Annotated in this window: 105 protein-coding genes and 1 pseudogene (1 of these 106 only partly in view); 41 read left to right on the top strand and 65 right to left on the bottom strand. The window is 73.4% G+C overall.

The features are described from left to right. Positions 1–727, bottom strand: the 5' portion of a protein-coding gene (locus tag IF06_RS34935) for an NADH-quinone oxidoreductase subunit C (protein ID WP_030269286.1). It extends 266 nt beyond the left edge of the window; 727 of the gene's 993 nt are visible here — the first part of the coding sequence; it begins with the start codon at positions 725–727; its stop codon lies beyond the left edge, outside the window. Positions 728–830: 103 nt separating this feature from the next. Here IF06_RS34935 and IF06_RS0104895 point away from each other — a divergent pair, with 103 nt between their 5' ends. Further along, entirely contained in the window at positions 831–1,877 is a 1,047-nt protein-coding gene (locus tag IF06_RS0104895; protein ID WP_030269284.1) for a glucose 1-dehydrogenase, read from the top strand. A gap of 32 nt (positions 1,878–1,909) precedes the next feature. On the opposite strand, the gene IF06_RS0104890 is transcribed toward IF06_RS0104895, so the two are convergent. Then, a complete protein-coding gene (locus IF06_RS0104890; RefSeq protein ID WP_030269283.1) occupies positions 1,910–3,226 on the bottom strand; it encodes a DUF2252 domain-containing protein in 1,317 nt (438 codons plus the stop codon). A gap of 36 nt (positions 3,227–3,262) precedes the next feature. Continuing rightward, the gene (locus IF06_RS0104885; RefSeq protein WP_013288676.1) at positions 3,263–3,823 is read right to left on the bottom strand and encodes an NADH-quinone oxidoreductase subunit B; all 561 of its coding nucleotides are present in this window, start codon (positions 3,821–3,823) and stop codon (positions 3,263–3,265) included. Positions 3,824–3,972: 149 nt separating this feature from the next. On the opposite strand from IF06_RS0104885, the gene IF06_RS0104880 reads away from it, so the two are divergent. From IF06_RS0104880 to IF06_RS0104870, 3 genes are all read left to right on the top strand, one after another. Continuing rightward, positions 3,973–4,530, top strand: coding sequence for an RNA polymerase sigma factor (locus tag IF06_RS0104880; RefSeq protein WP_013288677.1), 558 nt, complete (start codon positions 3,973–3,975; stop codon positions 4,528–4,530). Further along, positions 4,523–5,713, top strand: a complete 1,191-nt coding sequence (locus IF06_RS0104875; RefSeq protein WP_030269282.1) for a hypothetical protein — start codon at positions 4,523–4,525, stop codon at positions 5,711–5,713. The genes IF06_RS0104880 and IF06_RS0104875 overlap by 8 nt, the downstream gene beginning before the upstream one ends. A 99-nt stretch (positions 5,714–5,812) precedes the next feature. Further along, positions 5,813–6,754: a hypothetical protein gene (locus IF06_RS0104870; RefSeq protein ID WP_030269281.1), complete on the top strand. Its 942-nt coding sequence runs from the start codon at positions 5,813–5,815 to the stop codon at positions 6,752–6,754. 49 nt (positions 6,755–6,803) lie between these two features. Here the strand turns inward: IF06_RS0104870 and IF06_RS0104865 are convergent, their stop codons facing one another. Genes IF06_RS0104865 through IF06_RS0104855 form a run of 3 tightly spaced genes read right to left on the bottom strand, consistent with a single transcriptional unit; the run spans position 6,804 to position 10,062 of the window. Then, positions 6,804–8,282, bottom strand: a complete 1,479-nt coding sequence (locus IF06_RS0104865; protein WP_030269279.1) for a pyridoxal phosphate-dependent decarboxylase family protein — start codon at positions 8,280–8,282, stop codon at positions 6,804–6,806. A gap of 35 nt (positions 8,283–8,317) precedes the next feature. After that, positions 8,318–9,715: an MFS transporter gene (locus tag IF06_RS0104860; protein WP_030269277.1), complete on the bottom strand. Its 1,398-nt coding sequence runs from the start codon at positions 9,713–9,715 to the stop codon at positions 8,318–8,320. Positions 9,716–9,747: 32 nt separating this feature from the next. Beyond that, positions 9,748–10,062 (bottom strand): MGMT family protein, encoded by a 315-nt coding sequence (locus tag IF06_RS0104855; RefSeq protein ID WP_030269275.1) that lies wholly within the window; start codon positions 10,060–10,062, stop codon positions 9,748–9,750. Positions 10,063–10,075: 13 nt separating this feature from the next. Between IF06_RS0104855 and proB the strand changes: the two genes are divergently transcribed. Next, positions 10,076–11,233, top strand: coding sequence for a glutamate 5-kinase (gene proB / locus IF06_RS0104850; RefSeq protein ID WP_052166128.1), 1,158 nt, complete (start codon positions 10,076–10,078; stop codon positions 11,231–11,233). A 74-nt stretch (positions 11,234–11,307) separates the two neighbouring features. Continuing rightward, entirely contained in the window at positions 11,308–12,549 is a 1,242-nt protein-coding gene (locus tag IF06_RS0104845) for a glutamate-5-semialdehyde dehydrogenase (RefSeq protein ID WP_030269271.1), read from the top strand. Positions 12,550–13,140: 591 nt separating this feature from the next. Here the strand turns inward: IF06_RS0104845 and IF06_RS34825 are convergent. The 6 genes and pseudogenes from IF06_RS34825 to IF06_RS0104815 all read right to left on the bottom strand — a co-directional run. Continuing rightward, positions 13,141–14,010 (bottom strand): annotated as a pseudogene (locus IF06_RS34825) (hypothetical protein); the annotation flags it as partial. A gap of 129 nt (positions 14,011–14,139) precedes the next feature. Further along, complete coding sequence (moeZ, locus tag IF06_RS0104835; protein ID WP_030269268.1) at positions 14,140–15,387, bottom strand: adenylyltransferase/sulfurtransferase MoeZ; 1,248 nt, start codon at positions 15,385–15,387, stop codon at positions 14,140–14,142. 41 nt (positions 15,388–15,428) lie between these two features. After that, positions 15,429–16,253 (bottom strand): DUF3152 domain-containing protein, encoded by an 825-nt coding sequence (locus IF06_RS0104830; RefSeq protein WP_030269266.1) that lies wholly within the window; start codon positions 16,251–16,253, stop codon positions 15,429–15,431. A gap of 79 nt (positions 16,254–16,332) precedes the next feature. Next, complete coding sequence (locus tag IF06_RS0104825) at positions 16,333–17,196, bottom strand: DUF3152 domain-containing protein (protein WP_013288688.1); 864 nt, start codon at positions 17,194–17,196, stop codon at positions 16,333–16,335. Positions 17,197–17,201: 5 nt separating this feature from the next. After that, positions 17,202–18,200: an alpha/beta fold hydrolase gene (locus tag IF06_RS0104820; protein WP_030269264.1), complete on the bottom strand. Its 999-nt coding sequence runs from the start codon at positions 18,198–18,200 to the stop codon at positions 17,202–17,204. 40 nt (positions 18,201–18,240) lie between these two features. Next, a complete protein-coding gene (locus IF06_RS0104815) occupies positions 18,241–21,057 on the bottom strand; it encodes a hypothetical protein (RefSeq protein WP_030269263.1) in 2,817 nt (938 codons plus the stop codon). A 149-nt stretch (positions 21,058–21,206) separates the two neighbouring features. On the opposite strand from IF06_RS0104815, the gene IF06_RS0104810 reads away from it, so the two are divergent. Together IF06_RS0104810 and IF06_RS0104805 are read left to right on the top strand one after the other, a co-directional pair. After that, positions 21,207–21,845 (top strand): TetR/AcrR family transcriptional regulator, encoded by a 639-nt coding sequence (locus tag IF06_RS0104810; RefSeq protein ID WP_013288691.1) that lies wholly within the window; start codon positions 21,207–21,209, stop codon positions 21,843–21,845. 65 nt (positions 21,846–21,910) lie between these two features. Next, positions 21,911–22,138: a DUF3107 domain-containing protein gene (locus tag IF06_RS0104805; protein ID WP_013288692.1), complete on the top strand. Its 228-nt coding sequence runs from the start codon at positions 21,911–21,913 to the stop codon at positions 22,136–22,138. A gap of 46 nt (positions 22,139–22,184) precedes the next feature. Here IF06_RS0104805 and IF06_RS0104800 read toward each other — a convergent pair whose 3' ends face one another. Further along, positions 22,185–22,856, bottom strand: coding sequence for a ferritin-like fold-containing protein (locus tag IF06_RS0104800; protein WP_030269261.1), 672 nt, complete (start codon positions 22,854–22,856; stop codon positions 22,185–22,187). Between the two features lie 282 nt (positions 22,857–23,138). Here IF06_RS0104800 and IF06_RS0104795 point away from each other — a divergent pair, with 282 nt between their 5' ends. Continuing rightward, positions 23,139–24,794, top strand: a complete 1,656-nt coding sequence (locus tag IF06_RS0104795; RefSeq protein WP_030269259.1) for a DEAD/DEAH box helicase — start codon at positions 23,139–23,141, stop codon at positions 24,792–24,794. A gap of 183 nt (positions 24,795–24,977) precedes the next feature. Beyond that, entirely contained in the window at positions 24,978–26,126 is a 1,149-nt protein-coding gene (locus tag IF06_RS0104790; RefSeq protein WP_030269257.1) for a class I SAM-dependent methyltransferase, read from the top strand. Between the two features lie 26 nt (positions 26,127–26,152). Here IF06_RS0104790 and IF06_RS0104785 read toward each other — a convergent pair whose 3' ends face one another. Then, a complete protein-coding gene (locus IF06_RS0104785) occupies positions 26,153–26,578 on the bottom strand; it encodes a hypothetical protein (protein WP_013288696.1) in 426 nt (141 codons plus the stop codon). A 180-nt stretch (positions 26,579–26,758) separates the two neighbouring features. Here IF06_RS0104785 and IF06_RS0104780 point away from each other — a divergent pair, with 180 nt between their 5' ends. Then, the gene (locus IF06_RS0104780; protein WP_013288697.1) at positions 26,759–27,178 is read left to right on the top strand and encodes a helix-turn-helix domain-containing protein; all 420 of its coding nucleotides are present in this window, start codon (positions 26,759–26,761) and stop codon (positions 27,176–27,178) included. A 22-nt stretch (positions 27,179–27,200) separates the two neighbouring features. Here IF06_RS0104780 and IF06_RS0104775 read toward each other — a convergent pair whose 3' ends face one another. The 4 genes from IF06_RS0104775 to IF06_RS0104760 all read right to left on the bottom strand — a co-directional run bounded on the left by IF06_RS0104775 (position 27,201) and on the right by IF06_RS0104760 (position 32,657). After that, positions 27,201–28,298: a hypothetical protein gene (locus IF06_RS0104775; RefSeq protein WP_030269256.1), complete on the bottom strand. Its 1,098-nt coding sequence runs from the start codon at positions 28,296–28,298 to the stop codon at positions 27,201–27,203. Continuing rightward, positions 28,291–28,521 carry a heavy-metal-associated domain-containing protein gene (locus IF06_RS0104770; protein ID WP_013288699.1) on the bottom strand — a complete coding sequence of 77 codons (231 nt, stop codon included), beginning with the start codon at positions 28,519–28,521 and terminating at the stop codon, positions 28,291–28,293. Before IF06_RS0104770 ends, IF06_RS0104775 begins: the two co-directional genes overlap by 8 nt. Before the next feature lie 165 nt (positions 28,522–28,686). Continuing rightward, positions 28,687–30,804, bottom strand: a complete 2,118-nt coding sequence (locus IF06_RS0104765; RefSeq protein WP_030269254.1) for a RecQ family ATP-dependent DNA helicase — start codon at positions 30,802–30,804, stop codon at positions 28,687–28,689. Continuing rightward, entirely contained in the window at positions 30,801–32,657 is a 1,857-nt protein-coding gene (locus tag IF06_RS0104760; RefSeq protein ID WP_013288701.1) for a BTAD domain-containing putative transcriptional regulator, read from the bottom strand. Before IF06_RS0104760 ends, IF06_RS0104765 begins: the two co-directional genes overlap by 4 nt. A 141-nt stretch (positions 32,658–32,798) precedes the next feature. On the opposite strand from IF06_RS0104760, the gene IF06_RS0104755 reads away from it, so the two are divergent. Continuing rightward, a complete protein-coding gene (locus IF06_RS0104755; RefSeq protein ID WP_013288702.1) occupies positions 32,799–33,623 on the top strand; it encodes a hypothetical protein in 825 nt (274 codons plus the stop codon). A gap of 160 nt (positions 33,624–33,783) precedes the next feature. Here IF06_RS0104755 and IF06_RS0104750 read toward each other — a convergent pair whose 3' ends face one another. From IF06_RS0104750 to IF06_RS0104720, 7 genes are all read right to left on the bottom strand, one after another. After that, positions 33,784–34,893: a branched-chain amino acid ABC transporter permease gene (locus IF06_RS0104750; RefSeq protein ID WP_030269247.1), complete on the bottom strand. Its 1,110-nt coding sequence runs from the start codon at positions 34,891–34,893 to the stop codon at positions 33,784–33,786. Beyond that, positions 34,890–35,780, bottom strand: a complete 891-nt coding sequence (locus IF06_RS0104745; RefSeq protein WP_013288704.1) for a branched-chain amino acid ABC transporter permease — start codon at positions 35,778–35,780, stop codon at positions 34,890–34,892. The genes IF06_RS0104750 and IF06_RS0104745 overlap by 4 nt, the downstream gene beginning before the upstream one ends. Further along, entirely contained in the window at positions 35,777–36,505 is a 729-nt protein-coding gene (locus IF06_RS0104740; protein WP_030269244.1) for an ABC transporter ATP-binding protein, read from the bottom strand. Before IF06_RS0104740 ends, IF06_RS0104745 begins: the two co-directional genes overlap by 4 nt. Continuing rightward, positions 36,506–37,249, bottom strand: coding sequence for an ABC transporter ATP-binding protein (locus IF06_RS0104735; protein ID WP_013288706.1), 744 nt, complete (start codon positions 37,247–37,249; stop codon positions 36,506–36,508). It lies immediately after the preceding gene. 3 nt (positions 37,250–37,252) lie between these two features. Then, the gene (locus IF06_RS0104730; protein ID WP_013288707.1) at positions 37,253–38,455 is read right to left on the bottom strand and encodes a substrate-binding domain-containing protein; all 1,203 of its coding nucleotides are present in this window, start codon (positions 38,453–38,455) and stop codon (positions 37,253–37,255) included. A 216-nt stretch (positions 38,456–38,671) separates the two neighbouring features. Continuing rightward, the gene (locus IF06_RS0104725; protein ID WP_030269242.1) at positions 38,672–38,917 is read right to left on the bottom strand and encodes a hypothetical protein; all 246 of its coding nucleotides are present in this window, start codon (positions 38,915–38,917) and stop codon (positions 38,672–38,674) included. Continuing rightward, positions 38,914–39,216, bottom strand: coding sequence for a DivIVA domain-containing protein (locus tag IF06_RS0104720; protein WP_030269240.1), 303 nt, complete (start codon positions 39,214–39,216; stop codon positions 38,914–38,916). The genes IF06_RS0104725 and IF06_RS0104720 overlap by 4 nt, the downstream gene beginning before the upstream one ends. A gap of 283 nt (positions 39,217–39,499) precedes the next feature. Here IF06_RS0104720 and IF06_RS0104715 point away from each other — a divergent pair, with 283 nt between their 5' ends. Then, a complete protein-coding gene (locus IF06_RS0104715) occupies positions 39,500–39,727 on the top strand; it encodes a GntR family transcriptional regulator (protein WP_030269238.1) in 228 nt (75 codons plus the stop codon). A gap of 340 nt (positions 39,728–40,067) precedes the next feature. On the opposite strand, the gene IF06_RS0104710 is transcribed toward IF06_RS0104715, so the two are convergent. Continuing rightward, positions 40,068–41,183: a glycerophosphodiester phosphodiesterase gene (locus IF06_RS0104710; protein WP_013475182.1), complete on the bottom strand. Its 1,116-nt coding sequence runs from the start codon at positions 41,181–41,183 to the stop codon at positions 40,068–40,070. 106 nt (positions 41,184–41,289) lie between these two features. Between IF06_RS0104710 and IF06_RS0104705 the strand changes: the two genes are divergently transcribed. Continuing rightward, the gene (locus tag IF06_RS0104705) at positions 41,290–42,624 is read left to right on the top strand and encodes a TrkH family potassium uptake protein (protein ID WP_030269236.1); all 1,335 of its coding nucleotides are present in this window, start codon (positions 41,290–41,292) and stop codon (positions 42,622–42,624) included. Further along, positions 42,614–43,282, top strand: coding sequence for a potassium channel family protein (locus tag IF06_RS0104700; protein WP_013288711.1), 669 nt, complete (start codon positions 42,614–42,616; stop codon positions 43,280–43,282). The genes IF06_RS0104705 and IF06_RS0104700 overlap by 11 nt, the downstream gene beginning before the upstream one ends. 86 nt (positions 43,283–43,368) lie before the next feature. On the opposite strand, the gene IF06_RS0104695 is transcribed toward IF06_RS0104700, so the two are convergent. The 7 genes from IF06_RS0104695 to IF06_RS0104665 all read right to left on the bottom strand — a co-directional run bounded on the left by IF06_RS0104695 (position 43,369) and on the right by IF06_RS0104665 (position 52,165). Beyond that, positions 43,369–44,988, bottom strand: a complete 1,620-nt coding sequence (locus IF06_RS0104695) for a serine/threonine-protein kinase (protein WP_030269234.1) — start codon at positions 44,986–44,988, stop codon at positions 43,369–43,371. Positions 44,989–45,059: 71 nt separating this feature from the next. Next, positions 45,060–46,616 carry a fused MFS/spermidine synthase gene (locus tag IF06_RS0104690; protein WP_030269232.1) on the bottom strand — a complete coding sequence of 519 codons (1,557 nt, stop codon included), beginning with the start codon at positions 46,614–46,616 and terminating at the stop codon, positions 45,060–45,062. Between the two features lie 36 nt (positions 46,617–46,652). Next, a complete protein-coding gene (locus tag IF06_RS0104685; RefSeq protein WP_013288714.1) occupies positions 46,653–47,690 on the bottom strand; it encodes a hypothetical protein in 1,038 nt (345 codons plus the stop codon). 184 nt (positions 47,691–47,874) lie between these two features. Then, positions 47,875–48,684: an inositol monophosphatase family protein gene (locus IF06_RS0104680; RefSeq protein ID WP_030269228.1), complete on the bottom strand. Its 810-nt coding sequence runs from the start codon at positions 48,682–48,684 to the stop codon at positions 47,875–47,877. Then, positions 48,677–49,129: a response regulator gene (locus IF06_RS0104675; RefSeq protein WP_013288716.1), complete on the bottom strand. Its 453-nt coding sequence runs from the start codon at positions 49,127–49,129 to the stop codon at positions 48,677–48,679. Before IF06_RS0104675 ends, IF06_RS0104680 begins: the two co-directional genes overlap by 8 nt. Continuing rightward, positions 49,126–50,883: a sensor histidine kinase gene (locus IF06_RS0104670; protein ID WP_030269226.1), complete on the bottom strand. Its 1,758-nt coding sequence runs from the start codon at positions 50,881–50,883 to the stop codon at positions 49,126–49,128. Before IF06_RS0104670 ends, IF06_RS0104675 begins: the two co-directional genes overlap by 4 nt. A gap of 70 nt (positions 50,884–50,953) precedes the next feature. Then, positions 50,954–52,165, bottom strand: a complete 1,212-nt coding sequence (locus tag IF06_RS0104665; protein ID WP_013288718.1) for a PP2C family protein-serine/threonine phosphatase — start codon at positions 52,163–52,165, stop codon at positions 50,954–50,956. Positions 52,166–52,458: 293 nt separating this feature from the next. Between IF06_RS0104665 and IF06_RS0104660 the strand changes: the two genes are divergently transcribed. Next, entirely contained in the window at positions 52,459–54,837 is a 2,379-nt protein-coding gene (locus tag IF06_RS0104660) for a M28 family peptidase (RefSeq protein WP_030269224.1), read from the top strand. An 82-nt stretch (positions 54,838–54,919) separates the two neighbouring features. On the opposite strand, the gene IF06_RS0104655 is transcribed toward IF06_RS0104660, so the two are convergent. Next, entirely contained in the window at positions 54,920–55,804 is an 885-nt protein-coding gene (locus IF06_RS0104655) for an NAD(P)-dependent oxidoreductase (RefSeq protein WP_030269222.1), read from the bottom strand. Between the two features lie 28 nt (positions 55,805–55,832). On the opposite strand from IF06_RS0104655, the gene IF06_RS0104650 reads away from it, so the two are divergent. The 3 genes from IF06_RS0104650 (at position 55,833) to IF06_RS0104640 (ending at position 57,820) form a co-directional block, all read left to right on the top strand. Further along, positions 55,833–56,183: a winged helix-turn-helix transcriptional regulator gene (locus IF06_RS0104650; protein ID WP_030269220.1), complete on the top strand. Its 351-nt coding sequence runs from the start codon at positions 55,833–55,835 to the stop codon at positions 56,181–56,183. A gap of 109 nt (positions 56,184–56,292) precedes the next feature. After that, the gene (locus IF06_RS0104645) at positions 56,293–56,841 is read left to right on the top strand and encodes a YciI family protein (protein ID WP_030269219.1); all 549 of its coding nucleotides are present in this window, start codon (positions 56,293–56,295) and stop codon (positions 56,839–56,841) included. A 307-nt stretch (positions 56,842–57,148) separates the two neighbouring features. Then, entirely contained in the window at positions 57,149–57,820 is a 672-nt protein-coding gene (locus IF06_RS0104640) for a hypothetical protein (RefSeq protein WP_232236620.1), read from the top strand. Between the two features lie 142 nt (positions 57,821–57,962). Here IF06_RS0104640 and IF06_RS32995 read toward each other — a convergent pair whose 3' ends face one another. The 4 genes from IF06_RS32995 to IF06_RS0104625 all read right to left on the bottom strand — a co-directional run bounded on the left by IF06_RS32995 (position 57,963) and on the right by IF06_RS0104625 (position 59,938). Next, positions 57,963–58,358, bottom strand: a complete 396-nt coding sequence (locus tag IF06_RS32995) for a CPCC family cysteine-rich protein (RefSeq protein ID WP_083791370.1) — start codon at positions 58,356–58,358, stop codon at positions 57,963–57,965. A gap of 46 nt (positions 58,359–58,404) precedes the next feature. Next, positions 58,405–58,659, bottom strand: a complete 255-nt coding sequence (locus IF06_RS0104635; RefSeq protein WP_013288724.1) for a Smr/MutS family protein — start codon at positions 58,657–58,659, stop codon at positions 58,405–58,407. 59 nt (positions 58,660–58,718) lie between these two features. Next, the gene (locus tag IF06_RS0104630) at positions 58,719–59,081 is read right to left on the bottom strand and encodes a tetratricopeptide repeat protein (protein ID WP_013288725.1); all 363 of its coding nucleotides are present in this window, start codon (positions 59,079–59,081) and stop codon (positions 58,719–58,721) included. Positions 59,082–59,167: 86 nt separating this feature from the next. Further along, positions 59,168–59,938 (bottom strand): ROK family protein, encoded by a 771-nt coding sequence (locus IF06_RS0104625; RefSeq protein WP_013288726.1) that lies wholly within the window; start codon positions 59,936–59,938, stop codon positions 59,168–59,170. A gap of 85 nt (positions 59,939–60,023) precedes the next feature. On the opposite strand from IF06_RS0104625, the gene IF06_RS0104620 reads away from it, so the two are divergent. The 3 genes from IF06_RS0104620 to IF06_RS0104610 all read left to right on the top strand — a co-directional run bounded on the left by IF06_RS0104620 (position 60,024) and on the right by IF06_RS0104610 (position 63,102). Beyond that, positions 60,024–61,661 carry an ABC-F family ATP-binding cassette domain-containing protein gene (locus IF06_RS0104620; RefSeq protein ID WP_013288727.1) on the top strand — a complete coding sequence of 546 codons (1,638 nt, stop codon included), beginning with the start codon at positions 60,024–60,026 and terminating at the stop codon, positions 61,659–61,661. A 38-nt stretch (positions 61,662–61,699) separates the two neighbouring features. Then, positions 61,700–62,017: a hypothetical protein gene (locus IF06_RS0104615; protein WP_013288728.1), complete on the top strand. Its 318-nt coding sequence runs from the start codon at positions 61,700–61,702 to the stop codon at positions 62,015–62,017. A 359-nt stretch (positions 62,018–62,376) separates the two neighbouring features. Then, positions 62,377–63,102 (top strand): BON domain-containing class I SAM-dependent methyltransferase, encoded by a 726-nt coding sequence (locus tag IF06_RS0104610; RefSeq protein WP_013288729.1) that lies wholly within the window; start codon positions 62,377–62,379, stop codon positions 63,100–63,102. Positions 63,103–63,206: 104 nt separating this feature from the next. Here IF06_RS0104610 and IF06_RS0104605 read toward each other — a convergent pair whose 3' ends face one another. Next, positions 63,207–64,205: a LacI family DNA-binding transcriptional regulator gene (locus IF06_RS0104605; RefSeq protein ID WP_013288730.1), complete on the bottom strand. Its 999-nt coding sequence runs from the start codon at positions 64,203–64,205 to the stop codon at positions 63,207–63,209. 150 nt (positions 64,206–64,355) lie between these two features. On the opposite strand from IF06_RS0104605, the gene IF06_RS0104600 reads away from it, so the two are divergent. From IF06_RS0104600 to IF06_RS0104585, 4 genes are read left to right on the top strand one after another with little or no spacing between them, the layout of a single operon-like run. Continuing rightward, positions 64,356–65,867, top strand: coding sequence for an alpha-N-arabinofuranosidase (locus tag IF06_RS0104600; RefSeq protein ID WP_030269214.1), 1,512 nt, complete (start codon positions 64,356–64,358; stop codon positions 65,865–65,867). Between the two features lie 37 nt (positions 65,868–65,904). Further along, positions 65,905–67,236: an ABC transporter substrate-binding protein gene (locus IF06_RS0104595; RefSeq protein WP_030269212.1), complete on the top strand. Its 1,332-nt coding sequence runs from the start codon at positions 65,905–65,907 to the stop codon at positions 67,234–67,236. A 6-nt stretch (positions 67,237–67,242) separates the two neighbouring features. Further along, positions 67,243–68,205, top strand: a complete 963-nt coding sequence (locus IF06_RS0104590; protein ID WP_013288733.1) for a carbohydrate ABC transporter permease — start codon at positions 67,243–67,245, stop codon at positions 68,203–68,205. A gap of 9 nt (positions 68,206–68,214) precedes the next feature. After that, entirely contained in the window at positions 68,215–69,039 is an 825-nt protein-coding gene (locus IF06_RS0104585) for a carbohydrate ABC transporter permease (RefSeq protein ID WP_030269210.1), read from the top strand. A 21-nt stretch (positions 69,040–69,060) separates the two neighbouring features. Here IF06_RS0104585 and IF06_RS0104580 read toward each other — a convergent pair whose 3' ends face one another. Continuing rightward, the gene (locus IF06_RS0104580) at positions 69,061–70,554 is read right to left on the bottom strand and encodes an amino acid permease (protein WP_013288735.1); all 1,494 of its coding nucleotides are present in this window, start codon (positions 70,552–70,554) and stop codon (positions 69,061–69,063) included. Positions 70,555–70,827: 273 nt separating this feature from the next. Here IF06_RS0104580 and IF06_RS0104575 point away from each other — a divergent pair, with 273 nt between their 5' ends. Together IF06_RS0104575 and IF06_RS0104570 are read left to right on the top strand one after the other, a co-directional pair. Continuing rightward, positions 70,828–72,495 (top strand): glycoside hydrolase family 10 protein, encoded by a 1,668-nt coding sequence (locus tag IF06_RS0104575; protein ID WP_013288736.1) that lies wholly within the window; start codon positions 70,828–70,830, stop codon positions 72,493–72,495. Positions 72,496–72,654: 159 nt separating this feature from the next. Then, on the top strand, positions 72,655–73,197 hold the full coding sequence (locus IF06_RS0104570) for a phospholipase (protein ID WP_013475162.1): 543 nt from the start codon (positions 72,655–72,657) through the stop codon (positions 73,195–73,197). 58 nt (positions 73,198–73,255) lie between these two features. Here the strand turns inward: IF06_RS0104570 and IF06_RS0104565 are convergent, their stop codons facing one another. Continuing rightward, on the bottom strand, positions 73,256–76,072 hold the full coding sequence (locus IF06_RS0104565) for an ATP-binding protein (RefSeq protein WP_013475161.1): 2,817 nt from the start codon (positions 76,070–76,072) through the stop codon (positions 73,256–73,258). A gap of 155 nt (positions 76,073–76,227) precedes the next feature. After that, positions 76,228–76,443, bottom strand: coding sequence for an FmdB family zinc ribbon protein (locus IF06_RS0104560; protein WP_013288739.1), 216 nt, complete (start codon positions 76,441–76,443; stop codon positions 76,228–76,230). A gap of 38 nt (positions 76,444–76,481) precedes the next feature. Between IF06_RS0104560 and IF06_RS0104555 the strand changes: the two genes are divergently transcribed. The 3 genes from IF06_RS0104555 (at position 76,482) to IF06_RS0104545 (ending at position 82,243) form a co-directional block, all read left to right on the top strand. Continuing rightward, positions 76,482–77,795 (top strand): lytic transglycosylase domain-containing protein, encoded by a 1,314-nt coding sequence (locus IF06_RS0104555; RefSeq protein ID WP_013288740.1) that lies wholly within the window; start codon positions 76,482–76,484, stop codon positions 77,793–77,795. 67 nt (positions 77,796–77,862) lie between these two features. Further along, positions 77,863–78,879: a GNAT family N-acetyltransferase gene (locus tag IF06_RS0104550; protein WP_013288741.1), complete on the top strand. Its 1,017-nt coding sequence runs from the start codon at positions 77,863–77,865 to the stop codon at positions 78,877–78,879. A gap of 91 nt (positions 78,880–78,970) precedes the next feature. Further along, the gene (locus IF06_RS0104545; protein ID WP_030269207.1) at positions 78,971–82,243 is read left to right on the top strand and encodes a lamin tail domain-containing protein; all 3,273 of its coding nucleotides are present in this window, start codon (positions 78,971–78,973) and stop codon (positions 82,241–82,243) included. A 32-nt stretch (positions 82,244–82,275) separates the two neighbouring features. On the opposite strand, the gene IF06_RS0104540 is transcribed toward IF06_RS0104545, so the two are convergent. The 6 genes from IF06_RS0104540 to IF06_RS0104515 all read right to left on the bottom strand — a co-directional run bounded on the left by IF06_RS0104540 (position 82,276) and on the right by IF06_RS0104515 (position 89,151). Then, positions 82,276–82,971, bottom strand: a complete 696-nt coding sequence (locus tag IF06_RS0104540; RefSeq protein ID WP_232236619.1) for a helix-turn-helix domain-containing protein — start codon at positions 82,969–82,971, stop codon at positions 82,276–82,278. Positions 82,972–83,453: 482 nt separating this feature from the next. Beyond that, the gene (hemB, locus tag IF06_RS0104535) at positions 83,454–84,437 is read right to left on the bottom strand and encodes a porphobilinogen synthase (RefSeq protein ID WP_030269203.1); all 984 of its coding nucleotides are present in this window, start codon (positions 84,435–84,437) and stop codon (positions 83,454–83,456) included. 13 nt (positions 84,438–84,450) lie between these two features. Next, entirely contained in the window at positions 84,451–86,031 is a 1,581-nt protein-coding gene (locus IF06_RS0104530; RefSeq protein WP_013475156.1) for a uroporphyrinogen-III synthase, read from the bottom strand. Then, a complete protein-coding gene (hemC, locus tag IF06_RS0104525) occupies positions 86,028–87,014 on the bottom strand; it encodes a hydroxymethylbilane synthase (RefSeq protein WP_013288746.1) in 987 nt (328 codons plus the stop codon). Before hemC ends, IF06_RS0104530 begins: the two co-directional genes overlap by 4 nt. Beyond that, positions 87,011–88,384, bottom strand: a complete 1,374-nt coding sequence (locus IF06_RS0104520) for a glutamyl-tRNA reductase (RefSeq protein ID WP_030269201.1) — start codon at positions 88,382–88,384, stop codon at positions 87,011–87,013. The genes hemC and IF06_RS0104520 overlap by 4 nt, the downstream gene beginning before the upstream one ends. Further along, positions 88,381–89,151: a redox-sensing transcriptional repressor Rex gene (locus IF06_RS0104515; RefSeq protein ID WP_013288748.1), complete on the bottom strand. Its 771-nt coding sequence runs from the start codon at positions 89,149–89,151 to the stop codon at positions 88,381–88,383. The genes IF06_RS0104520 and IF06_RS0104515 overlap by 4 nt, the downstream gene beginning before the upstream one ends. Before the next feature lie 389 nt (positions 89,152–89,540). Here IF06_RS0104515 and IF06_RS0104510 point away from each other — a divergent pair, with 389 nt between their 5' ends. Next, positions 89,541–90,845: a sensor histidine kinase gene (locus tag IF06_RS0104510; RefSeq protein WP_030269198.1), complete on the top strand. Its 1,305-nt coding sequence runs from the start codon at positions 89,541–89,543 to the stop codon at positions 90,843–90,845. Positions 90,846–90,947: 102 nt separating this feature from the next. After that, positions 90,948–91,604 (top strand): LuxR C-terminal-related transcriptional regulator, encoded by a 657-nt coding sequence (locus IF06_RS0104505; protein WP_013288750.1) that lies wholly within the window; start codon positions 90,948–90,950, stop codon positions 91,602–91,604. Positions 91,605–91,613: 9 nt separating this feature from the next. Here IF06_RS0104505 and IF06_RS0104500 read toward each other — a convergent pair whose 3' ends face one another. The 3 genes from IF06_RS0104500 to IF06_RS0104490 are packed head-to-tail and all read right to left on the bottom strand — an operon-like array spanning position 91,614 to position 94,200. Next, positions 91,614–92,255 carry an HAD family hydrolase gene (locus IF06_RS0104500; protein ID WP_013475152.1) on the bottom strand — a complete coding sequence of 214 codons (642 nt, stop codon included), beginning with the start codon at positions 92,253–92,255 and terminating at the stop codon, positions 91,614–91,616. A 24-nt stretch (positions 92,256–92,279) separates the two neighbouring features. Beyond that, entirely contained in the window at positions 92,280–92,534 is a 255-nt protein-coding gene (locus IF06_RS0104495; RefSeq protein WP_013288752.1) for a glutaredoxin family protein, read from the bottom strand. Beyond that, positions 92,524–94,200: an AMP-binding protein gene (locus IF06_RS0104490; protein ID WP_013475151.1), complete on the bottom strand. Its 1,677-nt coding sequence runs from the start codon at positions 94,198–94,200 to the stop codon at positions 92,524–92,526. Before IF06_RS0104490 ends, IF06_RS0104495 begins: the two co-directional genes overlap by 11 nt. A 495-nt stretch (positions 94,201–94,695) precedes the next feature. On the opposite strand from IF06_RS0104490, the gene IF06_RS0104485 reads away from it, so the two are divergent. From IF06_RS0104485 to IF06_RS0104475, 3 genes are all read left to right on the top strand, one after another. Then, positions 94,696–95,667, top strand: a complete 972-nt coding sequence (locus IF06_RS0104485; RefSeq protein ID WP_013288754.1) for an ECF subfamily RNA polymerase sigma factor, BldN family — start codon at positions 94,696–94,698, stop codon at positions 95,665–95,667. Between the two features lie 282 nt (positions 95,668–95,949). After that, positions 95,950–96,807, top strand: a complete 858-nt coding sequence (locus IF06_RS0104480) for a DUF5667 domain-containing protein (RefSeq protein ID WP_013288755.1) — start codon at positions 95,950–95,952, stop codon at positions 96,805–96,807. Between the two features lie 112 nt (positions 96,808–96,919). After that, positions 96,920–97,798, top strand: a complete 879-nt coding sequence (locus IF06_RS0104475) for an HAD family hydrolase (RefSeq protein ID WP_013288756.1) — start codon at positions 96,920–96,922, stop codon at positions 97,796–97,798. 15 nt (positions 97,799–97,813) lie between these two features. On the opposite strand, the gene IF06_RS0104470 is transcribed toward IF06_RS0104475, so the two are convergent. The 11 genes from IF06_RS0104470 to IF06_RS0104420 form a co-directional block, all read right to left on the bottom strand. Beyond that, positions 97,814–98,671, bottom strand: coding sequence for a lysophospholipid acyltransferase family protein (locus IF06_RS0104470; RefSeq protein ID WP_030269196.1), 858 nt, complete (start codon positions 98,669–98,671; stop codon positions 97,814–97,816). A gap of 353 nt (positions 98,672–99,024) precedes the next feature. Beyond that, the gene (locus IF06_RS0104465; RefSeq protein ID WP_013288758.1) at positions 99,025–100,098 is read right to left on the bottom strand and encodes an NAD-dependent epimerase/dehydratase family protein; all 1,074 of its coding nucleotides are present in this window, start codon (positions 100,096–100,098) and stop codon (positions 99,025–99,027) included. A gap of 119 nt (positions 100,099–100,217) precedes the next feature. Then, on the bottom strand, positions 100,218–100,319 hold the full coding sequence (locus IF06_RS32990) for a 30S ribosomal protein bS22 (protein WP_007465623.1): 102 nt from the start codon (positions 100,317–100,319) through the stop codon (positions 100,218–100,220). 220 nt (positions 100,320–100,539) lie between these two features. After that, positions 100,540–100,749 carry a helix-turn-helix domain-containing protein gene (locus IF06_RS0104455; RefSeq protein ID WP_013288759.1) on the bottom strand — a complete coding sequence of 70 codons (210 nt, stop codon included), beginning with the start codon at positions 100,747–100,749 and terminating at the stop codon, positions 100,540–100,542. 213 nt (positions 100,750–100,962) lie between these two features. After that, on the bottom strand, positions 100,963–102,147 hold the full coding sequence (locus tag IF06_RS0104450) for an ABC transporter permease (RefSeq protein WP_030269194.1): 1,185 nt from the start codon (positions 102,145–102,147) through the stop codon (positions 100,963–100,965). Further along, positions 102,144–103,013 (bottom strand): ABC transporter ATP-binding protein, encoded by an 870-nt coding sequence (locus tag IF06_RS0104445; protein ID WP_013475149.1) that lies wholly within the window; start codon positions 103,011–103,013, stop codon positions 102,144–102,146. The genes IF06_RS0104450 and IF06_RS0104445 overlap by 4 nt, the downstream gene beginning before the upstream one ends. Continuing rightward, a complete protein-coding gene (locus IF06_RS0104440; protein ID WP_030269192.1) occupies positions 103,010–104,407 on the bottom strand; it encodes an efflux RND transporter periplasmic adaptor subunit in 1,398 nt (465 codons plus the stop codon). The genes IF06_RS0104445 and IF06_RS0104440 overlap by 4 nt, the downstream gene beginning before the upstream one ends. Before the next feature lie 28 nt (positions 104,408–104,435). Further along, the gene (locus IF06_RS0104435) at positions 104,436–105,980 is read right to left on the bottom strand and encodes a hypothetical protein (protein ID WP_030269189.1); all 1,545 of its coding nucleotides are present in this window, start codon (positions 105,978–105,980) and stop codon (positions 104,436–104,438) included. A gap of 116 nt (positions 105,981–106,096) precedes the next feature. Then, a complete protein-coding gene (locus IF06_RS0104430; RefSeq protein WP_030269187.1) occupies positions 106,097–106,432 on the bottom strand; it encodes a YrdB family protein in 336 nt (111 codons plus the stop codon). Further along, a complete protein-coding gene (locus IF06_RS0104425) occupies positions 106,429–106,998 on the bottom strand; it encodes a TetR/AcrR family transcriptional regulator (RefSeq protein ID WP_030269185.1) in 570 nt (189 codons plus the stop codon). Before IF06_RS0104425 ends, IF06_RS0104430 begins: the two co-directional genes overlap by 4 nt. Beyond that, on the bottom strand, positions 106,991–107,785 hold the full coding sequence (locus IF06_RS0104420; protein ID WP_030269183.1) for an alpha/beta fold hydrolase: 795 nt from the start codon (positions 107,783–107,785) through the stop codon (positions 106,991–106,993). Before IF06_RS0104420 ends, IF06_RS0104425 begins: the two co-directional genes overlap by 8 nt. Positions 107,786–107,862: 77 nt before the next feature. On the opposite strand from IF06_RS0104420, the gene IF06_RS0104415 reads away from it, so the two are divergent. Beyond that, complete coding sequence (locus tag IF06_RS0104415) at positions 107,863–108,267, top strand: VOC family protein (RefSeq protein ID WP_030269182.1); 405 nt, start codon at positions 107,863–107,865, stop codon at positions 108,265–108,267. 1 nt (position 108,268) lies between these two features. On the opposite strand, the gene IF06_RS0104410 is transcribed toward IF06_RS0104415, so the two are convergent. Next, complete coding sequence (locus IF06_RS0104410) at positions 108,269–109,189, bottom strand: proline dehydrogenase family protein (protein WP_013288767.1); 921 nt, start codon at positions 109,187–109,189, stop codon at positions 108,269–108,271. 117 nt (positions 109,190–109,306) lie between these two features. Between IF06_RS0104410 and IF06_RS0104405 the strand changes: the two genes are divergently transcribed. The 3 genes from IF06_RS0104405 to IF06_RS0104395 are packed head-to-tail and all read left to right on the top strand — an operon-like array spanning position 109,307 to position 111,336. Further along, positions 109,307–109,582, top strand: a complete 276-nt coding sequence (locus tag IF06_RS0104405) for a hypothetical protein (RefSeq protein ID WP_225319763.1) — start codon at positions 109,307–109,309, stop codon at positions 109,580–109,582. A gap of 1 nt (position 109,583) precedes the next feature. After that, complete coding sequence (locus IF06_RS0104400; protein WP_013288769.1) at positions 109,584–110,750, top strand: glutathionylspermidine synthase family protein; 1,167 nt, start codon at positions 109,584–109,586, stop codon at positions 110,748–110,750. 19 nt (positions 110,751–110,769) lie between these two features. Further along, the gene (locus tag IF06_RS0104395; protein WP_013288770.1) at positions 110,770–111,336 is read left to right on the top strand and encodes a CGNR zinc finger domain-containing protein; all 567 of its coding nucleotides are present in this window, start codon (positions 110,770–110,772) and stop codon (positions 111,334–111,336) included. Positions 111,337–111,393: 57 nt separating this feature from the next. On the opposite strand, the gene IF06_RS0104390 is transcribed toward IF06_RS0104395, so the two are convergent. Both IF06_RS0104390 and IF06_RS0104385 read right to left on the bottom strand, forming a co-directional pair. Further along, on the bottom strand, positions 111,394–112,200 hold the full coding sequence (locus tag IF06_RS0104390; RefSeq protein ID WP_013288771.1) for a sugar phosphate isomerase/epimerase family protein: 807 nt from the start codon (positions 112,198–112,200) through the stop codon (positions 111,394–111,396). 75 nt (positions 112,201–112,275) lie between these two features. Then, entirely contained in the window at positions 112,276–113,220 is a 945-nt protein-coding gene (locus IF06_RS0104385; protein ID WP_013475139.1) for a Ppx/GppA phosphatase family protein, read from the bottom strand. A gap of 74 nt (positions 113,221–113,294) precedes the next feature. Between IF06_RS0104385 and IF06_RS0104380 the strand changes: the two genes are divergently transcribed. Then, positions 113,295–114,101, top strand: a complete 807-nt coding sequence (locus tag IF06_RS0104380) for a hypothetical protein (protein ID WP_030269172.1) — start codon at positions 113,295–113,297, stop codon at positions 114,099–114,101. Positions 114,102–114,255: the final 154 nt, after the last annotated feature.

The raw sequence follows: 114,255 nt of genomic DNA, 5'->3' as shown, positions 1-114,255 counted from the left end.
GCTCACCAGGAGCAGGCCGCGCCGGGCGCTCAGCGGCAGCAGGCCGCGCCGGACGCTCGCCCGGAGCGGGCCGCGCCGGGCGTTCGCGGGCCGGGCGCGCCGGCGTACCCCCTCGGGGGCCCTCACCCGCGCCGGCCGCACCCGCCGGCGTGGGCGTCGTGCCCCACTCACCCGGCGCGGGCACGCCCGGCGGCCGGACCGGCCGGCGGCCGCCGCCCGCCTCCGACTCGCCCGGCTCCTTCGCGCCGGGCCACGGCTTGGCGACCCGGGAGGCGAGGACGAACTCCTTGCGCAGCGGGTGCCCCTCGAACTCCGGTGGCAGCAGCAGCGGCCGCAGCTCACCGTGGCCGGCGAAGTCGATGCCGAACATCTCGTGCGTCTCGCGCTCGTGCCACGCGGCGCCGGGGAACAGGTCGACCACCGAGGCGACGACAGGCGTGTCCCTGGGCACCCGGGTGCGCAGCAGCAGCCCGTGCCGGTGCCGGACCGACCAGAGGTGCAGCACCACGTCGAAGCCGTCGGCCAGCTCGTCCACCGCCGACAGCCAGTCCAGGAAGTCGAGGTCCAGCTCGGCGTCGTCGCGCGCCGCGCGCACCGCGTCCGCCCAGCTCGCCAGGGGTACGTCGACGGTGGCGCGGGCGTACCCCTGACCGCCGGAGACCGATGCGGTGGCCTCGACGGGCGCGAGCAGCGCGACCACCCGCCGGCCGACCTCTTCCGGAGTCATGCGCTGATCCTATGGCCGACGGCTGCGGACCGGGCCGGGCCGCCCGTGCCGGGATCGCCGCTTTGCCGGGCGGGCGGGGCGAGCGCGCGGAAAGATGAGGTCCGTGCGCGCTGTGACTGTGACCCCCGGTGTCCCGGACTCGCTGCGGCTCGTCGAGGACTGGCCCGAGCCACCGCCCGAGGAGGGCGCGATCCTGGTCGAGGCGCTGGCGGTGGGTGTCTGCGGCACCGACCACGAGATCGTGGCCGGCGAGTACGGCGAGGCGCCGCCGGGCCAGGAACGGCTGGTGCTCGGGCACGAGTCGCTGGGCCGTGTGCTGGATGATCCGACCGGCACGTTGCACACCGGTGACCTGGTCGCCGGTGTGGTCCGCCACCCCGATCCGGTGCCCTGCGCGAACTGCGCGGTGGACGAGTGGGACATGTGCCGCAACGGCCAGTACACCGAGCACGGCATCAAGGCACTGCCCGGTTTCGCCCGGGAGCGCTGGCGGTTGCAGCCCAAGTTCGCCGTCGGCCTGGACCCGGCGCTCGCATCAGTGGGCGTGCTGCTGGAGCCGACGAGCGTGGTGGCGAAGGCGTGGGACCACATCGAGCGGATCGGCCGCCGGGCCGAGTGGAAACCGATGACCGTGCTGGTCACCGGCGCCGGGCCGATCGGGCTGCTGGCCGCGCTGCTCGGCAGCCAGCGTGGGCTGTCGGTGCACGTGCTGGACCGCAACACCACCGGGCCGAAGCCGGAACTGGTCCGCGCGCTCGGGGCGACGTACCACACGGCGACCGTGCCCGAGCTGGACGTGAAGCCGGACGTGGTGATCGAGTGCACCGGCGCGCCCACTGTGGTGCTCGACGCCATGTGCAAGGCCGCGCCCACCGGCATCGTCTGCCTGACCGGTGTGTCCAGCGGCGGGCGGACGATCAACTTCGACGCCGGTGCGCTCAACCGGGAGCTGGTGCTGGAGAACAACGTGGTGTTCGGCTCGGTGAACGCCGGGCGGCGGCACTGGGAGATGGCCGCCGAGGCGCTCGCCCAGGCCGAACAGTCGTGGCTGACCTCGCTGATCACCCGCCGGGTGCCGCTGTCGAACTACCGCGAGGCGTACGCCTCGGTCGGTGAGGACATCAAGGCGGTGCTGGACTTCACGCAGTAAGGCGGGGCGCCGGACCCGGCGCCCCGGCCCTCTCAGATGCCTGGTAGCCGGCCGTTGCGGAACAGGTCCACGAAGAGCTGGTGGTCCTCGCGCGCCCGGATCCCGTACCGGTGCCCGAAGTCGACCAGGTAGCCGACGAACGCCTCCGGGTCGGCGTCGACGACCGCGACGATCGCCTCCTCGGTGGAGTAGTCGACCAGGTCGTGGCTGGACTCGTCGTCGGCGACCGAGTGCATCCGGGCCACCGCCCGGCCCAGGTCGGCGAGCACGCCCGCCAGTGCCTCCGGCTCGTTCACGTCGGCCCAGTCCAGGTCCGCCGCGTACGGGGACACCTCGGCGACGAGCTGCCCGACGCCGTCCAGCTCGGTGAAGCCCAGCCACGGGTCGGCGTGCGCCTGCAACGCGCGCTGCGACTCGGCGGTGCGGTGCCCCTGGTGCCGGAAGTACGACCGGACCCGCTCGTCGTCGACGTACCGCGCCACGGCCGGCACCTGCGCCTGCTTCATGTAGATGACGACGTCGTTCTCCAGCGCCTGGGTGTGCCCCTCCAGCAGCAGGTTGTACGACGGCAGCCCGGCCGACCCGATGCCGACGCCCTTGCGCAGCACCACGTCCTTGATGCCGGCGGCGACCGGGCGCATCCGGGTGGTCGAGTCCGGCAGCGTGTGCAGGTAGTCGGCGAACGCGGCGCAGACCTTCTCCCGGGTGGCGTCGTCGATCTCGTGGACGCCGTCGCCGAGGGAGAACCGGCGCTCGTAGTTGTCGATCGTGGTCTGCGAGGCGAGCAGGTCCACCCGGGTGTTCAGCCGCGCCTGCTGGAGCACCCGGCGCAGCACGCCATCGGCGTTGTCGAGCGTGATCGAGCCGATCGCGTCGTCCCCGCCCGCGGCGATGGCCCGCAGTTCGGCCAGGTACGACCGGGCGAAGCCGGTCACCAGTTCGCCGATCACCCGGTCGGAGAGCGCCTTGGCGTAGCCGAGCAGCGCCACGCTGGCGGCGAACCGCTTCAGGTCCCAGGTGAACGGCCCGACGTACGCCTCGTCGAAGTCGTTGACGTTGAACACGAGCTGCCCGGAGGCGTTCATGTAGGTGCCGAAGTTCTCGGCGTGCAGGTCACCGTGGATCCACACCCGGCTGGTCCGCTCGTCGAGGAACCGGTCGCTGCCGAAGTCGCCGCGCTGGTCGGCGTAGAACAGCGCGGCGCTGCCCCGGTAGAAGGCGAACGGTGACGCCGCCATCTTGCGGAACTTGCGACGGAACGCCGCCGGGTCGATCGCCATGGACGCGCCGAACTCCTCGGTCAGCACGTCGATGATGAATGCGGAGCGCTTCTCCGCGAGGTCGGTCATGAGCCGCAGGCTAGCCCCGCGCCGCCACCTGGCGGTTCAGCCGACCGGCGGACGTACCGGTGGTGCGGTGAGCGCCTCGACCGGCCGCGCCACAGCGTCCGCCGGGGAGGTGAGCGCGTCGGGCCGGGGCACGCCGCCGATGCCTGACTGCTCGGCGGCGATCTTCTCCTGGAGGCGCAGGATGCCGTGCAGCAGCGCCTCGGGGCGCGGCGGGCAGCCGGGCACGTACACGTCGACGGGGATGAGCTGGTCGACGCCCTTGGTCACCGAGTAGGAGTCCCAGTACGGGCCGCCGCAGTTCGAGCAGGCGCCGAACGAGATCACGTACTTCGGCTCGGGCATCTGGTCGTAGAGCCGCTTGACCGCCGGGGCCATCTTGTCGGTGACGGTGCCGCTGACCACCATCAGGTCGGCCTGCCGGGGCCCGTGGGCGAACGGGATCACGCCGAGCCGCATGAAGTCGTGCCGGCCCATGCTGGTGGCGATGAACTCGATGGCGCAGCAGGCCAGGCCGAAGTTGAACACCCAGAGCGAGTAGCGGCGGCCCCAGTTCAGCACGAACCGGATCGGCTCGCCGAGCACGGCCGGCACCTGCACCTCGGGCCCTCCCCTGTCTGCGAAATTCCGCTGTCCCTGAACCGACAGTCAACCACAGCGCCCGGATCGGCAACCCCCGCAACCGGTACGGGCGTCAGGGCGTGTGACCGGCGTGACCGCGTCGGCGGTACGCACACGGGGAGGACCAGGTGACGGTGACGAGGGAGCCGATGCTCGACGAGCCACCCGAGGGGACAGCGAGGCGCGCCGAGAGGCGCGAGGCGGTCGACTTCGACGGGCTCTACCACGCACACTTCCGGTCCCTGACGCTTCAGCTCACCGCCTACTGCGGTGACCTGTCCCAGGCGCAGGACATGGTGCAGGAGGCGTTCTGCCGGGCGTTCGCGCGCTGGTCCCGGGTGTCCCGCTACGACGATCCGGTGGCCTGGGTCCGCCGGGTGGCCTGGAACCTGGCCACCAGCCGCTGGCGGCGGCTGCGGACGGCCCAGGCGTGGCTGCACCGCCAGCGGGAGGAGTACGTGCCGGGGCCAGGGCCGGACCGGGTCGCGCTGACCGCCGCGCTGGCCGAGCTGCCGCCGCATCAGCGCCGCGCCGTGGTGCTGCACTACCTGGCCGATCTGAGCGTCGCGCAGATCGCGGCGCAGGAGGACGTGCCGGAGGGCACCGTCAAGTCCTGGCTGTACCGGGGGCGGACCGCGCTGGCGGCGAAGCTCACCACCACGAGCGAGGTGAACCACCATGACTGAGCCCGACGACATCCTGATCGGCGGCGAGTTCGCCGAGTTCCGCACGGCGTACACGCCTGTGGTGCACCCGGCCGGGACGGCCGCGGTCCGGCGCACGGTCCGGCGCCGCCGCCGACGTACAGCGGTGGTCACCGCGGCGGCCGTGGTGCTTGCCGTGGTGATCCCGGTGGGCGCGAACGCCGCCCTGGACCGGCGGCCCGGACCGCCCCCGGCGCCCGCGCAGACAGTCACCCCGACTCCGTCCGAGAGCACGTCGCCGCCATCGTCGACGCCGCCGCCGAGCACGGCCGGCTCGACCCCGGCCGTTCCGGACGGGCGGATCACGCGGTCCCAGCTGCTCGCGGCCCAGCTCGACCTCGTGTCCTGGCCGGACGCACCGAAGACCTGTGTCAGTGACGACGTCCGGCTCCGGTCCGGCCCGCAGGACGAATCGGTCCCGACGCTGCTCGCCGGGCCGGAGTACGCCGACCTCGACGGCGACGGCGCGACCGAGACGGTCGTCCTCGTCGCCTGCCGCTACGGCGAGGCGTCGGGCAAACAGGTGCTCGCCTTCGACCGGGGCGGGGACGGCCGGATCATCACCATGGGCCGGGTGGTCGGCACCCGTGAGGGCATGGATGACATCACCGAGTTCTCGGTGCGGGACGGCGGGGAGGTCCGGGCGCACGTCGCCGACATCCAGCCCTGTTGCGGCACGCCCGAATGGACGCCGCAACGGCAGTGGCGGACGTACGCCTGGAACGGTGAACGGTTCCGGCAGGTCGACGGGCCCACGAAGTTCGGCACCGACCCCCGTCTGACCGACCTCACGATGACCGCCCGCGACGTCGTGGCCGGGCCGCCGGACAAGAAGGGTATCCGGAAGGTAACGGTCACCGTGACGGTGGTGAACCGAGGGCCGGTGAGCGTGCGTCAGCTCGGGTTCACCGGTTGGTACGACTACACGAGACCGAACGGGTCCGCCCTGGACCGGTGCCGGAACGTGCGTCTCGACGGGGGCATCGCCTGCGTGCTGGACACCCTGTCGGTGGGCGCGAGCAGGACGTACACGTTCACGTTCGACCATCCGGCGACCGCCGACGAGCCGCCGACGCTGCGGGCGATCCACATCGACTCGCAGGAGCGGTACTGGAACGACCTGAACTGGAAGGACAACGAGGTCGAGCTGACCTCCGTCGGCTGACCGACAGATCGCAACCGACCGTCCCGTCCGGACGTGTCACCGGCATCGGACGGGCGGAGATGCCGCCGTCCGGCAACGGGGAATCACGGGAGGAACAGCATGACCACACGTACGGCACGGATCGCCACCGCACTGCTCGGTGGGACCGCCGCACTGATCACCCTGGCCGCGCCGGCCGCCGCCGCGCCGGGCGCCGCCACCGGCCGCGTCGACGTCACGGCCCAGCGGCTCGTCCTCGACCCGACCGACCGGGGGTACGTCGGGACGCTCACCGCGACGGTGACCAACCGGCGGTCGACCGCGACGTCGGTGAGCCTGGTCGTCACCGAGCCGGCGGGGGCGTCGTTCACCTCCATCGAGCCCGGCGGCGGCTGCCTCTACGACCGCCTGGTGGAGAACCGGCTGGTGATCGGCTGCGGCGGCGAGCAGATCGAGGCCGGCAAGAGCCGCACCTTCCGGCTGGGCTTCCACGTCTGGACCACGGCGCGCACGTACCCGATGGTCGCGAACGGCGGGCGGATCGAGGTCGTCCCGGACGGCGCCGCCGCGGCCTCGGACGCCACCGGCTTCACCACCCTCTTCCGCTCCACCACCGGCAGCCTGCGCAAGCCGCGACCGTACGTGCAGGCCGTCGACACCGACCTCAGCATCCGGGGCGGCGCCGTGACGCTGACCCCGCAGCCGGACGGCACCCTGCTCGGCCGGATGCCGGTCACCGTGCGCTACGGCAACGACGCGCCGACCTTCGCTCTCAACGTCGCCGCCGCCCTGCCCTCGGGGGTGCAGGTCGACCACATCGAGCCGCAGGACATGCCGAGCTTCCCGCTCGGGTTCACCGTGCCGGGCGGCCGGTTCATGCCCGGTGAGGAGCGCACCTTCGACGTCTTCCTCAGCGCGCCCGTCGGCACGGCGGCGGGCGAGCTGGGCACCGGCAGCCTCACCGTGACCGGGAGCTACTTCTGGCAGGCCGAGGACCCGCAGGACGTGGACCCGTCGGACAACACCACGTCGTTCACGGTGACCGCGGCCGCCGCGAGCTGACCCGTCGCCCGCCCGGCCGGCGCCCACGCGCCGGCCGGGCGTCGCGGCGTCACCAGGCCGGACGCTGGAGCAACCCGACGAACTCCGCGAGCAGCCGTTCCCGCAGCCGCGCCGGGGCGGCGTCGAGCAGCGTGTTCACCACCGCCATCCGGTCCGGCACACCGGCGCCGCCGGCCAGGCCGAGGCCGCCTGCCAGTCCGGCCACCAGCTCGGGGGTGAGCGCCTCCGGCGCGAGGCTGCCGGCCAGCGCCAGCAGCTCCGGCGGCAGCACGACCGGCCCGGCGGCGCGGGCCGCCGCGACCGCCTCGGCCAGCGCCGGGCCGAACTCGGCCACCCGGGGCGCCACCGCCGCAGTCACCGTGAGGTGCACGCTGGCCGGCAGATCGGCGTACGTGAGCTGGGGCTGGGTGTGCCAGCCACGCGCGGTCAGCTCGTCGACCAGCACGAACAGGTCGAGCCCCGGATCGTCGCTGGTGAAGCAGACCACTGTGGTCTCCGGTTCGGCCATCAGCCGCAGGCCTCCGGTGGCCCGTACCGCGTCGGCCAGCCCGGTTACCGCGTCCCGGGTGGCGGCGGCCAGCCGCAGGTAGCCGTCCTCGCCGAGGTGGCGAAGTGTGGCGTACGCGGCGGCGATCGGCCCGCCGGACCGGGTGGAGGCGATCACCGGGTTGACCATCGTGTACCCGGGCCAGTCGGCGTACGCGAAGAACTGCGGGGCGCGCAGCGCCGGATCGCGGTGCAGCAGCACCGAGACGCCCTTCGGCGCGTACGCGTACTTGTGCAGGTCGACCGAGATCGAGGTGACCCCGGGTACGGCGAAGTCGAACGGCGGCACCGGCGCGCCGAGCCGGCGCAGCCAGGGCAGCGCCCAGCCGCCGAAGCAGGCGTCCACGTGGCAGCGCACACCCGCGGCCTGCGCGACGGCGGCGATCTCGGTCACCGGGTCGACCACCCCGTGCGCGTACGACGGGGCGGACGCCACCACCAGCACGGTCTCCGGGCGGATCGCGGCGGCCACCGCGGCCGGGTCCGGCCGCAGCGTCACCGGGTCGACAGGCACGGTGTCCAGCGTGACCCGCAGGTAGTGCGCCGCCTTGGCGAACGCGGCGTGCGCGCTTGCCGGCGCCACGATCCGCGGCTCGGTCAGGTCGGGGCGGGCGTCCCGGGCCGCCTTGACGGCGAGGAGCAGCGACTCGGTGCCGCCGCTGGTGACGCTGCCGACCACGTCCGGTGCGCCGGTGCCGGGACCGCCGCCGAGCAGCCGCGCGGCGGCGCCGACGAGCGCGTTCTCCATCGCCAGCAAGGACGGGAACGCGGTCGGGTCGAGGCCGTTGACGTGTGCGCTCTCCGCGTACGCGGCCTGCGCCAGCTCGTCCAGTCCGGCCACACCGGGGTCGTAGACGTACGCGAACAGCCGCCCGCCGTGCGTCGGGCGGTCGGCGGCCCGCAGCGCGCGGATCTCGCCTAGTACGTCCGCCGCGGGCATCCCCTGCGCGGGCAGCGCACCCACGTCTGCCGTGTCGGTCATCGGGTGATTCCTCTCGTGGACGGGCCGGACGGTGCTCACGCCCGCGTGACCGGGGCGTCGGCCTCGGTGGTTCCGGGCGCGGTGGCCTCGGGCACTGTGGCCCCGGACGCGGTGGCCAGCTGGGCCGGGGTCAGGGTATAGCCGCGCAGCAGCACCAGCGGGATCGCCACCAGCAGGGCGGGCAGCACTGTGAAGCCGAGCAGCACGCCGAGCCGAGCCGTGTCGGACTGGACGGCGGCGGTGCCGGTGGACGAGGAGACGTAGCCGGAGAGCTGGAGCACCAGGCCGTAGATGCCCGGCCCCAGCGCCAGCCCGAACGTCTCCCCTGCCGTCCACAGCCCGGTGAACACGCCCGCCTGCCGCCGCCCGGTGCGCGCCGTGTCGTACGCGATGCAGTCCGGCAGCATGGCCAGCGCGAAGACCTGCTGGCCTGCGTACCCGACGCCGATCACCGCGACCACCGCGTAGGCCGCGGCGGCGGGCAGAGCGGGCGCGGCGACCAGGGCCAGCGCGCCCGCGGCGAAGATCAGCGACGCGGCGACGAGCGACGCCCGCTTGCCCAGCCGGGCGCCGGCCCGGGACCAGAGCGGCATGACCAGCAGCGCGGGCGCGACGAAGCAGGCGAACAGCAGCGTCGGGCCGCTGTCCGGCTCACGCAGCACCTGGTCGGCGAAGTACTTCACCCCGGCCAGCACGGTGGCCACCCCGGCGGACTGGATCACGAAGCAGATCAGCAGCACCCGGAACGGCCGGTTGCCGGTGGCGACAGCGAGCTGCGCGCGCAGACTCGGTTCGCTCTCCCCCACCGTCCCGGTCGGCGCGGATCGGGTGCCGAGGAACACGCCGACCGTGCCGGCGACGATCAGCGCGGCCACGAACAGACCCATCCACCGGTGGCCGGGCACGCCGTCGCCGCCCGCGCTCACCACCGCCGGGGCCACCGCGCCGGAGACCAGGATGGCCAGCGCCAGCACCGCGATCCGCCAGGTCATCAACCGGGTACGCTCCGCCGGGTCGGCGGTCAGCTCGGCCGGCATGGCCACGTAGGGCACCTGGAAGAACGCGAACGCGGTGGCGGTGGCCAGGAACGCCAGCGCCACGTACGCGGCGGCGGCCGGACCGTTCGCGAACGGCGCGGCGAAGATCGAGGCGAACAGCACCGCGAGCGCCAGCCCGCCACCGAGCAGGTACGGGCGGCGCGCGCCCCAGCGGGAGCGGGTCCGGTCGGAGATCCGCCCGGCGACCGGGTTGACGAGCACGTCCCACGCCTTCGGCAGCAGCACCAGCAGGGCGGCCAGCCCGGCGGCGACGCCGAGCGTGTCGGTGAGGTACGGCAGCAGGAGCAGCCCGGGCACGGTGCCGAACGCGCCGGTGACCAGGGAACCCAGCGCGTACCCGAGGTGCACCCGGCGGGGCAGGCCCGAAGCTGTCATGGCGCCGAATGTTACTCACGTTATGGCCCGGGTCACATCCCCTCGTCCGGTGACCAGGACGCCGCCGCCAGGTCCACCCGGTCGCCACGCAACGGGCAGCCCTCGGCGAGCAGCCGTTCCCGGGCCTTGCGCTCGTGCCCCGGCGGCATCCGACCGGCCGCGTTCACCACCCGGTGCCACGGCACCCCGCCCCCGTGCCGCGCCATGATCGAGCCGACCAGCCGTGGCGACGCCCGTCCCGAGCGGTCGGCGAGCGCGTCGGCCACCGCCCCGTACGACATCACCCGCCCCGGCGGGATCCGCTCGACCAGCGCCAGCACCGCCTCGACGTATTCGTCAGGTGTCACGAGCTGCCACGATATGGGAACGCGCCGCGGCGCGGCAGACCGCAGCGCGCAGAATGGTCGGGTGCGCGAAGCAGTCACCTCGGCCCGGCGGATCGTGGTCAAGATCGGTTCGTCCTCGCTGACCACCGCGACGGGCGGCCTCGACGACGCCCGGGTCGACGCGCTCGTCGACACGCTCGGCGGGCTCGCCGCCTCCGGACGCGAGGTGGTGCTGGTCTCCTCCGGCGCGATCGCCGCCGGGCTCGCCCCGCTGCGGCTGCCCCGGCGCCCGCGCGACCTGGCCACCCAGCAGGCCGCCGCCAGCGTCGGCCAGGGCCTGCTGATCGGCCGGTACGCGGCCGCGTTCGCCCGGCACGACCGCACCGTCGGGCAGGTGCTGCTCACCGTGGACGACGTGACCCGGCGGGCCCACTACCGCAACGCGTACCGGACGCTGCGCAAGCTGCTCGACCTGCACGCGGTGCCGATCGTCAACGAGAACGACACGGTGGCCACCGAGGAGATCCGGTTCGGCGACAACGACCGCCTGGCCGCGCTCGTCGCCGCGCTCGTCGACGCCGACCTGCTGGTGCTGCTCTCCGACGTCGACGCGCTCTGGACCGGCGACCCGGCCCGCCCGGGCAGCACCCGCATCACCGAGGTGCACGGCGAGGGCGACCTGGCGGGCGTGGACGTGGGCGGGGCCGGCCGGGCCGGGGTGGGCACCGGCGGCATGGTGACGAAGGTCGAGGCGGCCCGGATCGCCACCGGCTTCGGCATCCCGGTGGTGCTGACCGCCGCGCCGCTGGCCGCGCCGGCGCTGGCCGGGGAGCCGGTCGGCACGTACTTCCACCCGAGCAGCCGCCGCCCCGCCGCCCGTCTGTTCTGGCTGGCGCACGCCACCGCTCCCCGCGGCCGCCTGCACCTCGACCCGGGCGCGGTGCAGGCGGTGGTCGGCCGCCGCAAGTCGCTGCTGCCCGCCGGCATCACCGCCGTCGACGGCGCGTTCACCGCGGGCGACCCGGTGGACCTGGTCGACACCGCCGGCGCGCCGGTGGCCCGAGGGCTGGTCAACTACGACGCGGTGGAGCTGCCGGGGCTGCTCGGCCGTTCCACCTCCGAACTCGCCGCGGCGCTCGGCCCGGCGTACGAACGCGAGGTCGTCCACCGCGACGACCTGGTCCTGCTGTAAGGAAGGGGCCCTTCTTAACAGACGTCTGTTAAGAAGGGGCCCCTCCTTGAACCCTGTCTGAAGGAGTACGCACGATGAGCGTCGTCGAGCAGGCCCGGCGAGCCCGGGACGCGGCGGAAGCCCTGGCCACGGCCACCCGTACCGTCAAGGACGCCGCGCTGCACGCGATGGCCGACGCGCTCGTGACGCGTACCCCGGAGATCCTGACGGCGAACGCGGCGGACCTGGCGGCAGGGCGCGAGGCCGGGCTGTCGGCGGCCGTGCTGGACCGGCTCGCGCTCGACGAGGGCCGGGTGGCGGCGATCGCCGACGCGCTGCGCCAGATGGCCGCGCTGCCCGACCCGGTGGGCGAGGTGGTACGCGGCTCGACCCTGCCGAACGGCCTGGAACTGCGGCAGGTGCGGGTGCCGTTCGGGGTGGTCGGCATCGTCTACGAGGGCCGGCCCAACGTGACTGTCGACGCCGCCGGGATCTGCCTGAAGTCCGGCAACGCGGCGCTGCTGCGCGGCTCCTCGTCGGCCGCGCACTCCAACGCGGCGCTGGTCGCGGTGCTGCGCGACGCGGTCTCCGGCGCCGGGCTGCCGGCGGACGCGGTGCAGCTGCTCGACTCCAGCACCCGCGACTCGGTGAAGGAGCTGATGCGCGCCCGCGGCCTGGTCGACGTACTGATCCCGCGCGGCGGCGCGTCGCTGATCCGCGCCGTGGTCGAGGAGTCGACGGTCCCGGTGATCGAGACCGGCGTGGGCAACTGCCACGTGTACGTGGACGCCGCCGCCGACCTCGGCAAGGCCCTGGCGATCACGCTGAACGCCAAGACGCAGCGCCTGTCCACCTGCAACACCGCCGAGTCGCTGCTGGTGCACCGGGACGTCGCGGACGCGTTCCTGCCGGCGGTGCTGGCCGCGTTCGCCGACGCCGGGGTGACTGTGCACGGCACGCCCGAGGTCGCCGCCCACTCCGACGCCGTGGTCGCGGCCACCGAGGAGGACTTCGGCACCGAGTACCTCTCCGCCGACATCTCCGTCGCAGTGGTCGACTCGCTCGACGCGGCGGTCGCGCACATCCGCCGGTACGGCACCGGCCACACCGAGGCGATCGTCACCGACTCGCAGCGGGCGGCCCGGGAGTTCGTGGCCCGGGTGGACTCGGCAGCGGTCATGGTCAACGCGTCCACCCGCTTCACCGACGGCGGCGAGTTCGGCTTCGGCGCGGAGATCGGCATCTCGACGCAGAAGCTGCACGCACGCGGGCCGATGGGCCTGCCGGAGCTGACCAGCACCAAGTACGTGGTCACCGGAGACGGTCACCTGCGCTGATCGGTCCGGTCCCCTGGGCGGCCACCAGTACGGGGTGGTGGGGGCATCATGGTGCCTCCGATGCCACCATCTCGCCGAACTGGTGTTGATCAACTGGCCGGGCTAGGCGATCTGGAGTGGATCCCCGTCCGCCGATGGCGGTGTGACGAGCGGAGGCAGCCCCGGGGGCACCGGAGCAGCGGGCGGCACCGGGCCGGACGGCGGGTCCGGCACTGACGGCGCAGCCGGCTCGGTGCTCCCGTCGGGGAGCAGGTCGGGCGCGACGATCCAGGCGGACCACGGCCCCTGCCCGCCGTCCGGCCCGGCCGACGAAGCGGGCGCGGTCTCCGGCCCGGCCGACGACACGCCACCCGGCCCCGGCGAAGGGTCGGAGCCGAGGCGGTGCGGCGGCGGCCCGGCATCGGGAGCCGGGGCGGGCGACGCAGGCGCGGGCGCGGTTACCGGCGGGGCGGGCGACGCAGGCGCGGGCGCAGGCGGCGATGTGGGGAGGCGGCGCGGGCGCGGGGCCGGTACGGCCGGCGGCGCGGGCAGCTCCGCGGCCTGCGGCACCACGAACGGCGCTCCGGAGGCCGGGGCCTCGGGCGTGTTCGGGCGGCACGCGCGGATCGCCCGCAGCGTGGTGTGCACGTCGAACTGGTGGCCGTCGTCGCTGTCCCAGCCGCCGTCGCTGCGCTGCGTCTCGGCGAGCCGCCTGCGCGCGGAGACCAGCAGCCACTGCTCCTCGCCCACGTCGACCCGGCGCAGCGTGGCGGCCAGCCAGGCCACGTCCGCCGGGGACATCCGGGGGATCCGGTCGGCCAGCACCGCCTGGATGCGCGCCGACTCGTAGTACATCTGCTGGCGGTGCAGCACCGCGGCGGCGAGCCAGCCGGCGGGCAGGAAGGACGGCCAACTGCCGTCCGGGGCGAGCTGGGCGGCGAGCGCCTGGGCCGCCGCCTGCACCACACCGGCGTACGCGCCGCCGACCCGGTGGTCGAGCGGACCGGCGGCCCGCGCGTCAAGACCGGCCACTGTCAGCCAGAACCCGGCGTTGGCTGTCTGGTAGAGCCGGGCCTCGGGGTCGCCCGGGGCCGCCCACTCGGGGGCGAGCCCGGCCAGCGAGGGGTCCTCGTCCCAGCCGCCGTCGGGCAGTTGCCGGGCGGCCAGCCAGTCCAGCGCGTGCCGGGCGGCCGGGCGGCCCAGCGCGCCGAGGTCGTCCAGCTCGGCCAGGCGGAAGCAGGTCGCGTCGATCGAGGCGACCTCGCCGTCGAGGACCGCGGGCCAGCCGCCGCCCGGCGCCTGCCCGGCCTCGGCGGCGTCGAGCACGTCGGGCGGCACCGGAGCGCCGGAGCGCAGCCGGGAGAGACGGGCGCGGTCCACCGCGTCACCGTGAGCGACGACGAATCCGATCGCCGCGTCCAAGTCGACCACGGCACTGACGGTACTGGCGCGGCCGAGGTTACGCCTCGGCAGCTCGGTCAGGGCCGGTACCGCCCACCGGTCGTCGAGGGCATCCGCCGGAGGGTTGCCCGACCCGGCGTTTGCCCACGCCAGGGGCGCGGAAAGCACGACGGGCCCGCCCGGAGCGCCGGGCGGGCCCATCGACACGACTCAGTACGCGGGCAGCGACGGGTCGACCTGCTTGACCCAGGAGAGCACACCGCCCTGGAGGTGCACCGCGTCGGAGAACCCGGCCGCCTTCAGCGCGGCCAGCGCCTCGGCGGAGCGGACGCCGGACTTGCAGTGCAGCACGATCTGCCGGTCCTGCGGGAACTTCGCCAGCGCCTCGCCGGACAGGATCTCGCCCTTGGGGATGAGCGTCGCGCCGGGGATGCGGACGATCTCGTACTCGGCGGGCTCGCGCACGTCGACCAGGAAGATGTCCTTGCCCGAGTCCTGCCAGTCCTTCAGCTCCAGCGCGGTGATGGTCGAGTCGACCACCGCCTCCTGCGCCTCGTCGGAGACGGCGCCGCAGAAGTCCTCGTAGTCCTCCATCAGGTCGGTGAGTGTCGGGTTCTCGCCGCAGAGCACGCAGTTCGGGTCCTTGCGAACCTTGATCTTGCGGTAGCTCATCTCCAGAGCGTCGTAGACCATCAGCCGGCCGACGAGCGGCTCACCGATGCCGGCGAGCAGCTTGATCGCCTCGTTGACCTGGATCGACCCGATCGACGCGCAGAGCACGCCGAGCACGCCGCCCTCGGCACAGGAGGGGACCATGCCGGGCGGCGGGGGCTCCGGGTAGAGGCAGCGGTAGCAGGGGCCGTGCTCGGCCCAGAACACCGACGCCTGGCCGTCGAAGCGGTAGATCGAACCCCAGACGTACGGCTTGCCGAGCAGCACCGCCGCGTCGTTGACCATGTAGCGGGTGGCGAAGTTGTCGGTGCCGTCGACGATCAGGTCGTACCGGGAGAAGATGTCCCGGACGTTCTCCCGGTCCAGCGCGGTGTTGTGGATCTCCACGTTGACCAGCGGGTTGATCTCGCGGATCGACGCCGCGGCGGACTCGGCCTTGGACCGGCCCACGTCGGAGACGCCGTGGATGACCTGGCGCTGGAGGTTCGACTCGTCGACGGTGTCGAAGTCGATGATGCCGAGCGTGCCGACACCGGCCGCGGCCAGGTAGAGCAGCGCCGGCGAGCCGAGGCCACCGGCACCCACACAGAGCACCCGGGCGTTCTTCAGCCGCTTCTGCCCCTCCACCCCGACGTCCGGGATGATCAGGTGGCGCGAGTAGCGGCGGATCTCGTCTACGGTCAGCTCGGCGGCGGGTTCGACGAGCGGGGGCAACGACACGGTGGACTCCCCGGGATCGGCGGTGTGACCGCGCCATTGTCGCTCGCCCGGACGGGGATCGGCCATGATGAGGGACACTCGGCCCGAACTGCGGGACCGGGAATAACTCAGACGCCGTCGGTGGGCTCGCCCTCGTACCGCATTCCGCCGATATACGGCCAGGCGTTCGGCAGGCAGCCGTCCAGCCCGTACGTCTGCTGCTGCATCACCGGGGCGGGCGCGCCGGGCTCGGGGCACGCCTGGTGCAGCTCGCCGAACTCGTGCCCGACCTCGTGGTTGATCACGTAGGTGCGGTAGACCTCCAGCGGGGCGCCGTAGTCGGGCACCGCCGTCATCCACCGGGCCAGGTTGAGCACGACCCGGCCGGGCAGCCGGCAGGAGGTGTACCGGTCGGTGCGCAGGCCTCCCTCGGCGCACATCCGCTCGGAGGTGACGGGGGTGGCGAGGTAGACGGTGAAGTCTGCGGCGGCCGCCTCGGGCACCCGCTGCACCCGCAGGTCCCCCGACGCGATCCAGCTGCGCGGGTCGCCCAGTACCGCGTCCACGGTGGCGGCGAACTCGTCGGCGTCCTGCCCCGTGTCCTGCTCGACCTCGACCCGGTAGCGGCGCAGCGGGCCCTCCTGTCCGCGTACCGGAGATCGACCCTGGGCCACCGCGAACGTGCCGGGGCCGGCGGTGGGGTAGCCGGTCGGCGCCGGGGCCGGGACGTCGGCCTCGGCGCCGCGCGCCAGCGACGGTTCGGCGGCGAGCGACGTCCCACCGTGCCCGGACGACGGCGCGTTCAGCCGGGTGATGCCGACCGCGCCGCCGACGGCCGCGAGCAGCATCGCCAGCAGCAGCACCGAGCGGCGGCGCCGCCGTCGCATCCGGCGCAGGGTGGGACGCTCGGACGGCGGCGCGGCAGGGGTGTCGTAAGGGGACGACGACGTCATGACCTCAGCGTGCCATGCAATTCGGGCATTTAGCTGCTTTTGCCGTCTATGCCGCGAATGTTCTTCACAAACCGGGTGGTCAGAGGGCCGGCCCGGTGTACCGCTTCCCGCCCACGTAGGGCCACGGGTTCGGCCGGCAGCCCTTGAGGAAGAGCGTCTGCTGCTGCATCACCGGCGCCGCCCGGCCCGCGCCCGGGCACCCCTCGTGCCGGTGCCCGAGCTGGTGCCCCACCTCGTGGTTGACCACGTAGAGCCGGTACGTGTCCAGCGGCATCCCGGCGTCGACAAGGTGCGGCGCCGAGGTCCGCCACCGGTCCAGGTTGATCACCACCTTGCCCGGCACCCGGCACGACGTGTACGGCACCCCGCCCACCCGGATGTCGATCCCGCCCGCCCCGCACAGCCGCCCGGCCGTGTCCCGGGTCGCGAGGTAGATCGTGAAGTCGTACCGGTCGTCCGCGCCGACCCGCTGCAACCGCAGCCTGCCGCCGTCGACCCAGCTACCCGGGCCGGCCAGGGCCCGCTGCACCGCCTCGCCGAACGCGCGGACCTCCTCGCCGGAGCCGTTCTCCACCGCCACCCGGTAGCGGCGCAGCGTCCCCGAGCGGCCGAGCACGCCGCTGGTCCGGTCGTCGTACGCGAAGCTGCCCCGGCCCTTCGCCGGCCCCGGGCCCGCCAGCGTCAGCACCGGCGCGGCCGGCGAGCTGGGCGTCACCGCCGGCGGCGGCGCGACGCTCGGCGTGGACGGCTCCCGCGTAGGCGCCGGAGGCTGGGCGACGAACCCGTCGGTGATCCGCGTCCCCGCGCCCGCCGACGGCAGTTGCACCGCCACGCCGACGCCGACCGCGGCGGCGGCAGCGAAGGCGCAGACCACGAGCGCGGTACGCCAGTGACGAAGCGAGGAACGGGAGCGGGCGGCACGAGGACGGCGGGAGCTGGGCATCCGGCTCAGCCTGCCATGTCACGCTCCGTTCCGCTCTCCCCCATGCCGGTGGTGAGCGACTGTGTCGCCTCGGCGAGCAGGCCGAGCACCGCCCGCGCCACGGTCCGGGGCACCTCCAACTGGGCCACGTGCCCGACGCCGTCGAGCATCAGCAGCCGGCTGTCCGGGATGACCCGGGCCGCCTGCGGCGCCACCCGCACGTCGACCAGCCGATCCTGCCGCCCGCCCACCACGAGCGTGGGCGCCCGTACCGCCGCCGCCTGCCGCCAGAGCGCGCCCTCCCCCGGCAGGTACGAACGCAGGAAGCTGCCGACCAGGCCCCGGAACGTCCGCACGTACGCGGCGGCGTAGTGGGCCGCCTCGTACCGGACCCGGATCTCGTCGATCGCCTCCTGCCGGCGCTGATCGCTGATCCGGGTCAGGTCCGCCACGCACGCCTCCATCACCTGCTGCGCGGTCACCTCCGGGCTGAACTGGGCCAGCCGCCAGGCGGCCAGCCGTTCGCCCCGGGGGATCGCCAGCAACGGGAGCATCCGCCCCTGCAACGAGCGGCGGAAGTCCAGGAACGGCAGCGCGGGCGAGACCAGTGTGAGCGTGCGGACCAGGTCCGGGCGCAACGCCGCCACCCGCACCGAGATCGCGCCGCCGAGCGAGTTGCCGAACAGGTGCACCGGACCCCGGTCGCTGTGCTCGATCCAGCGGATCACCCGCTCGGCGAAGGACGGGATCGTGTAGCGCGGCCCCGGCTCGCTGCGCCCGAATCCGGGCAGGTCGATCGCCTGGCCGTCGAGCCGGTCCGCGAGCAGCCCGGCCAGGTCGGTCCAGTTCTGCGCCGACCCGCCGAGGCCGTGCACGTACAGCGCGGGCTCCGCGCCGGGACCGGTGGCCGGGGTGTCGCGGACGTGCACGAGCGTGCCGTCGAGGCGTACGTGCCGGCCGGGCCAGGGCGGCGGGACGTGGTGGGTGGGAAGGCTGTGCTCCGGCCACAGTGCGGCGCGCTTCATGCCTCCAGTCTTCCCCGCACGCGCCGTACCGCACACCGGCTCAGGAGAGCAGCGCCTCCAGCCGCCGGTTCACCGCCGCGAGCGTGGCCCGCACGACCGCCTGCCGGGGATCCCCGGCCACCAGCGCCGAACCGGCCAGCTGCTCCACCCAGCCGTCGCAGACCAGCAGCACCACCACTGTGGCGACCTCGCAGTTGCCGAACGGCACCACGGCGGCGTGCTCCACGAAGCACCGGCCCCGCTCGCCGGCCGGGACGACCCGGCCGAGCAGCTCGTCCACCGCGGCGGCCGCGGCCACCGCGCAGAGCCGCAGCACGTACCCGTCGACAGCCGGGCCGGTCGCGTGCCCCTCGGCCGTCCGGTCGCCGGCGACCAGGCGCACCTCGGTGGTGGCGTCCAGGCCGAACGTGCTCACCAGGACGTGCTCGATCACCACCCGCGGCCCCGGCACGCCGCCGGTGTCCAGCGGTCGCGACGGCGCGGTCTCCGTCGTGGTCATCTGTCCACCGGAGTACGACGTACCGAGCGTGACCGGGCTGCCGGTGGACATGCCGGTCGGCGCGGAGGCCAGCGACGTCTCGTCGACAGCGGCCCGGCCCCGGTGGGTGGCCTGCCGGCGGCGGCGCGGCGGCTCGTCGCCGTCGCCGGGCGCCTCGGCCGGGCGCGTGGCGCGGTCCGCACCGAACCGCGCATCGCCGGAACGGTTCGCGGCCGGACGGACCACACCGGTACGCGCCGGCATCTCGTCGCCGCCCGTCTCCTCACCGTTACGGGCCTCGCCCGGCTCCGCCTGCGGGGCACGGGCCTCGACCGGTGCCGGCTGCGTCCCGGGTGCTCGTGTCTCGCCCGCGCGCGTCTCACCGGAGCGGTCCAGCCGGGCCGACCGGCGGCGCAGCGGGGCCGGGGGCGGTACGGCGGGCGCGCCGGGCAGGTTCTGCGGGGCGGCGGCCAGACCCATCCGCTCCTGGAGCAGCCGGGCCACCATGCGGCTGACCTCGGCCGGGTCCGCGCCGTCGGCCAGGTCGAGCCGGAGGCTGTGCGCGCCGGCCGGGGTACGGCGCAGCGCGGCGTCGCGTACGCCCGCCACCTCCCGGACCGCGTCGAGGATCGCGTTGACGTCGAAGCCCTCCGGCCGCTCCCGCAGTGGCGCGGGTTCGTCGTCGCGGCGCAGGTGGGTGGCGATGCGGGCGAGTTCGGGGGTCTCGGCGGACGGTTCCACTGCCGGTGGCTCCGGCACGACGGGCACGTCCGGTTCCGAGGGGACGCGCTGCGGCAGCACGGGGGACGGTTCCTCCGGTCGGGGCTCGGCGACCGCGTCGGCGGCCGGCACCGGTTCCGGTGCGGACCGGCGGGCCGCGTAGGGAGGGGCGCTCGTCGGGTGGGGCGCGGGTGCGGGGTCGAACCGTGGCGTGCCGCTCGTGGCGGGAACGCCTGAGGTCGGCGGGACGGCGGCAGCCGCCTCGGCGGGCGGCGCCGGGGCGTATCCACCGGCCGGGGCGGGCGGGGCGCCGGCTACCGGCGGCGCGCCGGGCGCGGGCGGGGCACTCGTCGGCGGGGGGCCCGGGGGCGTGATCAGCGGCGCGACCGGCACCGGCGGCCCGGCCCAGGAGGGCCGCTCGTAGCCGTGCGGTGGTTCGGCGTCGCCCCGGGGCAGCCGGAACGGCCGGGTCGCCTCGGGCGCCGGCTCGGGCGCGGCCGGCGGCTCGTACCGGCGCGCCGGCTCCGGCCCGGCACCCGGCTCGTACGGCCGGGACACCTCGGACTCGGCGGGCGGCGGGTACTGCCGCGCCGCATCCGGTCCCGGGGCCGGCTCGGCGCGCAACGGCTCGTACGGCCGTACCGGCTCGGGCCGGGGTGGCTCGTAGGCGGCGGGCGGCTCGACCCGGGCCGGCTCGTACGGCCGCACCGGCTCGGGCGCCCACTCGGCCGCGCGGTCCTCGCGGGCGCTGCGGTGGGCGGCGCTGTCGTCCTCCCACTCCCGCCGCTCGGCGGCGGGCTCCTCGGCGCGGCGGGCCGCTGGCTCGTCGGGCCGGGCCCACGGCGGGGCCCAGCCGTCACCCCAGCTCGGGCGGTTCCAGGACGGCCCGGACCAGTCCGGTTCGGCGGCCCTCGGGTCGTCGGCCGCCGGAGTCTCGGCCGCGGCCCGCGGCTCGGCGCCGGCCGCCCGGCCCTCGGGCGGGTGGACCTCGCCCGGTGCGTGCTCCGGCCGGCTCACTGCCGGCGGCGGGGTGACCGGCCGGTCGGCCCAGCCGTGGGACAGCGACGGGGTGGATTCGGTGTTCGGCGCGTGAAAGCCCGGCGGCACCTCGAACCCGGAGGCGGCGGCGCCGACCGGCGGGACCTGGAGCGCCGGGGGCGCGGAGGTCGGCCCGCTCTCGGCCCAGCGCGGAGCCCGGGCGGCCGGGTCGTCCGCGGCGTGCCGGGAACCGGCGGGCTCCCCCGGGTCGGTCGGCTGCTCGATCGTCGGCGCCGGGCGCGGGGCCGGTACGGCCAGCCGTTCGCCGTCGGCAGGCCGGGGCAGCTCGTCCGCGGGCGGGGCACTGACCGGCGCCTGGCGGGTCACTGGCGACTCCTCCCCGGCGTGGTGCACGCCGTTGACGTGGCGGCCGTTGACGCGGCCCGGTTCCGGCGCGGAGTGGCCGGGCAGCGGGGCCGGCAGGTCGCCGTGCCGGGGCGAGGAGGCGGCCCAGCCGCCGAGGTCGCCGTAGGGCCAGCCGCCGGGCGCCGGAGCGCCGCGGGACCAGCCGTTCGGCGGGGGCGCCCAACCGCCGCCGGTACGGGCCGGGTCGTCCTGCTGGCCCGTCCCGTCGCCGTGCTCTCCCGGGGTGGCGGCTCCGGGTTGCCCTGTTTCACTCACCGCGCGCTCCTTGGTCGCCCCCGCTGAGGCTACCGTGTGGTGACAGTGGCGATAAGTTACAGCGGCGGGCCAATTCCGCGACGGGTTCACGAACCCGGACCGGTTCGGGTGATACGTGCCGGCTCGTACGCAGATACTCGGAGGATCCGATGACCGCAGTGGGGAACGGTGCACAGACCGCCGGTCGGCCCACCCGCCTGCCCCGCTCGGCGCGCCGTAAGCAGCTGCTCGCCGCCGCCCAGGAGGTGTTCGTCGCGCAGGGCTACCACGCCGCCGCGATGGACGACATCGCCGAGCGGGCCGGTGTCTCCAAGCCGGTGCTCTACCAACACTTCCCCGGGAAGATGGAGCTGTACCTCGCGCTGCTGGACACGCACTGTGACGCGATAGTGGCCAACGTGCAGGACGCGATGAGCGGCACCAACGACAACAAGGAGCGCGTCGGCGCCGCGGTGCGCGCGTACTTCGACTTCGTCGACCACGAGAGCGAGGCGTTCCGGCTGGTCTTCGAGTCGGACCTGCGCAACGACCCGGCGGTGCGGCAGCGGGTGGAGCGGGTCGAGCAGGGCTGCATCGCGGCCATCACCGACACGATCATCTCGGACACCGGGGTCAGCCGCTCGCACGCCGAACTGCTCGCCTCGGGCCTGGTCGGCGCCGCCGAGACGGCCGCCCAGTTCTGGCTCGCCGGCGGCCGTCAGGTGCCCAAGGCGGAGGCCGAGGCGCTGGTCGCGGCCCTGTCCTGGCGCGGCATCGCCAGCTTCCCGCTGCAAGGTGAGTCAGCCTGAACATCGGGCCGCCGGATCGGATAGCCTTCCCACGGTGGCTTTTTCGCCCCAGTTGAGGAGGCACAGTGGAGGTCAAGATCGGCGTGCAGTACGCGCCGCGGGAGCTGGTCCTGGAGAGCGCGCAGTCGCCGGCCGAGATCGAGCAGATCGTGACCGACGCCTTCGCCAAGAGCGAGGGCACCCTCTCCCTGACCGACGAGAAGGGCCGGCGCGTGATCGTGCCGGTCGGCAAGGTCGCCTACGTCGAGATCGCCGAGGCGTCGCCCCGCGCGGTCGGATTCACCGTTCGCTGATTCCCGCGGCACCGGCCGCCGTGGCGGGCCTCCCCGCCACGGCGGCTCAGTTGTTCAACCCGACCGACGTCATCCGCGCGGAGTGCGCCTCGGTCAGCCGGCGCAGCAGCCCCGGCACGTCCCCGCCGGTCCGCCCGATCAACGCGACGAGCGCGCCCCGGTCGGCGGCGGCCACCCGGCCCGCCTGGGAGAGCGCCTCACCGAGCAGCCGCCGCGCCCACATCGACAGCCGCCCGGCCGCCCGGGGATCGGCCTCGATCGCGGCCCGGATCTCGGCCGCGGCGAACTCGGCGTACCGGGAGTCGTGCAGCACGTCGAGCAGCAGCGTCCGGTTCGGCCCGTCCAGGCCGTCGGCGATCCCGCGCAGGAAGTCGTCGGTGATCGCGTCGCCCACGTACGCCTTCGTCACCGCCTCCGCCCAGTCCCGCGGCTCGGTCGAGTCGTGGTACGCCCGCAGCGCCTCGACGTAGGGCGCCATCGCCTCCTCCGGCGTGACGCCCCACGCGGCGAGCCGGTCGGTGAGCCACCTGTAGTGCGCGATCTCGGCGGCGGCCATCTCGCTGAGCGCGGCCCGGCGGCGCAGGTCGGGCGCGAGGCGCGCGTCGGCGGCGAGGCGGTCGAACGCGAGCAGTTCGCCGTAGGCGACGAGCCCGAGCAGGTCGGTGGCGGCGGGATCGGCGGCGGCAGGGTCGGTCGCGGCGGGGTCGGGGGCGGACACGAGCGCAGGCTACCGACGTTGCGCCTGTGACTCAAGTCACAGCGAACCGCCCCGCGTGCACGGCCACCACCTGGGAATCGGGACGACTCAGGGACCGTTCAGGTACGATGAGACAGTTGCCGTGGGCACCGAATCGGTCACTTGCTGATCAACGCCGGTCCCCGACGCGCGTGCGGCCCGGTCCGGCTCGGCGAAATCGCCCCTGACCGCGTGGCCCGCGCCACACCGATCGCGCCCTGAGGACCTGAGGGGCGCACCACGAGAGGGCACCCCCAAATCCATATGAGCGAGCAGATTTCCGGCCAGCCACTGGCCCCCACCGCTCCGGTCCCCCCGGAGGCACCCACGTTCGCCGCGCTCGGTGCGCGGCAGGAAACCGTCGAGGCGCTGGCCGCCGCCGGCATCACCCGCGCCTTCGCCATCCAGGAGTACGCGCTGCCGATCGCGCTGCGCGGCGTCGACCTGATCGGGCAGGCGCCGACCGGCACCGGCAAGACGCTCGGCTTCGGCATCCCGCTGCTGGAGCGCGTGTTCGCCCCGTCCGAGGGCAGCGACGGCGTCCCGCAGGCGCTCGTCGTCGTACCCACCCGTGAGCTGGGCATCCAGGTCGCCAAGGACCTCGACGCCGCCGGCCGTACCCGGGGCGTCCGGGTGCTGCCGATCTACGGCGGCGTGGCGTACGAGCCGCAGATCGAGGCGCTCCGCAAGGGCGTCGAGATCCTGGTCGGCACCCCCGGCCGCCTGCTGGACCTGCAGAAGCAGAAGCACCTGCGGCTCGACCGGGTCCGCGCGCTCGTCCTCGACGAGGCGGACCGCATGCTCGACCTGGGCTTCCTGGACGACGTCGAGAAGATCCTGGCGATGCTGCCGGAGGACCGGCAGACCATGCTGTTCTCGGCCACCATGCCGGACCCGATCGTCGCGCTGTCCCGGCGCTTCCTGCGCCGTCCGGTGACCATCCACGCCGGGCACACGGCCGAGACCGGTCCGTCGCCGCAGACCACGCAGCTCGCGTACCGCACGCACTCGCTGAACAAGGTCGAGATCGTGGCGCGCATCCTCCAGGCCGAGGGCCGCGGGCTGACCATGATCTTCACCCGCACCAAGCGGGCCGCCGACCGGGTCGCCGAGGATCTCGACTTCCGCGGCTTCGCCGTCGCCGCCGTGCACGGTGACCTCGGCCAGGGCGCGCGTGAGCGGGCGCTGCGGGCGTTCCGGGCCGGCAAGATCGACACGCTGGTCGCCACCGACGTGGCGGCCCGGGGCATCGACGTCACGGGCGTCACGCACGTGATCAACTACGACTGCCCGGAGGACCAGGACACCTACACCCACCGCATCGGCCGTACCGGCCGGGCCGGGGCCACGGGTGTCGCTGTGACGTTCGTCGACTGGGACGACATGCCCCGCTGGCGGATCATCGACAAGACGCTCGGGCTGGACATGCCCGAGCCGCCGGAGACGTACCACACCTCCGCGCACCTCTACACGGACCTGGCCATCCCGACGGACGTCAGCGGCACGCTGCCGACCGCCGAGCGCACCCGCGCCGGCCTGTCCGCCGAGGTCGAGGAAGACCTGGGCGGTGGCGGCCGGTCGCGTCGGGGCGCACGGCGCGGCGACAGCCGGGGCCGCGAGCGCGGCGACCGCGACCGCGGTCGTGGCCGGGGCGGCGAGGGCGGTTCGTCCGCCGGTTCGCCCGCCGCGCAGGCCGACGCCGGAGACGACGAGACCCCGCGTACGCCGCGTCGTCGGCGTCGCCGCCGGGCCGGCGAGACGGTGGCCGGTGAGCCGACCGCGGTGATCGGCACCGAGGGCGCGGCCGAGACCGCCGCCGCACCGCAGCAGGCCGCGGAGGGTGAGGCGGCGAGCAAGCCGCGTCGCCGTCGCCGCAGCGGCAGCACCGGCGCGCCCGCCGAGGCCACCAACGCCGACTGACGAACACCAACGGATGCGGCCTCCCGGACCCCGGTCCCGGAGGCCGTCCCCATCCCCGCCCTCTCGCTCACTCGCCGGCTGCGACGATCATGAAGTTGACGGCGCGACACGCCGTGCTCACGGCCGCCAACTTCATGATCGCCGGGGCGAGGGCGAGGGCGGGAAGCAGGAAGGTAGGTACTGATGCCGGAAGCGTTGGACTCGGCGCTGGCCGAGGTGCGGGCGCTGCTGCTCGCGCCGGGGCTGACCCGCGCGGTCGCCGCCGGGCGCCGTCGTGGGCAGCGTCCCTCGGTGGTACGCGCGGAGCTGCGCCCGGTCACGCTGAAGGCCGGTCCGCGGTTGCAGATCGCCGTCTCCGACGGATCACGTCCGCACACCCGCAACGTGGCACCGGGTACGGAGGCCGGCGCGGCTGTCGACGAACTGCTCGCCGAGCCGTTCGGCAACTGGCACGTCGAGACCGCCGACGCCACGCTCCAACTCCGGGTCACCAAGTCCGGCGAGGCGCAGGTGCACCGCGCGGCGGCCAGCCGTCCGGCCGCCGAGCCGGGCGGGCACGACCGGGCGAAGGAGTGGCTGCTCGACCCCGGTGATCCCCTGTTCCGGGAGATCGGCGGCTCGGCGGCCAAACGCCGCCAGGTCGACGCGTTCCTGCGCGCGCTCGCGGCCACGCTGCCCGACGACCTCACCGGCCCGCTGCGGGTCGTGGACCTGGGCTGCGGCAACGCGTACCTGACCTTCGCCGCCTACCGCTACCTCGTCCAGCGCGGCCTGGACGTGACGCTCGTCGGGGTGGACGTGCGAGAGGACCAGCGCCGCCGCAACACCGAGCTGGCCGAGCGGCTGGGCTGGGCCGACCGCGTGGGCTTCGTGGCCGGCACCATCGCCGAGGCGCCCGTCGAACCGGCGCCCGACCTGGTGCTGGCGCTGCACGCCTGCGACACCGCGACCGACGAGGCGCTGGCCCGGGCGGTGCGCTGGGGCGCCCGCTGGGTGCTGGCCGCGCCCTGCTGCCACCACGACCTGGCCGCCCAGCTCCGGAGCGGTCAGGCGCCCGCGCCGTACGAGCTGCTGACCCGGCAGGGCATCCTGCGGGAACGGTTCGCCGACGTGCTCACCGACTCGCTGCGGGCCGCGCTGCTGCGGCTGCACGGGTACCGCGCCGAAGTGGTGGAGTTCGTCGACTCCCAGCACACGCCGCGCAACCTGCTGATCCGGGCACGGCGGACGGCAGGCGCGCCGACAGACGGGCAGCGCGCCGAGTATCGCGAGCTGGTCGGCCAGTGGGGTGTCACGCCCCGGCTGGAGACGCTGCTGGCCGAGGCGCGCTGAGCCGAGGCGCGCCGAGCGCGGCGGTCCTACCGCCCCCGGTCGCCCCGGTTGCGGTCGCCCCGGTCCAGCACCGACACCCGCTCACCACGGGTCGGACCTCGCTCGCCGTCGTGTGACGCGCTCCGGAACGGCACCACCTTCCCGGCATGCTCGGCGTTGCCGGCGGCGGCGAAGGCGTTCCACGAGATGTCCACGAGCAGCCGCTTCACCTCGGCGTGCCGGACGGCCGCGTTGCGCTGCAACGCCATCCGCGCGCCGAGCACCACAGCGGCCAGTGTGGTGCAGATCGCGCCGGTCGCGGCGATCAGGTGTACGCCGGTCGCCTCGCCTCCGCGTACCGCCAGCACCAGCAGCCAGATCCAGAAGCCGAGCGCGAACACGGCGGCCTTGGCCACGAAGAAGAGGCTCACCGCGCCGGGGCGATGCGGTACGGGGCGGTCCGGCTCGGCCATGCTGTTCCTCCATCGACATCCAGGATTGCCTCAGCTTAGTTGACCGGCGGCAACTTTCCGTAGTCGGGCGGTCCCGCCAATGAGACCTCCGGAGCGATCAGTCAGTTACTTCTCCGGCCCGGCGTACTAGGCTCGGTGCGCGAGCCGGGCCACCGGAGGAAGGGGACAGATCCACCAGGGATGGGTTCCGCAGACGTTTCGCCACAGATGGCCTTCGCGCGCTTCGTACGACGGGCCATCGACGCCGCGCGCGAGGAGCGCGGCTGGACGGTGACCGACCTCGCCACCCACACCGGCGTCGGCCGCTCCACTGTGTTCCGCTGGCTGGCCGGCGACTGGCAGGACTACCCCGAACTCGCGAAGGTCCGCGGCTTCTGCGCCGCCCTCGACCTGCCCGTGGCTGCGGCGTTCCGCGCGCTGGGCCTGCCCGACGCCGGGCCGTTGCCCCGCCGCCGGGGAGCCGAGGACGGCCCGGTGGAGGCCGACGTGCGCGTCATCCTGGATCGGCTCGCCGACCCGAACGTGCCCGCCGAGGAGAAGCACCACATCCGCGATCTGCTCCGCTACCTGGCCCGCCGCCCGGTCCGCCGGGCCGGCTGAGCGCCGGGCGGGCGACGAGGGCTCAGGCCACGGTCAGCGTGAACTCGGCGGTCCGCACCACGCCGCCGACCTGGAAGTCCAGGAACATCCGGTAGCTACCCGGCCCCGGCGCGGTCAGCCAGAACGTCACGTCGTCGCCGTCGCGCACCGGCTCCGGGTGCACGTGCAGGTAACCGAGGTCGCCCTCGCGCAGCGCCACCAGGTGCCCGTACGCCCCGAGGTACGGCTCCAGCGCCGCCGCCGTGCCGTCCGCGCCGGTGACCCGGAACCGCAGCGGCACCGACTTCCCCACCTCCGGCGTGCCCCCGTACCCGACGGTGAACCCGTCGACGGTGGCCGACGTCGCGGCGGCGGGCAGCGGCCGGGGCCGGTACGCGCCGGACGCGGTCAGGTCGGCGCCGAGCACCACGGCGACCTGGCGGCCGTCGTCGGCCACCGCGGTGAAGTCCGCGTACATCCGCCAGGGGCCCGCCTCCGGCGCCGTGATCGGCACCGACCAGGTGCCGTCGGCGGCCATCGTCGGGTGCAGGTGCCGGTAACCGCCGAGGTCACGCCGGACCATGATCACGTGCATCGGTTTGTCGTGCACGACGGCGAACCGGGTGACCGCCCGGCGCTGGTCGTCGCGGATCTGGAAGCGCAGCTCACCGGCGCGGCCCGCGACCAGCTCGGTCGACGGCACCAGCGTGTAGCCGGCCGAGGTGATCGACAGTCCGGTCGCGCCGTCGCCGCCGCCCTGGGTGACTGTTGCGCCGTCGTGCGTGTGCGCGCCGGTCCCGGGTGAGTGGGCGTGCGCGCCGCCGTCTGTGCCGCCCGTGGTGGCGGCCCCGCCGGCAGTCGTGGGCCGGGCCGGGTCGGCCGGCGCGTTCATCCGCCCGAGGCCGAAGCCGAGCAGGACGGCGAGCACCAGGCCGCCCACCACCAGGGCCAGCCGCAACGTCTCCCGGTCAACAGCGACGGGCCCGGCCGCCCCGGCCGAACCACTCGCGCCGTCCCCGGCCAGCGCCGCGTCCCCGGCCAGAGCCGCACCCCCGGGCTGCGCCGCGGGAGCGCCGGAACCGGCCTCGGAGTCGTCGGGGACGACGCCGGTGCCGGACGTGACGGACGACGACTCAGGCACCGCCGCCGACCAGCTCGTAACCCGCCTCGTCCACAGCGGCACGCACGGACTCGACGGGCAGCGGCGCCGCGCTGGTGACAGTGGCGGTGCCGCTCGTCAGATCGATCCGGACCTCGTCGACGCCGGGCAGCGCGGACAGCTCCTCGGTCACCGCCTTGACGCAGTGTCCGCAGGTCATCCCGGTCACGGTGTACGTCTGGACGACGGGTCGCTGCTCGGTCATGACCCCACGGTACCGCCGCCCGGGTGCGGGCCCGACGACGGTCCGCCGACGGTGGTGACGCTCGCATTCCGCCCGGCCCGGGAACTTTTCCCGCAGGCCGGGAACTGCCGCGCCGACCGGCGGCACGCCACGCCGGGACTCCCGTCAGGCAGGCCGAGGGACGGGTCAGCCGGCCACCGCGAGCGCCAGCGGCAGCACGTCCGGCGCACCGGCCCGGCGCAGCAGCCGCGCCACCGTGCCCATCGTCCAGCCCGAGTCGACCAGGTCGTCCACCAGCAGCACCGGGCCGTCCAGCCCCGCCAGCGCACCGGCCAGCTCGTCCGGCAGGCGGAAGGCGTCGTGCAGCGCGCGTACCCGCTGGGCGCTGTTGCCGCGCGGCCCGCCGCCGCCAGGCCCGGCCGGGACGACCTGGCCGAGCAGCGGCAGCCGGCCCACGGCGGCGATCCGCTCGGCCAGCGAGCCGACCAGCAGCGGTCGCGTCCGGGAGCCGACCGCGACCACACCCGCCGGCCGCCGGGGCCACGGGTCGTCGCCGTGCGCCCACGCCTTCAGCACCTCGACCACAGCGGCCACCACGTCGTCGGGCACCGGGCCGTCCGGCGCCTCCGGCCCGACCAGCCCGCGCAGCCGCCCACCCCACCCCAGGTCGGACAGGCGGCCCACGGCCCGGCCGGGCAGCGCCTGCTCCGCCGGGGGGATGCGGCCCTTCAGGGGTACGCCGACCGACTCCAACCCGGTCGGCCAGAGCTTCTTCGGCGGGATCGGCACGCCGGGCCGCCCGAGGAACGTCTGCGCGGCGGTCAGCGCCTGGTCGGAGACAGCGGCGTCGAACAACGGGCCGGCGCAGTTGTCGCACCGCCCGCAGTCCTGCGCCCCCGTGTCGTCCAGCCCTTCCCGCAGGTAGCGCATCCGGCAGCCGGACGTCGAGGCGTACTCCCGCATGGCCCGCTGCTCGGCGGCGCGCGCGTCGGCGACGCGCCGCAACCGGGCCTCGTCGTAGAACCAGGGCTCACCGGTGGCGAGCCAGCCACCGCGCACCCGGCGGACCGCGCCGTCCACGTCGAGCACCTTGAGCATCAGCTCCAGCCGGGCCCGGCGCAGGTCGACCACCGGTTCGAGGGCCTGGGTGGAGATCGGCCGTTCGGTGTCCAGCGCGGCGAGCACGGCGCGCACCTGCTCCTCGGGCGGGAAGGCGAGCGAGGCGAAGTACCGCCAGATCGCCGCGTCCTCCACGCCGGGCAGCAGCAGCACCTCGGCGTGCTCGACGGCCCGGCCGGCGCGGCCGACCTGCTGGTAGTAGGCGATCGGCGAGGGCGGCGCGCCCAGGTGCACGACGAAGCCCAGGTCGGGCTTGTCGAAGCCCATGCCGAGCGCGCTGGTGGCGACCAGCGCCTTGATCTTGTTGTCCAGCAGGTCCTGCTCGGCGGCCCGCCGGTCGGCGTCCTCGGCCTGCCCGGTGTAGGAGGCGACCGACCAGCCCCGGCCGCGCAGGAAGTCGGCCGTCTCGGTGGCCGCCGCGACGGTGAGCGTGTAGACGATCCCCGAGCCGGGGAGCCGGTCCAGGTGGTCGGCCAGCCAGGCCAGGCGGTGGGCCGGGCTCGGCAGATCGAGTACGCCGAGGCGCAGCGACTCGCGGTCCAGGGTGCCCCGCAGCACCAGGGCGTCACCGAGCTGCTCGGCCACGTCCTGGGTGACCCGGGCGTTGGCGGTGGCGGTGGTGGCGAGCACCGGCGTGCGCTCGGGCAGGTTGGCCAGGAACGTGCGCAGCCGCCGGTAGTCGGGCCGGAAGTCGTGCCCCCAGTCGGAGACGCAGTGCGCCTCGTCCACCACGAGCAGCCCGGTGGTGGCTGCGAGCTTCGGCAGCACGCCGTCGCGGAAGTCCGGGTTGTTCAGGCGTTCCGGGCTGATCAGCAGTACGTCGACGGCGCCGGCGTGGATCTCGGCGGTGATCTCGTCCCACTCGTCCAGGTTCGCCGAGTTGATGGTGCGCGCCCGGATGCCGGCGCGGGCGGCGGACTCGACCTGGTTGCGCATCAGCGCCAGCAGCGGCGAGACGATCACGGTCGGCCCGTGCTGATTCCCCTCACGCAGCAGCGCGGTCGCCACGAAGTAGACGGCCGACTTGCCCCAGCCGGTGCGCTGCACGCAGAGCACCCGCCGCCGGTCGACCACGAGCGCCTCGATGGCCCGCCACTGGTCCTCGCGCAGCCGGGCGTGGTCACCCGCCAGCCGCCGCAGCACCGCCTCGGCACGCTCCCGGACGGCCATCCGATCCTGGCTCATCCGGCATTTCTACCAGGGGCCACCGACGTCACCGGCGGACCGGGCGGCGACGTGGGCGGCGGTACGGGTGTCGGTGCGGGCGGCAGGAAGATCAGCAGCTCGCGCAACGAGTCCGTCGCCGCCGCCGGCAGCAGGCACCGCGAGGCCAGCTCCTCCATCGACGTGTACGGGCCGCGCATCCGCCGGTCGACCACCACATGCTGCGCCTGCGACCGGGTCAGTCCCGGCAGCCCGCTGATCACGTGGTCCGGCACCGAGTTGACGTCCACCAGTCCGCCGTCGTCGTACGCCCGGGGCAGGTCGGGGCGGCCGATGCGCAGGTCCTCCCGCGCCGACGGGTACTGGTAGAGCAGGTAGCGGGCGTACTCCCGGCGCAGCCGGTTGCGGTCGGCGTACGGCCGGCCACGCCAGAGCCCGCGCAGCCAGGCGAGCAGCCGGCCGTTGAGCAGCACCACGTGCGGGACGCCCGAGATCCAGGTGGTCAGCCAGATCAGGATCATGGCGCCCTCGGGTCCGCTGACCTCCTCCGTCTCGCTGCCGCCGACGACCACCACGAATGTCACGGCGACGGTCAGGTAGCAGACCGCGGCGAGGATGCTGCCCCAGCCCCGCCGCCAGATCCCGTAGAGCAGCACTACCAGCCAGGTGAGCATGCCGAACGAGAGCAGGGCGATGAACGCGCCGCCCACAGTCGCGACGACGCTCAACCACCCGGGCACTCCGGCCGGACGCCGGGACGGCGGCACGGCACCGAACAGCGGCGCGACCGGTGGCGCGACCCAGGCCGGCAGGCCCGTCGGCGACTCACCCGGGCCGGCCGGTGGCGGCGGGAACGGGCTGCCCGGCTGCGCCGAGACGGTGAACTGCACCGGAACGGTGAGTTGAGCCGAGACCGTGGGCTGGGGCGGAGCTGTGGGTTGGGCCGGAGCGGCGGGCTGGGGCGGCGCCGTGAGCGGAAGCGGGCTCTCGGCCGGGCTCATGGGCAGCGGCCGGGCCGGTTCCTCGGCGGGGGCCGGAGACGGCTCCGGGCCGCCGACCGCCCACCTGTCGCCGGGTCCGGCCGGACGACGCGGCGCCTGCGCGAGGAGATCCGGGTCGGCGCGCAGAATCCGCCGGTGCAGATCCTGGAGCGCCCCGCCCGGCTCGATGCCGTACTCGTCGCGGAGCAGCCCGGCGTAGTCACGGTAGGCGGCCAGCGCCTCGGCCTGCCGTCCGCTGCGGTGCAGCGCCAGCATGAGCTGGTGACGCAGCCGTTCCCGGACCGGGAACTCGGCGACCAGCTCGACCAGCCGGCCGACCAGCTCGCCGTGCCGGCCGTCGGCCAGCTCCAGTTCGGTACGCGTCTCCAGCGCGACCGCCCGCATCTCCACGAGGCGGTGCCGGGCCGTCTCGAAGTACGCGCCGCCGAACCCGGTGAACGGCTCCCCCTGCCACAGCTCCAGCGCGGCGCTCACCTCGGTCAGCGCCTCCGCCGTACGCCCGGCCGTCTGTGCCGCCCGCGCACGCCGCACGCCGCGCTCGAAGCGCGCCACGTCCACCGCCTCGGGCGGCACGCGCAGCAGGTAGCCCGCGTCGGTGAGGGTGAGCACCCGGGCCGGCGTACGCGGCGACCGGTCGGGTTCCAGCATCCGGCGCAGACCGGCCACGTGCTTCTGCACCACGTTGAGGCCGTTCACCGGCGCCTCGTCCGGCCAGACCGCCTCGACGATCTGCCCGGTCGGCACGGGACGGCCCGCGGCGAGCAGCAGCACGGCCAGCACGGCCCGCTGCTTGGCCGGGCCGAGATCGAGTGGTCGGCCGGCGTACCAGGCCCGCTGCGGGCCGAGGAGTTCGAAGCGCAGCGCCTCTGACATGCGAGTTTCCGCCCCCGTACCGACTGCCCCCGCCCACCGTGGCCGACGGCAGTCGGACGGCAGCATAACGGCAGCGGGAACGCCGTGACGGCTGGCGATACTTCCCCGGCAACAATCACCTGGGAAAGCGAGTCGAACACCATGACGCAGCGAATCGGTTCCGCCGCGAGCCTCCGGCGGATCGCGGCTCTCGCGACGGCCGTGCTGGCCACCACCGTCCTGTCCGCGGGGTGCGGAACCGGCGACGCCTCCGAGGGCACCGGAGCGGCGCCCAGCCCGTCGGCCGACCCGAAGGCCGCGCTGCTGGCCGCCGTGCCGGACGAGAAGGACCCGGCCTTCCGGTTCTCCACCATCGAGGGCGCGGAGAAGTTCGACGGGGTGGTCGACCCGGCGGCGCAGGGCCTCGAGTTGTCCATGTCGGAGAAGATCAAGGACCCGGAGTTCACCATGGCGATGACCTTCCGGGTGATCGAGGAGGACATCTGGGTCCGGGTCAAGCTCACCGGCATCCCCGGTCTGCACGACATCATGAAGCTGCCGAAGCGCTGGATGCTCCTGGACCGCACCAAGCTCGACGACGCCTCCGACGTGCCGGTCTACCAGAACGCCGACCCGGCCAACACGGCCGCGGTGATCCGGACCGCGGAGACGGTCGAGGACCGGGGCAACGGCACGTACGGCGGGTTCGCCGACCTGACCGCGAACGCCGACATCCGCGAGAACTTCAGCACCGTGGACGTGGACGCGCTCGGTGATGCGGCGAAGAAGGTGCCGTTCACGGCTGTGGTCGGGCCGGACGGGAACCTCACGTCGCTGACCCTGGACGTGCCCGCCGCGGGCAAGAAGAAGGCAATGAAGCTGGTCGCCAAGTACTACGACTTCGGCAAGGCGCCGAAGCTCAGCGCACCGACCGGCGCGCAGGTGCAGAAGGCGCCGGCGTCGGCGTACGAGATGCTCAACGGCTGACCACGACGGACGTGCGAGGGGCGGTGGCCACACGGGGGGCCGCCGCCCCTTCCGCGTGTCAGCGGCCGAGCACGTCGCCCCGGTCGATCATGAAGTTGGCGCGGGCCGGACACGGCGTGTCGTGCCGTCAACTTCATGATCGACCGGGGCGGGGCGGGGGTCAGCGGGAGCGGCGGAGGGCGGTCAGGAGGGGGGTTACGCGGGAGCGCAGGCTGGCCAGGCCGCCGGGGGAGAAGTAGACGGCCAGGATGAACACGGTGCCCAGGACGAACAGGGGCTGGCTCAGCGGGTGGCTGAGGAACGCGGGCAGGCTGTTCACCGCGTCGCTGCTGCCGAACGCGGTGAGCCGGTGGTCGAGGTACATGTAGAGGACGCCGCCCAGCACCGGCCCCCACCGCGTACCGGGGCCGCCGAGCACCACCATGACCAGCAGCGACAGCGTCAGCTCCGACGAGGTGATGTGCGGGCTGGCGCCGCCGACGATCAGCACGTAGACCACACCGCCGGCCGACGCGAGACCGCCGGCCAGCGTGAACGCGACGAGCTTGAACCGGTACGGGTCGAGCCCCAGCACCCCGATCCGCCGCTCGTCGTCGCGCAGCCCGGCGAGCACCCGCCCGGTCGGCGAGGCGCTGACCCGGTGCACCACGAGGACCACGATGGCCAGGTACGCCAGCGCCAGCCAGTACAGGTTCACCGTGTTGGTGACGCCCACCAGCGCCGACGGCAGCCCGGAGACGTCCAGCGGCAAACCCTCTTCGCCGCCGGTGAGACCGCCGAAGTCGCGGGCCACCAGGATCGCCCCGACCTGCGCGAACGCCAGCGTCACCATGGCGAACGCGATGCCCACCGTGCGCAGGGCCACCGCGCCGAGCAGCGCGGCGAGCGTCGTCCCGCCGATCACCGTGAGCACGGCGGCCTGCCACAGCGGCAGCCCGGCCTTGGTGACCAGGATGTCGGTGCCGTACACGCCGGCGGCGAAGTAGAGGGCGTGGCCGAAGGAGAGCATGCCGGTACGCCCGAACAGCAGGTCGTACCCGGCCGCGAGCCCGCCGAACACCAGGCAGATGGCGAGCAGTTGCAGCGTGCCGGGCGAGTTCAGCGGCCCCTCGAAGATCCCCGGCAGGTGCAGTGTGGAGTACGGCAGGACCGCCGCCACCACCAGCGCCACGAGCGGCAGGTACGGGCGCAGTCCGTGCCAGCGGGAACGCCCGGGGGTCAGTTCGTCGGGCACCTGCGCCGGAGGCGCGTCGACCACCGAGTTGGTCATGCGTGAGCCACCTTTCCGGCCAGGCCCTGCGGACGCAGCAGCAGCACCACGGCGAGCAGACCGACCACGCACAGGTCGCCCAGCCCGGACGTGCCGTAGTAGTTGACGAACTGTTGCAGCAGCCCCACCGCGACCGCCGCGTACGCGGACCCGACCACCGAGCCCATCCCGCCGATCACCACCACGATGAAGGCGAAGATCAGCAGTGAGCCGCCCTGGCCCGGCGAGACGGTGCCGAAGTAGACGCCGCCGAGCGCGCCGGCCAGCGCGGCGGCGGCCCCGCCGATCGCGAAGACGAGCGTGAACGCCTTGCGCACGTCGATGCCGAGCGCCGTCACCATCTCCCGGTTCTCCACGCCGGCCCGGATGATCAGGCCGTACCGGGTCCAGCGCAGGAACGCCAGCAGTGCCCCGAGCACCACAGCGGCGGCGACGATCAGCAGCAGCCCGGCGTTCGGCACCTGGGCGCCGAGCACCGAGGTGACGCCCCGGCTCCAGTCCGGACGCGGGAACGGCCGCGGATCCGCGCCCCAGGTGGCCTGGAGCAGCGCCACCCCGGCCAGCGACAGGCCGACGGTGACGAGCACCTGCTCGATGGTGCGGGAGTACAGCGGCCGGATCAGCACCAGCTCCACGAGCACCGCGACGAGCGAACCGGCCAGCACGCCGAAGACGACAGCCAGCACGAAGCCGAACCCGTCCGGCCCGGCGCCGGGCAGGTTGCCCGCCGCCCACCATGTCGCGTACGCGCCCACGCCGAGGAACAGCCCGTGCGCGAAGTTGAGCACGTCGGCGAGGCCGAAGACGAGGGACAGGCCGGAGGCCACGAGGAAGTACAGCGCCGCCAGGCCCAGCCCGGTCAGCGTCAGCAGAACCACTGTGTTCACGAGTGCACCTCCGCCGAACCCACACCGAGCAACGACTTCGTCAGCGCGGTCTCCAGCAGCAGTTCCTGGGCGTCGCCGGTCCAGGCGACCTTCCCGGCGGAGAGCACCACCGCGTCGGTCGCCAGCCGCCGTACCACCGCCAGGTTCTGCTCGACCAGCAGCACCGGCACCGATTCCGCCACCCGTTCCAGCACCTCGGCCACCTCGGTCACCACCTTCGGCGCCAGCCCTTTCGTCGGCTCGTCGACCAGCAGCAGCCGGTTGTCGTTCAGCAGCACCCGGCCGATCGCGAGCATCTGCTGCTGCCCGCCGGACAGCGAGCCGGCCCGTTGCCGTCCGCGCCGCTCCAGCTCGGGGAAGAGCGAGAAGACCTTGTCGTACGCGGGCGTGACGCCCCGCCGTTCGGCGAGCCGCAGGTTCTCCGCGACGGTGAGCGCGGCGAAGACGCAACGGTCCTCCGGCACGTAGCCGAGGCCGTCGCGGACCAGCCGGTGGGTGGGGCGCGCGAGCAGGCTGCGCGCCCCCATGCGTACGCTGCCGCGCACCTCACCGCCGCGCGGCGTCAGCCCGACGATCGCGCGCAACGTGGTGGTCTTGCCGACGCCGTTGCGTCCGAGCAGCACCGTCACGCCGGTCGGCGCGACCTCGAACGACACGCCCTGGAGGATGTGCAGCCCGGCGATCCGCACGGACAGATCCTCGACGGACAGGACAGGTTCGGTCATTTAGAGCGCCTCCCCCAGGTACGCCTCCTGCACGGTGGCGTTCGCCATCACCGTGTCCGGGGTGTCGCACGCCAGCAGCGCGCCGTGGTGCATCACGGCGATCCGGTCGGCCAGTTCCAGGATCACGTCCATGTGGTGTTCCACCATGAGCACCGCCCGGCCGCTGTCGCCGGTCAACGACTTGATCACGCTGACCAGCTCGGGCACGTCCTCGGCGCTCACCCCGGCCATCGGCTCGTCCAGCAGCATCACGCGGGGTTCACCGGCGAGCAGCAGCGCGATCTCCAGCTTGCGCTTCTCGCCGTGGGCCAGGGTGCCGGCGAGCGCCGTACCCCTGTGGTGCAGGCCGACCCGGTCGAGCGCCGCGTCGGCGGCGGCGGCCACCTCCCGGTCGGCCGCCGCCCGCCGCCACAGCTTCATCGAGCCACCCCGGTGTGCCTGTACGGCGAGCCGGACGTTCTCCCGCACGCTCAGCGAGCCGAAGACCGAGGACGCCTGGAAGGTACGCCCCAGTCCGAGCCGGGCACGCCGGTGCGGCGGAAGCGCGGTGATGTCCGCGCCGTCCAGCAGGACCGTGCCCTCGGTGGGCCGGCGCAGGCCGGTGATCAGGTTGAACAGGGAGGTCTTGCCGGCGCCGTTGGGCCCGATCACGCCGAGGAACTCCCCCGGCGCCAGATCGAGGTAGACGGAGTCGACGATGGCGACCTCACCGATCCGCCAGGTCAGACCGCGGGTGGCGAGCACGGGTCAGCCCTTCATCTGCGCGACGGGCGGCGCGCTCTCGTCACCGGTGAGCGACTTCTGCGCGGTCGCCGTGAAGGCGGTGCCGCTGCCGGAGAGCTTGGCCTGGTACATCGGCTGGAGCAGGGCGTGGTCCTCGGCGCGGATCTTCATGGTGCCCTTGACGCCCTCGAACTCCCAGCCCTCAAGCGCCTTGATCATCTTCTCCACGTCGTCGCCGCCCTCCTGCACGGCCCGGACGACCATCTGCGCGGCGGCGAACCCGTCCGGGTGGAACAGGTCGAGCGTGCCGCCCGGCACCTTCGCCTTCGCGGCCTTGGCGGCCTCGGTGTCGCTGGCGCCGTCGAAGTAGTGCGACAGGAACGAGATCTTGCTCCCGGCCGCGCCGAACGTCGGCCACGAGGCACGGATGTCCAGGCCGGTGACGACAGTGGTCGAGGCGAGGACGCCCTGCTGGTCGAGCGTCTGCCACATGGCACCGGCGGTGGTGCCCGCCCAGGCGACGAAGAGCAGGTCCGGCTTGGCGGCCTTGATCTGGCTGGCGAACGGCGTGAACTCGGTGGCGCTGGCCGGGGCCCGGACGCTGCTCACGTTCGCGCCCGCACCGCCGATGACGGCCTTCACGGCGGCCTCGTTGGCGTCGCCGAACGCGCCGTCCTGCGCGAACACGACGACCTTCTTGCCGCCCGCGTCGCCGATGAACGACCGGGCGGTCACCACGTCCTGCCACGACTGCCGGCCGGAACGGAACGTGTACTTGTTCGCGCCGGTCACCGCGTCGGTGGCGGCCGGGCCGGAGATGAACAGCACCTTGTTCTGCGCGGCGATCGGCGCGACCTGGAGCGCCACCCCGGAGGAGGTGGACCCCGCGATGATCTTCGTACCCTTGCCGATCAGGTCCTTCGCGGCGGACACGGCCTTGGCCGGGTCGCCCGCGTCGTCGGCCTCGGTCACCTCGATCGTGCGGTCACCGACCTTGCCGGTGCCCTTGGTGGCGAAGTCGAGGCCCGCCTTGAAACCCTCGATGTACTGCTTGCCGTAGCTGGCGAGCGGCCCGGACTGGGAGTAGACCAGACCGACCTTGACCGGGGCGGCGTCGCCGCCGCCGGATGCGGTGTCCTGCGGGCTGCCACAGGCCGTGGCGGCCAGAGCGACCGCCACCGAGGTGGCGGCGGTAAGGAACACCCGTCGCGTGTGCCGGATCGTCATTGCGACTCCAGGTGAGGACAGGGGGAATGTCAGTTGTCGGCTCACGCTAGAAGTGACGTCACCCACGGGCTATGTGGTCGGCGCACACAAGTACCTGTGACGGGATGGCCGCACGTTACAACGCCGGACATCGCCACGTAACCGCACCGACCCGGGATGGCCGCCCCCACCACGCGCACCTCGCCGGCGATGTCGTCCCACGCCATCGCGCGCCGGTCACCGCCCGCCGCACTCCCCGTCGTGGTCGGCCACCCGAGCGCACCGCCGCCCACCGTCGCGCGGGCGGTCACACCAGACCCAGTGGCGTACGGACTGCTCGTCCTCCCGTGACACGGTGGTCCCGGCGCGCTCCACGTCGGCCAGGAACCCGAGCGCCCGGCAGATGGCCCGCGCGAACCCCCGCGCGCCGTCGAGGTCGGCCGCGAGCACCGGCAGGTGTACGACGAACCGCTCCCGGCTCACCGCTGCGTACCCGGCGTGAACCGGGACTGCCAGCTCTTGAGCGCCGCCTTGATGCGCGTGTTCTCCTCGGCGTAGCGGGACGCGTCGCGCCGGGCCAGCGCCAGGTCACCCGCCACCCGGTAGAGGAAGGCGTGCACCTCCGCCGGGTCGAGCCCGTGCCGCACGGTACGGAACCGCCGCTCGCGGATCTGCCCGACGCTCAGCGGCCGGCACGACTCCGAGCGGTACCAGCCCTCGTTCGGCTGCCGCCCCTTGCCACGTCGCCGGGTCGGCTGAAACAGGTTGAGCACGTTGCGCACGCCGATCCTCCTCACCGAGCCGTGGAGGCGGCCCGCCCGCAGACAGGGGACGCGGGCGGGCCGCCGACCCCGAGACCGCAGCCCGTTCGGCGGTACGACCCCGGAGCCCAATCCGGGTCCGACTCCCGAGGTTTGCCGAACCAACCGGAGCCGGACGCGACTCAACCTACACCAGTATCTGGTTATGCGCGAGCCTCCATTCTCGACGTGCTGGGCAACTTGTTGCAGTTACTTGTGCAGGTAGGGCAGGATCGGATTCGCCGAACCAACCGGAGTCCCCACCATGCCCACAGCTGAAGCACCGTTCCGCCGTATCGCCAACGACATCGCCGCGAAGATCAAGAGCGGCGACCTGAAGCCCGGCGACAGACTGCCCTCGACCCGTGAACTCGCCGAGACCTACGGCGTCCACATGAACACGGCCTACCGTGCGATGTCGTTGCTGCACGATCGCGAGCTGATCACCGGCCAGCCCGGCCGCGGCACGTACGTAGCCGAACCCCCGAGCTGATCAACTCCACTACGCCGAAGTGGCGGCATCATCGCGCCCGGAAGCAGCCACTTCCCCGAAGTGGCGCCCGCCCCGCGCGACAAGCCCCGCCCACCACCGCCGACCACCGCCCGCCACCGCCGATCTTGGAGTTGTGGTGCCTAGGATGTCCGGATTAGGGCGCTCCGTGAGGTGCCACAACTCCAAGATCGACGAAGCGGGGCGAGATCTTGGTACGGAATGGCCCTTGGAGGGGCCGTTTCGTACCAAGATCTCGGGGGCGGCCGAGCGCGACGGGCCCGGGCACTCGGACGGGGTGCCCGCCGGAACGGCGAGCACCCCGTTTTTCAGCGGAGCAGGGTCAGCGGCCGGCTCGGGCGGCCACCGCCGTGTCGGGGTGGTCGCTGAACACGCCGTCCAGGCCCAGGTCGAGGAACAGCTCGTACTCGGACGTGATGTCACCACGCGCGTTCGGGTCGGTGCCGATGCGGAAGTCCGCAGGCAGGAACTGGTTCTCGGCCCGGAACGTCCACGCGTGCACCACCAGCTTCTGCCGGTGCGCGTCGCGGATCACCGAGGTCGGCGCGAGCAGCCGGCCGGCGGAGTCCCGGGGCACGATCAGGTTCTTGTTCAGGCCCACGCCGTCGGCGTACCGGGAGATCCAGGCAAGTCCCGCGGGCGTGGCCAGGTCCGCGTAGGTCCGCTTGTCGCCGCCCGCGACGAAGTCGTAGGGCGCGCCGCTCGCGTCCATGAGCTGCACCAGCCGTACGTCGATCATCTTGTCGAGCTTGCGCAGGTTGGCGGTCTCGAAGCTCTGGACGAACACCGGGTCGGCGCGGTGGGTGAGCCGGTTGCGGCGCAGCACCGCCACCAGCGGCTCCTCCAGCGGGCGGCCGATCGAGGCGAAGTAGGTGGGGTGCTTGGTCTCCGGGTAGACGCCGATGGTCCGGCCCCGGGCCTTCGACTCGGCCCGCGCCAGGTCGATGACCTCCTGGAACGTCGGGATCTCGAACCTGCCGTCGAACGCGGTGTTCGCGACCCGCACCTGGGGCAGCCGCTCCTTGGCCCGCAGCGTCTTCAGCTCGGCCAGCGTGAAGTCCTCGGTGAACCAGCCGGTGACGGTGACCCCGTCGATGGTCTTCGTCGCCTTGCGGCCGGCGAATTCGGGGCGGGCGGCCACGTCGGTCGTACCGGAGATCTCGTTCTCGTGCCGCGCGACCAGGACGCCGTCCTTGGTCGAGACCAGGTCCGGCTCGATGAAGTCGGCGCCCTGGCGGATGGCGAGCCGGTAGGCCTCCAGGGTGTGCTCCGGGCGGTAGCCGCTCGCGCCGCGGTGGCCGATCACGATCGGCCGCTGGGCCGCGGGGGCACGCTCGGCGCGGTGGTCCGGGCCGGCCTGGGCGGCCACGGCCGGCACCACCACAGCGGCCGCGAGCAGCGCGCCGGCCACGCCGAGGGTGGAAAGGGTACGTCGCAACGCCGTCTCCTGTCGTCGATGGGTACGCACAGCAGACCGGTCGTGGTTGACCGCCAGTTGGTCGGTTCCTGACCTGCCGGTGAATCTCCGGACGGAAGATGACGGGATGCGCCGCCTGCTCCGGAAGCCCGTACGGCTGGTGCCGTTGGGGTTCCTGGCGGTGATCCTGGTCGGCACCGGTCTGCTCATGCTGCCCTGGGCCACCAACGAGCAGCGGTACACCCCGTTCGTCACCGCGCTGTTCACGTCCACGTCGGCGGTGTCGGTGACCGGGTTGGCGGTGACCGACACGCCGAACTACTGGAACGGGTTCGGGCTCGTGATGATCACCGTGCTGACGCAGCTCGGCGGTCTGGGCATCCTGACCGGGGCGTCGCTGGTGATCCTGGCGGTCTCCCGCCAGCTCGGCCTGCGTAACCGGCTGCTCGTGCAGGCGGAGACCGCCGAGTTCGGCCTCGGCGACGTACGCCGGCTGCTGCTGCGCATCGCGGCGACCGTCTTCGCGACCGAGGCCCTGATGACGGCGGTGATCGCCACGCGCCTGTTCCTGGCGTACGACTACCGGCCGGGCCGGGCGCTCTGGTCGGCGGTGTTCCACTCGGTCCAGGCGTTCAACAACGGCGGGTTCGCGCTCTACTCCGACGGCCTGATCGCGTTCTCCCGCGACGGCTGGGTGGCGCTGCCGCTCAGCATCGGCGCGATCATCGGCGGGCTGGGCTTCCCGGCGCTGTTCGAGGCGGTACGCGAGTGGCGGCAGCCGGCGCGCTGGGCGGTCGCCACGAAGCTGACCGTGTGGGGCAGCGTGGTGCTGACCGTCTTCGGCGTCGCCTACCTGCTGATGGCCGAGTGGACCAACCCGTTCACGATCGGCACCTTCGACGTGCAGGGCAAGCTGCTGGCGTCGTTCACGCAGATCGCGTTGAGCCGTACCGGCGGCTTCGACGTGATCAACGTCGGGCACCTCACCGACGAGAGCTACCCGATGCTGATCGGCCTGATGTTCATCGGCGGCGGCAGCGCCAGCACCGCCGGCGGCATCAAGGTCTCCACGTTCTTCCTGCTCGGCTTCGCCATCTGGGCCGAGCTGCGGGGCGAGCCGGACACCACTGTCGGGCGCCGCCGGGTGGCGGCGGCGAGCCAGCGGCAGGCGCTGACCGTGGCGCTGCTGAGCGTGGCGCTCGTGGCCGGGGGAACGGTCGGCCTGATCGCGCTGACCTCGCACGTGTCGTTCTCGGCCGCGTTGTTCGAGGTCACCTCCGCGTTCAGCACGACCGGTCTGACCGTCGGGGTGTCCGGGCAGCTCTCCCCGCCGGGTCAGTACGTGCTGACCGCGCTCATGTACATCGGCCGGGTCGGGCCGCTCACCCTCGGCTCGGCCATCGCGTTGAACACCCGTCGACGGCTGTACCGCTACCCGGAGGAGCAACCCATTGTCGGCTAGACATCCGGAGGAGACAGGCATCGCGGTGATCGGCCTGGGCCGGTTCGGCACGCGCCTGGCGGAGTCCCTGTCCCGTCTCGGTTACGAGGTGCTGGCGATCGACCGTGACCCGGCCCGGGTCCAGCACTGGTCGGCCGAACTCGACCGGGTGGTGCAGGCGGACAGCACCGAGGAGGTGGTGCTGCGCCAGCTCGGGCTGGCGGACTTCCGCCGGGTCGTGGTCGCGATCGGGGCGTCGCTGGAGGCGAGCGTGCTCACCGTACTGGCGCTGGCCGAGCTGGGGATCGAGCAGATCTGGGCGCGAGCCACCTCGGAGAAGCACGCGAAGATCCTGCACTCGGTCGGCGCGCACCACGTGGTCTTCCCCGAGGCGGAGACCGGCGAGCGGGTGGCGCACCTGATCGTCAGCCGGATGCTCGACTTCATCGAGTTCGACGACGACTTCGCCATCGCCAAGGTCAAGGTGCCCGCGCCGCTGGTCGGGCGGTCACTGCGCGACATCGCACCGCAGGACCGGTACGGCGTCATGGTGGTGGGCGAGAAGCAGTCCGGGCAGCCGTTCCGTTATGCCGGGCCGGACACGGTGCTGCAGGCGGACAGCGTGCTCATCGTGGAGGGCGCCATCACCCAGGTGCAGCGCTTCTCCGCGCTGACCTGACGACGGCGCCGACCTGACGACAGGTCTCGCCTGTCAGCCCTTCTTCGGACCCTTGCCCTTGCCGTGCCCACCCCCCTTCGGCCGGTCTACTTTGCTTTTCCCTTGCCGTTCTCCTTGCCCTTGGGCTTCGGCGCGGCCTTGGCCTTCGGTTTCGCCGGCGCCGGTTTGGCCTTCGCCGGTCCGCTCTTGGCGGTGGTCTTGGTGCTCGGCTTGACCGGCGTCTTCACCGGCGGCGCGGTGGTCGGCGCCGAGCCGGCGATGCCGGAGACCTGTACGCCGCAGGTGCTGTCGCCGAGCGTGAACTCGACAGGCAGCGTGTTGCTCCCGGTGTAGCGGCCGGCCAGCGTCAGCTTCGTCGACGCGCCGGGGGCCAGCGCCGGGTCCGTCGCCGGTGCGGCGATCGAGACGGTACGCCCCACCTGACGTGCCGTGGGCTGGGCCGTGGTGACCGTCTGCTTGCCGGGGAACGTGAAGTTCATGGTCCAGCCGCGCAGTTCCCGGTCGCTGGTGTTGGTGAGCGTCAGCTCGGCGGAGAAGTCCTTGCCGGTGTCGCGGCGCAGCGAGTAGTCGACAGCGCACGGGATCGTCTCGGGCAGGCTCATCCGCGCCTCGGTCGGCTCCACCCCGCCGCTGGCCGGGCTCCGCGACGTCAGCCCCCACAGGGTGGCGGTCACCGCGACCAGCCCGACGGCGGCGACCCCGGCCTCCACCTTGCGCCGCCGCGCCACCGCCCGCCTGGTACGGGTACGCACCACCGAGAACGGCAGCGCGTCGGTCTCCGCCGACCACGGCAGGATGGTGGTGCCGGCGTTCTCGGCGAGCGCCGGGTCCATCCGGCCGAACGCCGGCGACACCGGCACGATCGCCGCGATACCTGCTGCCTCGGCGAGCGTACGGGCCACCTCGGCGGTCGCCGGGCGGTCCTCGGGACGCTTGGCCAGGCACCGCTGCACGAGCGACGCGACCGGCTCGGGCAGCCCCGGCACCGCGGGCATCGGGTCCGGGTCGCGGTACATGTGGGCGCGCAGCATCTCGGTGGTGGTGCTGGCCTGCCACGGCAGGCGGCCGGTCAGCATCCGGTAGAGCAGCAGCCCGACCGCGTACACGTCGGTGGCCGGCGAGACGTGGCCGTTGTCCAGCCGCTCCGGCGCCAGGTACGCAGGCGTGCCGAGCAACGCGCCGTCCGGCCCCTTGTCGCTCTCCCCCACCAGCGCCGAGATGCCGAAGTCGACGACCTTCACGCCGGTCGGGGTCAGCATCACGTTGCCCGGGGTCACGTCCCGGTGCACCACACCGCGGGCGTGCGCGGCGGCCAGCGCCGAGGCGACCTCCGCGCCGATGGTCATGGCCTCCCGCCAGGGAAGCTGCCCGTCGCGGCCGAGCCGCCCGCTGAGCGGACCGCCATCGACCAGCTCCATCACCACGTACGGCACGGTCAGGCCGACCTGCACGGACTCGCCGTAGTCGTACACGTTGGTGATGTTGGGGTGGCACAGCCGCGCGGCGGCCTGCGCCTCCACCCGGATCCGGTGCCGGAACGCCTTGTCGCTGGCCAGCCGCGAGGCCAGCACCTTGACCGCCACCTGGCGGCCCAGCACCTCGTCGTAGCCGCGCCAGACGACCGACATGCCGCCCGCACCCAACTGCTCGACGAGCCGATATCGCTCGCCGAGCAGTTGCACGCCGTTCCTGACCGGTCCACCCATGGTCGGTCCTGTTGCCCGAAGTGGGCCCCGGTACACCTCAGCTGTCGGAATCGGTCAGGAAGTTCACCCGTTCAGGCGGTCGCGAGCAGTTGGTCCACCGGTGCGTAGTCGTCGGTGAGCACCATCGCGTCGCCCACCCACTCGGTCACCGCCGCCTCGTCCATCAGCGCGGCCGGCTCGGGCAGCAGCTTGAGGCCGGGTGGGATCGCGGCGAGCGGCAGCGGCGCGTCGGAGGCGACGATCACGAAGTTGGCGCCCTGCCTCCCGTCGATCGCGCCGGGCGGGGCGATCAGCGCGACGTGCGCGAACTCGGCCTTCACAGTGGCCAGCTCGGCCCGGATGAACCGGCCCGGCGGGTAGTCGATGACGTTCTGCACGTAGATCCCGTCCGGGCGCAGCACCCGGCGGATGTCGGCGGCCATCTCCCGGGTCGCCAGGTGCCACGGCACCACCAGGTGGCCGAAGGCGTCGCCGACGATGAAGTCGCGGCTGTCGGCCGGCTCGCCGCGCAGCAGCACCCGCGCGTCACCCACCTCGGCGCGCATCTGCGGGCCGGTACGCAGGCCCAGCTCCCGCCGGTCCAGCTCGACCAGGCCGCCGTCGAGTTCGAACACCAGGTTGTCGCTGCCGGGCCGGGTCGCGGCCAGGTAGTGCGGCACCGTGAAGCCGCCGCCGCCCAGGTGCAGCGCGTCCATCGGCTGCTTCGCCGGCCGCGCCACGTCCGCGACCAGGCCGATCCACTGCGTGTACGCGTACTTGAGGTGGGTCGGCTCGCCCAGGTCGACGTACGAGTGCTCGGCCGAGTTGAGGTAGAGCGTGCGTCCCTGCGGCCAGGACGGGTCCACCTCGACGCGGGCGCAGTGGTACGCGGTCTCCACGTCGCACGGGTTCGGTGCCGCGGCGGTGAGCCCGGCGGCGGCGAGCCCGAGCAACGCCAGCGCGGCCTTGACCCGGCCCGGCGCGGACAGTCCGCTCGGGCCGGCCTGCCGTCGCAGCCAGAAGCCGAGCGCCAGCCCGGTCACGCCGAGCACGGCGGCCAGCCCCAGCACGATGACGGTGCTGGACAGCGCCGCCACCAGCACGAAACCGGTGCCGAGCGTGGCGGTGATGCCGCCGAGCGTGCCGATGCCGGACAGCTTGCCCACCACCTGCCCGGTCCGGCGCAGGTCGGCGAGCTGGAGCTTCACCACGAGCGGGGTGATCCCGGCCAGCAGCGCGGCGGGCAGCAGGACGGTCAGCGCGGTCAGCAGGAGCACCGCGCTCGCCGCGCCGCCGCGCAGCGCCTCACCGGCGTACCTGACGATGGGCAGCGTGATTGCGGTGGCGATGCCGGCCAGCACCAGCGCCGGAGCCAGCAGGGTGCGCGGGTCACGCCGGTCGGCGAGCCAGCCGCCGAACCACGCCCCGTACGCGATGGCGGCGAGCGCCATGCCGATCACCGAACTGGTCACCTGGAGGGTCACCCCGACGTACGGGCCGACCAGGCGCAACGACACGGTCTCCAGCACCAGCACGGCCCCACTGGAGAGGAAGACGAGGAACGCGGCGAGCCCGTTGGGCAGGGCCCGGGGCGGGACCGGGGCGTCGGCCGCCGGTCCCGCGATGACGTCGGACGATGTGCTGCTCACCGTGGCGATGCTACGCAGCGCTCGCGGCGGGCCGGGTCAATACATCGAGATGTGAACATGGTTTGTGTGGTCCGCCGCCGGGCTGCCGCCGCCGCTGTACGCCCGCCAGCCGGTGTTCGGCATCCAGATCTGCCGATACCAGATGACGTACATGATGCCGAGCCGGTTGGCGTTGTTCTTCGCCCAGGCGGCGAGGCTGTCGCCGTACGCCTTGTCGCCACCGGTGGCGGTCTTGTCCTCGAACCCGCCGCTGGCCGCGGAGAAGTCGCAGGCCCGGCCCTTGGGGTGCTCGCCGCCGCCACCGCTGCGGTGACACGAGGCGTAGCGCTTGTAACCGGCCGACTTGGCCTGCTGGAGCATGTGCAGCGTGCGCGGGGTGATGCAGCCGGACGCGGGCGTCGGGTCGTCGACCGAGCAGGACTCCGACGGCCACGAGCCGTCCGAGTTGCGCGGCGCGGGCTTCGCCGACGAGGAGGTGCCGTTGAACCCGGACCCGGCGCCGGAGCTGACCTTCGCCAGCGCCACCTCGGCGTCCTTCTTCTTGCGGGCCTGCACGGCGACCTGCTTGGCCTGCTCGCGCACCTCGGCGTCGATGGCGAGCTTCGCCTCGGCCGCCTGCGCCTTCGCGTCGGCCAGTTCCCGCAGCCGCTTGCTGTCGCGCTGGGCCATCACGTCCAGCTCGGCCGCGCGCTTGAGGAAGTCGTTCGGGTCGGCGCTGGCCAGCAGCATCGACGTCGCGGTCAGTCGGCCCATCCGGTACGACTGCGCGGCGACCTCACCGGCCTGCGCGCTGAGCCCGACGAGGCGTCCCTCGATGTCGGTGAGCTGGGCGGCGAGCGCCTTCTGCCGGCGCTTGGAGTTCTCCAGCTTGTTCTGGGCCTCGATGTGGCCCTTCGCCGCCGCCTCCAACGCCGCCCGCAGCTGCTTGCTGCCGCCCTCGTTCGGGGCGTTCGGGCTGGGTACGGCGGCGGCCGGGCCGGCGGCCACGCCGGAGCCGAGCAGCACGGCCACCGCGGCGAACGCGGCGAGCAGCGACCGCCGGACGCGCCGGCCGGTAGGGCTGGTCCTGGGCACGTGTTGGTCCTTCCGTCGACCGCCGGCCCCCGTACACCGAGCGGCGTCTCCGCCGGCCCCGGACGGCGGCCTGCTGGCGGAGACCGCCGGTCACGATACCGGACCACGCGCGACACGCCAGGCCGGCGACGGCGTACGGCCTCCGACGTCGACGCAGCGTGCCGTGCCCGTCGCGCAGCGCCGCTCAACCGCCCAGCAGGGCGGCGCTCACCTCGTCCCAGATCTCCGGGCTCGCCGCCACGAGCAGTCCCCGGCCCTCGTCGGCCGGGTGGTAGTCGGCACCGTCGAACCGGCGGGCCACGCCACCGGCCTCGCGCACCAGCAACGTGCCGGGCGTGTGGTCCCACGGCAGGGTGCGCCAGAACAGCACGAACTGCTGCTCGCCGGTGAGCACGTCCAGGTATTCCCGGCCGGCGCAGTGCTGGCCGGGCAGCAGCTCACCGATGCGGCGACCGCCCTCCTCCACCCGGCGGCGGAAATCCGGGGGCAGGAACTTCGTCGCAGCGGTGCCGCGCAGCGCGCCCACCCTCGGCTCGGCCCGCGGCGCACCCAGCGACGCCCCGTCCAGCCGGGCGCCGGCGCCGAGCCGGCCCGCCGCCATCGTGCCGTCGAGCGGGTCGTACACCCAGGACGCCACCGGTACGCCGTCGGTGAGCAGCGCCGCCATCAGTGCGAACGGCCGGCGGCCGGCGGCGAAGTTGGAGGTGCCGTCGACCGGGTCGACGAGCCAGACGTCGCCGCTGCCGCGCAGGTGCCGCAGCAGGTCGGGATCGTCGGCGACGGCCTCCTCGCCGACCACCACCGAGCCGGGACGCAGCCGCCGCAGTCCTTCGGAGATCAGCGCCTCGGCCTCGCGGTCGGCGACCGTGACCACCTCGCCCGGTGCCTTCTCGGAGATGTCGGACGCGTCGAGCCGGCGGAACAACGGCACGACGACCTTGGCCGCCGCCTCCCGCAGCAGCGCGCCGACGTCGTCCAGCAGCGGGTCAGCCACGCGGCGGCAGCTTGACCACGCTGACGAAGAACTCGTCGATCTGGCGGACCACCGAGATGAAGCGCTCGAAGTCCACCGGCTTGGTCACGTAGGCGTTGGCGTGCAGCTGGTAGCTGCGCAGGATGTCCTCGTCGGCCTGCGAGGTGGTGAGCACCACGACCGGGATGCGGCAGAGCTGCGCGTCCTTCTTGATCTCCTTGAGCACCTCCCGGCCGTCGCGCCGGGGCAGGTTCAGGTCGAGCAGGATCAGGTCGGGCGTCACCGCGTCCGCGTACCGGCCCTCGCGGCGCAGGTAGGCGAGCGCCTCGGCGCCGTCGGAGACGACGGTGAGGCGGTTGCGGAGCTTGTGCTCCTCGAACGCCTCCTGGGTCATCAGCACGTCACCGGGGTCGTCCTCGACGAGCAGGACCTCGATCGGGCTCTTGCCGTCCGCGGGCGCGGTCATCCCACCGTCTCCTTCATGCCACCGTTTGTACCGTGTCGGTCCGCCTGCGCGGGCGGCTCTTCGCGTGCCTCGCCGTCCGGCTGCCGCCCGACGTCCGCCGGGTCGGTCCCGGCGCCCTCGGCGGCCGGCGTTCCGGCCGGCTCCGCGGCGTCCCCGTCCGCGGCGTCCCCGTCCGCTGCCGCCTCCGCCGCCTTGGCGGCCTCGATGTCGGCCTCCAGCGCGGGCAGCGTGAACCGGATGGTGGTGCCCTCGTCAGCGTCGGTGTCCACCCAGACCCGGCCGCCGTGATACTCCACGATCTTCTTGACGATGGCCAGTCCGATGCCGGTGCCCGGGTACGCGTCCTTCGAGTGCAGCCGCTGGAAGATCACGAAGATCTTGTCGGCGAACTCCGGTTCGATCCCGATGCCGTTGTCCCGGCAGCTGATCTCCCACTCGCCGTCCACCAGCCGCGCCGACACGTGCACCTTCGCCGGCACGTCGGGCCGGCGGAACTTCACCGAGTTGCTGACCAGGTTGACCAGCAGGTTGGTCAGCAGCGGCTCCTCGCCGCGGATGGTCGGCATCTCGCCCCAGGTCAGCTCCGCGTCGGCGTACTGCAACGCCGCCTCGGTCTGCCCCGCCACGTCGCCCATCACCTTGTTCAGGTCGACCTCGGTGAAACCGGTGGTCAACCGGCCGATCCGGGAGAACGCCAGCAGGTCGTTGATCAGCCGCTGCATGCGCTGCGCGCCGTCCACCGCGAACGCGATGTACTGGTCGGCCCGCTCGTCGAGCTGCCCGGCGTACCGCCGCTGGAGGAGCTGGCAGAAGCTCGCCACCTTGCGCAGCGGCTCCTGGAGGTCGTGCGAGGCGACGTACGCGAACTGCTCCAGGTCACGGTTGGACCGGGTCAGCTCCTCGGCCTGCTTCTGCAGCTGGCTGTTGACCCACTCGATGCGCTCCCGCGCCTCACGTACCTCGTCCAGCTCCCGGGCGATCTTCATCCGCATCTGGTCGATGTCCTCGGCGAGGCGCCGGAACTCCGGCGGGCCGGAGCCCTCGATGTGGTGCCGGTAGTCGCCGTCGGCCACCTCGCGCACCTGACTGACCAGGGCGGCCAGCGGGCGGATCAGGATCCGGTCCAGCGAGAGCAGCATGACCACGCCGGCCGCCGTCACCACGAGCGCGGCGATGATCAGCAGCACGACGAGCGTGTTGCTGGTCGAGTTGACCCGGTCGGCGGTCTCCTCCCGGACGGTGAGGATCTCGTCCTGGAGCGTGTTCACCGACGCCCTGATGCCGTCGAACTGCTGCCGGGTCGCGTCCGTGATCAGCGCCTGGCCGGCCTCCGCGCCGTCCCGCTCGACAGTGGTGATGACCGGCTCGGCCACCTGGGCCCGCCACTGTGCGGTCTGCTGCTCGACCACGTCCAGCGACCGCCGCACGTCCGGGTAGTCGGCGGAGAGGTCCCGAATCGAGGTAACCAGGCTCTGCTCGCGCTTCACGCCCTCCTGGTAGGGCTCCAGGTCGCTGCGGTCGCCGTTCACCGCGTACCCGCGCACCGACGTCTCCTGGTCGAGCAGCACGCTCATCAGCTCCTGCGCCTGGACGCGCAGCGGGCCGGTCTTGAGCAGCACCGCGTCGATGTTCTCGCGGTTCTTCGCGGCGACCACCGCCTCCGCGGCGGCCAGACCGAGCAGCAGCACCAGCACCACGCCGAGGAGCGCGACCACCCGCCGCCGCAGGGTCCACCCCTGCTGGTACGCCTTCACAGGTTCCTCCCCGTCGCCCTTCGCGCTCACTGCGTCATCTTCGTTCGCGACCGCGGAGCCGGCTCGGCGCTCACCGGCCGCTGCCCCGCGTGACCAGCAACATCGCCACGTCGTCGGCGAGCGGGCCGCCGTTTATCTGCTCGGCGCGCCCGACCAGCCAGGCGGGCAGCTCGGCCAGCGGCACCGCCCGGTTCGCCGGGTCGGCGAGCAGCCCGGTCAGGCCCGGCACGTCGAGCCGTTCGTCACCGCCGTCCACCCGGCCCTCGATCAGGCCGTCGGTGTACATCAGCAGGGACCAGTCGTCGGTGTCGAACTCCAGATCGAAGGCGACCGGGCGGCGCGGGCGTACGCCCAGAAGCAGCCCGCCCTTGGCCGGCACCGGCGCTACCTTGCCGCCGCTGAGCAGCAGCGGCGGCGGATGACCGGCGAGGCGTACGGTGGCCCGCGCCGACGCCAGGTCGAGCCGTGTGGTGGCCACCGTCGCGAAGATCTCCTGGAGGCGGCGCTCGCTCATCAGCACCTGCTCCAGCGCGGGCAGCACCTCGTCGTCCGGCACCCCGGCCAGCACCAGGGCCCGCCAGGCGACGCGCAGTTCGACACCGAGCGCCGCCTCGTCCACGCCGTGCCCGCAGACGTCGCCGACGATCAGGTCGATCCGGTCCGGCTGGGTCTGCACCACGTCGTAGAAGTCGCCGCCGATCAGCGCGGCGTGCCGGCCGGGCCGGTAGAAGGTGTGCACCGACACCTCGTCGGTGGTCATCAGCGGCTGCGGCAGCAGGCCGCGCTCCAGGCGGGCGGACTCGGCCTGGCGCAGCTCCACCTCACGCAGCCGGCGGGCGTTCTCGTCGGCCCGCTTGCGCTCGACCGCGTACCGCAGCGCCCGGGTCAGCAGGACACCGTCGACCTGGCCCTTGACCAGGTAGTCCTGCGCCCCCTCGGCGACCGCGACGATGCCCAGGTGTTCGTCCGAGCGGCCGGTCAGCACGCAGACCGCGGCGCCGCTGGCCATCTCCAGCACCCGGCGCAGCCCGTCCAGGCCCTGCGCGTCCGGCAGACCCAGGTCGAGCAGGACGCAGTCCACGCCCATCACCCGCTGCCGGGCCTCGCTGAGGCTGGTGGCGACCAGCAGGTCGATCATCGAGTTGGTCTCGGCGAGCAGCTCACCGACCAGGAAGGCGTCGCCCTCGTCGTCCTCGACCAGCAGCACCCGCAGCCGCTCGCCCGGCGGTACGCCGCCGTGCAGCCCCGCCCCGGCCGACGGCACGCGGACGGCACCCGACATGCCGGAACCCCGCTGCGGTCGGGTAACCGCCGCGAGTCGCGGGAGTTCGCTGGTGATGTCGGGCTCCTTCCGAATGCCCTGCTGATCCTGACTCAGACAACAGTCGCACACCGCGCGACCGCTGCCGGTGCGGCGGAGCGTGTGACACGTCCATCCGGACAGCGGCACGGTCGACCCACGATGTTACGCCGCAAGCGGTGTCACACCGGCAGCGCACCGACCGGGGACTGCCGCCGCAGGCCCCGGGGGTGCAGGATGATCCCCACCCCGTAGATCCACCCCGAGGAGTCCCCGTGGGCGCACCCCCCACCCGCCCCGCCGACCGCGCGTTCACCAGGCCCCGCCGCCGGCCGATCGCCGCCCTGGCCGCGCTCGCCGCGCTGCTCGCCGTCGGGGCGGGCGTCCTGGTCGGCCTCTCCACCCCGGCACCGCGCCCGGCGGACGCGCCCGCGGGCGAGTTCAGCACCGCCCGGGCGTTCCGGAACGTCGAGGTGATCGCGGCCGAGCCGCACGTGGCGGGCAGCGCCGCCAACGACCGGGTACGCGAACACCTGGTGGCGACGCTGCGCGGGCTGGGCCTTCAGACCGAGGTGCAGGACGCGGTCGCGCCCGAGGCCGGGCAGCTGTCCGGCGCGGCGGGCGGGGCGACGCTGGCCCGGGTCCGCAACGTGGTGGCCCGGCTCCCCGGCACCGACCCGACCGGGAAGGTGTTCCTGGTCTCGCACTACGACTCGGTGCAGACCGGGCCGGGCGGCAACGACGACGCCGCCGGCACCGCCGCGATCCTGGAGGTGGCCCGGGCGCTGACCACCGGCCCGCGCCCCCGCAACGACATCGTCTTCGTGCTCACCGACGCGGAGGAGGCGTGCCTGTGCGGGGCCGCCGGGTTCGCCGGCGACCATCCGCTCGCCCGCGACGGCGGGGTGGTGCTCAACCTGGAGGCGCGCGGCTCCACCGGTCCGGTGATCATGTTCGAGACGTCCCGGAACAACGCGAAGCTGGTCGAGATCTTCGGCAAGGCCGCACCGCACCCGGTGGGCACCTCGTTCGCGGTGGAGATCTACCGGGCGCTGCCGAACGACACCGACTTCACCGCGTTCCTCGACCGCGAGTTCGTCGGGCTCAACTCCGCGTACATCGACGGCGGCGCGATCTACCACACCCCGCTGGACGTGCCGGCCCGGATGGACCGGGGCAGCCTCCAGATGCACGGTGACAACGCGCTCGGCCTGGCCCGCGAGTTCGGCCGCACCGACCTGGGCGACCTGCGCGCCGGCCACGACGACACCTACTTCCCGGTGCTCGGCGGCCTGGTCCGCTACCCCGGCTGGCTGACCCTGCCGCTCGCAGTGGCCGCGCTGCTCGCTGTCGGCGCGCTCGGCTGGTTCCTGCGCCGCCGGGGCCGGGCCACCGCCGGCACGCTCGCCGCCGGCTTCGGCCTGACCCTGGTGCCGGTCGTCGTGGCCCCGCTCGGCGCGTGGCTGCTCTGGGCCGCGATCACCACGATCCGCCCCGGGTACGCCGAGCTGCTCGACCCGTACCGCCCGGTCTGGTACCGGCTCGCCGTCGTGGCGCTCGCCGCCGCGGTGCTGTTCTGCTGGTACGCGCTGCTGCGCCGCCGGGTCGGCCCGGCCGCGCTGGCGTTCGGCGGGCTGGCCTGGCTGGCCGTTTTCGGTGTGCTGCTCGCCGTGGCGGTGCCCGGCGGGGCGTACCTGACGACACTGCCGGCGCTGGCCAGCGCGCTCGCCGGTTTCGCCGCGCTCGCCACCCGCCGCGACGGACCGTGGCCGGTGGTCGCGGTGACGCTCGCCGCTGCGGTGGCAGTGGTGATCCTGCTGCCTCCGGTGGTGCTGCTGTTCCCGGCGCTCGGCATGGGCATGGGCGCGGTAGCCGCGCTCGTCGCGGTGCTGCTCGGCCTCGCCGTACTCCCGGTGGTGGACCTGCTGCACCCCCGGGCCGGCGGCCAGCGCGGCCTGCTCGCGCTGCGCGCACGCCGGCTCGGCGCGCTGCCCGCCGCGGCGGCCGCGCTGGCGGCGGTGGTGCTCGCCGGGGTCGGCCTCGCGGTGGACCGCTTCGACGCCGCGCATCCCGTGCCGACCCACCTGATGTACGCGCTGGATGCGGGCACCGGGAAGGCGGCCTGGCTGACTCGCGAGGAGAAGCCGCAGCCCTGGACCGACGGCTACGTCGACCGGAACATCGCGGTGGCCGACGACTTCCCCGGGCTGGGCAACGGCGAGATGCGCGCCGGACCGGCCACCGCCGCGCCGCTGCCCGCGCCGAAGGTGGAGACGCTCTCCGACACCCGCAACGGCGACCAGCGTGTGCTGCGGGTACGGGTGGTGCCGCAGCGGCAGGTACGCCTGCTCACGCTGCACGTCGACACCAGCACCGCGACGGTGCGGTCCGCCACCGTGGCCGGGCGGAACGTGCCGGTCGAGCCGGGCGACGGGAAGTGGGGATTCGGGGTCGTGTTCCACGCCCCGCCGCCGGAGGGCGTCGAGGTGACGCTGACTCTCGTGCCGCGCGGCGGTGCGGTGTCGGTGCGGGCCATGGACGCCAGTGACGGACTGTCCGGGGTGCCCGGGTTCCGGGAGCGGCCGGCGGGCGTGGGGGTGGTCGGCTCGCACAGCTCGGAGATGCTGGCGGTGGCGCGCACGTACCCGCTCTGACCGCCGCTTGATCGACACCACCTCGCCGAAGTGGCGGTATCCGCGCGCCGGGATACCGCCACCTCGGCGTACTGGTTGTGGGTCAGCGCCGCCCCAGCACCTCGGCGACCCGCAGGAAACCGTCCGCGCCGTGGCCCAGCCCGACGGCCCGGCGGGCCATGCCCTCGGCCGCACGCATCACCCCGGCGTCGATGCCGTGCGCCTCGGACGTGTGGACGATGTGCGCCATGGACGACACGGCGGAGGTGATCGGGTTGCCGTCGCCGGGGAAGATCCCCGTGTCCATCTCCGCCGCACCCTCCTCGAAGATCGGCGGCAGGATCGCGGCGATGCCGGCGGCGAACGGCACGATTTCCCCGGCCGTCACGCCCTCCGCCTTCGCCACCGCCAGCGCGTGCGCGTAGCCCGCCATCGCGGTCCAGAAGATGTCGAGCAGCGCGATGTCGTACGCAGCCGCGCGCCCGATCTCCTCGCCGAGGTGCGTGTGGGTACCGCCCAGCGCGTCGAGCACCGGCTGGTGCTCCTGGTAGAGGCCGGCCGGACCGCTGTAGATGAGCACCGCGTCCGGGGTGCCGATGGTGGTGGTCGGCGTCATGATCGCGCCGTCCAGGTACCGGATGGCGTGTCCGGCCGCCCACCGCGCGGTGTCCCGGGCCCGGTCCGGGGTGTCGGCCGTCAGGCTGACGACCGTTCGGCCCGTGAGTGCGGCGGCCACCGCCTCGCGTCGCAGGATGGCGTCCGACGCGTCGTAGTTCACCACGCAGACCACAGTCAGCTCGCTCGCGGCGACCGCCTCCTCGGCGGTCCGGGCGCTCGTCGCGCCCCGCTCGACCAGCTCGCGGTCCTTGCCGGGCGTGCGATTCCAGACCGTCGTCGGCACTCCGGCGCTCAGGAAGGCGCCGGCCAGCGCACGACCCATCGGTCCCAGACCGAGCACCGTGACAGACTTGTCGGGATTGGTGTTCACGCAGACTCCTCTTGTCGAACGGACGCAGATGACGCGCAGCCGGGCCCAGGATCTGAACGTCTGTGGAGTGACGGCCGCGATCGCCGTCATCGACGGCAAGTGGAAGACAGCCCTGCTCTGGCTGCTGGAATCCGGCCCGCGCCGCCCCGGAGAGCTGCGCCGGCAGCTTCCGGGCCTCACCGAGAAGGTGCTGACTCAGGCGCTACGGGAGATGGAGGGCGACGGACTGGTGCACCGGGAGGCGTACGAGGTGCTGCCGCTGAAGACCGAGTACTCGCTCACCACTTTCGGCCGCGACCTCGCCGAGGCGCTGGCACCTCTCTCCGACTGGGGCCACCGCCGCCTGGACAAACTCGCCGAAGCCCGCACCGCCTCCTGACCTGTCCTTTTCCGCCTCCACCCACAACCAGGTTCGTCGCGGTCGCGCACGCCGACAAGTACCCACAAAAAAGTGGCTACGCCTGTCGATCGACCGCGAGACTCGGGTCATGGAATTCTTCTGCTACCACCGCGATCGGCTCGACTCGGCAACTCTGCGCCAGGAGCTGATCGAGGAGCACTGGTCCTACATGGACGGGTACGCGGAGCAGATGATCGCTCGCGGGCCGACCCTCGTCGACGACGGTTCACCGACCGGCAGCGTGCACATCCTGGCCCTGCCCGGCCCCGCCGCCGCCCGGGCGTTCGCCTTCGACGAGCCCAACTACCAGGCCGGCGCGTACCGGGACGTGATGCTGCGCCGGTGGCGCAACATGCTGGGCCGCACCATGTGGGACTTCCCCGGCGGCCGGACCGGCGGCAACCGCTACCTGGTGCTCGGTCTCGGTCCGGAGCAGAGCGCCGGCCGGGTGTTGCCGCAGCGGCAGGACGAGCTGATCGCGTACGGGCCGCTGCTGTCCGACGACGGCGCGAGGTGGCTCGGTACGGCGGCGCTGGTGCGAGCGGCCGACCCGGACGAGGCTCGGGCGGTGCTGGCCGCCGACCGGTACGCCGACGTCGAGGTGCACAACTGGGTGTTCGGCGGCCGCCCGGCGTAACCGGCTACTCGTGATCTCCCAAGCGCAGCAGGAGACCTGCGGGCTGCGTCGTGCCGCCGTGGATGGGCGCGGCGTTCAGCAGCCGATGTCCCGGCAGCAGCGCCAGTAAATCGGGACGTTGTGCCGGTCCGACCCGGGTCTCACCGTATTCCCCCATGTCGTAGGCGACGTACGGCTCGGTGAACTGAAGGCGCAGCAACTCGCCGGCGGGGGCGATTCGCCGACTGGGACACGCCGCCAAGTATCCACAGGTGGCTAGGCTGGCGACGTGCCAAGCGATCCGGAGCGTGTACGGCAGGCGCTGGCGATGTGGGACGGTTTCCCCGTTCACCGCGAGCCGCGCCCGATCGTGCTGACAGCGATGGGCGTCACGGCGCTCGACCGACTCATGGTGGACACGCAGTGGCGGTCGTTGTTCGACGCCCCCGGCGTCCCGGAGTCCGAGTTACCGCCGGAGATCGTGCCGGCCGCCGTCGACTACTGCCGTGACGTGCAGAGCGGGGCGCAGAGACCGCTGGCGAACATCATCCGGGCGAACGGACCGTTCGCCACCGACCGAGGCACTCGCGAACTCCCGGCGTGGATGATGCACCCCGACGACCGGCGATGGCCGTTCATCGCTCTGGACCCGGACTTCGAACGTCGGATGACGTGGCGGCCACCCGGCGTAGGAGCCGCTCATCACGAGGAGGCCGTGCTCGCGCACGATGGGCGCACTCTGACGTTCCGGTTCATCGGAACGCCCGCGCAATATGCCGACTACCCAGACGCCGTGGTGTTCGAGACGGACACGGCGGTGCTCGTCGAACCGGTGGAGGTCGCCCGCGACGGAGACGGCTATCGGCTGGCCTACGCCGAGGAGCGCGAGGTGGTGGTGCGCCTGGCCGCTCCGCTCGGCAACCGGGTCCTGATCGGCATCGGGCACGGTCCCGGAACAACCACCTTCGGCCTCCCCATAACGGTGCTCACCGCGGCCTGACCGAGGTGAGCAGACGCGATGGCCACCACCCCAGAGCGCCTGAGCGTTGTCCGGTCTCGGGAGCCACATGACAGATCGGTATCAGGACCTGCGTGACTCTCGGCGAGAGCGCGGAAGCGACCGGCTGTGCCGTCCGAGCACGTCAAGCCGTCCCGGGCGTTGATCGACGGCGTCTGCGCTCCCAACGGGCTCGTCGCTCGGCATAGGCACGCCGCGCATCCGACAGACTGACCGGCCGTTCGGCGTAGGCACGACGTGCATCCGTCAGACTGAGCGAACCGTTGGGGCCACCCCGCACCGTGTCAGCGTCCTCGTCGTCCTGCCCGTCGTCCTCCCAACCGCAGGCGAAGCAGATCTCGAACTGACCTCGCCCTTCGAGCGTCGGGTGCCGGCAGCAGGGACACGCGTAGGGTTCGCCACCCGCTTCAGCCACCACAGAACGCTGGTTCAACCCCTCGACGTACTGCTCAAACCACCTGGTGCGACTCGCGAGTTCTTCTGCGGACGGCCCCTCCTGCTTGCCGGCATGCTCGTCCATCCTCTGCACCTAACGTTGTCGATCGGTTGACGTGGCTCGTATACCGCTACTTCCAGCGGAAGTGCACGAACAGCCGGCCGAAGTTCTTCGAGTCCTTCTCGACCCGGTGGTAGAGCTGCTTCACGTCCTTCTGGTCGAGGAAGCGCAGCACCTTCTTCTTCAGCGCGCCCGACCCCTTGCCCGGGATGATCTCCACGAGCGTGGCCTTCTTCGCCACCGCCTCGTCCATGATCCCGCGCAGCGCACGATCGATGTCGTGGCCCTTGTTGTAGATGTCGTGGAGGTCGAGCTTGAGCTTCACGGTCCCATCCTAGGTACGCGGAAGGGCAGCCCGCCCGGGCTGCCCTTCCGCGTGATCAGTCAACGACCGACCTTGCCCTCCACCCGGCGCAGGGCGGTGGCGTAGTCGGTGTTCGTCGAGTACATCGCGGCCGCGATGCGCAGGTGCCGCAGCGCGTCCACGGGCCGGTTCATCCGCTCCAGCGTGCGGCCGAGCACGTGGTGCGCGTAGTGGTCGCTCGGGTCGCGGTCGACCAGCGCGCGCAGCTGCTCCTCGGCCCGGTTGAGCTGGGCCGACTGGAAGTACGCGCGGGCCAGCAGCTGCCGGACCGAGGAGTTGTCCGGCTCCGCCTCGATGATCGGTTCGAGCAGCCGGGCCGCTCCGGTCGGGTCACCCGCTTCGAAGAACATGGTCGCCCGCCGGTACTCCGCCAGAAGATCCACTCGACCCACCTCCTCGTGTCGCGCCAGGCCTTGGTCCGACGCTGGCACAACACCGGCGCAAGCGCGAGTGTTCCTGCGGTCGAAGATCAGGTGGTCGGGTCGTACCGGCCGCCGATCAGGTCCCAGGCCCGGACACCACCGACGATTCCGGCCGTGTTCGGGACGATCACCACGTCGTCGCCCATCCGGGCCACCTGCTCGGGCCGGATCAGCCGGGAGTTGCCGCCGCCGAGATAGAGCCGGTCCCAGCGGAACACCGGCCGCAGGCCGTCCACCACCTGCCGGATCCGCCGCGACCAGAACGCGTCGCCGAGGCGCCGCCGTTCCGGCTCCCCCACGTACGTGTCGTAGGTGGTGTTCCACCGCACCGGCGCGTGCGACAGCTCCAGGTGCGGCGCCAGCACCCCGCCGTCGAACAGCGCGCTGCCCAGCCCGGTGCCGAGCGTCAGCACCAGCTCGCAGCCGGTCCCGGCGACCACGCCCGCGCCGTGCACCTCGGCGTCGTTCAGCACCAGCGCCGGCACGCCGAACGCCCCGGCCAGCGCGGTGCGCGCGTCGTACCCGGACCACTCGGCCAGCAACTCGGGGTCGACGCGGCTGCGCGGCCCGGAACGGGTCACGTAGTGCGGCGTCGCCACCACGACGCCGTGCCGGATCATGCCGGGCATGCCGACGGTGAGCCGGTCCGCCGTGGGCAGGCGGGCGCCGAGATCCAGCAGCGTCTTGACGAACAGGCCGGGCGGCAACGGGTACGGCGTGGGCACGCGCAACGGCCGCGCGCGCATGGTTCCGGCGGCATCCAGTACGGAGGCCTTGATCCCGCCGCCACCACAGTCGATCGCCAGTGTGGTCACCACGGCTGTGAGTCTCCCTCAGACCGGCGCCGCCGCGAGCGCGGGTCACGGTAATCCGGATGTGCCCGCCGGTAGGCTCGATCACCTGATGAGCGCCACGTTGATCGCCAAGGACCTCACCGCCGGCCACGGTGACCGCATCCTCTTCGAAGACCTCGACCTGGTCGTCGCGCCCGGCGACGTGGTGGGGCTGGTCGGGGTCAACGGCGCGGGCAAGTCCACGCTGCTGCGTACCCTCGCCGGTCTTGCCCCCCGCGAGCAGGGCTCGGTCTCGCTGAGCCCGCCCACGGCGACTGTCGGCTACCTGCCGCAGGAGCCGGAGCGCCGGCCCGGCGAGACGGTCCGCGGCTTCCTGGCCCGGCGGACCGGGGTGACCGCCGCGCAGGCCGCGCTTGATGCCGCCACCGAGGCGCTCACCGCCGGGTCAGCGGGCGCCGACGACGCGTACGCGAACGCCTTGGAACGCTGGCTCGACCTCGGCGGCGCGGATCTGGACGAGCGGGCCGAGCAGGTCGCGGCGGAGCTGGGTCTCGACGTCGACCTGGACCACCCGATGACCGGACTGTCCGGCGGGCAGGCCGCCCGCGCCGGGCTCGCGTCGCTGCTGCTCAGCCGGTACGACGTCTTCCTGCTCGACGAGCCCACGAACGACCTGGACCTGGCCGGGCTGGACCGGCTGGAACGCTTCGTCACCGGCCTGCGGGCCGGGACCGTGCTGGTCAGCCACGACCGGGAGTTCCTCACCCGCACCGTCAACCGGATCGTCGAGCTGGACCTGCACCAGCGGCAGGTCAAGCGCTACGGCGGCGGCTACGCGGCCTACCTGGAGGAGCGCGCGGTGGCGCGCCGGCACGCCCGCGAGGAGTACGAGGAGTACGCCGACACGAAGGCCGACCTGGAGGCGCGCGCCCGCACCCAGCGGGCGTGGATGGAGAAGGGCGTCAAGAACGCCCGCCGCAAGGCCACCGACAACGACAAGATCGGCCGCAAGTACCGCGCCGAGTCGACCGAGAAGCAGGCCGCGAAGGCCAAGCAGACCGCCCGGCTGATCGAGCGGCTGGACGTGGTCGAGGAGCCGCGCAAGGAGTGGGAACTGCGGATGGAGATCGCCGCCGCGCCCCGCGCCGGCGCCGTCGTGGCCTCGCTCCGGCAAGCGGTGGTACGCCGTGGCGGCTTCACGCTCGGCCCGGTGGACCTCCAGATCGACTGGGCCGACCGGGTGGCGATCACCGGGGCGAACGGCTCCGGCAAGAGCACCCTGCTCGCCGCGCTGCTCGGGCGGCTGCCACTGGACGAGGGACACGCCGCGCTCGGCCCGGGTGTGGTGGTCGGCGAGGTCGACCAGGCCCGGGGACTGTTCCTCGGCGACCAGCCGCTGCTGGAGGCGTTCGGCGCCGCCGTACCCGATCTCGCCCCGGCGGACGTGCGGACACTGCTGGCCAAGTTCGGGCTGCGCGCCGAGCATGTGCTGCGGCCGGCGGCGACGCTGTCCCCCGGCGAGCGGACCCGGGCCGCGCTGGCCCTGCTCCAGGGCCGGGGCGTCAACCTGCTGGTGCTCGACGAGCCGACGAACCACCTCGACCTGGCCGCGATCGAGCAGTTGGAGTCGGCACTGGCGAGCTACCCGGGAACGCTGCTGCTGGTGACCCACGACCGGCGGATGCTCGACGCGGTGAGCGTGAACCGGCGGCTGCGCGTGGCGGACGGACGGATCGCCGAACACTGATCCGTGCCGACCGGCGCGCGCGGGTCCACAATGAGCGCATGCTCAAGTGGGAGTACGCGCTGCTGGTCCGCCGCCGCCAGGCCGCCGCCACCGACGCCGGGTGGGAGGTCGTCTTCATCTGGTACGGCCCGGACGGCTCCATGATCGACGTGACGCCGTACGGCGACACCGCGCTGGCCCACCTGAACCGGGCCGGTGACCAGGGCTGGGAACTGGTCGCGATGAGCGAGGACCCGTCGCTGCCGGGCAACAACGAGCTGCACCGCTACCACCTCAAGCGCCCGAAGGCAGCGGCTGCCCAGCCGCGCCAGCGCATGCGAGGCTCCCGCACAGTCCGCCGAACCCTCTCCCCCTGACCGCCCCCGTCCCCGCCCTACCCCCTGTCCCTCTGTTCCCCCTGTTCCCGTCGATCTTGCAGTTGCCGCCCTTCAGGTGCCCCTTTTGCGAGCTTGGTCCGGGCGGCAAGCGCAAGATCGACGGCGGCGGGGGCGCGGGAGCCGGCATCGGCGCGCACACCCCGACCGCTGCCCCGGTGATCAAGGAGTTTGCGTCATTGTCGTGCTCGAAACAGGACACGAACTCCTTGATCACCGAGGTCGGCGGGGCGACGCTGGCAGGACACGAACTCCTTGATCAATTTGTGACGGGGGGGCGGGCTCGGTGCCTGGGGGCATATTGGGGTGAATCGGGGGTAACGGGCCGCCGGAGGTGGCGCATGGTGGCGATGGGGCAGACCGCGCTCTCGGGTGAGCGACTCCGGCAGACCGACGGCTTCCTCGCCGAGGCGTGGGCCGACATGGTCCGGCACGACGAGCGGCTGCGCGGAACGGCGGTCGAGGTGCGCTTCGACCGTGGGGTGGCGCACCTGACCGGCGAGGTCGCCGACCCGGAACAGCTACGGCGGGTACGGGAGCTGATCGGCCGGCTGTCCGGCGTACTCGGCGTCTGGTGCCGGGTCAGCGTGGCCGGGCGGGCGCCGGTGGTGGTCGACCTGGGCTGCGGTGCGACCAAGCAGTGGCCGGGCAACCTGGGACTGGACATCTATCCGGCGCCGGGGGTGAACGCGGTCGCCAACCTGGCCGGCTCACTGCCGCTGCGCGACGACTCGGTGGACGTGTTCTTCGCGGTGCACATCGTCGAGCATCTGATCGACTTCCTGCCGCTGTTCGACGAGTGCCACCGGGCGCTGCGGCCGGGCGGGGTGCTGCACGTGATGAGTCCCTGGTGGCGGCACGTCAACGCGGTGGCCGACCCGACGCACGTACGCCTGCTCGACGTGCAGACGTTCAAGGGCATCTGCGGCCAGCGCCCGCCGGGCACGCCACGCTGGTACCCGCTGCACGTCGGCTGCGACGGCGCCTCGATCTTCGCCGACCTCACCCCGCTGCCACCGGACGCCCCTGCCCCGCCCTCCTCCCACCTTGCCCGCTTCTTCGACTGAAGCCGCGCCGGCCGACCCGAGGGACCGCCCCGTCGATCATGAGGTTGACGGCACTCAAGGAGATCGACTTCGCCGTCAACTTCATGATCGACGGCAAAACAGGGCTAGGCGGATTCGCGCAGGGCCAGGTGGTGGGGGGCCACCAGCTCGCGGGGTGGGGACTCGCGATCGGGGCCCAGGCGGCCCGCCAGCAGCTCGACCGCGAGGCGGGCGATGCGCTCCTTGTCGGGGACGACCGTGGTCAGCGTCGGAATCGAGAAGCGACCGTCCTCGATGTCGTCGAAGCCGGCCACCGCGACGTCCTCGGGCACGCGCAGGCCCATCTCGTGCAGGGCACGCAGCGCGCCGAGCGCAAGGGTGTCGTTGAAGCAGAAGACGGCGTCGGGGCGTACCCCCGTGGTGAGCAGGTGCCGCATGGCGGCGGCGCCGTCCGCGCGGTGCCAGGCCGGCGCGGGCGCCACCAGGCGGTCGTCGTAGGCGATGCCGGCCTCGGTCAGCGCGGCGGTGTAGCCGGCCAGGCGGAGCCGGGCGCTGGCGCCCTCGGGGGTGCGCTGCGAGCCGATGGCGGCGATCCGGCGGCGGCCGAGCCCGATCAGGTGGGCGGTGATCTCGCGGGCGGCGGCCACGTTGTCGATCATCACGTGGTCGGCGGGGCCGTGGTCGACGCGTTCGCCGAGCAGCACCATGGGCAGGCCGGCCAGCGCGGCGAGGTCGTCGGCGGTGAGCGCGAGCGGGCTCAGGATCAGTCCGTCGATCATGTGGTCGCCGATCCCGCTGGCGGCCTTGCGCTCCTGCTCGGAGCGGCCGCCGGTCTGGTCGATCAGCACCGTCCAGCCGTGGTCGGCGGCGGCGGTGACGACGTGCCGGGCCAGCTCGGCGAAGTAGGGGATGTCCAGTTCGGGTACGGCCAGCGCGATCACCCCGGTGCGCCCCTTACGCAGGTTGCGGGCCGACAGGTTGGGCCGGTAGTTGAGCGCGGCGATGGCCTCCTCGACGCGGGCCCGGGTGTCGGCGCGCACGTGCTGGTAGCCGTTGACGACGTTGGAGACGGTCTTCACCGACACTCCGGCGCGCTCCGCGACGTCCTTGAGCCTGTGCCGCACTGCACTTCCTTCCGGTGAACGCTGGCCGCACTGTACCGCGCCACGACGACGCGACTGCCTCTTTACACGAGCGCTTACAACGTTGTAGAAACCACTGACAGCGGAGTGACCGCGGTCACCCGCACCAGCAGCGAGGGAGAGGTTGGCATCGTGCCGAACGCGCAGCTCACGATCGATCCGGCGTTCCGGGTCGCGCCGGCGGACCGCCGGATCTTCGGTTCCTTCGTCGAGCACATGGGGCGCTGCGTCTACGGCGGGGTGTACGAACCGGGCCACCCCACAGCCGATCGGCGAGGGCTGCGGCGCGACGTGCTGGACCTGACCCGTGAGCTGGGCGTCTCGGTGGTCCGCTACCCGGGCGGCAACTTCGTCTCCAGCTACCGCTGGGAGGACGGCATCGGCCCGGTCGGTGACCGCCCGCGCCGGCTCGACCTGGCCTGGAAGACCATCGAGACCAACGAGTTCGGGCTGGACGAGTTCATGACCTGGGCGGCGGAGGCCGGGGTCGAGCCGATGATGGCTGTCAACCTCGGCACCCGCGGCGTCACCGAGGCGCTCGAACTGCTGGAGTACACCAACCACCCGGGCGGCAGCCAGCTGTCCGACCTGCGCCGCAAGCACGGCGCCGAGAAGCCGTACGGGGTGCGGCTGTGGTGCCTCGGCAACGAGATGGACGGGCCGTGGCAGGTCGGGCACAAGACCGCCGACGAGTACGGCCGCCTCGCCGCCGAGACCGCCCGCGCGATGAAGATGATCGACCCCTCGATCAGCCTGGTCGCCTGCGGAAGCTCCAACCGGGGCATGCCCACGTTCGCCTCGTGGGAGGCGACGGTGCTGGAGCACACCTACGAGCACGTCGACTACATCTCCGCCCACACCTACTACGACCCGTCCGACGGCGACCGGGCCAGCCTGCTCGCCTCCGCCGTCGACATGGACGCCTTCATCACCGAGGTCGTCGCCACCGCCGACCACGTCGGCGCCAAGCTGCGGCAGAAGCGCAAGCTGAAGATCTCGTTCGACGAGTGGAACGTCTGGTACCAGTCCCGCCTCCAGTCCGACCTGGACCGGCGCGGCTGGGTCGAGGCGCCCGCGCTGATCGAGGACGACTACACAGCCGTCGACGCGGTGGTGGTGGGCGACCTGCTGATCACCCTGCTCCGGCACGCCGACCGCATCGGCGTGGCCTGCCAGGCGCAGCTCGCGAACGTGATCGCCCCGATCCGTACCCGCAACGGCGGCCCGGCCTGGCGGCAGAGCATCTTCCACCCGTTCGCGCTGACCGCCCGGTACGCCCGCGGCACCGTGCTGCGGACCGAGCCCACCGGCCCGACCTACGAGACCCCGCGGTACGGCGACGTGCCCGCGCTGGACACCGTCGCCGTGCACGACGAGGAGAGCGGCGAGCTGGCCGTCTTCGCGGTCAACCGCAGCTCGCAGGACCTCCCGCTCGACCTGGACCTGCGCGGCCTGCCCGGCCTGCGGGCCGAGGCGCACACCACGGTGGCGGCCGGAACCGACCCGAACGCCACGAACACCGAAGCGGACCCGGAGCGGGTCACGCCCCGGGACCTCACCACACCCACTGTCGACGGCGGCCGGGCCTCCGTGCTGCTGCCGGCCACCTCCTGGAACCTGCTGCGCTTCGTGCCGGCGCTGTGACCAGCAAATACTCCATCCCGTCCCCCAAGGAGTACCCATGATCCAGAACGAGATGAGCCGGCGGCGCCTGCTCGGGCTCGGCGTCGGGCTCGGCGCGGCGGCCACGCTGACACTCAGCGGCTGCGGCGGCGGCAGCAGCTCCGACAGCTCCGGCGCCTCCGGCAACGGCGGCAAGGACTACACCGGCCCGAAAGTCGACCTGAAGCTGTGGAACGGCTTCACCGGCGGCGACGGCGACATCTTCAAGACGCTCGTCCAGCAGTTCAACAGCGAGCACAAGAACATCGCGGTCAGCGTGATCACGTACCAGTGGGAGGACTACTACAGCAAGCTCCCCGGCGCGGTCTCCAGCGGCAACGGACCGGACATCGCGGTCATGCACATGGACCAGCTCGCCACGTTCGCCGCCCGCGGCGTGATCACCGAACTGGACGACGTGGCGAAGGCGCTGGAGCTGAGCGAGGGCGACTTCGCCCCGACTGTGTGGAAGGGCGGCCTCTACAACGACAAGCGGTACGGCATCCCGCTCGACATGCACCCGCTGGGCTTCTACTACAACAAGGCGGTCATGCAGAAGGCCGGCCTGGACCCGGAGAAGCCGCCGGCCACCAGGGACGAGTACATAGCCGCGCTCACCGAGCTGAAGAAGTCCGGCGTGCAGGGCTTCTGGGTCAGCCCGTTCCAGTTCACCGGCGGCATGACGTACTACAGCCTGCTGCACCAGTGGGGCGGCACCGTCTTCGACGCCGAGGTGGCGAAGGCGACGTTCAACTCCGACCCGGCTGTCGAGGCGTGCACCTGGCTGGTCGACCTGATCAAGCAGGGCCACTCCCCCGCGAACGTCGGCCAGGACGCCGACTACCTGGCGTTCAAGAGCGGCAAGAACGCGTTCACCTGGAACGGCATCTGGCAGATCAACGACCTGAAGAAGAGTCCGAACGTGCAGTGGGGCGTCGCGCCGCTGCCGCAGATCGGCAGCCAGAAGGCCGCCTGGGCGAACTCGCACAACTTCACAATCGTCAAGCAGCGCTCCGCGAACGCCGACAAGACCGCCGGGGCGAAGGTGTTCATCAACTGGCTGAGCCAGCACTCGCTGGACTGGGCCAAGGGCGGCCAGGTGCCGGCCCGCAAGGCGGTCCGCGAGAGCAGCGAGTTCACCGCGCTCACCGAGGTCAACGCGCTCGCCCCGGAACTGGAGTACGCCGCGTTCCCGCCCGCCGCGCCCGGCCTGGGCGAGGTCATCCTGACCTTCTACAGCGCCTTCAACGAGGCGGCGCTGGGCAAGAAGTCGCCGAAGCAGGCGCTCGACGACGGCGTGGCCAAGGCGAACAAGCAACTGGAGGACAACCGCAAGAAGTACGGGAACTGATCCGCCGTGGCGGACGTGATCGAGGTCGGGGCGGCGCGTGACGGCGCGCCGCCACCGGCGGCACGCACCCGCCGCCGGGGCGCGACGGAACGCGGCAACCGGACGACGCCGTACCTCTTCCTCGCGCCGTACCTGATCCTGTTCGGCGTCTTCGGCCTGGCGCCGATCCTGTTCGGGGTCTGGATCAGCCTGCACCAGTGGGATCTGCAACTGCCCAACCGGCCGTTCGTCGGGCTCGGCAACTACCGGGACCTGTTCTCCAGCGACTCGGCGATCTACGGGGACTGGTGGTCGAGCGTCCGGGCCACCGGGATCTTCACGCTGTTCTCCGTACCGCTGCTGGTGGTCGTACCGCTCGGGCTGGCGCTGCTGCTCAACCGCTCGTTCCCCGGCCGGACGTTCTTCCGGGCCGCGTTCTTCGCGCCGTACGTGCTGGGCGTGGCGGTGATCGGCCTGCTCTGGCGGTTCCTGCTCGACGCCAACCTGGGCCTGGTCAACCGGCTGCTCGGCGTGCTCGGGCTCCCCTCGGACACGCCGTGGGTGACCGACGTGCCGTGGGCCTGGGTGTCACTCGTCGGCGTGACCGTGTGGTGGACGTGCGGCTTCAACGCAGTGATCTACCTGGCCGGTCTCCAGGACATCCCGGCCGAGCTGTACGAGGCGGCCAAGGTGGACGGCGCGGGCGCGTGGGACCGGTTCCGCCACGTCACGATCCCCGGCCTGCGGCCGGTGATGCTGTTCGTCTTCACCACCACGATCCTCGCCTCGGCGAACGTGTTCGGGCAGGCGTTCCTGATCACCCAGGGCGCGCCCGGCGAACAGACCCGCACGGTGGTCTGGCGGATCGTCGACGAAGGGCTGCGGGACTACGACGCCGGGCGGGCCGCCGCGATGAGCGTGTTCTTCGCGCTGATGCTCGCAGTGGTGAGCGTCGTCAACTTCCGGCTGTTCCGCTACCGGGAAGACTGAGGGGACGACATGAGGAACATGCGCGCGGTGGCGCGGTACGGCGTACTGCTGCTGATCACCGCGATCTTCGTGACCCCGCTGGTCTGGATGCTGCTGACGTCGGTGAAGACGTACGACGACGCGCAGCGGGTGCCGCCCGGCTGGCTGCCGAACCCGTTCTCCACCTACGGCTATCAGCAGATCGTCGACAACGCGGCGAACCCGGTGCTGCGCTGGTTCGTCAACAGCATGCTGGCGGCCACCCTGCACACGCTGCTGGTGCTGGTGACCGCGTCGATGGCCGCGTACGCGCTGGCCCGGATGCGGTTCCGCGGCCGCAAGGTGCTGTTCGCGCTGATCGTGGGCACGCTGTTCCTGCCGCCCACCTCGCTGATCATCCCGAACTTCATCATCGCCGAGCGGCTGAACTGGATCGACACGCTCACAGTGGTGATCGTGCCGGGTGCGGCGAGCGCGTTCGGGGTGTTCTTCCTGCGCCAGTTCTTCCTGTCCATCCCGGCCGAGTTGGAGGAGGCGGCGGTGCTGGACGGCGCGAACCACTGGCAGGTCTTCCGCCGGGTGCTGCTGCCGCTGTCGAAGCCGGCCCTGGCGACGCTGGCGGTGCTGTCGTTCCTGACCAACTGGAACGACTTCCTCTGGCCGGTGTACGTGCTGTTCAGCCCGGAACGGCTGACGCTGCCGGCGGGCCTGGGCCTGCTCCAGGGCGCGTACGTGACCGACTATCCGGTCATCATGGCGGGCGCGGTGCTGGCGAGCGTACCGGTGCTGATCCTGTTCGTGTTCGCCCAGCGGCACGTCATCCAGGGCGTCTCCCGCAGCGGCCTGAAGGGGTGAGCGGGTAAGGAAGGGCCCGCCTCAGGGGGTGGGGGCGGGCTCGGGGGTGTCCGAGTGCTCGCGACGGGCGAGCCGGTTCTTGCGGTGGCCGTACCCGAAGTAGATGACCGCGCCGAGCAGCATCCAGGCGAGGAACCGCAGCCAGGTCTCCACCGACAGGTTCAGGCTCAGGTAGAGGCAGGCCACTGCGGTGACGATCGGCAGCACCGGCGAGAACGGCACCTTGAACGGCCGCTCCAGGTCGGGGCGGCGCCTGCGCAGGATCGGCACCGCGATCGCGACCAGCGTGAACGCGCAGAGCGCGCCGATGCTGACCAGGTCGGCCAGCGCGGACAGCGGCAGGAAACCGGCGAGCAGCGCCACCGCGACGGTCATGATCCCGGCGATCCGGTACGGGGTGCCCCAGCGCGGGTGCACCTTGGCGATGGCGGGTGGGATGAGCCCGTCGCGGGCGATGGCGAAGCCGATCCGGCCCATCGCCACCAGGTCGACCAGGATCACGCTGGTGAGCCCGGCGACGGCGGCGATGGAGACGAGCACCGCGGCCCAGCCGGCGCCGACCGCCCGGAACGCGGACGCGATGGGCGCGCCCTCGTCGATCTCGGTGTACTTGACCATGCCGACAACGACGAGCGAGACACCGATGTAGAGCACCGTGGAGATGAGCAGCGTGCCGAGCAGACCCAGCGGCAGGTCCCGCTTGGGCTTGCGGGTCTCCTCACCCAGGTTCGCCACGGCCTCGAACCCGGTGTACGCGAAGAACACCACTGCGGCGGCGGTGAGCACCCCGGCGAAGCCGAAGACGGACGGCTCCAACCCGAAGATCGCCTGGGTGACCGGCTGCTTGACGCCGTCGTCCCCGGCCCCGGCCGGCTCGGCGGACGGGATGAACGGGCTGAGGTTGGCCGCCTTGACGAAGAACAGCCCGGCGATGATGACGAAGGCACAGATCGCCACCTTGACCAGCACGAGCAGGTTGGTGACCCGGGCCGACTCGCGGATGCCGACGACGGCGACCACACCGAGCACCAGCACGATGCCGATCGCGCCGAGGTTGACGACGCTGCCCTCCTCGGCGAACCAGGCGCTGGGCAGGCCGAACAGGTCGGCGAGGTAGCCGGACCAGCCACGGGCGACCACCGCCGCGCCGAGCGCGAACTCCAGCAGCAGGTCCCAGCCGATGATCCAGGCGACGATCTCGCCCATCGTCGCGTACGCGTAGGTGTAGGCGCTGCCGGCGGTCGGCACGCTGCTGGCGAGTTCGGCGTAGCAGAGCGCGGCGAGCAGCGCGACCAGGCCGGCGATGCCGAACGAGATCACCACACCCGGCCCGGCGCTGTTGCGCGCCTCGACACCGGTGAGCGTGAAGATGCCGGTGCCGATCACGATGCCGATGCCGAAGCCCATCAGGTCGACCGCGCCGAGCCGGCGCCGCAGGCCCGGTTTGCCGTCCTCGCCGTCGGCGTCGCCCTGGGCGAGCACGTCGCCGATCGGCTTGGTCCGCAGGACCGACATCTGATCACCTCCCCCGCCGTGCGGCCGCCACGGTGGCGGTCCGTGACCGGGCAAGCTACCCAGCCGTTTTCCGCTCCAATCCCGCACGGCGTGTCTCGGAATCGTCACGATCCGGCCGATCGGACGACGCCGGACATCGATCGGCCCTCAGGGTCTTGCGCCGGGCACGGATAGATGAAAGTTTTCTACCGGAGGTATGGGTATCGCGGCGAATCTTGCCGTGACGCCCCGCCGCCGACCGTCCCCCCGGACCCGACGAAGGGACCGCACCGCATGAAGGCAACTCGGCTCGGAGCCGCCGCGCTGGCCGCGGCGCTGCTCGGCACGCTGGTCGCCGGCACACCGGCGCAGGCCGCCCCCGGCGACAACACAGGCACCGCCACTTCCCCCTCCACCGACTGCGTCACCGACCCGGCCACCCCCAAGCGCCAGTTCCGGGCCATGTGGATCGCCTCGGTGACGAACATCGACTGGCCCAGCAAGGGTTCCTGGACCGCGCCGGACCAGGTGGCCAAGCAGAAGGCCGAATACCTGGCCTGGCTCGACCTGGCCCAGAAGCTCAACCACAACGCCGTCGTGGTCCAGGTCCGCCCGACCGCGGACGCGTTCTGGCCCTCGCCGTACGAGCCATGGTCGGAGTACCTGACCGGCGTACGCGGCAAGAACCCCGGCTGGGATCCGCTGGACTTCCTGGTCGCCGAGTCGCACAAGCGCAACCTGGAGTTCCACGCCTGGTTCAACCCGTACCGCGTCTCCATGCCCGCGCCCGGCGGCGCCGGCGCCGACCTGTCGCAACTGGCCCCGGACAGCCCGGCCCGCCAGCACCCCGACTGGGTCTTCGCCTACCCGCCGGCCGGCGTCGCCGGCAGCCGGCTCTACTACAACCCCGGCGTCCCCGAGGTCCGCGAGTTCGTCCAGACTGCGATGATGGACGCGGTCAAGCGGTACGACATCGACGGCGTGCACTTCGACGACTACTTCTACCCGTACCCGAGCGGCACCCACCAGGTGCCCGACGACGCCACGTTCGCGGCGTACAACAGGGGCTTCACCGACAAGGCCGACTGGCGGCGGGACAACATCAACCTGCTGATCCAGGAGATGAACGCCAAGATCAAGGCGGTCAAGCCGTATGTGAAGTTCGGCGTCAGCCCGTTCGGCATCTGGCGCAACGCGTCGGCCGACCCGAACGGCTCGGACACCACCGGCTCGCAGTCGTACGACATCATCTCCGCCGACTCCCGCAAGTGGGTCAAGGAGGAGTGGATCGACTACATCGTGCCGCAGCTCTACTGGTACATCGGCCAGTACCCGGCCGCCGACTACGCCCGGCTGGTGCCGTGGTGGGCCGAGCAGGTGCGCGGCACGCGGGTGCAGCTCTACATCGGCCAGGCCGACTACAAGAGCGGTGACCCGGCGTACGGGTCGTTCTGGATGAACCCGCAGGAGCTGTCGAACCACCTGACGCTCAACCGGTCGTACCCGGAGGTGCTCGGCAACGTGCACTTCTCCGCGGTGCAGGTGCGGGCGAACCGGCTCGGCGCCACCGACATCTACGCCGCCGAGCACTACTCCCGCCCGGCGCTGGTGCCCACCATGACGCACCTGCCGCGCAAGCCGCTGCTGTTCCCGGTGGTCACCAAGGCCCAGCGGGAGGCGGACGGGGTACGCCTGAGCTGGCGTCAGCCGGCCGACGGCATGGGCCCGCTCGGCACCGCCGCGTCGTACGCGATCTACCGGTTCGACGGGCACGGCCTGGCCGGGCGCTGCGACTTCGCCGACGCCTCCCACCTGGTCGGCACCGTCCGGGCCACGGACGGCGCGGTGCAGTCCTGGGTGGACACGACGGCGGCCGACGGCGCCCGGTACACGTACTACGTGACCGCGCTGGACCGGCTGGCGAACGAGAGCCCGGCGAGCCCGCCGCGCTTCGTGCGCTGACCCCCGTCGAATGCCCCCGGGCCGCCTCGCCGGCCCGGGGGCATTCGTCTGTTTGGGCGGATGTCAGCGAGCCGTTCCCCGGAGCATCGCCCCAGGTCACCCACTTGATCGACACTTGTCGACATCCGGAGATCCCGGCCACCACCCGCGGAGGTTCCCGTGTCCCGTCGCCTCGCCACCATCCTCGCCGCCGGAACACTCGCCCTGCTCACCATGCTCGGCCTGGCCACACCGGCCGCCGCCGCGGTGAGCACCCAGCAGAAACTGTCCGTCCTGACCAGCTGGACGCAGACCAGCGCGTCCAGCTACAACGCCTGGAACAGCGCCCGGCAGAACCGGGCACCCTGGACGGAGTACGGCTTCGACTGGTCCACCGACTACTGCTCGTCCAGCCCGGACAACCCGATCGGGTTCAACTTCAAGCTCTCCTGCTACCGGCACGACTTCGGCTACCGCAACCACAAGGCGATGGGCGTCTTCTCGTCCAGCAAGTCCCGCCTGGACAGCGCCTTCTACGCCGACCTGAAGCGGGTCTGCGCCACGTACAACGCGGTGGTCCGGCCCGCCTGCTACAGCCTCGCCTGGACGTACTACCAGGCGGTGAGCGTCTTCGGCTCGGTCGCCGCCGTGTCGCAGGCCGACCTCGACCGCGCCGCCCGGATGAAGGCCGACGCCCAGCGTCGCGCCGCCGCGACCGCCTGACGTACCGCGCGGGGAGTCCGCCACCCGGCGGGCTCCCCGCCCTCGTCGGCCGCCCGGCTCAGCCCGTTGTGCTGCGCGGCTCGAACGCCGGCCACGAACCCGGCGTCTGCTTGCCGAACCGGGGCGAGTCGGCGGCCAGGTCCGGGTGCTCGACGTGCAGCGCCAGCGCCGCCACCTCGTCCAGCCGCAGCCCCGTCCCGGCGCCGTAGGCGGCGTCGAACGCCTCGTCGCCCAGCACCCGCCGCAGCTCCGTCTGCCGTGCCGACCAGTACGGGCCGTATATCCCCGGTGTGGCCCGCAGGTTCGCCCGGGTGGCCTGCGCCGCCCCGAACAGCCGGGCCGCCGCCAGCGCGTCCCCGGCGAGCGCGCAGCGAACCGCTATCGCGTTGATCGTGTCGCAGGCCCGGCCCAGGTAGCCGTGACTCATCCGGGACCGCAACGCCACCAGCAGGTGCTCGTGCGCGGCGACCAGGTCGCCCCGAGCCAGGGCCACCATGCCGAGCAGCATGTCCACCGACCGGCCGCCCCGCTCGGCGGGCCGGGCCGCCTCGACCGGACGGGCTGCGGCGAGCAGGTCGGCCGCCTCGTCCAGCGCGCCCCGGCGCCAGAGCAGCTCGGCGAGGTTGTAGACGGCCAGGAGCGCGTCGCCCACCACGTCCTGCGCGTACGCCCAGTCGATCACCTCACGGCAGACCCGCTCCGCCTCGGCGAACTGCCCCATGTCGACCAGCGGCGCCGCGCGACCGGCCAGCACCCGGGCCAGCAGCCCTCGGTCACCGGACTGCCGGGCGGCCGCCTCGGCCCGCTGCGAGTACCGCAGCTCCTCGCCGAACTCGCCGTCCGCGCCCGCGTGCAGCGAGTGCATGTGGTACGCGGCGGCCAGCTCGGCGTCCGGCATCACCTCGCCGGTCTCGGCGAGCCGGCCGTAGAGCCGGAACAGCCAGAGCCGCCCCTCCCGGGCCAGCCCGCGCTCCCGCCACCACTGATCCAGGTCACCCGCCAGCGACAGTCCCGACCGGGCGCTGCCACCTGTGGCGCACCAGCGCAACGCGGCCCGCAACTCGTTCGCCAGCGGGTCGAGCGCGTACAGGGAGAGCGTCACCGGGCGGCCGTCCGGCCCCAGGTGCGCCCGGTCCAGCGCGTGCCGGCACCAGGCGACGTGCCGGTCCCGGGCGCTCTGCTCCTCGCCCGCCTCGACCAGCCGCCGGGCCGCGTACGCCCGGATCGGGTCGAGCATCCGGTAGGTGCTGCCGGAGGCGTGCGGCTCGGCCAGCACCATCGACTTGTCCACCAGCACCGAGAGCGGGTCGAGCGGGTCCTCGTCGAGCAGCCACTGCACGGTGGGCAGGTCCACCGGGCCGGCGAACACCGCCATCCAGCGCAGCAGCCGGGCCGAGCGCGCGCCGAGCGTCCGGTACGACCACGTCACTGTGGCCTGGATGGTCAGGTGCCGCTCGCTCGCCGACCGCTGCACCGCCCGGGTCGCCGGGGTGGGCGGTGCGGCGCCGGTCGCGGCGGCCACCAGGTCCACCGTGTCCTGCTGGTTGCCGCTCCAGCCGGCCTCCACCGGCGGCGGCTCCGCCGTCTCCCGCCCGGCGTCGAGCGTGCCCAGCATGTCGTCCAGCCGCTCGGCCAGTTGCCCGGCCGAGAGCACCCGCAGCCGGGCCGCGGCAAGCTCGATGGCCAGCGGTAACCCGTCCAGGCGGCGTACCACCCGGTGCAGGTCGGCCTGCTCGGCCGGCTCCGGCGCCCGGCCGCCGCGGGCCACGGCGGTACGGTCCAGCAGCAGCGCCACCGCGTCGCTTCCCCCGCCGTCGGGCCCCTCGTCCACCGACAGCGGCGGGATCCGCCACACCACCTCGCCGGGTACGCCGAACGACTCCCGGCTGGTCGCCAGCACCCGCACACCCCGGCCACCGGCGAGCAACCGGCCGATCACCTCGGCCGACGCCGCGGTCTGGGCGTCGCAGGTGTCCAGCAGCACGAGCATCCGGCGCGGCGCCGCGTACTCCACGAGGGTGTCGACCATCGGCCGGCCGGGCTCCGGGCGCAGGCCGAGCACGGCGGCGATCTCGAACGCCACCAGCCCCGGGTCGGTCACCGCGGCGATGTCGACGAACCAGACGCCGTCGGGGTAGTCCTCGACGATCCCGGAGGCCAGCTCCACCGCCAGCCGGGTCTTGCCGGCGCCGCCCGCGCCGAGCACCGTCACCAGGCGGTACGCCTCGACCAGCCGCCCCAGCTCGGCGCGCTCGGCCTGCCGGCCGACGAACGAGGTGACCTGGGTGGGCAGGTTGTGTGCTGTCGCGTCGGCGGTACGCGGACGCGGGAACCGCCGCTCCAACCCGGGCGCGACGAGCTGGAACAGCCGCTCCCGGTCGTCGAAGCCGCGCAGCCGGTGCAGTCCGAGGTCCAGCAGGGACACCCCGTCCGGCAGCGGGTCGGCGTGCCGGGCGGTGGCGGCGGAGCAGAGCACCTGCCCGCCGTGCGCGGCGGCGGCCACCCGGGCGGCCCGGTGCACCTCGGGGCTGGCGTACTCGCCGTCGCGGGGCTCGGCGTACCCGGTGTGCAGTCCCATCCGTACCCGGGGGGTGGCGTCCGGGTTGGGCCACTCGTGGCCGGCGAGCGCGCGCTGCGCGGTCAGGCAGGCGCGGACCGCGGCGGCGGCGTCGGGGAACGCGAGGAAGAACGAGTCCCCCTCGGTCAGCAGCTCCGCGCCGTCGGTGCCGGCCAGGGTGTCGCGCAGCAGCCGCCGGTGCTCGTGCAGGACCGGGCGGTAGACCGGGCCGAGCATCCGGGCCAGCCGCGTCGAGCCCTCGATGTCGGTGAACACGAAGGTCACCCACCCGCTGGGGAGGTGGTGTCCTTGCGACATACGTCGAACCTCCGCCCGGTGACGTCGGGTTCATGCTGCCCTATGGTCGTGCCGTCACGCATCGTGAGAACGGCTGGGCAGATTCCGCCCCAAGGTGCCAAAGGATCACACCGGCGGCAAGACCCCGATCGACCCGCGGGACGGACGGCGGAAAGTCAGCAGCCGCAGGAGCCGCCGCAGCAACCGCCGCCGCTGGGAATCCCACCGCTCGGAGCGGAGCCGCCCCGGCCGGTGACGGCCACCGTGGACAGCAGTTTCACCGTGTCGGCGTGGCCCTGCGGGCAGGTGGCCGGCCGTCCGGCCTCGGCCATCGGGCGGTTGACCTCGAAGGTGTCGCCGCAGGCGCGGCAACGGAACTCGTACCGGGGCATGTCCCAAGCGTACGGCCGGGCCTGACGTCGTCACCCGGATGGGTGATACTCGACGGGTGGTGGACGGCGAACGGCGAGCGACGGCCCGGCCCCTGCGACCCGCCGCGCCACCCGACGACGGCACCCCGCCCATCCCGCGGCCCCGCCGCGAACGCGATTCCCTCCCCCCGAAGTCGCCCGCCGACCCGGCCCGCGACGCGGACGCCGAGCCCGGCGCGAACCCGGACGCCACGCCCGGCGTCGAGGCCGGTGGGAAGCCGGCCCCCAAGCCGGGCGTCGAGCTGGACGCCCGGCCCGGCGGAAAGCCGCAGCCCGAATCGGCCGTGAAGGCGGACGCCGAGCCCGGAGCGGGCGGGGACGAGCAGCCGGGCTCGGGGTCGAAGGCACAGGCCGAGGCGGCAGCCGAGAGCGGCGGGCGGCGTCGGCGGATGCCGTTCGCGCACGCCGTCCGGACGCGCCCGAGGCAACTCACAGTCGGCGCGGCCCGGGCCACCCGCGCCTGGTCCCGGCGGCCCGGCGGCCGCACCACGCTGCCCGCGCTGTTCCTGCTCGCGCTGGTCGCCGCCGCTGCCACTGCCGGTGCGGTGGTCGTGCCGGCGGCGGTCGGCCGGCCGGAGCCGGTCGCCGAGGCCACGCCGTCGCAGAGCGTGCCGCAGACCGCGGCGGCACCCGCCACGCCGCCGTTGCCGGAGCTGACCGGCCTGCCCGGAACCGCCGCGCCCACCGGCACGCCGCTGCCCGGTGCGACCACCGCTCCGGTGCTGCCCGCCGGGCGTCCCGCCGACGCGCTCACCGGCTGGGCGCAGCGGGTCGGCGCGGTGACCGGCGTCCCCGTGGTGGCGCTCCAGGCGTACGCCTACGCCGAGCTGGTGCTCGCCCAGACCAACCGTGGGTGCCAGCTGAGCTGGACCACGTTGGCCGCGATCGGTTACGTCGAGTCGCGCCACGGCGCGGCCAACGGCGCCACGCTGCAAGCCGACGGGCGGGCCCTGCCGGAGATCAAGGGAGAGCCACTCGACGGGCAGGGCGGCCGGTCCCGGATCCTCGACACCGACCAGGGGCTGCTCGACGGCGACCGGGTCCACGACCGGGCGCTCGGCCCGATGCAGTTCATCCCGACCACCTGGCAGGAGATCGGCGCGGACGCGGACGGCGACGGCGTGAAGAACCCGCACGACATCGACGACGCGGCGCTGGCCGCCGGGCTCTACCTGTGCAAGGGCGGCCGGAACATGACCATCCCGGGTGACTGGTGGGGCGCCATCCTTTCCTACAACGATGTGCGTCGGTACGCCCAGGCCGTCTTCGACAAGGCCGACGAGTACGGCAGGCTCAGCCGCAACGTGAGGTGACGGCTCGCGTACATTCGCGGACTCAACCCTTCCCCCCGGCTGCCGTTGACGGCAAGCTAGACGGGTGATGGTGCGCGAGTGGGATCCCAGGACCGCGTCGTCCGCCGAGATCGCGTCCCTGCTGGACACGCTGAACGCGGTCCTGGCGGCCGATCTGCCGCAGGATCCGCCATGGCGGGAGAGCTCCATGCGGGAGTATCTCTCCGAGGTGATGCCCGGCGAGCGGCGGATCTCGTGGGTCGCGCAGGAGGACGCCGGCCCGGACGGCACGCCCGGGGCGATCCTCGGGCATGTGCACGTGCTGCTGCTCGGCGGGATCGGCGTGCTCGAGGTGCTGGTGCACCCGGCGATCCGGCGCAGCGGCGTCGGCCGCGAGCTGGTGCGGGTGGCCGCCCGCCGGGTCTGGGACGAGGGCTTCCAGTCGATCGGTGTGGAGGTGGTCGGCGACACCCCGGCCGTGGGGTTCTACGAGTCGCTGGGCTTCACCCGCGACTACGTGGAGACCCGCAGCGTGCTCGACCTGCGCTCGGTGGACTGGCCGGCGCTCACCGAGATGGCCGCCGAGGTCGGCGCGGGCTACCGCGTGGAGTTCTGGCCGGGTGGCCCGCCGGACGAGCTGATCGAGGCGTACGCGCGGGCCAAGGCCGAGGTGCGCGACTCCGACGACGTGGAGCTGCGGCCCAGCTCCTACGACCCGGACCGGCTGCGCGACAGCCTCGCCACGCTGCACCGGCGCGGCATGAAGCCGTACATCGTGCTCGCGCTGCACGAGCAGACCGGCGAGGTGGCCGGGTTGACCGAGGTGGTGGTGCCGGCGCAGCACCCGACCCGGGCCGACCAGTACGACACGATCGTCGTCCACGACCACCGCGGCTACGGCATCGACCGGGCCATCAAGGCGCGGATGCTGCTGGAGCTGCGTTCGGCCGAGCCCGAGGTGGCCGAGGTGCAGACCTGGAACGCGCAGGACAACGAGTCGATGCTGAAGGTCAACGCCGAGCTGGGCTACCGCCCCGACCGCGACTGGTGCGAATACGGTGTGGACGTGGCCGAACTGGTGCACCGGCTGGACAGTCACCGCTGACCGTTCACCGTCCCGCCATCGAAGGGCTGGACGGTGTACCCACGAGAGCCTTAACGTTCGTTAGTTCCTGTCCACCCATCGTGGAGGCCCCATGCGCCCGCGCCGCACCCTCGCCGCGCTCGCGACCACCGCCGCCGTCACCCTCACGGCGATCGCTGTCGCACCCACCGCGGCCAGCGCCGCGCCCACCGACCTGTTCATCTCGGAGTACGTCGAGGGGTCGTCCAACAACAAGGCCGTCGAGCTGTACAACGGCACCGGCGCCCCGATCGACCTGGGAGCCGGCGGCTACCAGCTCCAGCTCTTCTTCAACGGCGCCACCACCTCGACGAACGTGGCCCTCACCGGGACCGTCGCCGCCGGTGACGTGTTCGTCTTCGCCGCCGCGGCGGCCGCGCCGGCGATCCTCGCCCAAGCCGACCAGACGTACTCCGGTTCGCTGTTCAACGGCGACGACGCGATCGTGCTGCGCAAGGGTGGCACGGTGGTCGACTCCCTGGGCCAGGCCGGCGTCGACCCGGGCAGCGAGTGGGGCAGCGGCCTCACCAGCACTGCGGACAACACGCTGCGCCGGCTGCCCTCGGTGACCGCCGGCGACACCGACCCGGCGGACGCGTTCGACCCGGCCGCGCAGTGGGCCGGCTTCGCCACCGACACGTTCGACGGCCTGGGCAGCCACACCGTCGGCGGCGGCGGACCGGTCGACCAGCCGCCCACAGTGGCCTGCGGCGGCGCGCTGACACTGTCGGCGGGCGCCACCGCGACCCGCGAGGTGACCGCGACCGACGCCGACGACACGATCACCGACCTGGCGGTCACCTCGGTCGTGCCGGTGCCGGCGAGCGGCTCGATCAGCCGTACCGCGTTCACCCCGGCGACCGCCGACGGCGGCACGGCCACCGCGACGCTGACCGCCACCGGCCTGCCGGCCGGCGGCTACGCGGTCACCGTGACCTCCACCGACACCGACGGCGACAGCGCCACCTGCACGCTCACCGTGCAGGCCACGAGCGTGCTGTCGGTCGGCGAGGTGCAGGGCCGCACCGCCGACGACGAGGACGGCCGCACCGACCGGTCGCCGCTCGCACCGGCCAGCGGCAACGGCACCAGCTCCACGCTGTACGACGTACGCGGCGTCATCACCGGCATGTCGCTGACCCGCAGTTCGGCCGGGGCCGACCAGTGGGGCTTCTACCTCCAGAGCCGGCTCGGCAGCGAGGACGGCGACCCGCTGACCTCCGACGGCCTGTTCGTCTTCATGGGCTCGTTCACCACGCTGATCGGCGGGTACGCCCCGACCGTCGGTGACGAGGTCGTGCTGCGCGGCCGGGTCTCCGAGTACTTCAGCCAGACCCAGCTGTCCAGCGCCTCGCTGGTCCGCAAGCTCGACTCCGGCCTCGACGTGGACACCGTGGTCCGGGTCGACGACGCGGTCCCGCCGGCCGAGGCGGCCGCCGCCGACCTGTTCTGGGAGCGGCACGAGGGCGAGCGGATGCGGGTACGCGCCGGCAGCGGCGTCTCCGCGCCCCGGCACATCTACTCCTCCACCGCCGACTCCGAGATCTACGTGCTGGACCGCGAGGACCCGGTGATGAAGCGGTCCGACCCGTACGCCCGGCGGGTGTTCCGGGACGCGCACCCGCTCGACGACATCCCCGGCACGCTGTTCGACAACGGCAACAACCAGCGCATCCTGCTGGGCGCCGGCGGTGTGAAGGCGACCGCCGGTGACTCCCGGGCGCTGCTGCCCGAGGCACGCACGTTCGACACGCTCACCGAGGACGCCTACGGCTCCGTCTCGTACGCGTTCAGCAAGTACAGCGTGCAGCCGGAGCAGCTCACGCTGACCGGTGGCGCCGACCCGGCCGCCAACCACCCGCCGCAGCCGGCCGACCGCGGCAGCGAGGTCGCGATCGCCACCTACAACGTGGAGAACCTGTACGACTACCGCGACGACCCGTTCGACGGCTGCGACTTCGCCGGCAACACCGGCTGCCCCGGCGTCAGCCCGCCGTTCGACTACGTGCCGGCGAGCCCGGAGGCGTACGCGGCCAAGCTGGCCGTGCAGGCCCGGCAGATCGTCCAGTCGCTGCACAGCCCGGATCTGATCCTGGTGCAGGAGGCCGAGGACCAGGACATCTGCTCGGTGGTCGACGGCGCTCTGGCCTGCGGCGACACCAACAACGCCGACGGCGCGCCGGACACCGTGCAGGAGCTGGCACTCGCCATCGCGGCCAACGGCGGCCCGGCGTACGCCGCCGCGTACGACCGGACCGGCGCGGACGCCCGGGGCATCGCCTCGGCGTTCCTCTACCGGACCGACCGGCTGACGCTCGCCGAGGCGACCGCCGCGGACCCGCTGCTGGGCTCCGCCCCGACCGTCCAGTACCGCTCGGCGGCGCTGCCGTCCAACGCAGACGTGCAGAACCCCAAGGCGCTCAACGCGGTGCTGCCGGCCGACGTCGACCGGTCGACCGGGGTGGACGGCAGCAACGTCTACACCCGCGCGGCGCAGGTGGCCCGGTTCACAGTGAAGGCCGGCCCCGGATCGACCGAGCGGTTCACGCTCTGGGCGGTCGCCAACCACTTCTCGTCCGGACCGGACAGCCGGGTCGGGCAGCGCCGCGAGCAGGCCGCGTACGGGGCAGCGATCGTCCAGGCGGTCGAGGCGAGCGACCCGAACGCCCGCGTGGTCTACGGCGGGGACCTGAACGTCTTCCCCCGCCCGGACGACCCGATCGCCACCGCCCAGAACCCGACCCCGTCGGACCAGCTCGCCCCGCTGTACGAGGCCGGGCTGCACAACCTCTGGGACGACCTGGTGAAGGACGCGCCGGCGTCGGCGTACTCGTACACATTCAGCGGCCAGGCGCAGACGCTGGACAACCTCTTCGTGAACGACCCGATGCACGACGACCTGGTGCAGGTACGGACGGCGCACATCAACGCCGACTACCCGACCGACGCGCCGGAGCTGGGCGACCGGGGTGCCAGCGACCACGACCCGCAGGTGGCCCGGTTCCGGTCGCGCGCCTCGCTGCGGGTCGCGGACACCTCGGTCACCGAGGGCGACAAGGGCACCAGCACGATGACGTTCACCGTCACCGTGTCCCGCCCGCTCTCCGAGCCGGCCCTGATCTGCGCGGCCACCTACGGCACCACCGCCCAGGCCGGGTCGGACTACGACCCGTACGTGGGCTGCCGGGTGCTGGCCGCGGGCCGGACCTCGCTGACGTTCCCGGTCACCGTGCGCGGTGACCGCAAGCGCGAGGCGGACGAGAAGCTCACGCTGTACGTGGCCGGGGTGCCGGGCCTGCGGCTCGCCGACCCGTCCGGCGTCGGGACGATCCTGAACGACGACTGAGCGGTGTGCCGCGCGGCGGCCCGTCGATCCCCTCATGGGCGGATCGGCGGGCCGCCGCGGTATCCGCACCGCTGCGGATCGGGCGGAGGCGGCACGCTCCGGTACTTGGCCACCCGCACCTCCCACTGGCTGCGGCGGCGCAGCCAGTCCCGGACCTCCCGGTTGCGGTAGAACGTCTCCGGCGGGCGGGCCAGCCCGTACCGGTCGGCCCACCACTCCCCCGGCTCCGGGTCGGTGATGACGTCGAGGTGGGACGGGTACCGCCGCTCCGCGCCGTCCCGCAGGTCGGCCCGGTCACGCATCGGCTTGAGAACCCGGCCGGCCTCGTCGACGACCACGAGCCGGAAGCCGGCCGTGCCGACGATGCGCGACAGCATGGTCAGGCTCGGCGTCAGCGTCCCCGCCTCGACCCGCCCGATCGTGCTCGGATGCACCCGGGCGAACCGGGCCAGCTCACGTTGGCTGGCGTCGGCTCGGCGACGCACCGCCCGGACGATCCCCGGCGCCGGGAACGGCACGTCGAACGGCTCGGTGAGCAGCGCCGGCCCGTCGCCTCCCGCCGCCGCGGCGGGCACGCCGGGCACGCCGGGTGCGCCAGGCACGCCGGGTGCGGCGCAGGCTCCCGTCCCCGCGCCCGTGGCAGCGGCGGTGGCGGTGCCGCTGTGGGCGCCCGTGGCGGTGCTGGCGGCGGCGCCCGCCTCCGGCTCGGTGTCGGCGATGTCTGTCACGCCGCCCACGGTCCCGTCTCCCGCACCGGCCCGGCAACCCCGCTCCCCGCCCCTGTGGAGAACCCGGAATTGGCGTCCAACTCCGCATGGCAGCGACCGCCAGCACACACAGAGGGTGACGCTCACTCAGCGCTAAGGGCTGCCACCAAAGCGAGTGACCCAGCTGAAGCAAAAATCCGACTTAAGCGGACACAAACCTCACGATCGCCACGGCAGGGATAACCACCTCGGCAGACTTTGCTCTGCAGCCACCGAGGCAGCGCTCACGGTTCGTGACAGTTGCGCCCGTGGCTGCAGAGCAAAGTCGGCGAGGGGTGAAGTGTCCCGCCGGCCGAAAAGATACGCTGAGTGACCGCCTTGGGCTGTGGACAACGTGCGGCGACCACAACGAGGAGGGCGAAACCGGAGAACGGCGAGCCGAGCCCTGCCGCCGCACGTGGCGGCAGCAGACGGACCACGTCGGCCGAGCAGCGGTCAGTAGGTCAGTAGCGCTCGCGCAGCAACTGGGCGGCCTCGACGGCCCAGTAGGTGAGGATGATCTGGGCACCGGCCCGGCGGATCGAGGTGAGCGTCTCCAGCATCACCCGCTCCCGGTCGATCCAGCCGTTCGCGGCGGCCGCCTCGACCATCGCGTACTCGCCGGAGACCTGGTAGGCGGCGACCGGGACGTTCACCGCATCACGGACCGCCGACACCACGTCGAGGTAGGGCAGCGCCGGCTTGACCATCACCATGTCGGCGCCCTCGGCCACGTCCAGCTCGACCTCGCGCAGCGACTCGCGCAGGTTCGCCGGGTCCTGCTGGTAGGTGCGCCGGTCCCCCTCCAGCGCCGACTCCACGGCGTCGCGGAACGGGCCGTAGAAGGCGGAGGCGTACTTCACCGCGTACGCGAGCACCGAGACGTCCTGGTGCCCGGCGGCGTCGAGCGCCTTGCGGACCACACCGACCTGGCCGTCCATCATCCCGGACGGCCCGACCACGTGGACCCCGGCGGCGGCCTGGGCCACCGCCATGTCGGCGTACGCGGCGAGCGTGGCGTCGTTGTCGACCCCGCCGTCCGGGGTGAGCAGGCCGCAGTGCCCGTGCGAGGTGAACTCGTCCAGGCACAGGTCGCTCATCACCACAGTCGAGTCGCCGACCTCGGCGACCACGTCCCGGATCGCCGTGTTGAGCACGCCGGCCGGGTCGATGCCACCGGAGCCGGTCTCGTCCCGCGTCGCCGGCACCCCGAACAGCATGATCCCGCCGACCCCGGCCTGGACCGCCTCCGCGGCGGCCTTGCGCAGCGAGTCCCGGGAGTGCTGGAGCACCCCCGGGAGCGACGCGATGGCCCGCGGCTCGGTCAGCCCCTCCTTGACGAACATCGGCACGACCAGCTCGGCCGGGTCGACGCGGGTCTCGGAGACCAGCCGCCGCACGGCCGCGTTGCGGCGCAGCCGGCGGGGCCGGATCTCGGGGTACGGCATGACGGGCCTCCTGTCAGCGGAACCGCAGGGCGGTCGGGCCCTGCACCTTCGAGCCCCGGCGCTGCTTCGCCGGCATGGCGGCGAGCTTCTCCCGCAGCTCGACGGCGTAGGCGGCGAGCGCCTCCACCAGGTCGGGCACCGAGGCGTGCGGCGGCTGCACGTCGACGCGCAGGCCGAACTCGGTGGCGGTCTCCGCCGTCTTGGGCCCGATCACTGCAACAACGGTCCGCGCGTGCGGCTTCCCGGCGATACCGACGAGGTTCCGCACGGTGGACGACGAGGTGAACAGCACCGCGTCGAACCCGCCGGACTTGATCGCGTCGCGGATCTCGGCGGGCGGCGGCGCCGCGCGCACGGTCCGGTACGCGGTCACGTCGTCGACCTCCCAGCCGCGCTCGGTCAGGCCGGCGGCCAGGGTCTCGGTGGCGATGTCGGCGCGCGGCAGCAGCACCCGGCCGACCGGGTCGAGGATCTCGTCGTGCGGCGAGAACTCGGCCAGCAGGCCCTCGGAGGACTGCTCCCCGGAGGGGATCAGCTCGGGCTGGATGCCGAAGGCACGGACCGCCTCGGCGGTGGCGTCACCGATGCAGGCGATCTTCACGCCACCGAAGTGGCGGGCGTCGAGGCCGTGCTCGGCGAACTTCTCCCACACCGCCCGGACCGCGTTCACCGAGGTGAAGATGACCCAGGCGTACCGGCCGTCGACCAGGCCCTTCACGGCCCGCTCCATCTGCGCCGGGGTACGCGGCGGCTCGACCGCGATGGTCGGCACCTCGCACGGGATCGCCCCGTACGCGCGCAGCCGCGCGCTCATCACGCCGGCCTGCTCCTTGGTGCGGGGCACCAGCACCTTCCAGCCGTACAGCGGGCGGTTCTCCCACCAGCTCAGCTTGTCGCGGTCGGTGACGGCCGCGCCGACGGTGAGCACCACCCGGCCGGTGAAGCCGAGCGCCGCCGCGACGAAGGAGTCGACTGTCGACGTGGTGGTGTACTGCGTCTCGCCGGTGCCGTCACCGGTCACCCCGACCGCTGTGGTGCCGTCGACCCCGGCGGCCAGCAGGCCGTCCCGGACGGCGGCCAGGTCACCGGCGTCCACGGCGAGCGCCAGCGAACCCCGCCCGACGGCGGTGGCGAGCGCCTCGAAGTCCAGCGCGGTGACGTCCTCGACGTCGGCGGCGGTGCGTACGCCCGGCAGCGGGACACCCGCGTACGTGGCCACGCCCTCGGCCTGGCCGACGCCCGGGACCACCTCGAAGTGCGCGGCGGTACGCGCGACCGCCTGCACCTCCTTGACCACCGAGTCGTGGCCGAACGGGTCACCGGCGACCAGGTGCACGGCGTTCTGCCCGGACCGGGCCGCGGAGATCAGCACCTTCGCCACGTCCCCCGGCACGCCCTCGGCGGGGCTGAACTCGGCGTCCGGCCGGGCCTGGGCGCGGACGTGCGCCAGGAGCGACTCGGGTACGCCCCGGTCGTAGACCACCTGGTCGGCCTCGACCAGGGCGTCCAGCGCCCGGCGGGTCAGCAGGCCCGGGTCGCCGGGACCGGCCCCGACGAATGCGATCTGGCCTACGGGCTTACGGGTGCGGGTCATTCTGTGCTCCCAAGTTGCTGGGTCCCCGGGCCGGCCTGTGCGTCCTGGCCGAGGATCGAGTCGGCGCCGAGTTCGAGGAGTTCGGCGGCGAGTGCCTTGCCGATCTCCGCCGCGTCGGCGGGCGTTCCGGTGCGGGACAGCCGGAGGTCACGAGTACCGTCCGGGCTGATCACCGCACCGCGCAGGTAGATCTCCTGATTGACGTCGCCCTCGTCGGTGGGCTCGCCTTCGGCGAGAACGGCGTACGCGGCCACGGGCGCGCTGCACCCTGCCTCCAGGGTGGCCAGCAGCGCCCGTTCCGCGGTGATCGCGGCACGGGACGGTGCGTGGTCGAGCAGCGCGAGCAGCTCGATCACGTCCTGGTCGTCGGCCCGGCACTCGACGGCGAGCGCACCCTGGGCGGGTGCGGGCAGCATGAGCATCGGGTCGAGCGTCTCGGTGATGACGTCGGCGCGGCCGATCCGGTTGAGCCCGGCGCGGGCGAGCACGACGGCGTCGAGGTCGGCGTCCGGGCCGAGCACCCGGCCGAGCCGGGTGTCGACGTTGCCCCGGATCGGGCTGACCTCCAACTGCATGCCCAGCGCGTGCAACTGGGCGATCCGGCGCAGCGCGCCGGTGCCGACGCGGGCGCCGGGCGGCAGCTCGGCGAGCGTACGGCCGTTCGTGGCCACCAGCGCGTCACGCGGATCCTGCCGGGGCGGTACGGCCGCGACGTGCAGGCCGGGCGCCGCCGCGGTGGGCAGGTCCTTGTACGAGTGGACGGCGAAGTCGATCTCGCCGGCGGTCAGCGCGTCGCGCAGCGCGGAGACGAACACGCCGACGCCGAGCCGCTGCACCGGGGCGGTGGACCTGTCGCCGGCGGTCACCACCTCGACCAGCTCGACCGGGCGGCCGGTGGCCGCGGTGAGGGCCTCGGCGACGTGGCCGGACTGGGCCATCGCCAGGGCGCTGCCCCGGGTACCGAGGCGAAGGGGGGCGGTCATCGCGCACCTCCGGTGGGCGGGACGTCGGCGGCGTCGAACGACGGCCGGCCGTCGAGGTCGGTGGCGACCACGTCGGGGACGGTGTCGACCGGGGACGTCTGCGGAACGTCCAGGTCGAACAGTTCGCGCAGCAGCGCCGCGTACTGGTCGCCGCCGGGCTCGGCGGCGAGCTGGCGGACCCGTACGGTCGGCTGGTGCAGCAGCCGCTGCACGACCCGGTGCACGGTGCGGGCGACCTCGGCGCGCTGGTCGTCGCTGAGGTCGGGGCGGCGCTGGCCGAGCCGGCGCAGCTCGGTGGTGACGACGTCCTCGGCCCGGCCGCGCAGGGCGGCCACCGTCGGTGCGACGTCGGCGCCGCGCAGCCAGCTCAGGAACGCCTCGACCTCGCCGGTCACGATCCGGGCCACCTCGGCGGCGTCGGCCGCGGCCGGTCCGTCGGCGAGGACGGCGGCCATCCGGTCGATGTCGATCACCTCGACGCCGGGCAGCTCGGCGACGCCGGGCTCGACGTCGCGCGGGACGGCCAGGTCGAGCAGGACCAGCGGGCCGCGGTCGGCGTCCCGGCGGGCCAGCGCCCGGGTCACCACGTCGCGGGTGAGCACCGCCTCGGTGGCGGCGGTGGCGGCGACCACGACGTCGACGTCGGCGAGCGCGGTGATCAGCTCGGCCATCGGCACGGCGGACGCGCCGTACGACTCGGCGAGCCGGACGGCACGGGCGGCGCCCCGGTTGGTCACGGTGAGCGGGCCGGCGCCCAGCCGGGACAGCGTGGCCACGCCCAGCGAGCCCATCGCGCCGGCGCCCACCACCATGGCGGGCCGGCCGGCCAGGTTGCCGTCGAGCAGCCCGGCGGCGAGATCGAGGGCGGCGGTGACGACGCTCTGCCCGGCCCGGTCGATGTTGGTCTCGGCGTGCGCGCGCTTGCCGACCCGCAGCGCCTGCTGCATCAGCTCGTGCAGCAGCCGCCCGGCGGAGTCGGCGCCACCGGCGGAGTGGTAGGCGTCGCGAAGCTGGCCGAGGATCTGCGCCTCGCCCACCACCATCGAGTCGAGCCCGGCGGCCACCCGGAAGACGTGGTCCACGGCGGCGGCGTCGTAGTGGACGTAGAGGTGCGGGGCGAGCGCCGCGGGCTGGCAGCCGGCCTGGTCGGCCAGGACCGCGCAGATGTCACCGAGTCCGCCGTGGAACCCGGAGACGGCGGCGTAGACCTCCACCCGGTTGCAGGTGGAGACCAGGACGGCCTCGGCGACGTACGGCTGGGCGATCAGGCGGTCCAGCGTGCGGGTGAGGTCGGCGGGCGGGACGGCCAGCTGTTCCAGGGTGGCGACCGGGGCGGTGCGGTAGGACGCGCCGACGACGAGCAGTTTCACGTGCCGATCGCCTCCTGGGTGTCGGTTGCCGCGAGTCCGCCGGGCAGGGCGGTGAGGGCGGACCCGCCGGTGGCGGGGAGCGCGGTCAGCGATGCCTTGCGGTGCTCGTGGAAGGACAGGATCTGCAGCTCGATGGCGAGGTCGACCTTGCGCACGTCGACCCCGTCCGGAACCGAGAGTACGCAGGGCGCGAAGTTGAGGATGCTCGTCACGCCGACGGCGACCAACTGGTCGGCGACCGCCTGGGCGGCCGGGGCGGGGGTGGCGATGACGCCGATCGAGATCGACTCCTCGGCGACGATCTGGGGCAGCTCGTCGACGTGCCGTACGACCAGGCCGTTGATCACTTCGCCGACGCGGGACCGGTCGGCGTCGACCAGCGCGGCGATGCGGAATCCGCGGTTGGCGAAGCCGTCGTAGCCGGCCAGGGCGTGACCGAGATTACCCACGCCGACGAGCGCGACGGTCCGGCACTGGGTGAGCCCGAGCACCGAGGAGATCTGGTCGACCAGCAGCGCCACGTCGTAGCCGACGCCGCGGGTGCCGTACGAGCCGAGGTGGGACAGGTCCTTGCGAAGCTTCGCGGAGTTGACGCCGGCGGCGTTGGCGAGGCCCTCGCTGGACACCGTCTCGTGGCCGGCGTCGGCGAGCGCGTGCAGCGCACGCAGGTATTCCGGGAGCCGGGACACGGTCGCCTCGGGCAGGTCCGGAAGCGCCGGTACGGCACCGGTGCGACCGGGCGCGCCTGGTTGACGGTGCTGGCTCATGAGACTCCGTGCGGTGCGATCCTCGACCAGCGACGGGGGCCGGTCGTTTCGGGACTCCCGCTGGCGACCGAGATTGCCGGCTGTGCTAGCAGGGCGCGTCGGAACTACAGAGTAGGTGTTTGTGAAGGGGTGCACAAATCGCGATCTTGAAAGCTCGCGACGCGCCTTCACCTGCCCCTCCATTCCCGCAAGATCGATCAACCGCGTCTCTCGGCGGCGCATGCCGATTATTGCTCAATCCAGACTTCCCTGACCAATCGCGCGGGGCCCGTAGCGCTCCGTGACCGGCGTGGCGAGGCGAGTCTCACGTTTCGAGTAGGGAGAACCCCACCCCGAACAGGCCAGCGTGCGGGATGGGTCGGCGGGGCACGCGCCCATAGCCTCGAACCATGACCGCAGCACCACTGGCCACCGCGCCCGCTCCGCTGTCCCCCGTCCACGGGCTCCTGCGCCGCCTCGCCCGCGACACCACCTACGTGCTCGTGGGCCTCCCGCTGGCGATCGTCAGCTTCGTGCTGGCAGTGGTGGGGATCTCACTCAGCGCCGGGCTGCTGGTGACCACGCTCGGCCTGCCGATCCTCGCCGGCTTCCTCTACGCGGCCCGCGGGCTGGCCGACATCGAGCGGCTCCGGCTCGCCGGGGTGCAGGACCGACCCCGGGTACGCCCGGTCTACCGCAGACCGGAGCCGGGTGCCGGGTTCTGGCGCCGGGTGTTCACCCCGATCCGGGACGCGCAGTCGTGGCTCGACCTGCTGCACGCCTTCGTCCGGCTGCTCGTGGCGGTGCCCACGTTCGTGCTGCTCGTGGTCTGGTGGGTGCTCGCACTGGGCGGCACCCTCTACATCGCGTACGACTGGGCCATCCCGCGCGGCGCGGACGACCAGGACCTGAGCCAACTCCTCGGGATGGGCGACGGCCCCGGCGCGCGGATCGCCCTGAACACCGCGATCGGGCTGTTCGCCCTGTTCACCCTCCCGCTGGTGGCACGCGGGTGCGCCCGGCTCCAGGCCGGGCTGGCGTACTCGCTGCTCACCGGCGTGGCCGAGCTGCGGCAGCGGATCGTCACGCTGGAGGAGCAGAAGCGGGCCGCCGCCTCGGCCGAGGCGGTCGCGCTGCGCCGGCTGGAGCGCGACATCCACGACGGCCCGCAGCAGCGGCTGGTCCGGCTCGCCATGGACCTCGGCCGGGCCCGCCACCAGCTCGCCGCCGACCCGGAGGCGGCCCGGCAGACGCTCGACGAGGCGGTCGCGCAGACCCGGGAGACGCTGGACGAGCTGCGTGCCCTGTCCCGGGGCATCGCGCCGCCGATCCTGGTCGACCGGGGCCTGCCCAGCGCGCTCGCCGCGCTCGCCGCCCGCGCCCTGGTACCCACCGAGCTGGCCGTGGACGACGACCTGGGCACCGCCGCCGGACGGCTCGACCCGGGGCTGGAGAGCACCGCGTACTTCGTGGTGGCCGAGGCCCTGACGAACGTCTCGAAGCACAGCCGGGCGAACATCTGCCGGGTGGAGGTCACCCGGAAGGTGGGCCGGCTGGAGATCACCGTCACCGACGACGGCGCCGGCGGCGCGCACCTGGCCAAGGGGCACGGGCTCAGCGGCATCGCCGACCGGGTCCGGGCGGCGGGCGGCACCCTGGAGGTGGCCAGCCCGGCCGGCGGCCCGACCCGGATCCACGCCGAACTGCCGAGGTGACCTGGTTCGCCCGGGCTCCGGGCCGTCGCGCGGTGGCGCGGCGCGCCCGGCATCCGGGCCGCCGGGCGGCAACCGGGTCCGGGCGTGATAGACACCGGACCCATGCGGGTGGTGATCGCGGACGACGCCGTACTGCTCCGGGAGGGGCTGGTCCGGCTGCTGACCGAGTACGGGCACGAGGTGGTGGCGGCCGTCGGTGACGGTGACGCGCTGGTCGAGGCGGTGGTGGCGCACCGGCCCGACGTCTCGGTGGTGGACGTGCGGATGCCGCCGTCACACACCGACGAGGGACTGCGCGCCTCGGTGGAGGCCCGCCGCCGGGTGCCCGGTACGCCGATCCTGGTGCTGTCCCAGTACGTCGAGGTGTCGTACGCCGACGACCTGCTGGACACCGCGGGCGGGGGCGGCGGTGGGATCGGCTACCTGCTCAAGGACCGGGTCGCCGCGATCGACGAGTTCCTCGACGGCCTGGCCCGGGTGGCGGCCGGCGGCACCGTGCTCGACCCGGAGGTGATCAGCCAGTTGCTGGTCCGGCGGCGGCGCGACGACCCGCTGGCGTCGCTGACCCCGCGCGAGCGCGAAGTGCTGGCGCTGATGGCCGAGGGCCGCTCGAACACCGCCATCGCCCGGACGCTCGTGGTCAGCGACGGCGCGGTGGAGAAGCACGTCCGCAACATCTTCACCAAGCTGGACCTGCCCCCTGATGCGACCACCCACCACCGCCGCGTCCTGGCCGTCCTGGCCCACCTGCGCGCCTGACCAGGCCGGTCAGGCGAGCGTGCGGGCCAGCGTCACCGCCTCGGTGAGCGTGTCGGCGGCCGGGTGGCCGCTGCCGCGCAGCCGGTCCGGGTCGGACAGGCCGCCGGTGTAGAGGACGCAGCGGGCGCCGACCGAGGCGGCCGCGTCGGCGTCGTCGAGCGAGTCGCCGATCAGCACCACCTCGTGCCCGCCCAGCCCCAGCTCGGCCAGGTGCTTCTCCAGCCACTCGGCCTTGTGCCCGCCGCCGACAGTGGCGCGCAGCCCGTCCACCCGGCGGAAGTGCGGGGTCAGGCCGTACGTGTGCACGGTCGGCACCAGCTCGTCGTGGAACCACATGGACAGCAGCGACTGGCTGCCCTCCCAGGACTCGATCGCGGTGGTGGCGTCGGCGGCCAGGGCGCAGGTGGTCAGCCCGGCCCGGTAGGCGTCGTGGAAGACCCGGTCGAGCGTCCCGAACGCCTCGGCGTCCACGGCCCGGCCGAGCATCTCGGCGTAGTAGTCGGCGATCGGCCGCCGGAACCGGACCCGGTGCTCGGCCGCGGTGACCGCCGGCCCGCCGGCGCTGGCGAAGGCGACGTTAGTGGCCTGGACCACCAGGTCGAGGTCGTCGAGGAGCGTTCCGTTCCAGTCCCACACGAGGTGGCGTCGCATACCCGTCACCCGAGCACCATAGTGCTAGAGCTGCGGCGTGGTCAGGTCGCGCAGCAGCCGGTCCTCCTCGACCCGCCAGTAGCCGTGCTCCTTGCCGTCGAGCAGCACCACAGGCAGCCGGTCGCCGTAGTCGCGCTCCATCTCCAGGTCGCCTGTGACGTCCCGCTCCACCCACCGGTCGCCGGTGACCGCCACCACCCGGTCGAGCGCGGCCTTGGCGTCGTCGCACAGGTGGCAGCCGGGCCGGGTGATCAGGATGAGCCTCGGGTCACTGGACATCGGATACCTCCGTGCGGATCTCGGTCGGCGTCGCCGGGGACGGCACCGCGGGCGCCGGGCGCAGCTCGGTCTTGCGTACCTTCCCGATCGCCGAGTACGGCAGGCTGTCGACGAACTCGACGGCGGTCGGGCACTTGAACCGGGCCAGGTTACGCGCGCAGTGGGCGAGCAGGTCCTCCGCCGTCACCGGCGGGCCGGCCGCCCGGACCACGTACGCCCGCACAGTCTCGCCGGTCCGCGGGTGCGGCACGCCCAGGACGGCCGACTCGGCCACCCCGGGGTGCGCCTGGAGCACCAGCTCCACCTCGTGCGGGTAGACGTTGAAGCCGTTGACGAGGATCAGCTCGCCGAGCCGGTCGACCAGGAACAGGTCGCCGTCGCCGTCGGCGTACGCCACGTCGCCGGTGGGCCACCAGCCGTCCGGGTCCGGCCCGCCCCGCCCGTCCGGCCAGTATCCGGCGAACAGGTTCGGGCCGCGTACCACGATCTGCCCGGGGTCGGTGCCGGACGGCTCGTCGGAGAGGTCCATCTCGTCCTCGTCGGGGGCGTCGGCGGGCACCCCGTCGCGCCACAGCTCGGTGCCGTCGGACCCGACGAGGCGCAGCCCGACGCCGGGCAGCGGGCGGCCGATCGACCCGGGTTTCGGCTCGCCGCCGACGAGCGTCGAGGTGAGCACCGGCGCGGTCTCGGTGAGCCCGTAGCCGACGTGCACCGGATGCCCGGTCAGCTCGGTGAAGCGCGCGCCGGCCGCGAGCGGCAGCGGCGCCGCGCCGCACACCGCGACGCGTACCGAGGCGAGCGCCGCGGCCGGGTCACGCTCCGCCTCGGCCCAGGTCAGGAACATCGGCGGTACGCCGACGAGCACTGTGACCCGGTGCCGGGCGATGTCGTCCAGCGCACCGGCCGGGCCGGGCTCGTCGACGAGCACCCCGGTCGCGCCGTGCCGCACGACGGCGCCGAGTGCGGAGTTCAGCCCGTACGCGTGGAACAGCGGAAGGGCGAGCAGCACGACGTCGTCGGGGCCGACCACAGGCGGTTCGATGCGGTCGACCTGGTCGTGGTTGGCGGCGAGCGCCCGGTGCGACAGCATCGCGCCCTTGGGCCGGCCCTCGGTGCCGGAGGTGTAGAGCAGGACGGCGAGGTCGTCGCCGGAGCGGGCCGGGAACCGGGCCGGCGCGGCGTCGCCGGACACCGGCGGCGCGGTGTGCACGGCACGCAGCGCGGGCAGCTCGGCGGGGTCCACCCGAGCGGTCACCTCGGGCGCGCCGACGAGCACGGTCGCGCCGGAGTCGGCGAGGACGTGCCGCAGCTCGCGGGCGGTCAGCGTCGGGTTGACCGGTACGGCCACCAGCCCGGCCCGGAGCGCGGCGAGGTAGGTGACCACGAAGTCGGGGGTGTTGCCGAACGCGATCGCCACCCGGGGCGGGTGGCCGGTTCCGTCGGCCGGTGGCGCGTCGGCGAGCAGCGCGCGGGCGGTGGCGGTGACCGCGTCGTCCAGCTCGGACCAGAGCAGCGTCCGGTCGCGCCAGTGCAGCGCGGCCCGGTCGCCCCGTTGCGCAGCGGCGTGGCGGAGCCGGTCGGCGAGGTTCGGCGCGGAGCTTTCGGCGGCGTCCTGCACGGTGGCTGAGTCTGGCACAGCGGTGTCCGACAGGCCATGCCCGAACACGGCGCCGGGTCCGCCCCACGGGACTGCAATTGCCGTACGGTGGGATTCCTAGCCACGGGATGAGGATCTCCACCGGTGCCCGGGCGGGAAGCCGGACGTGACCCGGCCGCACCGCTCCCGCGACACGCCGAGCGAAAAGAAAATCGGCTCCGACCAGGACTTTCCACTGCGGACCAGGTTCCGGCGCGAAAGTCAACCACACACGACGGACAACGGGTCCGCCATGTGTGCGACCTGGCGGGAAATACTTCCGCTCTGTGTAACGGACTTGCCACGCGTGGGTGACGTTGGCCCTATCATCACTCGGGTCGGCTCACCCCATTTGCCGTGAGTCGACACCCCTCAGCCCGAGGAGGCCCCCGTGCCCGTGAGCGCATTGGACCAGCACCTCAAGGGGATCTGCCGCCCGCCGGCACGTCCCGACCCGGCCGTGCCCGACCGGGTGTTACCCGGTCCTCCGGCGCGGTCACTGTCCGCTCAGCCTGGGGAGGCGCGGTGACCACCTTCGGTTACGCCGAACGACCAGCTGGTGTCACCGGCCCGGCCCAGCGCAACCCGCTCAACGAGCGCGCGGACCCCGGCCCCCGGGGCACCGACGGCCAGCTCGCGGTACGCGGCGACGGGCGGCGCGTCCGCAGCCGCGCGCACCACACGAACGAGGCGCCGCCCCGCCCCGCGACCCCGGGCGGCAACGCGAAGCCCGCGACCGGCCGCCTGGGCAGTCCGACCCGCCCGACCATGCCGGCCCAGGCGCGACGCGGCGACGCGGCGACCGGGGCCGAGCCGTCCGCCGCCGAGACCGCGGTCCTGCCGGCGGTGACCACCGGCGACACCGCCGTCCTGCCCGCCGTGCCGGCCGCCGCGCCCGCCACCGGCTTCCCCAGCCGCCCCGACCCGTCCGACCCGGCCACCGAGGTGTGGACGCTGGTCGAGCGCGCACAGGCGGGCGAGTCCGAGGCGTTCGGGCTGATCTACGACAGGTACGTCGACACCGTCTTCCGGTTCGTCTACTTCCGCGTCGGCAACCGCCAGCTCGCCGAGGACCTCACCTCCGACACGTTCCTGCGGGCGCTCAAGCGGATCGGCAGCTTCACCTGGCAGGGGCGCGACCTCGGCGCCTGGCTGGTCACCATCGCCCGCAACCTGGTCGCCGACCACTTCAAGTCCGGGCGCTACCGGCTGGAGGTCACCACCGGTGACGTCCTGGACGCCGACCGGGAGGACCGCGGACCCGAGGGCAGCCCCGAGGCGGCGGTGGTGGAGCACATCACGAACGTCGCCCTGCTCACCGCCGTCAAGCAGCTCAACCCGGAGCAGCAGGAGTGCATCGTGCTGCGGTTCCTCCAGGGCTTCTCGGTGGCCGAGACGGCCCGCTCCATGGGCAAGAACGAGGGCGCCATCAAGGCCCTGCAGTACCGGGCGGTCCGGGCGCTGGCCCGGCTGCTGCCCGACGGCTTCCACTCCTGACGGTCCCGACCCGGCCGGCGCACGACGCCGGGCGGTGTCGCATGCCCGACGTACCCCCACCCGCCCCTCACTCCCGGTGATTTCGCCGCCGCCCCAGCCGTAACCGGCGACCGGCGCGGTCCGTTTCTCCGGGTGCGACCAGTGGTTGTCCCGGCGTCCCCCGGGCCACCCGGTCCGGCGGGTCAGGTCGGCCGTTCCGGTCGGCCCTGGGCCACACGCTGCCACCGGTCGCTGGTGAGGACGACGGCCGCCCGGCCGTGACCAGCGAGAGGGGGTGCCGCGGTGGACAGCGACCTCTTCTCCCGTCGGCGAGCCGAGCGCTTCGCGCAACTCCTCGACGAGGCCAACGGCGGACGCCGGCACCACGTCCGGTCCAAGGCGGACGGTGAACTCACCGCACTCGTCGAGGTGAGCCGTCGGCTCACCGCCGAGCGGCCCGACGTCGAGGTGGACGCCGAGTTCCGTACCGGCCTGCGGGCGATGCTCGTGGCCACCGCCGAACGCGAGGGCGTCGGCGCTCCGGCCAGGACCGCCACCTCCGGCGTACGCGGTGCGCTGCTTCCCGCCATCACCGGCCGCCGGGCGCGGGCCCGGGGCGCGATCCTGGTCGGCGTGGCCGCCGGGGCGGTCGCCCTCTCCGGTATCTCCGCCGCCAGCGAGAACGCGCTGCCCGGCGACGCCCTGTACGGCATGAAGCGCTCCACCGAGCGCGCCCAGCTCGCGCTCGCCAGCTCGGACATCAGCCGAGGCCAGCTCTTCCTCGACTTCGCCCGCACCCGGCTCGACGAGGCCGCCTCGGTGCGCGACGACCGCATCGGTTTCAGCGCCGTCCTGGACGACATGGACGCGGACACCCGCCAGGGCGTACGCCTGCTGACCACTGTCGCCGCGCAGCGCTCGGACCCGACGGCGCTGGACGCGGTGGACACGTTCCTCGCCGGCCAGCGCCGGGTGGTCAGCGGCCTGCTCGACCGGCCCGACCACGCCGACCGGGACCGCACCCGCCGCTCGCTGTCCCTGCTCGACGCGGCGGGCAAGCGCGCCGACGCGCTCCGCGAGGCGATCGCCTGCGGGCTGCCCGCGCCGCAGGCCAGCGACATGCTCGGGCCCGCTCCGGCCACCTGCCCGGCCGACCGCTGAGCGGCGGACGCCTACCGCGCCACACTTCTCCCGGCGGACACCCGGCCGTCACATCGTGCCGGATACGCTCGACGAGGAGGGCGTACGCCGTCGTCGAGGCAGGGAGGTCGCCGTGGCCGGGAGCCGGAAGGTGACCGTCAGCACCGACGCGCACGGGCACACCGCGGGCTGGTCGGAGACCCCCTCGGCACCGGCGACCACAGTCACGCCCGACCCCACCGCGGCCGCGTTCTTCGACGTGGACAACACGATGATGCAGGGCGCGTCGATCTACTGGTTCGCCCGCGGGCTGGCCGCCCGGAAGTACTTCACCACCGGGGACCTGGCCCGGTTCGCCTGGCAGCAGGCACGGTTCCGGCTGCTCGCCACCGAGCACGCGGGCGACATGTCGCAGGCCAAGGAGGCCGCGCTCGCCTTCGTCCAGGGCTGGCGGGTCGACGACATGGAACGCCTCACCGACGAGATCTTCGACGAGCTGATGGCGCCGCGCATCTGGGCCGGCACCCGTCGCCTGGCCCAGCGTCACCTCGACGCGGGCGAGCGGGTCTGGCTGGTCAGCGCCGCCCCGGTGGAGATCGGCCGGGTGATCGCGACCCGGCTCGGCCTGACCGGCGCGATCGGCACTGTGGCCGAGGTGGTCGACGGCGCGTACACCGGGCGGCTGGTCGGTGACCTGATGCACGGGCCGGCGAAGGCCGAGGCGGTCACCCAGCTCGCCGCCGTGGAAGGGCTGGACCTGGCCCGGTGCGCGGCCTACAGCGACTCGGCGAACGACCTGCCGATGCTCCGCGCGGTCGGCCGCGCGGTGGCGGTCAACCCCGATCCGGCGCTGCTGCGGCAGGCCCGCGAGCAGGGCTGGGACGTGCGCGACTTCCGCACCGGGCGCCGGGCCGTACGCATCGCCGTGCCCTCCACCGCGGCGGCCGGGCTGCTCGCCGGCGCGGTCACGGCCGGTCTGGCGCTGCACCGGCGCCGCCACCGCGACGCCTGATCGGCGCGACCCGGCTCAGGGTCCGAACGGGTCCGGCCGGCGTTCGAGCAGCTTGTGCAGCGTCTGCTGGATCGTCTCCCGCACCTGGTCGGCGAGGTTGAACACCACGAGCGGGTCGTCCGCCGCGTCACGCAGGTGCGCGGTCGGGATCGGCGGGCAGAACTCGATCAGCCACTTGCTCGGCAGCGGCACCATGCCCAGCGGCCCCAGCCAGGGGAACGTCGGCGTGACCGGGAAGTACGGCAGTTTGAGCAGCCGGGCCAGCGGCTTGATGTCGGCGAGCATCGGATAGATCTCCTCGCCGCCGACGATCGCCACCGGCACGATCGGCGTACCGGTGCGCAGCGCGGCGGAGACGAACCCGCCCCGGCCGAAGCGCTGGAGCTTGTAGCGGTCGGCGTAGAGCTTGCCGACGCCCTTGAAGCCCTCCGGGAACACGCCCACCAGTTCCCCGTTGCCGAGCAGCCGCTCCGCGTCCGGGTTGCACGCGACGGTGCCGCCGGTCTTGCGCGCTATCTCGGAGACGACGGGCATCCGGAAGACCAGGTCGGCGCCGAGCAGCCGCAGGTATCGGTGCGCCGGGTGCCGGTCGTGCAGCGCGGTGGAGAGGATCAGCGCGTCGAGCGCCACGGTGCCGGAGTGGTTGCCGACGACGAGACCGGCGCCCTCGTCGGGCACGTGCTCGATGCCGCTGACCTCGGTGCGGAACCAGTCCCGGTAGAGCAGCCGGACCAGCGGGTGGACCACCGCGTCGGTCAGGTCGGGGTCGAAGCCGAACTCGTCGACCTCGTAGTCACCGGCGAGCCGCCGCCGCAGGAACGCCAGCCCTTGGGCCACCTTGCGGTCCCAGTGGTCCCCCGGACGGTCGGCCACGGCCGGACCCGACGGCGCGTTCCCGGTCGGTGCCTCGTCCGCGGGGGCCTGCTGCACGACGGCCTTCTTGGCGACGGCCTTCTTGGCGACGGCCTTCTTCGCCACGGCCTTCTTCGCGACCGTCTTCTTGGCCACTGTCTTCTTCGCCGGCTGGTGCGGCGTGGCCGGAACGCCCGCGCCGGCGGCGGCGCCCGGCTCGTCGGCGGAGGTGTCCGGCTCGTCCGGCGGCGCCGCCGGGCGGGCGGACGGCGCGGTCACCCGGCGGTGCCCGTTGCGCCGCGCGGGCTCCGCGCCCGGATCCGGCACACCCAGCGGTACGTCGTAACGCGCGTCACGCCGCTCGTCGGGGCTGCTCACGAACGCTCCCGTACGGTCGAGCGGACCTGCCGGATGCTCTCCAGCACCAACTGCTCGGCGGCGGCGAGCTGGTCCCGGGTGACCACGACGCCGCCGTGGTGGGCGCGGATGAAGTCCTCGAACGCGGCGGCGGTCGAGCGGGGCGTGAAGCCGTACTCCCGCTCCAGTCGGCTGGTGTCCACCACCCGACCGTGCACGAAGAGGTCCACCTGGTCCAAGCCGTACCGGCCGAAGCCCAGACTGCGGGCGACCGCGGCGACCCCGGCCAGGCCCGGTTCCAGCACCGGCACCGCCACCCGGCCGGCCCGGCGGATCGCCTGCGACAGCGACAGCACCCCCGGCCCGGCGACGTTGTACGTGCCCGGGTGATCCTCGGCGACGGACCGGTGCAGCACCTCCAGCGCGTCGTCGAAGTGCACGAACTGCAGGCGCGGATCGCGGCCGAAGACGGTGGGAACCACCGGCTGGGAGAAGTAGCGGGTGAGCGTGGTGTCGGCGGCGTACCCGATGAACGGCGCGAAGCGCAGCACCGTCGCGGTGACGTCGGGCCTACGGCGGCGGAACCCGCGGACGTACCCCTCGATGTCGAGGATGTCGCGGCCGAAACCGCCACGCGGCACCTCGCGCGGCTCGGTCTCCTCGGTGAAGACGGCCGGATCGCGGAACGACACCCCGTACGCGGCGGTGGACGAGCGGACCACGAGCTTGCGCAGCCGGGGCGCGCGCTGCGCGGCGGCGAGCAGCTGCATGGTGCCGATGACGTTCTGTTCCTTCATCCCCGCCCGGCCGCCCTGCTGCGGGTCGGGGGCGGTGACGAGCGCCAGGTGCACCACCGTGTCGACGTCGAGGTCGTGCAGGAGGCCGCCGAGCGAGTCGAGGTCCAGACGGATGCGTTCGACGTCGGAGAGCAGGTCGGTCAGCTCAGGGTTGGGTGGTGCCGGGTCGACCCCGATGACGCGTTCGATCCGCTCGTCGGCGGCGAGCCGGGCGGCCACGTGGGCGCCGAGCCAGCGCCCGACCCCGGTGACGACGACGACCCCCGGGGCACCGGAGGTGTCACCGGGGGTCATGTCGTGCGCCTAGCGCGGCAGGCGGGATCGAGCCGGGACGTCCGCGGCCTGATCACCTGAGCCTCCGAGGGTCGACAGTTGGCAAGTGGTGCCGGTGCCGGGCTGCTGCCCGGCCCCGGTCACTTGCCGAGACGGCGACGCTGGACGCGGGTCTTGCGCAGCAGCTTGCGGTGCTTCTTCTTAGCCATGCGCTTGCGGCGCTTCTTGACCACCGAGCCCATACGACAGCCTTTCGATGCAACGTGCGGGGCGGACCGGACGGCACCACCACGGGTGGCGCCGTGACCGCTTGCGGACAACGGACCGGACCAGCGTGGTGGGCAGGGCACACCAGAGAGCGGTCACGGTCGTGGCCCAGCCTAACCGGAGTGCGTCAGCAGGACCAACGCGCCCCCGTCGATGCCCCTTTTCGTCGCACTCGGCGGACGGTGCGCCGAGGGCTCAGGCGGACTCCTGGAAGGCGCCCCGGAGGTATTCGTGCACGGCGTGCTCGGGCACCCGGAACGACCGGCCGACCCGTACCGCGGTCAGCTCACCGCTGTGCACGAGGCGGTAGACGGTCATCTTGGAGACCCGCATGACCGTCGCCACCTCGGCGACGGTCAGGAACCTGACATCCGACAGCCGTGCGTCGGACTGCGACCCGGCCATGGCTCACCGACCCATTCCCGTGCCCGGCGCGTGTCACCGGGCAGGTGTTCCCGCCTCGACGAGCGACGCGCGTGTAACCAGTACGGTAGCGGGACGGCTGTGACCTGCGCGATCCCTTCCACCCTTTGATCATGGCGAGACAGCCGTTCACCCGATGTCCACCAGGGCTTTTTCGCCCGGACGGGTGTCTCGTCCGATCCGGGCGACCGCCGTCTACTCGGCGCGCAGCGCCACCACCGGGTCGAGCCGTCCGGCCCGCTGCGCCGGCACCACGCCGAAGACGATGCCGACCGCCGCGGAGACGCCGAACGCCAGCGCCAGCGACCACCAGGTGATCGCCGCCGGGATCGGCGAGAACGCGTCCACGAGCAGCGCGGTGCCCACGCCCACCGCCATCCCGGTCAGGCCGCCGACCGAGGTGAGCAGCACCGCCTCCAGCAGGAACTGCACGCCGATGTCGCGGGGGCGGGCGCCGACCGCCTTGCGCAGGCCGATCTCGCGGGTCCGCTCGCGTACCGAGACCAGCATGATGTTGGAGACACCGACGCCGCCGACGAGCAGCGAGATGCCCGCGATGGCGGCCAGCACGCCGGTCAGCACACCAAGGATGTCGCCGAGCACGCCGAGGATCTGCCGCTGGGTGACGGCGCTGAACTCGGTGTCCGGGTGCCGGCGGGACAGTTCCGCGACGATCCGGTCGCCGAGCTCGTCGATCCGCTCCCGGTCCGGCGCCTTCACCGCGATGCCGTCGATGCGCTGGGTGCCCCACAGCCGTTGCGCCGCCGTCACCGGTACGTGCACCTCGTCGTCCCGGTCCACGCCGAGACTCTGCCCGAGCGGGGCGAAGACGCCGATCACCCGGAACCGCACCCCGGCCAGCGTGACCTGCTGACCGAGCGGATCCCGATCGGGGAAGAGCGCGCGGGCCACCGAGTCACCGAGCACCGCCACCCGGCGGCTGGTGTCCACGTCCGCCCCGGTGAGGTAGCGGCCCCGCGACAGCGACCTGGTGAACACCGACGGGGTGGTCTCCAGGACGCCCTGCACAGTGGTGAAGTCGGACCGGTTGCCGGCCCGTGCGGTAGCGCCGGAGGCCACCGTGACGGCGACCCGGCCGGGGTCGCCGACCACCCGGGAGACCGCATCGGCGTCGCTGAGGTCCAGCGGCGAGACCACAGGCGCGTTGCCCACCTCGATCCGGCCCGGCACCACCAGCAGCAGGTTCGAGCCGAGCCCTTCGACCTGCTGCTCGACCTGCTGCTTCGTGCCGGTGCCGATGGCCACCAGGATCACCACCGAGGCCACCCCGATGATCACCCCGAGCATGGTCAGCAGGCTGCGCATCCGGTTGGCCCGCAGCGCGTCCGACGCCACCCGCCACGCCTCGGCCAGCCTCATCCGGCGTCGCCCCGCTGACGGCCGCCTGCGGCGCGCGGAAGGCGCCCGGTGGCCCCGGTGGCGCCACCGGGGCCACCGGGCGGGTGCCCCGGGCCGCTTCCGGACGCGGACCGGGGCTCCGCGCTGGGAGCGGGGTCCAGTGTCGCAGGTACGCCGGAACCGTCCGACGCCGGTCGATCATGAAGGCTGTCGGACCGGATGAGCCCGTCCCGTACCGCGATGCGCCGGTGTGCCCGGGCGGCCACCTCCTGGTCGTGGGTCACCATCACCAGCGCCACCCCGGACTCGGCGTTCAACTGTTCCAGCAGCTCCAGCACCGCCTCGCCGGTGGCGCTGTCCAGGTTGCCGGTCGGCTCGTCGGCGAGCAGCACCGCCGGTTCGGTGACCAGCGCCCGGGCGATCGCCACCCGCTGCTGCTCACCGCCGGAGAGCTGGTTGGGCCGGTGGTGCAGCCGGTGACCGAGCCCCACCCGGCCCAGCATCGCCGCCGCCCGCTCCCGCCGCTGCCGCGCCCCGACACCCCGGTAGACGAGCGGCAACGCCACGTTGTCCACTGCCGACGTACGGGCCAGCAGATGGAACGCCTGGAACACGAAGCCGATGGTCTCGTTGCGCAGCGTCGCCAGCTCCGGCGCGGTGAGCGTGGTCACGTCCCGCCCGCCGATCACCAGCCGGCCGCCGCTGGGCCGGTCCAGCCCGCCGAGCAGGTGCATGAGCGTCGACTTGCCCGAGCCGGACGGCCCGATCACCGCCACGTACTCGCCCTGGTCGATGGTGAGCGACACCCCGCGCAGCGCGGACACCGAGACACCGTCCAGCTCGTACGTGCGCCAGACGTCGACCGCCTCGACCGCCGGTACGGTCACCGCAGTTCCTGGCCGTCGCGCACCTGGTCGGCGCCGCGCACCACCACCCGGTCACCGGCCCGTACGCCGTCGACGATCTGCACCAGGTCCTGCCCCTGCACGCCCACCGTCACCGGCACCCGGTCGGCCCGGCCGTCGCGCAGCACCCAGACCGCGTCCCGCCCGTCGGTGGAGAACACCGCCGACGCCGGCACCGCCACCGCGTCGGCGGCCTCCCGCACCCGCAGCCGTACCACGGCGTTCATGCCAGGCCGTGGGGCCGGAGCGGCCTCGGCCTCACCGAGGCGGCCGGCGCCCAGGTCGAGGCGGACCCGGTAGGTGACGCCGCCCCGCGCCGAGCTGGTCGGCAGCACGTCCACCGACCGCACAGTCGCCTCGTACGTCGCGCCGGTCACCGCGTCCAGCTCGACCGACGCGGCCACCCCGGCCCGGACCAGCAGCACGTCGGTCTCGTCCACCTCGGCGAGCAGGCCGAGCCGGCCGACGTCCACCACGGTGAGCACCGGCGTGCCGGCGGTGACCCGGCCACCGGCCGGGATCGCGTCGTCCACCCCCGGCGGCGGGCCACCCTGCCCGCCCGTGCCGAGCGCCGACGGGTCGAGACCGGGCACCGCCGCGCCACCCGCCGCGCCGAGCAGCCCGGCCAGGTCGGCCGGCCCCGCCGACCGGGTGCCGCCCGGCTGCACCACACCGGCGATCGGCGCGCGCAACGTCAACGCGTCCACTGTCGCCTTCGCCAGGTCGTACGCCTGCTGGGCCTGGAGTCGTTGCGCGGACGACAGCGCGCCGACGGCGCTGTTCAGGCCGGCGACCCCGCGCTGCACCTGGGCCACGGCCCGGTCGGCGGCGCGGGCGGCCGACTCGTACTGCCGCTGCGCCGACTGGACCTGGAGCAGCAGCGCGGCGCGTACCTGCGGATCGCCGACCTTGCCGGCGGCGGCGCGGGCGGCGGCGAACGCCTCGTCGGCAGCCCGGTCGGTGCCGCGCCGGCTGCCACCCAGGTCGCCGGTGCCGGTGCCCCGCCCGGCCCGCTTCGCCGCACGCAGCGCGTCCCGCGCCTTCGCCAGGCGGTCCCGGGCCGACGGCGAGTCGATCACCGCGAGCACCTGCCCCCGGGTCACCCGCTGCCCCGGCTGCACCCGCAGACGTGCGAGCGTGCCGTCGGCGGGTGCGGTGAGGGTGGCGGCGGCTCGCGCGGTGACTGTGGCCGGGGCGTCGATCACCTCGCTGACCGGCGCGCGGCCCACCTCGGCGACTGTGACCGCCGGGGCGTCGTCGCCGCAGGACGCGGCGGTCGTGCCGGTCAGCGCGACGACGGCGAGCACCGCTGTGACGAGACGGGGGCGGCGGGCCGCGGGCAGCCGCGGCGAGGGAGTGCGGGCCACCCGGCCCATGCTACGACCCGTCGACAGGCGTCGACGTTCAGCCGACGACGGCCCGCACGTAGGCCACGCAGTCGTCGTGCAGCATCGACCACGGGTCGCCGAACACCTCGTCGGCGGCCTGCTCCGGGGTCCGTCCCTGGTGCACCACAGCCCGGTAGAAGTCCAGCATCCGCTGCTCGCCGTACCTGTCGACCAGATGGCGTACGGCCAGGTAGCCGACGCCGTACGCGCCGCCGACCCGGTCGTCGCTCGCGTCGTCGGCGGGCGCCACCGCCTCCAGCCGCCCGGACCAGCCGCCGCGCAGCAGGTCCCGCACCTCGGTCAGGCCGTCGTAGCGGTGTACGGGCTGGCCGTCGGCACCGGCGTACTCGGCCAGCCCCTCCACCAGCCACCAGTCCGCGCGGTCGGCGTAGCCCCGGTCGGGCAGCGAGGCGGCGTGGGTCAGCTCGTGCCGGAGCAGGTCGTCGAGGCCGGCCGGGGTGACGATCTGGGCGTTGAGCACCACGTCGTGGCGTCCACCGCCGACGCCCACCGCGTAACCGGCTGTCCACTTCGGCCGCCCGCCTCCGTACCAGCGCTGCCACTCGCCCTTCCCGGCGTAGTAGACGAGGTACCGGTCCGGCGGCCGGCCGCCGATCGCGTACCGGTCCGCGGCCCGGGCGGCGGTCTCGGCCTGGGCGAGCAGGCCGGGCAACTTGCGCCGCTGGGCCGGCGTGGTGGCCACCACGACCCGCTTGCCGACCGTCACGGCCAGGTCGTTCGCCTGCCACGGCCGTACACCGGCCGGGTCCGCCTCGGACGGTTCCAGCGCGGTCAGCCGGGGTTCCTCCCCGGCCAGCCGCCAGCGCGCACCCAGCTCCACAGTGCTCGGCGCACAGTCCGGCACCACGAAGCAGTAGCCCACTGTCACCGTCTGCCGCCACTCCCCCGGCCGCCCCTCGACAGCCTCCGGCACACCGTCCGCAGCCGGCCGCCAGGTGGTGACCCGCAGCGCCCGCAGCGCCGCGTACCGGCGGCTCAGCGCCGGCCGGGCCGCCGGCTCGGCGACCGCGAGGAAGCCAGCCCGGTCCGCGCCGACGAGGGCGGCGGCCTGCCGGTCCAGCAGCGCGAGCATCCGCTCGCCGAGCCGCCGCTGCGCCGCCGTGCCCGGGTCGGCGTTCGCGGCCGACCGCCCGGCCGCATCAGGCGCCGACTCCCGCAGGAGCACGCCGGGCACGGCGCCCGCCACCAGGCCGAGCGCGAGTCCGAGCGCGGTCCAGAGCGGCCACCGCCGCCGTTGCCGCACCGTCCGCGTCGGGTCCGGCTGCGCCAGGGGTACGGGGTACGACGCCGGACCAGCGGCGGGGTGCGGCAACGACGCCGCATCCGGTGCCGGTGCCGGTGCCGGTGCGATGGTGTCGACGGCGGCGTCCACGCCGGCGGAGGTGGCGGCGTTTTCGACGCGGGTGTCGTCGGCGCTGACGTCGGCGGCGGCGCTGACGTTGGCGGCGCTCGCGTCGGCGGCGCGGTCGGCGGCGGCGGTGGGGCGAGGCTCGTCGCCGTCCGTCGTCCGGCCGGGAGGCTGCTCGTCGCCGTCGGTCACCGGCGAAGGGTACGACCAATCGGGCGTTCCGGGAAAGAGTCCCGCCACGGTTCCGCCCCGCCGAGAGATCTTGGTACGAAAGCGCCCTGATGGGGGCCGTTTCGTACCAAGATCTCTCAGATCGGGGTGCCGGTCAGCGTCAAGGCCGTCTTGTCGGCTGCCCAGAGGGCCACCAGGGCGACCGCCGGCACCGTGTGGCCGGCCAGGGTCAGCAGCACGCCGCCGGTGAGGAAGCAGGCGGCCTGGACGGCGAGCTTGGCCGGGTCGGGCAGCGCCACTGTGGCACGCGGCGAGCAGAACAGACCCCACACCACGGCGATCACCAGCGGCGTGCCGAGCCCGGCCAGCAGGCGTACCGGCCAGCCGGTGCCGAGCGTGAAGCCCCAGTATCCGGCCGAGCCCAGCAGGGCCAGTTCCAGCAGGAAGATCGCGCCGAGCAGCAGCGCCTTCATCGGTTCTCCCAGGAGAGGTAGGCACGGTCCAGACCGGCGACGAGTTCGCCGAAGGAACGGTCGGTGTCGCGGGGCAGCCCGAATCCGCCCGCCGCCTCCAGGGCGACGAAGCCGTGCACGGCGGCCCGGAACATCCGGATGGCGTCGGTGGCGGCGTCGCCGTCGAGGCCGTACCCGAGCAGGATGGCGCGGACCGCGCCGACCGCGCGCTGCCCGGCGGCGAGGTGTTCGGGGTCGGCCGGGTCGGGCGCCCGCTGGGCGGCCGGGTAGCGGCCGGGGTGCTGCCGCGCGTACTCCCGGTAGGCGGCGGCGACGGCGCGCAACGCGTCGCCGCCGGAGCGACCCGCGGCGGCGGCCGTGAGCACGTCGGCGATCTCGGCGGTGGCGAGCACCGCGAGCTTCTGGTGCAGCGCGTCCGCGCCCCGGACGTGCTTGTAGAGGCTCGGCAGCGCGACACCGAGCCGGGCGGCGAGCGCGGCCAGGGTCAGCTTCTCGTAGCCGACCTCGTCGGCGAGCGCGGCGGCCTCCCGCACGACAGTCGCCGGGGTCAGACCGGCCCTAGGCACGTGCGGTCACCGCCAGGAACTCGACCAGGTCGGCGGCGGTGGCGTCGGGCTGGTCGGCGTGCGGGTAGTGCCCGGAGTCGGCGACCATGCGCGCCTCGGCGACGGCGAACAGCCGGCGGGCGGCCCGCGCCTCGGCGCCCGGGTCGGGGAAGTCCGGGTCCTTCGTACCCATCAGCACCAGCACCGGCCGGCGCACTTCGGGCGCGCGGGCGGTCCAGTGCGGGTCGGCCGGTGCGATCACGCCGCGCACCGCGGCCATCCGGCCGCGCAGCTTGGCGACCAGCTCCTTGCGGTACGCGGCGTCGTCGGCCGGCCGCCCGCAGGGGAACAGCGTGCGGTGGAACAGCCCGAACAGCCGAGGGCTGCGCAGCACTGCCGCCTGCGCCACACGCATCAGCGGGTTCGGCTTCGGCGTGCCGACGAACGGGCTGACCTGCACGATGCCGCTCACCAGGTCCGGTGCCTCGGCGGCGGCGAAGACCACGGCGGCGGCGCTGGAGGAGCTGCCGACCAGGGTGGCGGGCTCGCCGCCGAGCGCCCGCACCACAGCGAGCAGGTCGCCGCCGACCTGCTCGGGGGCGTACGTGGGCCAGTGCGGGCTGGAGTCGCCGTGCCCGCGTACGTCGACCGAGGCGACCCGGTAACCGGCCGCGACCAGCCGGGGCGTCAGGTGGCGGAAGGCCGCCCGGTTCTCCCCCATGCCGTGCGAGAGGACCACGAGCGGTCCCGACCCGTGCACCTCGTACGCGATCGTGCCGCCGTCCCGCGCCACTTGGCTAACCGTCATAGCCGTAAAGCTAATAGCATTAGCCAACCACCGTCAAGCTTGACCTCAACCCGGGATGAGGTCGCACGATCCCGGGCATGCCGATCACCGCCGACACCCACGTACGCCTCGCCCGCCCGAGCCGCGACCTCGCCGCCGCTGAACGGTTCTGGACGCAGGGGCTGGGCCTGGACGTGCTCTACCGGAGCGAGGGCGGTCACGCGGACGAGCACGACCTGGTGATGCTCGGGCTGCCCGGGGCCGGCTGGCACCTGGAGCTGGTCGGCGGCGCGACGCTCGCGGTCGAGCCGCGTCCCACCGGAGAGGACCTGTTCGTGCTCTATCTCGACGGCCCGGCTGACGACGAGCTGGTCCCGAGACTGGAACGGGCCGGCGGGACCAGGGTCTCCGCCGGCCCGTACTGGGACAGGTGGGGTGTCACGTTCGCCGACCCGGACGGCTACCGCCTCGTGCTGTGCACCCGGGCCTGGTCGAACGACTGACTCACTTCTTCGACAGCACCGCGCGGCCGAAGAACGCCAGGTTGGCCGGGCGCTCCGCGAGCCGGCGCATCAGGTAGCCGTACCACTGGTCGCCGTAGGGGACGTACGTCCGCACCGTGTAGCCCTCGCCGACCAGGCGCTGCTGCTCCTCCGGGCGGATGCCGTAGAGCATCTGGAACTCGAACCGGCCCGGGTCGCGGTCGAACCAGCGCGCCCGGTCCTCGCCGATCGCGATCAGCCGCGGGTCGTGCGTGGCGAGCATCGGGTAGCCGTCGCCGGACATCAGCACGTTCATGCAGCGCACGTACGACTTGTCCACCTCGCGGGCGGACTGGTACGCCACCGACTCCGGCTCCTTGTACGCGCCCTTGCACAGCCGCACCCGCGACCCGGCCGAGGCCAGCTCCCGGCAGTCCGACTCGGTCCGCCGCAGGTACGCCTGGAGCACCGCGCCCGTACCCGGGTGGTCCTTGCGGAGCTTCGCCAGGATGTCCAGCGTCGAGTCGGTGGTGGTGTGGTCCTCCATGTCGAGCGTGACAGTGGTGCCCGCCGCGTCGGCCGCCGCGCAGATCGCCCGCGCGTTGTCGTACGCGAGCTGCTCGTCGAACATCTGGCCCAGCGCGGACAGCTTCACGCTGACCTCGGCGGCCGGGGTGAGCCCGGCGGCGGCGAGGCGGCTCAGCAGCGTGAGGTACTCGTCCCGGGTGGCGTTCGCCTGTTCCGGGGTGGTGGTGTCCTCGCCCAGGTAGTCGAGGGTGACCGCTTGGCCGTCGGCGACCAGCTCGCGGGTTGCGCGCAGCGCGTCGTCGGTGGCGGCGCCGGCGACGAACCGGCGGACGACGTCCCGGGTGAACGGGGCCGTCGCGACGAGCCGCTCCACCTGGGTAGACCGGGAGGCGGCGAGGATGACGGAACGGAGCATGAGCCGAGCGTAACGCTCACCACCGGGCCCTCGCCGGGTGCGTCCGAGGCCCGTTCCCTCCCGCCCTCCGACCGGCCCGGGCACCCCCGGCTGGCGGGGATCGGCTACAACGTTCACGTGGATCGACGACACCCCCGGCGCCGGCTCCGCTCGGCCTCCGTGCAGCTCGGCGCGCTGACCGCGCTGGCCCTCGCGCTCTCCGGCTGCAACAACGGTTACGACGACGACGATGACGACTGCGCGCTCGGCCCGGCCGGCGGAGGTGGCGACACCGTCGCGGTCGCCCTGCTCGTGCCCGCACCGGCCACCGCCGCGCGCGGCGAACCCGCCCCGACCGCCGCGCTGCCCGAGCGCGGCGGCTTCGGCACCCACCTCGCCTCCTGCGGCGGCTGACGTGCGCCGCGAGGCGAGCACGCCGCGCCCCGGCTGGGACGAGACCATCCGGGCCCAGGGCCTGGTGTACGTGGACACCGAGCTGCCCGACGGCGAGATCATGTCGTACTGGGACGAGACTGCGGCGTACTCCTTCACGCTCGACGAGGTGCTCCGGCTGGAGGAGGCCACGGAGGAGCTGCACCGGATGTCGGTGGCCGCCGCCGAGCACGTGGTGGCCCGCCGCCGGTACGCCGAGTTCGGCATCCCCGAGTGGGCCGCCGAGGCGGTCGCCCGCTCGCTGCGGGAGTCCCCGCCGACGCTCTACGGCCGGTTCGACCTCTGGTACGACGGCAGCGGGCCGCCGAAGATGCTGGAGTACAACGCCGACACCCCGACCGCGCTGGTCGAGGCGAGCATCGTGCAGTGGTACTGGCTGGAGCACACCCGCCCGGACGCGGACCAGTGGAACAGCCTGCACGAACGGCTGGTCGGCGCGTGGGCCAAGATCGGCGCCGGGCTGCACGAGCCGAGGGCACACGTGCTCTGGTCCTCCGAGGAGGAGTCGGGCGAGGACCAGATCACCGCCGGCTACCTGGCCGAGACGGCCCGCCAGGCCGGGCTGGACGTGACGCTCATGCCGATCCAGCGGGTCGGCTGGGACGGGCGACGTTTCGTCGACGCCGACGACCGGCCGATCACCACCTGCTTCAAGCTCTACCCCTGGGAGTGGATGCTGGCCGAGCCGTACGGGCGGCCCGCGCTCGACCCGGGCACGCCCACCACCTGGATCGAGCCGGCCTGGAAGCTGCTGCTGTCGAACAAGGCGCTGCTGGCGGTGCTCTGGGAGATGTACCCGGGGCACGACTACCTGCTGCCCGCGTACCTGGACTCGCCGCGCGGCATGACCGAGTACGTGGCCAAGCCGCTGCTCGGCCGCGAGGGCGGCTCGGTACGCATCGTGACCGGCGACACGGAGATCACCAACCCGGGGATCTACGGCGACGAGGGCTTCTGCTTCCAGGAGTTCCGCGCGTTGCCCGAGTTCGAGGGCAACCGGACGGTGCTCGGGAGCTGGATCGTGGACGGCGAGTCGGCGGGCGCCGGGGTCCGTGAGAGCGAGAGCCTCATCACTGACGGTTACGCGCGGTTCCTGCCCCACTACATCGACGCACCGCGTGTGCTCTGAGTCGTCTACCGTTGGTGTCGTGAACTTCGACGCGTACGCCCGGACCGGGGTCGAGCTCGTCAACGCCCGGCTGGACGACCTGGACGGCCTGCGGGCCGTCTTCTCGGACGAGCAGGGCTGGATGCGCGACGAGGTCGCGGAACGGGACCTGGCGATCTTCCGGCGGGCGCAGAAGCGCCTCCGGGACGTCTTCGAGTACGGCACCTCGGGCCGGGACGCCGACGCGGTCTCCGAACTGAACGCGATGCTGGAGGCGTTCCCGGTGCAGCCGCGCATCTCCGGGCACGACTCCTCCGACTGGCACATGCACGTGACCAGCCGGGGCGCGTCGGTCTCCTCCGAATACCTGGCCGGCGCGGTCTGGGGCCTGTCGGTGTGGCTGTGCGAGTACGGCAGCGCCCGCTTCGGGGTCTGCGCCGACGACCGCTGCGGCAACGTCTACCTGGACACCTCGTCCAACTGCTGCCGACGGTTCTGCTCCGAGCGCTGCGCCACCCGCTCCCACGTGGCAGCGCACCGGGCCCGCAAGCGGGCCGCGGTCGGCGAGCAGGCCGTCCCGGCGCAGCCGCTGTCCCCGGTGAGCTGACCTCCGCAGCGCTCCGGCCGCCCTTGCTCGAACGGCGGCCGGGGCGGCGCGTGCCGGTCAGACGTCGACCGGTGAGGGCGCGGTCAGGTTGGCCCGGGCGAACTCCAGCGACTCCCGCAGGTCCGCCTCCCGGACCGCGCGGCTCTTCGCGCCCCGGGTGGTCACCTCCACCGCCACCGAGCCGGTGAACCCCCGCCCGGCGAGCGAGCGGAGCATCTCCGCGCAGGGCTGACCGCCGCGACCGGGCACCAGGTGCTCGTCGCGCCCCTCGCCGGTACCGTCGCCCAGGTGCACGTGCGCCAGCCCGGAACCCATCCGGTCGGCCATCGCCATCGCGTCGGTGTGCGAGGCCGCGCAGTGCGACAGGTCCAGCGTGTAGGAGGCGTACCCGATCTCGGTCGGATCCCAGCCCGGCGCGTACGGGACGAACTGCCGCCCGGCCATCCGCACCGGATACATGTTCTCCACCCCGAAGTGCAGGCCGCCGAACTGCCCGGCGATCGTGTCGAGCCCGTCGGCGAAGGTGCGCGCGTAGTCACGCTGCCAGGTGAACGGCGGATGCACCACGACAGTGGGCGCCTCCAGCGTCTCGGCCAGCTCGGCGGCCTTGCGCAGCCGCTCCCACGGGTCGGGGCTCCACACCCGCTGGGTGACGAGAAGGCACGGGGCGTGGACCGACAGCACCGGGACGCCGTAGTGCTCGGCGAGGCCGCGCAGCGCGCCCGCGTCCTGGCTGACCGGGTCGGTCCAGACCATCACCTCGATGCCGTCGTAGCCGAGCTCGGCGGCGAGCTGGAACGCCGCCGCGGTCCGTTCGGGAAAGACCGAGGACGTGGACAGGAGCACCGGAACGCGGTAAGTCACACCTCCGAGGGTAGCTCCAACCGCCAGCGAGCATCGGGACGAGCAACCGCAAAGCAACCCAGAGCGCTCGTACTGTCACATCGGCGCGAGCTGATCCAGCCGGCGCAGGATGACGCCCTCCCGCAGCGCCCACGGGCAGATGTCCACGCAGTCCACGTCGAGGCGCCGCATCACCGCCTCCGCCACCACCGCGCCTGCGAGGAGCTGGTGGGCCCGCTGCGCGCTCACCCCCTCCAGCTCGGGCAACTGGGCCGGTGGGATGTGCCTGATGAACCCCAGCACCTGCCGCAGGCCGGTACGGGTCAGGCTGCGGCGCGCCCACAGACCCGCACCCGAAGGCGCGGCGCCGGCCAGCCGGGCCAGCGTGCGGAACGTCTTCGAGGTGGCCACCGGACGCTCCCAGCCCACCGCTGTCAACTGCTCCACCACCGGGTCGAGCTGCGCGTTCACGTACGCCCGCAGTTCCTCCACGGCCTCGGCCGACGGCGGCGCCGTGCCGGCCGGATCCACGGCGAGCCGCTCCCGGCTGAGCCGCCCCGCGCCGAGCGGCAGCGAGATCGCCACGTCCGGGTGCTCGTCGATGCCGGCGGCCAGCTCCAGCGAGCCGCCGCCGATGTCCATCGCCAGCAGCCGCCCTGCGGACCAGCCGAACCACCGCCGCACCGCCAGGAATGTCATCCGCGCCTCGTCCGCGCCGGAGAGCACCTCCAGGCGTACGCCAGTCTCGTCGCGGACGCGCGCCAGCACGTCGGCGGCGTTCGTGGCGTCGCGGACCGCACTCGTCGCGAACGCCAGCAGATCCTCGGCGCCCAGCCCGTCAGCCGCCGCCCGGGCCATGCCGACCGCCTTGACCAGGCCGTCCGCGCCGCCGTCGGTGAGCGCGCCGTCCGGCCCGATCTGCTCGGCCAGCCGCAGCACCACCTTCTCCGAGTGCGCCGGCCAGGGATGGGCGCCGTGGTGGGCGTCGACCACCAGCAGGTGCACCGTGTTGGAACCGACGTCGAGGACACCCAGTCGCATGGGGAAGACCCTAGGGCCAACACGTTTCGTCGGCTCGGCGGCCGGGCGGGGTCACCGCGCGTACGCTGGTCCGAGTGACAGGGCAGATCGAGCTTCACGTGCTGGTGGACGACCCCGAGGACCCGCGCAGCCGCGAGGTCGGGCTGGACTTCCCACGGGAGTGGATCGAGTTCGTCGACCCGGCCGACGCGAAGCACGTCGTCCGCGCCGACCTGACCTGGTTGCTGTCCCGCTGGACGTGCATCTTCGGTCAGGGCTGCCACGGCATCATCGCCGGGCGCGCCGCCGACGGGTGCTGCTCGCACGGCGCGTTCTTCACCGACTCCGACGACGAGAAGCGGGTCCGGGCGGCGGTGAAGCGGCTGACGCCGGAGACGTGGCAGCACTTCCGGCGCGGCTTCAAGAACTGGACCGAGAACGACACCGTCGACGGCAAGACGCCGGCCCGGCGTACCGCCACCCGCGACGTCGACGCCCCGTGCGTGTTCCTCAACGACGCCGACTTCCCCGGTGGGGGCGGCTGCGCGCTGCACGCCCAGGCGCTGCGCGACGGCGTGCACCCGCTGGAGTACAAGCCGGACGTCTGCTGGCAGTTGCCGGTACGCCGCGACCAGGAGTGGCACAAGCGGCCGGACAACACGAAGGTGCTGATCTCCACGCTGGCCGAGTTCGACAGGCGCGGCTGGGGCGCCGGCGGGCACGACCTCGACTGGTGGTGCACGTCCTCCACCGATGCGCACGTCGGCGCCGAGCCGATGTACGTCTCGTACGGGCCGGAGCTGACCGCGCTGATCGGCGCGCCCGCGTACGCGAAGCTGGCCGGACTCTGCGCCGCCCGGCAGCGCCAGGGTCAGATCGCCCCGCACCCCGCAAGCGAGTGAAGGCCGGCACCCCGTTGGTTCGGGGTGCCGGCCTTCAGCTGGTCTTGCTTGTTGGTCTCAGCTGTTCCAGTGCTGGGCGACGAGGTCGGCGGCCTGCTGCTCCCACTGGGCGTAGTGGTCCGGGTAGGCCGACACCTGGACGGTCTGGGCGGCC

The organism is Micromonospora globosa (assembly GCF_000717585.1).
Taxonomy (GTDB): Bacteria; Actinomycetota; Actinomycetes; order Mycobacteriales; family Micromonosporaceae; genus Micromonospora; species Micromonospora aurantiaca.
Note: the sequence above shows the minus strand (reverse complement) of the source record. Positions and strands in the feature narration are given on the sequence as shown.

Coding starts and splice junctions, on each gene's coding strand:
- IF06_RS0104890 (WP_030269283.1), bottom strand. CDS start 3,226: ATGACCGACCTCGCGGAGAAGCGCTCCGCATTCATCATCGACGTGCTG.
- IF06_RS0104875 (WP_030269282.1), top strand. CDS start 4,523: ATGACTGAGCCCGACGACATCCTGATCGGCGGCGAGTTCGCCGAGTTC.
- IF06_RS0104870 (WP_030269281.1), top strand. CDS start 5,813: ATGACCACACGTACGGCACGGATCGCCACCGCACTGCTCGGTGGGACC.
- IF06_RS0104865 (WP_030269279.1), bottom strand. CDS start 8,282: ATGACCGACACGGCAGACGTGGGTGCGCTGCCCGCGCAGGGGATGCCC.
- IF06_RS0104860 (WP_030269277.1), bottom strand. CDS start 9,715: ATGACAGCTTCGGGCCTGCCCCGCCGGGTGCACCTCGGGTACGCGCTG.
- proB (WP_052166128.1), top strand. CDS start 10,076: ATGGGAACGCGCCGCGGCGCGGCAGACCGCAGCGCGCAGAATGGTCGG.
- IF06_RS0104845 (WP_030269271.1), top strand. CDS start 11,308: ATGAGCGTCGTCGAGCAGGCCCGGCGAGCCCGGGACGCGGCGGAAGCC.
- moeZ (WP_030269268.1), bottom strand. CDS start 15,387: ATGGCCGATCCCCGTCCGGGCGAGCGACAATGGCGCGGTCACACCGCC.
- IF06_RS0104830 (WP_030269266.1), bottom strand. CDS start 16,253: ATGACGTCGTCGTCCCCTTACGACACCCCTGCCGCGCCGCCGTCCGAG.
- IF06_RS0104825 (WP_013288688.1), bottom strand. CDS start 17,196: ATGCCCAGCTCCCGCCGTCCTCGTGCCGCCCGCTCCCGTTCCTCGCTT.
- IF06_RS0104820 (WP_030269264.1), bottom strand. CDS start 18,200: ATGAAGCGCGCCGCACTGTGGCCGGAGCACAGCCTTCCCACCCACCAC.
- IF06_RS0104810 (WP_013288691.1), top strand. CDS start 21,207: ATGACCGCAGTGGGGAACGGTGCACAGACCGCCGGTCGGCCCACCCGC.
- IF06_RS0104795 (WP_030269259.1), top strand. CDS start 23,139: ATGAGCGAGCAGATTTCCGGCCAGCCACTGGCCCCCACCGCTCCGGTC.
- IF06_RS0104790 (WP_030269257.1), top strand. CDS start 24,978: ATGCCGGAAGCGTTGGACTCGGCGCTGGCCGAGGTGCGGGCGCTGCTG.
- IF06_RS0104785 (WP_013288696.1), bottom strand. CDS start 26,578: ATGGCCGAGCCGGACCGCCCCGTACCGCATCGCCCCGGCGCGGTGAGC.
- IF06_RS0104780 (WP_013288697.1), top strand. CDS start 26,759: ATGGGTTCCGCAGACGTTTCGCCACAGATGGCCTTCGCGCGCTTCGTA.
- IF06_RS0104770 (WP_013288699.1), bottom strand. CDS start 28,521: ATGACCGAGCAGCGACCCGTCGTCCAGACGTACACCGTGACCGGGATG.
- IF06_RS0104765 (WP_030269254.1), bottom strand. CDS start 30,804: ATGAGCCAGGATCGGATGGCCGTCCGGGAGCGTGCCGAGGCGGTGCTG.
- IF06_RS0104760 (WP_013288701.1), bottom strand. CDS start 32,657: ATGTCAGAGGCGCTGCGCTTCGAACTCCTCGGCCCGCAGCGGGCCTGG.
- IF06_RS0104755 (WP_013288702.1), top strand. CDS start 32,799: ATGACGCAGCGAATCGGTTCCGCCGCGAGCCTCCGGCGGATCGCGGCT.
- IF06_RS0104750 (WP_030269247.1), bottom strand. CDS start 34,893: ATGACCAACTCGGTGGTCGACGCGCCTCCGGCGCAGGTGCCCGACGAA.
- IF06_RS0104740 (WP_030269244.1), bottom strand. CDS start 36,505: ATGACCGAACCTGTCCTGTCCGTCGAGGATCTGTCCGTGCGGATCGCC.
- IF06_RS0104730 (WP_013288707.1), bottom strand. CDS start 38,455: ATGACGATCCGGCACACGCGACGGGTGTTCCTTACCGCCGCCACCTCG.
- IF06_RS0104715 (WP_030269238.1), top strand. CDS start 39,500: ATGCCCACAGCTGAAGCACCGTTCCGCCGTATCGCCAACGACATCGCC.
- IF06_RS0104705 (WP_030269236.1), top strand. CDS start 41,290: ATGCGCCGCCTGCTCCGGAAGCCCGTACGGCTGGTGCCGTTGGGGTTC.
- IF06_RS0104695 (WP_030269234.1), bottom strand. CDS start 44,988: ATGGGTGGACCGGTCAGGAACGGCGTGCAACTGCTCGGCGAGCGATAT.
- IF06_RS0104675 (WP_013288716.1), bottom strand. CDS start 49,129: ATGACCGCGCCCGCGGACGGCAAGAGCCCGATCGAGGTCCTGCTCGTC.
- IF06_RS0104665 (WP_013288718.1), bottom strand. CDS start 52,165: ATGTCGGGTGCCGTCCGCGTGCCGTCGGCCGGGGCGGGGCTGCACGGC.
- IF06_RS0104650 (WP_030269220.1), top strand. CDS start 55,833: ATGACGCGCAGCCGGGCCCAGGATCTGAACGTCTGTGGAGTGACGGCC.
- IF06_RS0104645 (WP_030269219.1), top strand. CDS start 56,293: ATGGAATTCTTCTGCTACCACCGCGATCGGCTCGACTCGGCAACTCTG.
- IF06_RS0104640 (WP_232236620.1), top strand. CDS start 57,149: ATGTGGGACGGTTTCCCCGTTCACCGCGAGCCGCGCCCGATCGTGCTG.
- IF06_RS32995 (WP_083791370.1), bottom strand. CDS start 58,358: ATGGACGAGCATGCCGGCAAGCAGGAGGGGCCGTCCGCAGAAGAACTC.
- IF06_RS0104620 (WP_013288727.1), top strand. CDS start 60,024: ATGAGCGCCACGTTGATCGCCAAGGACCTCACCGCCGGCCACGGTGAC.
- IF06_RS0104615 (WP_013288728.1), top strand. CDS start 61,700: ATGCTCAAGTGGGAGTACGCGCTGCTGGTCCGCCGCCGCCAGGCCGCC.
- IF06_RS0104610 (WP_013288729.1), top strand. CDS start 62,377: ATGGTGGCGATGGGGCAGACCGCGCTCTCGGGTGAGCGACTCCGGCAG.
- IF06_RS0104595 (WP_030269212.1), top strand. CDS start 65,905: ATGATCCAGAACGAGATGAGCCGGCGGCGCCTGCTCGGGCTCGGCGTC.
- IF06_RS0104585 (WP_030269210.1), top strand. CDS start 68,215: ATGAGGAACATGCGCGCGGTGGCGCGGTACGGCGTACTGCTGCTGATC.
- IF06_RS0104580 (WP_013288735.1), bottom strand. CDS start 70,554: ATGTCGGTCCTGCGGACCAAGCCGATCGGCGACGTGCTCGCCCAGGGC.
- IF06_RS0104575 (WP_013288736.1), top strand. CDS start 70,828: ATGAAGGCAACTCGGCTCGGAGCCGCCGCGCTGGCCGCGGCGCTGCTC.
- IF06_RS0104565 (WP_013475161.1), bottom strand. CDS start 76,072: ATGTCGCAAGGACACCACCTCCCCAGCGGGTGGGTGACCTTCGTGTTC.
- IF06_RS0104560 (WP_013288739.1), bottom strand. CDS start 76,443: ATGCCCCGGTACGAGTTCCGTTGCCGCGCCTGCGGCGACACCTTCGAG.
- IF06_RS0104555 (WP_013288740.1), top strand. CDS start 76,482: ATGGGTGATACTCGACGGGTGGTGGACGGCGAACGGCGAGCGACGGCC.
- IF06_RS0104550 (WP_013288741.1), top strand. CDS start 77,863: ATGGTGCGCGAGTGGGATCCCAGGACCGCGTCGTCCGCCGAGATCGCG.
- IF06_RS0104545 (WP_030269207.1), top strand. CDS start 78,971: ATGCGCCCGCGCCGCACCCTCGCCGCGCTCGCGACCACCGCCGCCGTC.
- hemB (WP_030269203.1), bottom strand. CDS start 84,437: ATGCCGTACCCCGAGATCCGGCCCCGCCGGCTGCGCCGCAACGCGGCC.
- IF06_RS0104530 (WP_013475156.1), bottom strand. CDS start 86,031: ATGACCCGCACCCGTAAGCCCGTAGGCCAGATCGCATTCGTCGGGGCC.
- hemC (WP_013288746.1), bottom strand. CDS start 87,014: ATGACCGCCCCCCTTCGCCTCGGTACCCGGGGCAGCGCCCTGGCGATG.
- IF06_RS0104515 (WP_013288748.1), bottom strand. CDS start 89,151: ATGAGCCAGCACCGTCAACCAGGCGCGCCCGGTCGCACCGGTGCCGTA.
- IF06_RS0104510 (WP_030269198.1), top strand. CDS start 89,541: ATGACCGCAGCACCACTGGCCACCGCGCCCGCTCCGCTGTCCCCCGTC.
- IF06_RS0104505 (WP_013288750.1), top strand. CDS start 90,948: ATGCGGGTGGTGATCGCGGACGACGCCGTACTGCTCCGGGAGGGGCTG.
- IF06_RS0104500 (WP_013475152.1), bottom strand. CDS start 92,255: ATGCGACGCCACCTCGTGTGGGACTGGAACGGAACGCTCCTCGACGAC.
- IF06_RS0104495 (WP_013288752.1), bottom strand. CDS start 92,534: ATGTCCAGTGACCCGAGGCTCATCCTGATCACCCGGCCCGGCTGCCAC.
- IF06_RS0104465 (WP_013288758.1), bottom strand. CDS start 100,098: ATGACCCCCGGTGACACCTCCGGTGCCCCGGGGGTCGTCGTCGTCACC.
- IF06_RS32990 (WP_007465623.1), bottom strand. CDS start 100,319: ATGGGCTCGGTGGTCAAGAAGCGCCGCAAGCGCATGGCTAAGAAGAAG.
- IF06_RS0104455 (WP_013288759.1), bottom strand. CDS start 100,749: ATGGCCGGGTCGCAGTCCGACGCACGGCTGTCGGATGTCAGGTTCCTG.
- IF06_RS0104450 (WP_030269194.1), bottom strand. CDS start 102,147: ATGAGGCTGGCCGAGGCGTGGCGGGTGGCGTCGGACGCGCTGCGGGCC.
- IF06_RS0104440 (WP_030269192.1), bottom strand. CDS start 104,407: ATGGGCCGGGTGGCCCGCACTCCCTCGCCGCGGCTGCCCGCGGCCCGC.
- IF06_RS0104430 (WP_030269187.1), bottom strand. CDS start 106,432: ATGAAGGCGCTGCTGCTCGGCGCGATCTTCCTGCTGGAACTGGCCCTG.
- IF06_RS0104420 (WP_030269183.1), bottom strand. CDS start 107,785: ATGACGGTTAGCCAAGTGGCGCGGGACGGCGGCACGATCGCGTACGAG.
- IF06_RS0104415 (WP_030269182.1), top strand. CDS start 107,863: ATGCCGATCACCGCCGACACCCACGTACGCCTCGCCCGCCCGAGCCGC.
- IF06_RS0104410 (WP_013288767.1), bottom strand. CDS start 109,189: ATGCTCCGTTCCGTCATCCTCGCCGCCTCCCGGTCTACCCAGGTGGAG.
- IF06_RS0104385 (WP_013475139.1), bottom strand. CDS start 113,220: ATGCGACTGGGTGTCCTCGACGTCGGTTCCAACACGGTGCACCTGCTG.